Annotated in this window: 73 protein-coding genes, 1 pseudogene and 1 CRISPR repeat array (2 of these 75 cut by a window edge); of the genes and pseudogenes, 11 read left to right on the plus strand and 63 right to left on the minus strand. The window is 34.9% G+C overall.

Translation table 11 applies throughout. The annotated features are described in order from the left end of the window. From ACGK9U_RS09150 to ACGK9U_RS09200, 11 genes are all read right to left on the minus strand, one after another. Nucleotides 1-23, minus strand: the start of a protein-coding gene (locus tag ACGK9U_RS09150) for a hypothetical protein (RefSeq protein ID WP_394466070.1). 847 nt of this gene lie to the left of the window's left edge; the window shows 23 of its 870 coding nt (coding positions 1-23); it begins with the start codon at nucleotides 21-23; its stop codon lies beyond the left edge, outside the window. After that, the gene (locus ACGK9U_RS09155) at nucleotides 17-3,862 is read right to left on the minus strand and encodes an ATP-binding protein (protein ID WP_394466071.1); all 3,846 of its coding nucleotides are present in this window, start codon (nucleotides 3,860-3,862) and stop codon (nucleotides 17-19) included. Before ACGK9U_RS09155 ends, ACGK9U_RS09150 begins: the two co-directional genes overlap by 7 nt. Nucleotides 3,863-3,909: 47 nt before the next feature. After that, complete coding sequence (locus tag ACGK9U_RS09160) at nucleotides 3,910-6,108, minus strand: TPR end-of-group domain-containing protein (protein WP_394466072.1); 2,199 nt, start codon at nucleotides 6,106-6,108, stop codon at nucleotides 3,910-3,912. Next, nucleotides 6,101-6,301: a hypothetical protein gene (locus ACGK9U_RS09165; RefSeq protein WP_394466073.1), complete on the minus strand. Its 201-nt coding sequence runs from the start codon at nucleotides 6,299-6,301 to the stop codon at nucleotides 6,101-6,103. The genes ACGK9U_RS09160 and ACGK9U_RS09165 overlap by 8 nt, the downstream gene beginning before the upstream one ends. 173 nt (nucleotides 6,302-6,474) lie before the next feature. Continuing rightward, the gene (locus ACGK9U_RS09170) at nucleotides 6,475-7,131 is read right to left on the minus strand and encodes a hypothetical protein (RefSeq protein ID WP_394466074.1); all 657 of its coding nucleotides are present in this window, start codon (nucleotides 7,129-7,131) and stop codon (nucleotides 6,475-6,477) included. 981 nt (nucleotides 7,132-8,112) lie between these two features. Next, entirely contained in the window at nucleotides 8,113-9,492 is a 1,380-nt protein-coding gene (locus ACGK9U_RS09175) for an RNA-binding domain-containing protein (protein WP_394466075.1), read from the minus strand. Between the two features lie 97 nt (nucleotides 9,493-9,589). After that, nucleotides 9,590-10,252, minus strand: a complete 663-nt coding sequence (locus ACGK9U_RS09180; RefSeq protein ID WP_394466076.1) for an ATPase — start codon at nucleotides 10,250-10,252, stop codon at nucleotides 9,590-9,592. After that, nucleotides 10,249-10,788 (minus strand): hypothetical protein, encoded by a 540-nt coding sequence (locus ACGK9U_RS09185; protein WP_394466077.1) that lies wholly within the window; start codon nucleotides 10,786-10,788, stop codon nucleotides 10,249-10,251. Before ACGK9U_RS09185 ends, ACGK9U_RS09180 begins: the two co-directional genes overlap by 4 nt. 29 nt (nucleotides 10,789-10,817) lie before the next feature. Then, the gene (locus ACGK9U_RS09190) at nucleotides 10,818-11,096 is read right to left on the minus strand and encodes a helix-turn-helix domain-containing protein (RefSeq protein WP_394466078.1); all 279 of its coding nucleotides are present in this window, start codon (nucleotides 11,094-11,096) and stop codon (nucleotides 10,818-10,820) included. 274 nt (nucleotides 11,097-11,370) lie between these two features. After that, a complete protein-coding gene (locus tag ACGK9U_RS09195) occupies nucleotides 11,371-12,210 on the minus strand; it encodes an RteC domain-containing protein (protein ID WP_394466079.1) in 840 nt (279 codons plus the stop codon). A 25-nt stretch (nucleotides 12,211-12,235) separates the two neighbouring features. Further along, the gene (locus ACGK9U_RS09200; RefSeq protein WP_394466080.1) at nucleotides 12,236-14,641 is read right to left on the minus strand and encodes an aminotransferase class I/II-fold pyridoxal phosphate-dependent enzyme; all 2,406 of its coding nucleotides are present in this window, start codon (nucleotides 14,639-14,641) and stop codon (nucleotides 12,236-12,238) included. A gap of 201 nt (nucleotides 14,642-14,842) precedes the next feature. Between ACGK9U_RS09200 and ACGK9U_RS09205 the strand changes: the two genes are divergently transcribed. The 4 genes from ACGK9U_RS09205 (at nucleotide 14,843) to ACGK9U_RS09220 (ending at nucleotide 17,147) form a co-directional block, all read left to right on the plus strand. Then, a complete protein-coding gene (locus ACGK9U_RS09205) occupies nucleotides 14,843-15,220 on the plus strand; it encodes a hypothetical protein (protein ID WP_394466081.1) in 378 nt (125 codons plus the stop codon). An 83-nt stretch (nucleotides 15,221-15,303) separates the two neighbouring features. Beyond that, nucleotides 15,304-16,287: a helix-turn-helix domain-containing protein gene (locus ACGK9U_RS09210; protein WP_394466082.1), complete on the plus strand. Its 984-nt coding sequence runs from the start codon at nucleotides 15,304-15,306 to the stop codon at nucleotides 16,285-16,287. Nucleotides 16,288-16,389: 102 nt separating this feature from the next. Further along, a complete protein-coding gene (locus tag ACGK9U_RS09215; RefSeq protein WP_394466083.1) occupies nucleotides 16,390-16,827 on the plus strand; it encodes a MauE/DoxX family redox-associated membrane protein in 438 nt (145 codons plus the stop codon). Nucleotides 16,828-16,904: 77 nt separating this feature from the next. Further along, on the plus strand, nucleotides 16,905-17,147 hold the full coding sequence (locus ACGK9U_RS09220) for a DUF6520 family protein (RefSeq protein WP_394466084.1): 243 nt from the start codon (nucleotides 16,905-16,907) through the stop codon (nucleotides 17,145-17,147). Nucleotides 17,148-17,236: 89 nt separating this feature from the next. Here ACGK9U_RS09220 and ACGK9U_RS09225 read toward each other — a convergent pair whose 3' ends face one another. The 4 genes from ACGK9U_RS09225 to ACGK9U_RS09240 all read right to left on the minus strand — a co-directional run bounded on the left by ACGK9U_RS09225 (nucleotide 17,237) and on the right by ACGK9U_RS09240 (nucleotide 23,607). After that, nucleotides 17,237-18,589, minus strand: coding sequence for a TlpA family protein disulfide reductase (locus tag ACGK9U_RS09225; RefSeq protein ID WP_394466085.1), 1,353 nt, complete (start codon nucleotides 18,587-18,589; stop codon nucleotides 17,237-17,239). Nucleotides 18,590-18,594: 5 nt separating this feature from the next. Next, complete coding sequence (locus ACGK9U_RS09230; protein ID WP_394466086.1) at nucleotides 18,595-19,062, minus strand: protein-disulfide reductase DsbD domain-containing protein; 468 nt, start codon at nucleotides 19,060-19,062, stop codon at nucleotides 18,595-18,597. Nucleotides 19,063-19,126: 64 nt separating this feature from the next. Next, nucleotides 19,127-20,560 carry a RagB/SusD family nutrient uptake outer membrane protein gene (locus ACGK9U_RS09235; protein ID WP_394466087.1) on the minus strand — a complete coding sequence of 478 codons (1,434 nt, stop codon included), beginning with the start codon at nucleotides 20,558-20,560 and terminating at the stop codon, nucleotides 19,127-19,129. A gap of 17 nt (nucleotides 20,561-20,577) precedes the next feature. Next, on the minus strand, nucleotides 20,578-23,607 hold the full coding sequence (locus ACGK9U_RS09240; RefSeq protein ID WP_394466088.1) for a SusC/RagA family TonB-linked outer membrane protein: 3,030 nt from the start codon (nucleotides 23,605-23,607) through the stop codon (nucleotides 20,578-20,580). Between the two features lie 829 nt (nucleotides 23,608-24,436). Between ACGK9U_RS09240 and ACGK9U_RS09245 the strand changes: the two genes are divergently transcribed. The 5 genes from ACGK9U_RS09245 (at nucleotide 24,437) to cas2 (ending at nucleotide 27,516) form a co-directional block, all read left to right on the plus strand. Further along, complete coding sequence (locus tag ACGK9U_RS09245; RefSeq protein ID WP_394466089.1) at nucleotides 24,437-24,760, plus strand: hypothetical protein; 324 nt, start codon at nucleotides 24,437-24,439, stop codon at nucleotides 24,758-24,760. Between the two features lie 184 nt (nucleotides 24,761-24,944). Continuing rightward, nucleotides 24,945-25,430: a transcriptional regulator gene (locus ACGK9U_RS09250; protein WP_394466090.1), complete on the plus strand. Its 486-nt coding sequence runs from the start codon at nucleotides 24,945-24,947 to the stop codon at nucleotides 25,428-25,430. A gap of 15 nt (nucleotides 25,431-25,445) precedes the next feature. Continuing rightward, on the plus strand, nucleotides 25,446-26,096 hold the full coding sequence (locus ACGK9U_RS09255; protein WP_394466091.1) for a nucleotidyl transferase AbiEii/AbiGii toxin family protein: 651 nt from the start codon (nucleotides 25,446-25,448) through the stop codon (nucleotides 26,094-26,096). Between the two features lie 215 nt (nucleotides 26,097-26,311). Beyond that, nucleotides 26,312-27,196 carry a type II CRISPR-associated endonuclease Cas1 gene (cas1, locus tag ACGK9U_RS09260; RefSeq protein WP_394466092.1) on the plus strand — a complete coding sequence of 295 codons (885 nt, stop codon included), beginning with the start codon at nucleotides 26,312-26,314 and terminating at the stop codon, nucleotides 27,194-27,196. Beyond that, the gene (gene cas2 / locus ACGK9U_RS09265) at nucleotides 27,187-27,516 is read left to right on the plus strand and encodes a CRISPR-associated endonuclease Cas2 (RefSeq protein ID WP_394466093.1); all 330 of its coding nucleotides are present in this window, start codon (nucleotides 27,187-27,189) and stop codon (nucleotides 27,514-27,516) included. The genes cas1 and cas2 overlap by 10 nt, the downstream gene beginning before the upstream one ends. Nucleotides 27,517-27,763: 247 nt before the next feature. Further along, nucleotides 27,764-29,767: direct repeats of the CRISPR family, unit length 36 nt; unit sequence AATATCGTGTTTTCTAATCTTTAATCAAACCACAAC. Nucleotides 29,768-29,808: 41 nt separating this feature from the next. Here the strand turns inward: cas2 and cas9 are convergent. The 8 genes from cas9 to ACGK9U_RS09305 form a co-directional block, all read right to left on the minus strand. After that, nucleotides 29,809-33,261, minus strand: coding sequence for a type II CRISPR RNA-guided endonuclease Cas9 (gene cas9 / locus ACGK9U_RS09270; RefSeq protein WP_394466094.1), 3,453 nt, complete (start codon nucleotides 33,259-33,261; stop codon nucleotides 29,809-29,811). A 222-nt stretch (nucleotides 33,262-33,483) separates the two neighbouring features. Next, the gene (locus tag ACGK9U_RS09275; protein WP_394466095.1) at nucleotides 33,484-34,923 is read right to left on the minus strand and encodes a type IV secretory system conjugative DNA transfer family protein; all 1,440 of its coding nucleotides are present in this window, start codon (nucleotides 34,921-34,923) and stop codon (nucleotides 33,484-33,486) included. After that, entirely contained in the window at nucleotides 34,920-35,954 is a 1,035-nt protein-coding gene (gene mobB, locus ACGK9U_RS09280) for a MobB family relaxase (RefSeq protein WP_394466096.1), read from the minus strand. The genes ACGK9U_RS09275 and mobB overlap by 4 nt, the downstream gene beginning before the upstream one ends. A gap of 2 nt (nucleotides 35,955-35,956) precedes the next feature. Further along, complete coding sequence (locus ACGK9U_RS09285; RefSeq protein WP_394466097.1) at nucleotides 35,957-36,505, minus strand: BfmA/BtgA family mobilization protein; 549 nt, start codon at nucleotides 36,503-36,505, stop codon at nucleotides 35,957-35,959. Between the two features lie 430 nt (nucleotides 36,506-36,935). Continuing rightward, nucleotides 36,936-37,133: a hypothetical protein gene (locus tag ACGK9U_RS09290; protein ID WP_394466098.1), complete on the minus strand. Its 198-nt coding sequence runs from the start codon at nucleotides 37,131-37,133 to the stop codon at nucleotides 36,936-36,938. Between the two features lie 11 nt (nucleotides 37,134-37,144). Beyond that, on the minus strand, nucleotides 37,145-37,525 hold the full coding sequence (locus ACGK9U_RS09295; protein ID WP_394466099.1) for a DUF6876 family protein: 381 nt from the start codon (nucleotides 37,523-37,525) through the stop codon (nucleotides 37,145-37,147). Nucleotides 37,526-37,599: 74 nt separating this feature from the next. Continuing rightward, nucleotides 37,600-37,956 carry a single-stranded DNA-binding protein gene (locus tag ACGK9U_RS09300; RefSeq protein WP_394466100.1) on the minus strand — a complete coding sequence of 119 codons (357 nt, stop codon included), beginning with the start codon at nucleotides 37,954-37,956 and terminating at the stop codon, nucleotides 37,600-37,602. A gap of 667 nt (nucleotides 37,957-38,623) precedes the next feature. Next, nucleotides 38,624-40,192: a ParB/RepB/Spo0J family partition protein gene (locus ACGK9U_RS09305; protein WP_394466101.1), complete on the minus strand. Its 1,569-nt coding sequence runs from the start codon at nucleotides 40,190-40,192 to the stop codon at nucleotides 38,624-38,626. Between the two features lie 201 nt (nucleotides 40,193-40,393). Between ACGK9U_RS09305 and ACGK9U_RS09310 the strand changes: the two genes are divergently transcribed. Next, nucleotides 40,394-40,522, plus strand: a complete 129-nt coding sequence (locus ACGK9U_RS09310) for a hypothetical protein (protein ID WP_394466102.1) — start codon at nucleotides 40,394-40,396, stop codon at nucleotides 40,520-40,522. 390 nt (nucleotides 40,523-40,912) lie between these two features. Here ACGK9U_RS09310 and ACGK9U_RS09315 read toward each other — a convergent pair whose 3' ends face one another. The 30 genes from ACGK9U_RS09315 to ACGK9U_RS09460 form a co-directional block, all read right to left on the minus strand. Further along, entirely contained in the window at nucleotides 40,913-41,704 is a 792-nt protein-coding gene (locus ACGK9U_RS09315; RefSeq protein ID WP_394466103.1) for a gluconate 5-dehydrogenase, read from the minus strand. A gap of 5 nt (nucleotides 41,705-41,709) precedes the next feature. Continuing rightward, a complete protein-coding gene (gene uxuA, locus ACGK9U_RS09320) occupies nucleotides 41,710-42,888 on the minus strand; it encodes a mannonate dehydratase (RefSeq protein ID WP_394466104.1) in 1,179 nt (392 codons plus the stop codon). An 18-nt stretch (nucleotides 42,889-42,906) separates the two neighbouring features. Further along, on the minus strand, nucleotides 42,907-43,734 hold the full coding sequence (locus tag ACGK9U_RS09325; RefSeq protein ID WP_394466105.1) for an SDR family oxidoreductase: 828 nt from the start codon (nucleotides 43,732-43,734) through the stop codon (nucleotides 42,907-42,909). Nucleotides 43,735-43,745: 11 nt separating this feature from the next. Beyond that, complete coding sequence (locus ACGK9U_RS09330; RefSeq protein ID WP_394466106.1) at nucleotides 43,746-44,888, minus strand: DUF4861 family protein; 1,143 nt, start codon at nucleotides 44,886-44,888, stop codon at nucleotides 43,746-43,748. A 51-nt stretch (nucleotides 44,889-44,939) separates the two neighbouring features. Next, entirely contained in the window at nucleotides 44,940-45,986 is a 1,047-nt protein-coding gene (locus ACGK9U_RS09335; protein ID WP_394466107.1) for a GntR family transcriptional regulator, read from the minus strand. A gap of 362 nt (nucleotides 45,987-46,348) precedes the next feature. Next, nucleotides 46,349-48,781: a hypothetical protein gene (locus tag ACGK9U_RS09340; RefSeq protein WP_394466108.1), complete on the minus strand. Its 2,433-nt coding sequence runs from the start codon at nucleotides 48,779-48,781 to the stop codon at nucleotides 46,349-46,351. A 97-nt stretch (nucleotides 48,782-48,878) separates the two neighbouring features. Then, nucleotides 48,879-50,342, minus strand: a complete 1,464-nt coding sequence (locus ACGK9U_RS09345; RefSeq protein WP_394466109.1) for a sulfatase — start codon at nucleotides 50,340-50,342, stop codon at nucleotides 48,879-48,881. Between the two features lie 10 nt (nucleotides 50,343-50,352). Further along, nucleotides 50,353-53,406, minus strand: coding sequence for a sugar-binding domain-containing protein (locus ACGK9U_RS09350; RefSeq protein ID WP_394466110.1), 3,054 nt, complete (start codon nucleotides 53,404-53,406; stop codon nucleotides 50,353-50,355). Nucleotides 53,407-53,417: 11 nt separating this feature from the next. After that, the gene (locus tag ACGK9U_RS09355; RefSeq protein ID WP_394466111.1) at nucleotides 53,418-54,872 is read right to left on the minus strand and encodes a sulfatase; all 1,455 of its coding nucleotides are present in this window, start codon (nucleotides 54,870-54,872) and stop codon (nucleotides 53,418-53,420) included. Between the two features lie 114 nt (nucleotides 54,873-54,986). Beyond that, on the minus strand, nucleotides 54,987-57,680 hold the full coding sequence (locus ACGK9U_RS09360; protein ID WP_394466112.1) for a glycoside hydrolase family 2 TIM barrel-domain containing protein: 2,694 nt from the start codon (nucleotides 57,678-57,680) through the stop codon (nucleotides 54,987-54,989). 28 nt (nucleotides 57,681-57,708) lie between these two features. Then, nucleotides 57,709-59,301, minus strand: a complete 1,593-nt coding sequence (locus tag ACGK9U_RS09365; protein WP_394466113.1) for a sulfatase — start codon at nucleotides 59,299-59,301, stop codon at nucleotides 57,709-57,711. Nucleotides 59,302-59,315: 14 nt separating this feature from the next. Next, the gene (locus ACGK9U_RS09370; protein WP_394466114.1) at nucleotides 59,316-60,800 is read right to left on the minus strand and encodes a sulfatase; all 1,485 of its coding nucleotides are present in this window, start codon (nucleotides 60,798-60,800) and stop codon (nucleotides 59,316-59,318) included. A 9-nt stretch (nucleotides 60,801-60,809) separates the two neighbouring features. After that, nucleotides 60,810-63,575, minus strand: a complete 2,766-nt coding sequence (locus ACGK9U_RS09375; RefSeq protein WP_394466115.1) for a glycoside hydrolase family 78 protein — start codon at nucleotides 63,573-63,575, stop codon at nucleotides 60,810-60,812. Between the two features lie 98 nt (nucleotides 63,576-63,673). After that, nucleotides 63,674-65,581, minus strand: coding sequence for a hypothetical protein (locus ACGK9U_RS09380; protein WP_394466116.1), 1,908 nt, complete (start codon nucleotides 65,579-65,581; stop codon nucleotides 63,674-63,676). 198 nt (nucleotides 65,582-65,779) lie between these two features. Next, nucleotides 65,780-68,233 (minus strand): Ig-like domain-containing protein, encoded by a 2,454-nt coding sequence (locus ACGK9U_RS09385; protein ID WP_394466117.1) that lies wholly within the window; start codon nucleotides 68,231-68,233, stop codon nucleotides 65,780-65,782. Between the two features lie 107 nt (nucleotides 68,234-68,340). Further along, nucleotides 68,341-68,655, minus strand: coding sequence for an L-rhamnose mutarotase (gene rhaM, locus ACGK9U_RS09390; RefSeq protein ID WP_394466118.1), 315 nt, complete (start codon nucleotides 68,653-68,655; stop codon nucleotides 68,341-68,343). A gap of 16 nt (nucleotides 68,656-68,671) precedes the next feature. Then, entirely contained in the window at nucleotides 68,672-69,526 is an 855-nt protein-coding gene (locus tag ACGK9U_RS09395) for a hypothetical protein (RefSeq protein ID WP_394466119.1), read from the minus strand. A gap of 36 nt (nucleotides 69,527-69,562) precedes the next feature. Continuing rightward, nucleotides 69,563-70,327, minus strand: coding sequence for a hypothetical protein (locus tag ACGK9U_RS09400; protein ID WP_394466120.1), 765 nt, complete (start codon nucleotides 70,325-70,327; stop codon nucleotides 69,563-69,565). 63 nt (nucleotides 70,328-70,390) lie between these two features. Beyond that, a complete protein-coding gene (locus ACGK9U_RS09405; protein WP_394466121.1) occupies nucleotides 70,391-72,157 on the minus strand; it encodes a sulfatase-like hydrolase/transferase in 1,767 nt (588 codons plus the stop codon). Continuing rightward, nucleotides 72,157-75,135 carry a sugar-binding domain-containing protein gene (locus ACGK9U_RS09410; protein ID WP_394466122.1) on the minus strand — a complete coding sequence of 993 codons (2,979 nt, stop codon included), beginning with the start codon at nucleotides 75,133-75,135 and terminating at the stop codon, nucleotides 72,157-72,159. The genes ACGK9U_RS09405 and ACGK9U_RS09410 overlap by 1 nt, the downstream gene beginning before the upstream one ends. 37 nt (nucleotides 75,136-75,172) lie before the next feature. Further along, nucleotides 75,173-77,344, minus strand: coding sequence for a beta-xylosidase (locus tag ACGK9U_RS09415; protein ID WP_394466123.1), 2,172 nt, complete (start codon nucleotides 77,342-77,344; stop codon nucleotides 75,173-75,175). A gap of 30 nt (nucleotides 77,345-77,374) precedes the next feature. Next, on the minus strand, nucleotides 77,375-78,766 hold the full coding sequence (locus ACGK9U_RS09420; protein WP_394466124.1) for a cellulase family glycosylhydrolase: 1,392 nt from the start codon (nucleotides 78,764-78,766) through the stop codon (nucleotides 77,375-77,377). Nucleotides 78,767-78,918: 152 nt separating this feature from the next. Beyond that, nucleotides 78,919-80,520 (minus strand): RagB/SusD family nutrient uptake outer membrane protein, encoded by a 1,602-nt coding sequence (locus ACGK9U_RS09425; RefSeq protein WP_394466125.1) that lies wholly within the window; start codon nucleotides 80,518-80,520, stop codon nucleotides 78,919-78,921. Nucleotides 80,521-80,530: 10 nt separating this feature from the next. Continuing rightward, the gene (locus ACGK9U_RS09430; RefSeq protein WP_394466126.1) at nucleotides 80,531-83,620 is read right to left on the minus strand and encodes a SusC/RagA family TonB-linked outer membrane protein; all 3,090 of its coding nucleotides are present in this window, start codon (nucleotides 83,618-83,620) and stop codon (nucleotides 80,531-80,533) included. 133 nt (nucleotides 83,621-83,753) lie between these two features. Next, nucleotides 83,754-85,391 (minus strand): hypothetical protein, encoded by a 1,638-nt coding sequence (locus ACGK9U_RS09435; protein ID WP_394466127.1) that lies wholly within the window; start codon nucleotides 85,389-85,391, stop codon nucleotides 83,754-83,756. A 69-nt stretch (nucleotides 85,392-85,460) separates the two neighbouring features. Beyond that, nucleotides 85,461-86,855 (minus strand): BNR repeat-containing protein, encoded by a 1,395-nt coding sequence (locus ACGK9U_RS09440; protein WP_394466128.1) that lies wholly within the window; start codon nucleotides 86,853-86,855, stop codon nucleotides 85,461-85,463. Nucleotides 86,856-86,891: 36 nt separating this feature from the next. Continuing rightward, nucleotides 86,892-89,756, minus strand: coding sequence for an alpha-L-rhamnosidase (locus ACGK9U_RS09445; RefSeq protein WP_394466129.1), 2,865 nt, complete (start codon nucleotides 89,754-89,756; stop codon nucleotides 86,892-86,894). 94 nt (nucleotides 89,757-89,850) lie between these two features. Further along, nucleotides 89,851-90,933, minus strand: a complete 1,083-nt coding sequence (locus ACGK9U_RS09450) for a 6-bladed beta-propeller (RefSeq protein ID WP_394466130.1) — start codon at nucleotides 90,931-90,933, stop codon at nucleotides 89,851-89,853. A gap of 9 nt (nucleotides 90,934-90,942) precedes the next feature. Beyond that, nucleotides 90,943-92,397 carry a DUF1501 domain-containing protein gene (locus ACGK9U_RS09455; RefSeq protein ID WP_394466131.1) on the minus strand — a complete coding sequence of 485 codons (1,455 nt, stop codon included), beginning with the start codon at nucleotides 92,395-92,397 and terminating at the stop codon, nucleotides 90,943-90,945. Nucleotides 92,398-92,412: 15 nt separating this feature from the next. Next, a complete protein-coding gene (locus ACGK9U_RS09460; protein WP_394466132.1) occupies nucleotides 92,413-95,247 on the minus strand; it encodes a DUF1549 domain-containing protein in 2,835 nt (944 codons plus the stop codon). A gap of 319 nt (nucleotides 95,248-95,566) precedes the next feature. On the opposite strand from ACGK9U_RS09460, the gene ACGK9U_RS09465 reads away from it, so the two are divergent. Further along, nucleotides 95,567-96,442: a hypothetical protein gene (locus ACGK9U_RS09465; RefSeq protein ID WP_394466133.1), complete on the plus strand. Its 876-nt coding sequence runs from the start codon at nucleotides 95,567-95,569 to the stop codon at nucleotides 96,440-96,442. 5 nt (nucleotides 96,443-96,447) lie between these two features. Here ACGK9U_RS09465 and rhaT read toward each other — a convergent pair. From rhaT to ACGK9U_RS09515, 10 genes and pseudogenes are all read right to left on the minus strand, one after another. After that, a pseudogene (gene rhaT, locus ACGK9U_RS09470) lies at nucleotides 96,448-97,500 on the minus strand (L-rhamnose/proton symporter RhaT). Between the two features lie 170 nt (nucleotides 97,501-97,670). Beyond that, on the minus strand, nucleotides 97,671-99,152 hold the full coding sequence (locus tag ACGK9U_RS09475; protein WP_394466134.1) for a sulfatase: 1,482 nt from the start codon (nucleotides 99,150-99,152) through the stop codon (nucleotides 97,671-97,673). Between the two features lie 16 nt (nucleotides 99,153-99,168). After that, nucleotides 99,169-100,803 (minus strand): sulfatase-like hydrolase/transferase, encoded by a 1,635-nt coding sequence (locus ACGK9U_RS09480; protein ID WP_394466135.1) that lies wholly within the window; start codon nucleotides 100,801-100,803, stop codon nucleotides 99,169-99,171. Nucleotides 100,804-100,829: 26 nt separating this feature from the next. After that, nucleotides 100,830-102,236 carry a sulfatase gene (locus ACGK9U_RS09485; protein ID WP_394466136.1) on the minus strand — a complete coding sequence of 469 codons (1,407 nt, stop codon included), beginning with the start codon at nucleotides 102,234-102,236 and terminating at the stop codon, nucleotides 100,830-100,832. Between the two features lie 149 nt (nucleotides 102,237-102,385). Beyond that, nucleotides 102,386-105,904, minus strand: coding sequence for a glycosyl hydrolase (locus ACGK9U_RS09490; protein ID WP_394466137.1), 3,519 nt, complete (start codon nucleotides 105,902-105,904; stop codon nucleotides 102,386-102,388). A 45-nt stretch (nucleotides 105,905-105,949) separates the two neighbouring features. Then, on the minus strand, nucleotides 105,950-108,328 hold the full coding sequence (locus ACGK9U_RS09495; protein WP_394466138.1) for an alpha-L-rhamnosidase C-terminal domain-containing protein: 2,379 nt from the start codon (nucleotides 108,326-108,328) through the stop codon (nucleotides 105,950-105,952). A 171-nt stretch (nucleotides 108,329-108,499) separates the two neighbouring features. Beyond that, on the minus strand, nucleotides 108,500-108,742 hold the full coding sequence (locus ACGK9U_RS09500; RefSeq protein WP_394466139.1) for a hypothetical protein: 243 nt from the start codon (nucleotides 108,740-108,742) through the stop codon (nucleotides 108,500-108,502). 236 nt (nucleotides 108,743-108,978) lie between these two features. Next, entirely contained in the window at nucleotides 108,979-110,532 is a 1,554-nt protein-coding gene (locus tag ACGK9U_RS09505) for a T9SS type A sorting domain-containing protein (RefSeq protein ID WP_394466140.1), read from the minus strand. A gap of 149 nt (nucleotides 110,533-110,681) precedes the next feature. Then, nucleotides 110,682-114,140 (minus strand): glycosyl hydrolase, encoded by a 3,459-nt coding sequence (locus ACGK9U_RS09510; RefSeq protein WP_394466141.1) that lies wholly within the window; start codon nucleotides 114,138-114,140, stop codon nucleotides 110,682-110,684. A gap of 160 nt (nucleotides 114,141-114,300) precedes the next feature. Continuing rightward, nucleotides 114,301-115,343, minus strand: the 3' portion of a protein-coding gene (locus tag ACGK9U_RS09515; protein WP_394466142.1) for a Gfo/Idh/MocA family protein. 298 nt of this gene lie beyond the right edge of the window; only the last 1,043 of its 1,341 coding nucleotides appear in the window; its start codon lies beyond the right edge, outside the window — the gene reads right to left on this strand; the stop codon is at nucleotides 114,301-114,303.

Raw genomic sequence — 115,343 nt, forward strand, 5'->3', positions numbered from 1 at the left:
TCTGTTAGTACTTCTCTTACCATAACTCCCCTCCTTCTTCATCTCTGTCTCTATCTATATTAGATTGAACAGATTTCAACACTTTAATAAAAAAATCTTTAACCTTTGGGGAACTTAATTTTGCTTTTCCTAAAGTATTCTCCAACAATTCTTTTAATTCTAAATCTACTGAAAATGGTTGTCCAGGGCTTCCTGATTTAACACCTACATTTGTTAAAGCAATATAGCACTGAGAATTAAACTCCCCAATTTGTTTATCATCATAAAAATTCTCATTGCAAAGTTCTAAAAGCTTTACAATCAAATCTACAAAAGCCTCATTTTTTTGTTCAAAAACTGATAGTGAGTGAATGATATTCAGTAACCTATCATAACTTAAACTGTACTCATCTATTAATTTTATATAAGTAGTTTTTGTAGTATCGTTTATGTATTTATTAGTCTTAAATAAATCAATTATATTCTTTACATAAAAGTGTTCATAAGATTCAAAATTCATAGAAACAAACCAATTAAGAACATCTGCGAAAGATTCTGTTTTTTGTTTATCTGATAAATTTTTTGTTATTACGTTACTTCTATGATTAGGTACATATTCATACCCTAACAAACTTTTTTTGTTTTTAATATATTCCCGCTTAAAAAGAAATCTTTTTTCTAGGTAATTAAGTACTTCTTGAAACCCATCCAATAAAATTATCTTATTTAAGAATCTTTCTACTGTATAAGGGATATTTAAATGGATAGTATGCTCAAAAAGCAAATTTTTAATCTCGGAAAAGCACTCTTCTTCAATAGGATCAAAAGCCAAAAACATTCTATCAAGGTGGTTTTCATTACATACTTTTAGAAAGTTCTTTATTTCATTTTGAGCTATTTCCTTATCATAAAAAAATAAAGTTGGAAGAGTTAATGCTAAATTGAAGTAATTTTCAACTTTAGAGTTTTCATGCAATAAAACAATCTCGTCAATATCTTTGGGCTTTAATATTTTTCTAGAACCATATTTATTAATCATATTATGTATCCCTAGAGAATTGTAAACATTTAATATACAGTTATTAGCTTTAAAAGTTTCTTCTTTTTTTAGACTATTAATGTATTTCCAATAAAAATTTTCATCCTTTTTGGAAAATCTTAATTGTCTCAGTATATCAGAACAATGATCAATAATAAAGCTTTTATTTTTGCTCCATAGATATTCAATAAATTCTTTGATTTTAGATGAATTAGAAGAAATTGAATGCAAAAAAGGATAGAAATTATGTGGAATATATTCACTTTGATCTATAACTTTTACAAGAGCATCGCCTAATTCAATTCCTGAATTATTATTGATCAGTTCTATAGATTTGATTTTAAATTTTTCGTTTTCATCATTTAACTTTCCATCAAATTTTGGATTAAACAAATCGAGTAATGTTTCTGCCAAATCATTGTCAGAAAGATTAATTACAATTTCTTCAATTATTAAGTTAAATGTTTCATTTATTCCCCAGCGTTTAAACCAATAAAGTTGATCCTTTACAAATTGTTTTTGTTTTAATTCTAAGACATTACCTGTGGAAATTTTAAACAAAAAATCAAGCACTATTTTAACTTCAATTTTTCCTTTATAAGTTTTATTTCTATTTGCTAATATCTCTCTGGGAATATCTATAATTATTCTAAAAACTTCTTCTCTTAAATTAGTATCTAATGTGTTATGAAAAACTCCAATTAACAGTTCTATTGCTTGCTTCCTAAGAATTGTAACATATTCGTTTTCAGGAATATATAATGTATATATTTGGATAGAATGCTTTTGATATAAATGTGATTCTGTATCTGTATATTCTAGCTTTAAAATAGAATTCAGTGTTTTTAGAGCAAAAAACTTAAAATTGCTATTTTCTTTTTCCAATTCATTTTTACTTGCAACAAAAATTCTATTCTGTTTTATACAGTTAAAACCATCAAAACGGTCACTCTTTCCAAAATTTGCAATATTTGAAACGATTCCATCATCATTTAATATTAGGTATAGTTTTCCGGAATAAGTATAGGAATATTCATAATAATCTTCTAGCTCAAATAATTTTTTTAGAATGTTTTTTAAGTTATTTATAACAGTATCAAAAGAGTAATTCTTGTGTTTTACAGATTTTTGAAACTCATCAAATAATGGATGATTTTCATTCGAATAAATGGAAAGAACTTTTCCAATAGCATTGGACGCAAGCAATGGCATTGAATAAGTAATTGAATCTATAGTTTCGAGAGTTTTTGCAAGAATAACATTTTTAGAGCATGTGTCAATTCGCGCAACATATTCTATTAATAGATTTTCTAAAACAGTATTATTCTCATCATGCTGATAAACATATCCAATATTTTTTATAATATTATTAATGAATCCACCATATTCAGGGAGTTTTAATTTTAACCAATTTTTATTAGTTAAGGCTTCCTCTAAAATTAAATCACTATAAATATCAGGTTTAATCATTTTAAGATATCGTCCTGATAGAATATTTTGATCTTGTAGTGCTTGTAGTATTAATTCAACTTCTTCTTCAATTACATTTTCAGTACTAGCAATTTGTTGAATCAAAACGTTATCTTCTATCTGAACGGGCTCAATAAGTGTAATTAGTTTGACTACTTTATCGATTGAACGTTTATGTATTTCTGCATCCTTACTTACAACTGATGAAAAATTCGCAAAATGCATTTTGACATAAGTTTTTAAGAATGCATCTTTTTTAATATTAGCCAACGGTGTACCATCTTTAATAACCTTTAATAAAGTCATTATCATAATCGGTACACCATGAGTTAGTTCAACAAAATATCCAAGATATTTCTCTATTTGATATCCATTTAATTCCCCTTCCAAAAAATGAACAGTTTCTTCTCTTGATAATTGAGTTAATTCAATATATTTTATTTGCTGAGTTCTATCTGTAATATTAATTTCGTTAAGTAAAGCTTCTAAAAAATAGCTTCGGACTGTGAGTAATAACTTAACATTATTCTCCTTAAAACCTTTTACAGTTGTTATTAAGTCAGCTAGTTCTCTTTGATCAAATTTATCTGCATCATCAATTAATACTACATAGTTTTTTTCTCCTATTAGTGCTTTTTGTAAAACTTCAAGATCAATTTTGTGATTAATTATTACTAATCCAACCCAATCCTTTCGATTATCTATATGTTTTTGAAAAAATTCAATACAAAGCCTAGTTTTTCCTATCCCAGCTTCTCCACTAATTATTGCGACCTTCTTAGAATCATCACTGATAAAGTTTGCCAATTCTTTTATCTTTTCCTCGCGGTAATAATATCTATTGGATAATTCATAAGAAGCTTTATTATCCGAATTCAGTTCATCTTTGAAGAAATCAGAATATTCCTGTATTAAATATTTCGTCTCATTTGTATACCATGATTTAACAATCGGATGATGAGATAAGAGAGTATTTAATTTTGCTCCATCCCATATTTCAAATACAATTCTGTTTGCTGTTATTTTATTGGCTTCATCAATGAGTTCTTTTTGCTGTTTTGGGCCTATGTCTACATTTGTAATGAATATGACATGAGTTTCGTCACGAATATTTTTATCAAGATCTTTTTTAATTTCACTTTTAAGATTATTTATTGAGGCTTGCCTTCCAGATTCAGGGCTTCTGAATTTTGCTTGAAATCTCCATTTACCATGATTTTCATCATACTCACCTTCAAATAAACCATCTATTCCTTGGTCACTACCTGGCGCACTGAACGGAACATAGCTTTTACCAAATTCAAAACTTAACAAATCATTACAAAAGGATTGAAATTTATCTCCGTCAAATTTTGTCCAATTAATGGTTCCCATTTTATTTTACTTATTGTTCGTTATTCTTTTGATTTTATATATCAAATTTAGATGAAAATATTATTTAAAGAATCGTCATCTTTTATGTTTTTAAAGTCTTCATTAGTTAAGATATCCTCTTTAGATAAGTCTTCTCCATTATCTATAGCCTTTTTTAAATATGAGGTTGTTTCTTTTACATCACCAATTAATGCATATGCTCTTGCAAGTTGTATTGCACAACTCTTGTTATTAAGTGAATAACCTTTTTGTAAAATACTGATTGCTAATTTTATAAAACCCTCTTTTTTGGAATCAGCTAAAATTTTGTATTTTTCAATATAAGCAAGTCCAAGATTGAAATATGAATTTGTATGTTTATCATCTAATTTAATCGCTTCCTCCAAAATCAAAATCGCATTTTCCAAAGTGTCTAATGCTTTTTTATCTCCATTTTCTTTCAATAAACGAAATTTATAAATTAAACAATTCCCAATATTATTTAAAATTTTAACTTCTGTCTCATTAAAATGTTTTCCTGCTTCATATTCTATAAGTGCTTTTTCACAATATTCAAGGCTTTCATTATGCATTGATAACATCATATACTTATTACCCAACCTGTATTTTATTTCACTATTTTCTCCATATTTATTTTCTAATTCTTTTAGAATTTCTATTGATTTATCATAATGTGATTGAATGTTTTCTTCATCAAAATCGCCATATTCACCAAGTATAGAACTGTATAATAAACTATGAGATAGTTTATTATTTTTTTGTATTGCAATTTCAATATACTTAATTGAGTTTTCAAAATATTCTTTTTGATTCTTCGTGGAAATGTATGCCAATTCCAAATAACAAGTTGCCAACTTTTCATAAATAGTATCATCATGAGGATAAAGTTCTATTGCTTTTTTGAAGTGATCAATTGCATTGTTAAGAGAAACTTCTTTCATCTCTATTTTATCTTCGTGAAAAGCAATATCCATTTCAAGCATTCCTGAATTTGTAAATACTTCTAACATCGTAGGTTCATATATTAGAGCTTCTTTTAATTCTTCTAATAATTGCCTTCTAACGTCATTATTTATTGTTTTTTTGAACGTTACTAACTCTAATTTTGACACAGTTCTATTAAGATAATTTCGACCAAAAGTTGAATCTATAGAAATCGCAAGATCATAATAAGGTAAAGCTGCGTTCATGATATGTTCACGCTGTTCAATAGGCTTATCCTTTGCAGATCGAAAAGTATTATTAGCATAATTATATATTACAACCGATAAGTTTCTTACTAGATATTGTTCTCCTGTAGCGATAACTCGATTTTTTAAATCATCAAAGTTTATACCGTTTGGTCGTAGTTTTTCATTGTAAGACTCTATTTCTTCAAACAATGAGTTATGTATATCACTTGTGGATGTTAAGCGAATATTCATAGCCTCTATAAATCGATCAGTACCATATGCGTTTTTTATTTTAATAGAACTTCCTGAAAAACTTTCGAAACCAATTAATCCTTCTTCAGGATTTCCAATAATAATTATGGGCTCTTTAATATTAGAAAGTTTACCTTGTATAATCTTATTTTCTTTATAAGCCATTTTATGGCTCTTAAGTAACGAGAAAAACTCACTAATAAAATTTAGAGATTCTTCAATTAGTGGAAGCAAAAAATATTCAATACTTATTGACCATTTCAATTCACCATCGATTACAATTTCTTTACCTTTAATTACAATGAACTTATCATCTACTAATGAATAAGAAGAATGTGCAAAAGCATTTCTTATTCTATTATAATAAATAGATTGTATTTCTTTTATAAAATTCCCGAATCGACATTGGGTTGCGTGATCATATAAATGCTTTAATTTATCTGTAGGTGTTATGTCATCTTGATCTATTCTATTGTATAAATTTGGTTTATAATTTAGACCAACTGCTGTGGCAACTCTCAATAAATTACCCAAAACATTATATAGTTCGTCCATTTCAAAAACATGCCCATATAGTAAAAGACCTAATCGAGTTTTAGTATGCTTATCAGATGCTTTATCCATAAGCTTTTTAATATCCTGGATTGCACGTTCACTTTCATAAAGATGCGAAAGGAATCGCTGGTCTCCCATACCATTATAGCCTATTAGAATATTAATAAACTCAAATTCATCTACTCGTTTGGCTACATCAAAAAGTCGTTTTAATTCACTGATTAAGTTCTGATTGGTCATACTCTCTTTTACATTAGATTTATTCAATTAGATTTAATTGCCTTTGAACAACAATACCTTCATGGAATTCTGTATAATTGCTATTATCTTGGTAAGTTTCAAAAATATTATCTGCCATAATATTTGCAATATCTTCATTGTTTGCATATAAAAAAGCTTGTAATAAGACCACTAGAGCACCATCAATGATGGATACAACTCTTAATTCATATTTATTCATATCTATTATTTTAAAAATTTCAAATGGTTGTTAGACTATAGTATCAACTATAATCTTGAGCTAATAAATAATTATAGGGAGAGTTTAAATCTACAAAATATTGTAGGAATTATTGTGAGGGAAAACCGTAAAGTAAAACAAAGTTTTTAACACAAATGACTTTATTAAATAAATCAATTACTAAAATAATCGAAATTCCAGGTTATATGTGATTTACCATTAAATTCTAGTTCCATTATCTTGTGTTGTACACCAACTCTATGAGCTGCACCTACCATTAAAACAGCACTATTAAATTTATTTTCATGAAAATATTCTTGAATTAATTTTATCCAGTGATTTTCACGATAATTATTCCATTTAACCCATTTGACATAGTCCAGAGAAATTTCTCTATTATTTTCTTTAGTAACTATTTCTCGTTCCATTAATGCTTTGTCAAAGTTAATTTTATCGTTTTCTTTACTATTTAAAAAGCAATAACCCTTTTCGTAAGTTTCATCGATTTGAATAAGCACTGCATTTTTGTAATTCTCCATTTTTTGTCCAAATAAATCAAACATATCATCAATGCGGTTATCATCTACAGCCATTCCATAAATATCAACAGGAATTATTTTAGTATTGCTTTCTTTTAATAATTCTCTAATAACTTTAATTTCTGGAGTATTGAAATTCTTTTCTGCCGATAACATATCAGGAAAAATTTCGGGAGGAGCTTCACAAAAAACAACTTCTGGAGATATTTGTTTAACAATGCGCAATAACTCTTGAGATGTACAAGCTTCAACTTCTGTATGAAAGGTTCCTAAAACTATTACGGTGCTCATAAATTTGTTTTGTATTCTTTTGGTCAAATGTTAGACCAACTCATGTTTTATTAAATTTTTAATAAAATCACTGACAGAAATTCAAACAATACAAGAAAAAGATGTCGCTATGTCATTAAAACATCCTTTTCTTATCCATTTCACACATATTACGCTTCCCTCCTACGTCGTCGCATAAAAAGTGTTCCATTAACTTTAGTAAAAGAAACTTTTGAGAATAAATTTTTTAAAGAAACTATAGTAACAACTTTCGCTTTTAACCAAAGCTCAAGTTACATAACGCAGAACATTATAGTACAAATGTATTGTTTAGTCAGTAATAGTGGTTTATCCATTTGATAGCTATAATTTAGTATTATGTAAAAAACCGCATACCAATGTCCTAGAATACTTTTTAAAAACTTATCCTGTTATACATTAAAAGCTTTAGCCATTATATTTTGTTCCTTTTTGGTAATACCTATTTTATCAGCTTCATGTTTCCAAGTTGAAACAACAGCTTTAACTTCGGTTATTATGCTATCCATTTGCTCTTCTGTTAAGCGAAAAAAAGCACAGACACTTTTTTGCCAAATCATAATTCAGCACATTGTTATCTGTATTGGAAATAGCATTTACTTTTCTTATCTATCATTTAAATGATTGTTATTTCATACAAATACACTGATTATGATTGAAATAACAATCTTTTTATAGTTTAAGCCTTCTAATAGAAACTTTATTAATAAGTTGAATAATGTAAAAGCCATTAAAATCCTGACGGATTAAAAACAAAAATTCTAGCTAGCATAACCAGAAAAAAAATTGACAATGAAACAAGCACTCTTTCAAAATTATTAGAAATGTACACTAAAGCCAAAGTGCTTGATACTGAATATAATTTGAAAGATAAGATAGGTTATTTAATTTTAGATACTATGCTTTATGGAAATGCAAAATAAATTTTCATTATATCAATTTACCACCCACCTTTCTACCCACTTAAGGAAGTATATAATTAATTTTCCAATAGCCACCTTTAGCACTACCAACTCTTTCAATAAGACCTAAGTCTTTTAGGGTGTCTAGATTATTATCAATGGCAGTGGCACTTAAGTCAACTTTCTCTTCAAGTTCTCTTTTAGAAATTTTACTGTTTTCATGAATAGCTTTAATAATATTAACTCTATTATCAGTAAGATTACCTACCCACTTATCTACCCACTTATTAAAATCAAAAGGTCTTCTAACAGTTACTGTAAATATTCCTTCAGTATTAAATTCAGGTTCAGTTAAATCAGCTTCAATCATTAAATCTCTCATTCTGCTAATACCAGAACCTATTTGCTCAACCATTCTTATTCTTTCAAATAGACCAAATATTAAAGGATTTCTACTTAAGCTTCTTTTACCAAATTCATTTTTGGGAATACCACTAATTAAACCACCAGGGTTAGAAATCTCAACGCGATCATTAAACACTTCAATGGTAATACGAGCTCCTTTATCATAATAATCTCTATGAGCAAGAGCATTAATTATTGCTTCTTTGAAAACTGTTTCTGGAATTTCCCAAATTTCTTTTCTTGGTTGAGAGCCTTCTCCTTCAATATCATATCGAATATTTAGTTTAGATTTTATCCAAACCATAGCCTGAAGAAACTGTCGATATAATGTGCCTGACATTGTTTGGTCATCCACAATATATCGTTTGTCAATACCATCAAAAGCGACACTACGAATGACTGCTTTTTCGAAAAACTGCTCTGGATTTTGAGCAAAAAACAAAGTAGCTCCATTTTTCAGAAACCCTTCATTAGTAATCAACTTTAAATTGTTAAAAACCTGCTCATTTGAAACCGTTGAACTCAAACCTGCCAACTCTTTAAATTGATCAATATTTTTATCAGGAATGTCTTTAACTAAATCAATTTCTTTGCATGGTGCCTCGTCAAAATAAATGCGATCTGCTTGTTGGAAGAAATCCCTCATTTCTTCAACTGTTGTTAGCTTTTGAGAGTTTGGACCTTGACGCACATAAATTGCTCCAGAAAGCACATAAGGTTTATTTGCACCTGAAGGCACTTCTATTACCACGACATCTTTAGCATCAATCTGTATGGTATAAATTTCACAATGCAATGCTGGTGTTAATTCATTGATAGAATTTTGAAGTGCAGAATGTTTTGCATTATTAAAAGAAACACCTTGAATTACATTATTATCATCAACTCCAATAAAAAGCACACCACCTGAAGCATTAGCAAACGCACAAATTTCTTCGGTAATCTCCTTAACCTTACTTGGAATGCTTTTTTTGAATTCGACATTGTATCCTTCACCAGAAGCAATAAGTGACTTTATTTCAGTGCTATTTAACATAAATTAGTTGATTATTAAGATTAACAAAGCTATTGAAATTGTTTTGTTTTTAAATCTTTATATTCCAATTTTGTCGGTGTTATGTCGGTGTTATGATTTATTTTCTCTTATCATAACTTTCACTATCAAACGCAATCAAATTAAATAACTCCCGCATCCGGGAACGTACACGATTCCCATATCTCTCCTCCAATTCCTGAGCGTTTAGGTTGGATGTAGCATGCGTTTTAACCTTATGTTCTAAAAATAATTCATAACGTGACAACAGGATTTCACCCATAACATTACAATCCTTTCCATAGTGTCTTCCGATAGGTTCAACCCCCAAATCATCAAAACAAAAGTAGTTGGTGCTGCCATAATCTTCGATGGTCTTATACCCCACATGATTAAAGCCAAACACAATATTTCTAGTTGGAATCAATTTGTAAGCTTTTTGATGTGGCACAATATGCCTGAGCAATTTCATCAAACTTGTTTTACCACAGCCAACAGGACCTGTTAACAGAATGCCCTTATGAATGTCAATATCCAACTTTTTACAGTTAGCTTCGTCCTTTATGAAATAATTACATAACTTAAACAGGACATCCCTATCTTCAATTACTATTTTAAAACCAGTTCCAAAAAGTAACTTTCCTTTTGCATTCAAATAAGTAAGAATTTCATTAAAATCATAAACGATTTCATTGCCCTTAAGTTCCCCTAACTTATACTCCTTAGGGCCCTCCAAGATAATATGTGGACTTTTGGTATTCATAAAGGCTCGTTGTAATTTTTATCAGTACTTGTCCTCAGGTTGTCCTCATATGGGACAGCTGTATTTTGTTTATCCTCTTTTTCAGAATTTTTGGAAATTAAATTTTTTATATTTTCCGGTTTGTTTAAGTTTTTATTATTTTCTTTAGTTTGTATATGTTTGTTTATACGTACCAGTGCTTGTCCACTGCTTGTCTCGATATTGGTACGACTTTGGTACAGAGCTTGTCCAGTACTTGTCCCAAAATCGAACATCTTGATCCTGCTTCCCTTAAACGGATTGTGCGAAGGTGTATATAGAATGTAGCTCCAATGGCTCAATTCCTTGATGCAACGATGGTAGGTGCTCTTCGATCCAATCTTGGAGAACGACATGACTTCTTCACGATTGATATAAAATTCAGTTTTAAAAAAGTGCATATTCCAAAACTGGAACAAAGCGATGTATAGGCTAATATGCGTTGGGTTTAGCCTACTGTCCAAAGAAAATTGCAAAAACACGGTATTAAGATGCTTGATGTAATTGATGTCTTCCATATGTGGATTAGATTTCTATCCGCAAGGAATTAAAATTTGTTATGGATTCTATTTTTTTCCAATACCTGCATGATTTCCTTGTAATCATAATAAAGCACACCGCCTACTTTGGTATAGGGCAATGTTCCATTGATGCGTAGATTCTGCAGGGTTCCTGGAGAGATTCCCAACAGATCCCTGACCTCTGGTGATTTCAACCATTTCTTGGATAGCTGTCCAGACTGGTTATTAAGTAGTTGTTTGATGTCATCGATCAGTTCCATTTTGAACTCTCGAAGGTCTTCGGTTGTAATAATTGTTGCTCCCATTTGTAACAGTTTTGTTTAAAAAACAAAGCCGTCGATTATCGAGATAATCTTTAGACGACTTTGCCCTGATTTGACTTTCGTGTTACAAATCTGAGGCTCTATTTTTAATTTTTATCAATAGTCAGCCCCAAGGTGGGAAACTTTTATTATCATTAATTTTGAATGGATTTGCGAAAAATAATCGGTTATATACAGGTATTTAAAATTCAATTCAAAGTAAATAAAATGGGTATAGAAATCAGGCGTGTTTTCCCAACTTGGGGTCAACTTGGGATTATTCATCGGACTCTTCAAAACGCCTTAAAAGCAACTCTATTAACTTGTCCAAAAATTTAGTTTTACTACACTTCCTTGCCCTTATTTCAATAAAAGTATGGTAATAATTTCCTAGATCTATATTAAAGAGCTGCTCAAACAATAAGGCTATTTCTTTTATATCTGCTGTACCACTGTTGATAGCACCGCTGCTTTGCAATGCATAAATGAGTTCAATTAATTCTGTTTTACTTCCCGTCCAGAAAAGTTTTGAAGTTTGTTTCATGGTATTTGTTTTTGGGTTATCTACATCCGATACCAGTTTTTCTATCTCTTGCTGTAAATACACAATTAACATGTCAAAAGCCATTATGGTAGCCACAGTGCTATCTTGACAGGTAGAAAACTGTTCATCTACAAAAAAATGAAACGATTCTGTTGGTGAGCGTAGGTCTGACTGCCCCCTTACAAAATATTGTTCATCTAAGGTCGTTGCACCTCGACGGTAATAATGATAGAATTCCAAATTATCATTAAAATACACCTGCAGTTTATTGATTTGATTGTTCAAGTATTTTACCTGGTATTTTGAACTGCTCCTAGGGCGCTTACATTCTATATTATATAATTTTACATAATAAATGAGTTTACTAAAAATCTGTGGCTTGATGTGCTTGAAAAATAATATTTCGTCCTGAGTAGATGGAAAGCCTTTTTCAACCACCTTCCTACGGAGGGTTTTGATACACTTTTCAGTGTGTGTAATACCTGTTTCCGCTTTATATAAAATATCTTCATGCCGTGATTCCAAAGTTTCTAACTTGGTCTCAAACTCCGATATTAATTCTTGGTATTCCATACATATACATCCCTCAATCTTTATGTTATCTATGCCCTTCCAATATACCCATGAGTTCTAAGGTATAATTATCCGATGTTTGTATATATGCAAACTTTTCCTCTACTATCGCACCAAGTTTACGTTTCTCAAAGCCAGCGGTCATTCCCAAATCAATTCGTTTGAATCTCAGTGCTATGGCTCGTTTGATGGTTTGATATAACAATTGTCTATATGTGTAAAATGTTGAGAGGTATGCGTAATCCATCCCCACAAATGAGGGCACATAGGTATGGTTTTCATTATTGTAACAAAGCATCACACCAATCATTTTACTTGGATCTTCTAGTAAACTAATGGTTATAAACTCCCAATTTGAATGGTCAGACATAACTTTGAACAGTTTATCCGGAAAGGAAAAGGTATTCAAACCCAAATTGTTCTGATGTACATTGGCATATAAGGTTTGTATTTGCTTCAATTGGTTCTTGCTACAACTTTTTAAAACTTCAATATGCAATAAAGGCTCATAAGCAAGTATTTCCTTTCTTAAATGTTGTCTGTTTCTTGAGGATAGCCTTGACCCATAATCTTCTATAGTTTCATTTTCCACTAAATCAATTTTACAGGAATCGGGCATCTGTACTCGCACAAAACCCTGCCCTTGAAAATAGGGGTGTAATGTTTCCTTATCTGAAAAGTCCCGAAGCACTACCATTTTTGCATCATATTGTCTTTCAAGAGACTCTATGGATTGCATCATGGCATTTAAAGCTTCTTGTTTTAATGGGTGGTCTTCATTGATATAGAGATGGTTACCTTCAGTAAAAAGCGAACCCATACTCAGTACCTCAGAGGTCAGGAAATAGGGGTTGGATATACGCTGATTTTCAATAGTTTGCGATGCACTGATATCAGCCAACATGTCGTCTTTCCAAAGACCTATAGTAAAAAAGGTTGCCAGTATTGGCTTTTGGTCTTGGTCGTAAACAACCAAATATTTAAATTTCCAATTGTGCTCCCTCAAAGAGTTCTCACTAAAAGCGTGTTCTAAAAACTGAAGTCCCTCCCAATCACAAACCCCCTGTTTTCCAACCAAATTATTCCAAATATTTTTATCAATATTTCTTATGGAATCCTCAAATTTCACGATTAGTCCATTATGTATTTTATCTTCCTTTGTAGCTTTAACATCTAATTTAAATGCGTGAAAAACACGATTTGAATTGGTATAAGTATCTTCAAGTGATTTTGGAAAATGATATACCATAGCCTCCACCAAACCCTTGATTTCCTCCTTTTGGTTGTGTCTGGATATGGTAATACGAACGCCTGTATTTTTTACGGGAACTGCTGGAAATATGCCAAGATTAACATAAAACCCTTCTTTCATTAAGCGGTTAACGAAATTATAACCTGTTTTGGGCATGCCTGTGCCAATGAAAAATACAGGGGAGATATTCCTATCAATGAGAGGAAGATTGGTTTTCTCCAGGAGTGCATTAAAATACTGTACGCGGTCTCTTAAATCATTTTGAAGGTCATAGATTTCAGGTGATAAGTGGATATCCGCCGAGGCAGTGGCAGCTGCCACTGAAGCAGGTTCCAATTGTGCTGAAAAGGTCAACGGTCCTCCGAATGTTTTTATCTCTTGGTACATCTTTTTATTGGAACACACCAAAACAGCACCGCTTGCTCCAAAGGTTTTGCTTAGGGTTCCAAATAACAATATATTTTCTGATAGCTCTTTGAGTTCGCTCAGCGCATAACCCGTACCGTTTTTCCCTATCCAGCTCATGCCATGTACATCATCTATATACAGATTTAATTGTGGATATTTTAAGCTCAATGTTTTTAATTCCTGAATAGGGGAAAAATCACCATACATCGAATAGATACCATCTGCCATATACCAAATCTTTTTCCGTTTATCGGAAAGCGATTTTATCTTATCCTCTAACATATTTAAATCATTATGGCGGATCATATCAATAGGAACACTTCTATTCTTTAAAACTTTCGCTGCACTTTGCACACTCCAATGTACCTGATGATCCAATATGATGGCATCCCGGTCATTAACGGCATTAGGAATCACACCCATATGTCCCAATGTACTGTTCTTGGTAATGATTATGGGATTTTGGTACATAGCTGTTATTTTTTCTTCCAATTGCCTGTAGAGCGGATTGGAAATATAGGATTTAGAAAGCGGGAATTGTGTTCCATATTTTGATATAGCTTCAATAGCTGCCTCCTTCAATCTGGAGTCTTGTTCAAGCCCTAAATATCCTGTAGTGCCAAAATGAAATAATTGTCTGTTATTTACACCAATGGTACGTCCTGTAAATGCTTCCCCTTCAGCATATAGATGCATAATCCCCTCTTGTTTCGCATCTGTAAATACCTCATGTACTGTGTCTAAAAAATTATTGTGTTTGATTTTTGCCATTTGATTATATTTTTAAATTCCTATAATTTAACATCATTTGAAGGAAATTGAGACATTGACTCGTTCCATAATCCCTTAGAGTCAACTTTTAATCCTTTTCAGACAAACAAAACCCCGTATTAAGAAGACCTAAACGTTATAAGGTCAATCATTGTGTTGATTATTTCGTAAGTTTATAATGAAAAACCAGTTTTCTAGACCATGCGAAATTATTTTGAGAATGACTATACATCGTATAGGTTCCATAACGATGTGCTACATATTATATACCATCAAGGTGTAAGTATTGATTTGAATGCTGCCGTACAAATAGTCAAGGATAGACTGTTTCTACATGAAGGCAGAACTTTACCCATTCTATGTGATATTAGGGGCATTAAGGAAATCAACAAATCTGCAAGAGCCTATTTAGCCATGGAAGGCTCAACCCTTATAAAAGCCGTTGCTGTTATTGTGGAGCCCCCAGTTTCTGAAATGATGTCTGAATTTTATATCCGAACAAGTAACCCTACCATTCCAACGCAATCTTTTGAAAACCTAGAAGATGCCATGGTGTTCTTAGGTAAATTCATGGAATGAAATTATTTCTAAAATCAGTAAACTATAGCTATTTTTCATAACCAAAGTCTCTCACATTAATAAATATTTTGAATGCTTTAAATGTGAGTACCAATAAAAAACATAGAATACAGCGGATCAACCAAATGCTATTGGAAATGGCTTCTGGAAATTTCTTCTATCGCTTGGAACGTTCATCCAAAAATGATAATCTAGAAGCCATAAGTATTTCCCTTAATATGTTGGCAGAGGAAATTCAGGAAACCTTGTTACACCAAGGGTATGTGAATTCGAACCGACCCATAATGGAAATTATCCAAATGAGTTTTGTCCTTGATGTTGAGGGCTGTATTGAAATCGTAAATCAACAGGCTTGCAATATCCTAACTGTGCTTCATGCCGATATTATTGGAAAACCAATCGATGCTTTTTTGGAAGATCATTCTAAAAAAGCATGGATAAAGACTTGGAATCTACTCAAACAAAAAGATTTTCAGGATCTTTCATTGGAACTGAAATTTATATCCAAGAGTGGGTTGGTCATTCCTAAAATCTGTTATATTACCACTTTTAAAGGCGAAGATGCAAATTCAAGAAAAACATTGATATCCGTTATACACCATACTACAAGTCAAGATGATTTAGAACATGATTTAAAACAGCGTGTCATCCAATTCTCAAGTACTGAAAAGCAACCATCAGATGACACTCAAAGTAATAACCAAAAACAAAAAATCAGATTGACCTTTGAGGATATCCACAAAATACGTGAAGGTCAAAAAATCATTATCAATAATCTTGAAAAAGACTTTCCTTCCCTAAAAGATTTTGCACTTCAATTGGGCACCAATGAATTCAAATTAAAATATGGGTTTAAGGAATTGTACGGAACGACCGTACATCGGTTCTTAATGGAAGAGCGTTTGAGAAAATCAAAAATGATGATCCAGTTTACGCAACAATCCTTAAAATCCATTGCGCAAATGACAGGTTTCAAGAGCATCGCCCATTTTTCCAGAACTTTCAAAAAACGTTTTGGTTATACGCCTAGCGACCTCAGAAAAAAATCCTTTGAAGAGGATAAATAAGAGCATTAAATTACTGAAAACCAATTAAATCCCTTACAGTCAATTTTTTATCCTTTAAGATAAAATACAATTAAGGAACTTTACCATATCAAATCAAAAGATATGGATCGTTCGAAAACATGTTACCTAATTGTACCAAAAATTATTGGTCTTTTATTCATTATGCTGTTTGTTTATGCGGCAACCAGCAAACTTGTGGGTTTTGAACGCTTTCATTCACAATTGGCCAAATCACCTTTTATTTCTACTTATGCCAATTGGATTGCTTGGATGGTCCCCATAGTGGAACTATTCATTACAGGGTTGTTCCTTTTTCCAAAAACTATGCTATTGGCATTTTATAGTAGCCTTGCATTAATGACCCTATTTACCAGTTATATATTCTTGGTTCTGAATTTTAGCGATTCGATACCGTGTGCCTGTGGTGGTGTGATATCAAATTTGGGGTGGAAAGCCCATTTTGTTTTTAATATCGTCTTTATAATACTTGCCTTTATTGGAATCATCATAACTCGAAAACGGAATAAATTCAATAATTAAAATATAACTACGTAGTTTCAGGGGAAGACCGAAAACCTGTAAAAAAGAGTAGGTCATTAATTTAAAATCAAAACAATATGAAAACTAAAGTTTTTAAATTCGTTCTTCCGGTTTTTGCCATTTTAATGGCAATAAGCTTATCGTTTGCTGTGGAAGCAAACAAAACTAATCAAACTGGTTATTATGACCACCCTACTTTTGGGGCGACCCCTGTAACTGTTGATTGTGATGCGCCTTCTGGACCACAATGTCTATTCGGACAATACCCAGTATATGAAGATGAGGGATTACTTATACCATTGTATAAAAATATTCCTTAAACCTCATAGTATGTATTTATTGAAAAGGTGTCTAAAATTTAGACACCTTTTCTTGACTAACTCAAATACAAGTATTTCACAATACTATTCTAATTCAAACCTAAATACCTCTGTATTAAAGGTTCAAGACGAACTCCACGCGCATTCTTATCAACAACTTTCCCTTCTCTATCCAATAACCAAACAGTGGGCAGTGATGTGATTTTATACAAAGAATGATAACTTACCGTAGCTTCAGACCCTTTGTCTAACCGCTGGGGCCAATCAACTTTTTGCCTTTTGAGAATTTCCAAAACATGTTCTTTTTCAGAATCCCCATTTGCAGCTATACCAATGACTTCGAACCCTTTATCTCTATACTTATCATATAATGCTTTTACATCTGGCATTTCATTAATGCACGGACCACATCTTATGGACCAAAAATCAATTAAAACGACCTTACCGCGCATAGTCTTTAAGTCAATTTTGTTTCCGTCCATTGAAGTGAATGTCATCTCTAAAGGCTTGGTGACTTCAAAACCCCTTAAAGCTTCCAATGCCTTTAGATTTTCTTTTGCCATGGTATGTACTGCTTTAATTCCTTTTTGATTGGCATTAGAATTGTTAGAATCTGTTATTTCAAGAAAGTACTGCAAATAGGTTTCTTTCAGTACAGGCGAAAGGTATTGACGTGAGACTATGGTAATCAATTGCTCAATAAATAAAGCCATTTCCTCTAAATCAGGATACTTAAACAAAAGTGTTTTCAGACGTAACCGAAAGGATTCCCAATAATACGTATCAAAGCGTTCCCAATAAGTGGATTCCATGGTATTTTTCTGTAAATTCAAATATTCATATAACAATAGGGCTATCCTTAAATCACGCCCCATTAAACTTATCTCTATTTTTGCCTTTTGTTCAAGTGTTGCATCAGATTCCAAAAACTTCACTACTAATTCATTGCCTTTTTTTAACCACCGGTCTCTGGCAGCCATATCTATTGGTAAGGCACGCAATTGACTTAGAAAAAAATCCCTATTTGTTTTCGTTAATTTTGAATCTTGATTCAAAACCAATGCCGTACTATCGGGAATTTTATTTGATATAAACTTCGGCTCGAATAAATAATGAAAAAAGTATTTGAGTACATCATAATAATGTTTATCATTCGGGTGCTTATCCAAAAAAGCTTCAGCCAATTGCAATCGCTTTTTTTCTATCTCATCTTCAAACCTTCTTTGTTCTAAAAAGGTTGAATTATAATACCTATCAAGTTCTTTAGGAGATTGGCAGAAATAGGTTTTTATTGTATCTACTTCTATCCAATCCTTTTCTGCTTGAGAGTTTATTTCAGTTCTTTTGTTCAGATTCGAGATGTCTTTATTATTTTGCGGGCAAACACAATATGGTAAACATATTTGTAGTGCATAAAAGAGGATGATCGATTTTAATGTCATTGCATTTATTTTATGGTTTGTATGTGAAACTTGAAATCATCTGCCTGCATAATGCATTTGCCGTCCATAATATTGCACATTTGATATTCATAAAACCCCTTAATCAAAGGATTTTTAGAAAGTATTTTAACCTTTTGCCGAAATTCTGCTGTATTCTCAAAATAGTTTACATACACTTCAAAAACAGGGTCAAATTCCTTTTGCGAACCTATTGGCACAACACTTTCCAATAGCTTAAAACTGGTATGGGGGTCAAAATTGAATGTTGTGGGTAGTGGTCCCAATGTGTAATCTTGGATATTGCTGTACAAATGCCAGTTTTTTTCCAATCTTATGCTAAAGATGAGTTCCACTGTCTCTCCTTGATGAACAACTTTTTTAGAAAGCCCAATGTTCCATTGTGCTGGAGTCAGAATTTGTGCAGACATGGTTGCTGCTCCTAACAAAAAATGTAGTATGGTTATTATTTTCATGATTTTGTTTTTAGATTTTTTAGGTAACTGTTATTGGGAAATTTTTAGAGATAGTTCTATCCAGTCAATAACCTGAATTCTGTGGTTTTAAATTAGGATTGATTTCTATTTCTGTTTCCGGGATTGGCATGAGAACATCAGTGGCTTGCCAATTTACTTTAAGGGGACTTAGGAGATTGCCTGCTAATCCCGTCCGCTTGATATCAAACCAACGATGCCCTTGTTCTGTAAACAATTCTACATTGCGTTCTTGTAATATGGCTAAAAGCAACTCATTTATTGTAGATGCTGTTGTGTTTTCCAAACCGGCACGGTTTCTAATAACATTTAAATCTTCTTGTGCACCAGAGATATTTCCTAGATGGGCTTTGGCTTCAGATCGGATTAGGTACTGCTCTGCCAATCGAAAAATAATAGAATATTCCAGGGAAGCTGTTTCACTGAAAATAGCTTTGTATTTATTCGCATAGTACAAGGTCGTCAACCCATTACTACTGGTTTTACTGCCTGTCCAATTCGATCTTCGCAAATCTCCAGATTCAAAGGCATTCAACAAACTATTGCCCAACGCATAGGTTTGACCGGGAATAAACCTAATGACAAATTGATTTGCTTCATAAGTATTCCTATCGGCAACTCCATTAGGTTTCAATTGCCATATAGTTTCAGTCGAGCTTTTTAAAAAAACCTTGTTTACATTTAATTCCAAACTAAATGAACTTATAAGTTCATTAGCTGTAGTTGCCGCCATTTCCCAATTTTCTGTATAGAGATAAATGCGCGCCAAAAGCGCCTTCGCTACCGCTTGATTTGGTACAACACGTTCCCCTGTTAAGTCGTTGGACTTTAAAAGGCTGATGGCTTCGGTAAGGTCTGCAATGATATTTTCATATATATTGGTTACTGGCACACGTGACACTGTATTATTTTTTAAATAATCAGTGTCGGTGATATAAGGAATATCCCCATGAAGATTTACAAGCAAACTATGAGCAAATGCCCGAATGAACAAAGCCTGCCCCTTAAGGTGTGCTTGATCTTCTAAACTTATGGTTCTTGAATTTTTCAAACCCTTGATTATATCATTGCTAGCATAGATAAGGTTATAGGCATGGCTCCACCAACCCGATAATATGGTATTGGACGCTGTGACATTATGATTGTACAGTTCTAGGTAATTGGTGTTAGAACCATAATAATCCAGTTCGTCTGAATAAATTCCCATTAAGGCACTCAATCCAAATTTCCCTGAAATCATACCCTGTTCACGTATTTTAAAATAAATACTTGCCAGTGCAGATTCTACTGTAGAAATATCTTCAAAAACGGTTTCAGAAGTCAAGGTGTTTTTTGGTGGGTCTATTTCTACAAATTCCGTACAGTCTGTTACCACTAATATTAAAAAACATACCAATGGATATTTTATAAACCTAATAGCATTATCACGCAGATTAAACCGAGAATGTATTCTGTTATAATTATTTTTTTTAAGTTTCATAATTCTATTTTTTTAAGTTAAAGGCCTAATTGGACACCTAATGTCATTTGACGTAATGGTGGTAAAATTATTTGCGATGATTGCTCAGGATCTGGCCCATCATATCCTGTAATAGTCAATAGGTTCTGTCCTTGTAGATAAACACTTAAATCCAACCCTTTGCTTATTTTTTTAGGGATTCTATAAGTAATGGAAATATTTCTCAAACGAATAAAAGATGCATCGGAAACCGCTGCACTACTTTCACGTTGATAGTCTATAATATTGAACACACTGGGGTCTAAACCAGATACTGCTCTCATAACAGGTTTATTATCTCCTTCTTTTTGCCAACGATCCAATAGTGCAACTGGACCATTTACGTTAAAACCTGGAGCATTTATGGTAGCAATTGAGTTGAACGCCATTTGCTTCTTAAATTGGAAAAAGATATCCAAGCTAAGATTTTTATAACTTAAAGTATTGCCTATACCTCCATAGAATTGGGGTGCTAAATCCTCTATCCAGTTCTTATCATTTAAACTGCTTATCTTATCATCTTGATTATAGTCTTCAAATTGATAAATACCTGTATCTGAATCGACTCCCAAAGCGTGATATAAATGAATAATGCTCAATGGTTGTCCAATAATGTACCTGTTGGCAAAGGTGGATGTTTCAAGTCCGAGGAATTCAACCAACCTGTTTTTTGGAAGGGTGATATTAAAAGTCGCTGTCCATTGTAAATTTTCCCCTTGAATGTTTTTTGTCTGTAAATCAAACTCAAAACCAGTATTTTCAACGGTAGCATCAAAGTTAGCTGTTAAACTTTTAAAACCTGTTGTTGCCGCTAAAGGGGTTCCAATGAGTTGATTGGAGGATCGGTTTTGGTACCAAGCTGCGTTCAATAGCACTCTATCTTTAAAGAAACCAAGTTCCAAAGCTATTTCCAGTTTTTTGTTTACCTCCCAGCCAAATAGTGGATTAAATATTCCTGTAGGTTCTATTATTGTTTTGCCGTTATAGTTAAAACCTGTAACGCTATAAGTGTCCAGAAATTTATAGTCGCCTATGTTATCGCTTCCAGTGGTTCCATAGCTCCCACGAAATTTTCCAAAACTGATGAATGGGCTCTGTTTTAAAAATACTTCTTCGGAAAACAACCAAGCAATTCCAATAGCGCCAAAATTACCAAACTGTTTACCTGGGCCAAAACGGGACGACCCATCACGACGTCCAGTAAGGTTAAAAATGTATTTCTCATTCCAACTAAAATTGATACGTCCAAAAATGGCCTGATAGTTATACTGGCTTTCGGAATCCTCTCTTACTTCTAGTTTTTTTGCAGCGGAAAGGTTCATTAATAAATTGTTGGTTGGAAAACCTGTCCCTTTTTGCACCAATTGGTCTGTGGACTGTTGTTGGAACGTTGTACCTACCAATATATTCAGATTGATATTGCCCCATTGTTGTTTCCAGTGCAACTGTGGTTCAATAATCCAAGAACTTCGGGTTGCACTGTTGGTGGTTATCGATGAATAATTCTCGGCCGTGTATCCAAGCTTGGGATTTCTGGAAGTACTTGGCAATATCCTATAGGAGTCCAATTCATATTTGTTGAATCCCAAATTGGTCTTAAACTCCAAATTGGGAATCAACTGATAAGTAACCAATGCATTGGACATAAGCGTATTGATTTTGACTTGATAGTCTTCTAGCAATGAAGCTAAAGGATTGTTCCATGTATTGTTTTCCCAATTTAAGTTGCCTATTTCATCATAGATTGCTGGGGCATTGGGGATCAGTGTGTAGGCCAGACCTGTAAAATCTGTTCGTGGCATCTTGTTATGTTCTTGGGTATAGAGGGTGGTCATATTGATTTTAAAGTGTCCATCAATTGATTGATGGTTGATGTTATTTTGAACCGATGCTTTTTTGTAGTTAGAATTTCCTGGAAATACCGTAGTTTCTTTTTGGTAAGCACCACTGATTAAAAACTGGGTTTGGGAACTGCCCCCAGAAACCGAAAGCTGCAATTTATTGCGGTAGGCCGTACCTCCTATCAACTCTTTTTGCCAGTCGGTATAGCGGTTTTGATCCCATGTTTTAAGATCAGGCCAAACAAAATCAAAAGCAGGATTTTCCAGAAACGCCTCAAAGCCCTCATTCATGATACCTTCTTTTCGAACTTCCAGATATTGTTCGGTATTCATTAAATCCAAAAAATGAGATACTTGTCCTAAAGTATTACTCAGGCTTGCCTGAAACCTTGTTTTACCAACTTTTCCTTTTTTAGTGGTAATCAATACTACACCATTAGCAGCTCTTGCTCCATAAATAGCGGTAGCATCCGCATCCTTTAATACTTCTATACTTGCAATATCTGAAGGGTTGATAGCATTTAATGGACTTATATTTGCAGCATTTATACCCACTGCTATATCTATCGATGCCAAGGACTGCCCGCCGAAAGGCACCCCATCTACAATATACAAAGGCTCTGTACTGCCATTTATAAAGTTCTTGCCCCTAATCTCGATGCTATACCCGGCTCCTGGCACGCCCGTATTCTGTACAATATTAACTCCAGTGAGGTGGCCTTGCATGGCAGCTAATGGATTATTGACAGGCTGTTTCTCAATGGTCTTTGCTTCTAATTTGGAAATATTTCCTGTACCCTCTCTCTCTTTTACGGTGTAATAGCCAGCATTGACCTCTACCGTGTTTAAAGTGGTTATGTCAGTTTCCAATCGGACGTTTAATAGGGTGTTACCTTGTGTCGAAATTTCCTGAGATTTAAAACCCAAAAAGGAATATAGCAGTACGTCATCTTCATTTACTAAAATATTATAAGAACCGTTAAAATCGGAGACCGTTCCTTTTTGTGTCCCTTTAATAAGAATAGAGACACCTACCAATGGCACCCCATGAATATCGGTAATAGTACCGTGGATTTCTGATTGTTGAAAGGAGACCGTTTCCAATGCATTTGAAGAAAAAGAAATGATAAAAAGACATATCATACAGTATAGAAGTTGCCTACCTGTACATATTAGATTATTTTTCATAATTTTGAATTAAGTTTAACATTAGGTTGTTGAATTACTGCCTCCTTCATGACCGTGCAAAGTTTACTGGGAGGCTTTTTTGTGTTTTGTTTAAATCATAGGCAATCCATTTTTAAGATTAAATTGGGAATGCATCCGCCTTAACCTATAATTATAAGGCAAGACGGACTGTTCCCTCTGACTAACTCAATTATAAACTACAAAAGACTAGTTATAATGGTTTAAGGTGCTATTATGTTCGGATACAAAAAGGAGAATAAAAGTAGTAATGGGATAAAAAAAAGATAATTATCAATCCGAAATCAAGGTTGCGTGCATCCCACACCAAAGTATTTATATCGGGTTCTTAGGCTTTTTCTTAAAGAGAATATCGAACACAGTAAGTTCTAACACGTAAAAGTGTTGTAAAAAACCTAGTGGCTTTTGTTTACAGTTCTTGTGTAGCATACGCTTTTTGGATTAAACCTATTAAGCAATGCTTCTTAAAAAACGATGATGGAAACGCTAAGAATAAACTGAGAAGTGTCTTTTTTATTAAAATAAAAAGACGTGGAGCTCAGCTTACTGCATCAGAGGTACTGGTATACCGAGGAACAATAAGTGAGCCCACGTCCCGAGCCGTGAGCATCTTACTTATCATCTCGTTCCTATAAAATTACCAGTTTTCTGATACGAGATTCAAAGCGAAGGCTTCAATATTTTATTTGAAGTATCGCAAATATATAACTATTAGGACAAACATTATCCTATATAAAAACCAAATATAGGAATTTAATTCGGTACGCCAAAGCGTACCGATAATTTTATTTGGAAATGGTTAATTGCATTAATGAAAAAAGCAAAAGAAGAGGTCTTAAAAATTAAAATAGCGATTAGCTTATGTAAACTTCTCGAAAAGAGAAAAGTTACATTTGTTTTTCAAGAAGAAGATATAGCTAAAAGTTATAATAAAATTGCTTTAGAAGCTGATATTAGAAAAGCTACTGTTTCTGACACATTTAATGGACTAACTATGCCAAACTTTTCAACATTAATTTTAATAATTGAGTCTATGGGATTTAAATTAGATGATTTTTCTGAAATATACTATTCCATAAATGAAAAGGAAATAAGTGAATTTATGTCAAAAACAAACAAAACTCCTAATTTCTAAAAATCACCAACTATTTTTGGCATCATTACCTACAATTATTCAAAATACTCGCCTAGGACAAAGCATTTAAATAGTTTAAAACTACATATATCGCAAATCGCAATATGAAATATGGTAATACAATGTATTACTTTATAAGGTAATTTAACATTAAAATGTAAACAAAAATGTTTATATTTGTATCATGAACAAATTTATAGAAAAATACAAGGGTATTCACCCAGGTTTTATCTTGGAACGTGAGTTTAGGAAACGAATGATCCGTCAACGTCCTTTTGCCTTGTCTATAAATGAACATCCTCAAACCCTTAACGCCATTACCAAGGGCAAAAGAAACCTTAATACTTCAATAGCTTTAAAGATTGAACATGAACTAGACATGGAAGAGGGCACATTAGCTCTTTTACAAACGTATTACGATATCGATAAAGAAAAAAAAGCACGAAATTTGAGAATTCCAAACCTTTCTATTTTAAGAAAATCGTTGTTTTGGGATACCGATATATCTAAAATTGATTGGGATAAGCAATATAAAGCTGTTATCCAGCGAACTTTTGAGCGAGGTAATGAAGAAGAAAAAAATGAAATACGTCGCTTTTATGGCTCTAAAAAAGTTGACATTGTCTTACATTCAACAACTCGTAAACCATATACCGTTTCGCATATATAATCATAAAATAAGCACATGTTATATTACAATACGGTAAACGAATTGCTTAAAGAAGTTTTGCTTAAACTTATAAATGCCAAAGAATTTAAAACATTCAGGTTAGTCGGTGGTACTGCTCTAAGCCTAAGACTAGGACATAGAGAATCTATCGATATAGATTTATTTAGTGATGCTCCTTATGGCTCTCTCAATTTTAAAGAAATTGATAATTACCTAAATATAAATTTCTCATATGTTGACCACTTAAAAAATATAGATCCTGGTTTAGGTAAATCATATTTTATAGGTCATTCTAATAAAAACACCATAAAATTGGATGTTTTTTATACTGATGATTTTATACAACCTGAATATATAGAAGACACCATTAGAATGGCTACAATTGAAGAAATCATTGCTATGAAGATAGACGTCATTCAACGTGGAGGCAGAAAAAAAGATTTTTGGGATTTACATGAACTCTTTAACACATATGACATTGAAAAAATGTTACAATTACACAAACAACGTTATCCCTATGCACATGATCCCGAAATAATACTTAAAAACTTTATAAATTTCACTCAAGCCGATGATGACTTTAACCCTATTTGCCTAATGGGTAAACATTGGGAGTTTATAAAGGAGGATATTATAGAAATTATAAGTGCTTATACTTCAAAATAGGGAGTAAAAAAATCTATAGTTCATTGATTTTGTAAAATATATAAGTAATTTTTCCGGTCTTAACAGGACATATCTCTCCACACCTCTAAAACGTTGTATATCACATATAAACTTAAAATTATACAATATATAAATCTAAATTATTATATTTATTAATCCCTTTTAATGAATTATTAATTAGCAAAATTAGTACTTACTGTTAATTTCAATAATTCATGATTAAAAAAACCCTTCTATTCACAAACAAATGTTCTGTATCTACAACTAATAAACAACTTGTAATATCTTCCGAAAACAGAAATAAAACAATACCAATTGAAGATATAGGGTATGTAGTAATTGACCATAATGAAACTTATATTAGCATTCCTGCACTTAACGAATTAATAAATAATAATTGTGCAGTCATTATTTGCGATAGTAAACATTTCCCAAATGGCATGCTATTAAACCTAAACAGCCATAATATTCAACAGGAAATATTTAAACACCAAATAGATGCCAGTGCACCATTAAAAAAACAATTATGGCAGCAGACTGTTATTGAAAAAATTAAAAACCAAGGTATCTTACTAGAACAGATAACACAAACAAATAACAAATTTGAATATCTAGCAAGTAAAGTTTTGAGCGGAGACACATCTAACATGGAAGCTGTTGCTGCTAACTTTTATTGGAAAGCTTTTTTTGAAATAGATTTTAAAAGAGAACGATTTGGTGATTACCCTAATAATTTTTTAAATTATGGATATGCCATTTTAAGAGCTGCAACTGCCAGAGCTTTATCAGGTAGCGGACTTCTCAATACATTAGGTATTCACCATAAAAGTAAATATAATGCTTTTGCCTTAGCAGATGATATCATGGAGCCTTTTAGACCGGTTGTAGATGAAATTGTCCATCATATTATGGAGCATTTTGATGAACAAGAACTTACTACTGAGATAAAATCTGAAATTCTTTCGCTTCTTACTAGAACAGTTTATTTTAAAAATGAAAAAAGTCCATTAATGGTAGCTTTACAAAAAACCGCTAGTTCTTTACAACAATGCTATAGTGGCAAACGCAAAAAAATTAAATATCCAAAACTATGGAACTAAATGGATATAGAATTATGTGGCTATTTGTATTTTTTGATTTACCAACCGAGACTGCTAAAGACCGTAAGAATGCTGCTGGCTTTAGGAAAAACATTATGAAAGATGGTTTTACAATGATGCAATATAGTGTTTATATGCGCCATTGTGCCAGTAGTGAAAGTGCAGATGCTCACGAAAAACGTATTAAAAAATTGCTCCCTCCCTTTGGAAAAGTAAGTCTATTAAGAATAACTGATAAGCAATTTGGTAATATCATGAATTTTTGGGGTCGTGCAGAAGCACCTAAAGAACCGCAACCCACTCAGTTAGAACTATTTTGATACATATTTATTAAATTATTTTGAATCAGTAAAATTTAGCAAATCTAGAGAGGTGAAGATAGCTAAAACGTCTTTAAATAGCGTTATTTTAATAATTAACCTTGTAACCGTCGCCTTATGAATAGTCCAAAGTTTTTTTGTAAATAAAAAAATGCCCCAATCTTGCCTTATCACTGCAAAAAAGAAGCATTTTTTTAAACGATATTTTAATTTAATTATTTGAATATTAGAAGATAACAAGCCAACTAATATCGTGTTTTCTAATCTTTAATCAAACCACAACCAACCATTAAAAAAAGGTAGATGCGTAGGAATATCGTGTTTTCTAATCTTTAATCAAACCACAACGTACTTATCGGATAATGATTTTAGAAAAGAATATCGTGTTTTCTAATCTTTAATCAAACCACAACGGTCTGTGTACCAATTTGTAATATCCTCCGAATATCGTGTTTTCTAATCTTTAATCAAACCACAACAAGCCCAATCATAAATATTTTTACGTTTAGAATATCGTGTTTTCTAATCTTTAATCAAACCACAACGTAAAAGAGCGTAAAGAGATTTTGCGCGAAATATCGTGTTTTCTAATCTTTAATCAAACCACAACGTTAATGCTGCATCAACTTGTTTTTGTGTAATATCGTGTTTTCTAATCTTTAATCAAACCACAACTACGGTATTGTTTTTATATAAATAATTAAAATATCGTGTTTTCTAATCTTTAATCAAACCACAACTAACTTGGTCTTCAAATGATTTTTCACTTTAATATCGTGTTTTCTAATCTTTAATCAAACCACAACCAATCACCAACACTTTTTTAATGTTATGAAAATATCGTGTTTTCTAATCTTTAATCAAACCACAACTGTTCGTGTGCGTCGTCTTATGCTCGCGGAATATCGTGTTTTCTAATCTTTAATCAAACCACAACAGTTCCCAGCGACGCCAAAAAACCGCGCGAAATATCGTGTTTTCTAATCTTTAATCAAACCACAACGTATAAAAATCCATAACGTAGCCGTTGCCGAATATCGTGTTTTCTAATCTTTAATCAAACCACAACCTACCATCTACATACCAACGGTGTACATCGAATATCGTGTTTTCTAATCTTTAATCAAACCACAACACCAATAAGCGCAATCAAACAATGGATTGAAATATCGTGTTTTCTAATCTTTAATCAAACCACAACTATTGTGCTTGCCAGCTTGCAGGGTTACTAATATCGTGTTTTCTAATCTTTAATCAAACCACAACTCTACTTGCTGCTATACTACACAGGTTATCAATATCGTGTTTTCTAATCTTTAATCAAACCACAACAAGTCAGGTGCTATGGATTTTATGTTCTCAATATCGTGTTTTCTAATCTTTAATCAAACCACAACATAATATGCGTGTTACTATGTATTGTAAGCAATATCGTGTTTTCTAATCTTTAATCAAACCACAACAGCTACAATAATGGAAAAACGCATTTCTTAATATCGTGTTTTCTAATCTTTAATCAAACCACAACTATCGTAACCTTCTGAAATGTGCATGGTAAAATATCGTGTTTTCTAATCTTTAATCAAACCACAACAGTGTTTTTGTGTACGTTGTAACAATTAAGAATATCGTGTTTTCTAATCTTTAATCAAACCACAACGGTCGTCGTGGGCAATCTGCAAAATCAACTAATATCGTGTTTTCTAATCTTTAATCAAACCACAACAGTAATATTGCTAATTTTAAAGAATGTAAAAATATCGTGTTTTCTAATCTTTAATCAAACCACAACGGCATGATGTTTTGTCCATCTTGCACACCAAATATCGTGTTTTCTAATCTTTAATCAAACCACAACAACGGTCGTGTTCTTGTTGACGCAATTGTAATATCGTGTTTTCTAATCTTTAATCAAACCACAACAGGTCCACGTATTCTATTTGCGTTATCCAAATATCGTGTTTTCTAATCTTTAATCAAACCACAACATCCCTCTAATAAAACTTTATAGCAATTTAAATATCGTGTTTTCTAATCTTTAATCAAACCACAACCCGCTGTTTACACGCGCAAATAGTTTATCAATATCGTGTTTTCTAATCTTTAATCAAACCACAACCCGTATTGAAAGCGGGCTAGAACCCATTAAAATATCGTGTTTTCTAATCTTTAATCAAACCACAACACGCCTTTACATCGTTGTAAAGTTGTTGATAATATCGTGTTTTCTAATCTAGAATGTCAAAGAACTTTATTAATTTATATGTAATTCCGATTTTAAAATAATTACAATTAAACTTTCATTATTTTTCCTGAAACCGAAATTTTTATTTTTATTGGATTAAATGTAAACCAACCTGTTTTACCTTCCCCAAACCCTCTTATTTGTTTATAATCATTATCTGTAATAGTAGATGATGTGTGTTTTCTAAAGAAATAGTCTGATGATGTCAATTTCTGCACTCTATAAAGATGTTCCTTCAACACTTCATAATTTGGATTAATCCAATCTATTTCATCTTCATTAAAGCCTAACAAAAACATATCGTTTATATGTAGCGTAGTAATTATTTCTTTACCATTAATGGGCAATTTATAAATTGGTTCACCTATTCTTTTTCTTTCAACAACTGTCCAGAAGGTAACAACCTCTTCTTTTAAGTTTTCTTTATCGTCTTTATAAATTAATACATGATGATTTTTATTTGGGTCAACATATTGTTTAATAGAATCATTTAATCGTTCTGCTTTTCCTAAAACTTTCTTTACTCTTACTTTCTTAATAGGAACAGGATTTCTTTTAATACCGGTAGGTTCAACTTTATTTAATCGTTGATATCTTTTACCTTCATTTGGCATAAAAAAAGTTGTCTCTTTAAGAATTTTATCAACTTTAACCTTAATTAACTTTTGTTTTAATCTATCAAGATTTTTTTGTTTTGAAATCATATTATTAAAAAAGCATTTCTCATCTTCATTAAAATCTTCCAAAACTTTGTTTATTATTACTTTCTTTAAATTATCATCTATAATACTCGTTAATTGAGAAAAACTTAAATTATTTATATCAACTCTATAAACATATTCATCTGGATTACAGCTCTTGTTTTGACCATAAATAGTTTCTAAATGCAATTGTCCACGAGCTGCAACCCCAGTATTTTTATGCTTTTTACCATTTTTTTCAGTGACATGTGTTCTAACTGTAATATCACTAGAAACTCTCTTATGAGAAACCAATATACTTTCTACAGCTTTTTCAGCATCATATCTAAATGTTTCCCAAGGCATAGGAAACTCTTTTAAATCATAATTTCTGCTATATCTATTCCATTTAGCCAATTCTTGAACATAAGATACTTTTGTACAAGCCATAACCAATGCATCAATAGCATGATGTCTATGGTCTTCACGAGTTTTTGCATTATCAACATTTAAAATAGAATTCAAGCCCCATTTCAATCTTAAATTAGAGGTTGCTTGTCCAGGAGAAACATTTACTTTATCACAAATTCTTGATAGATAATTTTTAGCCTCTTTGCTTATATAACGTGTATCATTTAACTGCCTAGATGTAAAATCATCATCAAATTTTTGCTGTACAAAACGTTTGAATTTTTGATAGGAATTTGGATATTCTTTTGTGTCTGAAAACAATTTTAAAGCACGCTCTTTTATAGTAGCCCAGTTTCCTTCATCACTTCCATAATACTCATAAGGTGTTTTATTTCCTTTTAAAATATTTTCTTTAGCATAACACAATGTTTTATTTCCGAAACTATCATTTAATGAACGACTCCATGGATGAATATGCTCTATCTGTACTTCACCAGAAAACAATTGTGTAACAGAAATTAGATTACCTGTATAAGGACAGGTTTTTTTACATTCTTCCCATAGTTTATAAAGTAATATATTATCATGTGTAATTCGTATACTATTCTCCAGCAATCTATCTTTTACCCTATCATTTTCACGCTCTAATCGTTTTTGGTCTCTACGGATTTTATTACGCTGTGATTTTGATGTTTTTAAATCACGTGCCATTTCCACTTTTATTTCATCAATTTTTCCGTATTCATCAATTAATTCATTTACTAATTTTCGCAACTCAAATAAAGCTGTAATCACAATAGGATTCTTAATAGATTGAATTTCTTTATCAGCTTCCTTTCCTACTGGTAATTTTTCTAACAATTCTGAGATATCAATAGTTGCAGAATGATGATATAATTTTTTCAGATGATTTTCAGTAACATTATATTCTTTAAGAAGAATGTTTTTTATAATATCTATAAAACCGCCTTTAGTTTTAGAACGTACAATACCTTCCACATTATCAATTAAAAAACTTCTTTTATCATCTGATAATTTTTCCCAATCTGCTCCAAAAACATTTTTAATACCACCTAAAACTACAGCCACATCATAAGTATAACCCATTTTTAAAAAGGGTAAAATATTAGAAATCGCTTTTCTACTTAAATTGGCATAACCATCTTTAACATTAAATTTGGAGATTGCTTCAGCTTGCTCTTCATTAAAGTTCCAATTTTTGACGGCATAGTCTTTTAAGTTTGATTTACTATCAAAAAAATAAAGTACATGCCAAATATCTTCTTGTTCTTTATCTGTAAACTCAAACCATTTTTTACCAAAGTATTTTTTATTTGATAGGTTAGATATGGAATGCGTTCCAACTATTTTGTCGTCATCTTTATAATTAAATTTGAATTCCGCACTTTCCTTACCAATTACTTTTCTAATTTTTTTGAAATCTGGTTTTTCATTAGCAAATAGAAATTCGACTATCTTTTCTTTTTCCTCTTGAGAAATCTTCCAGCCATTATACTCAACCGTATTAACCCATTGCCAAACTCTAAATTGCTCAAATGGAATGGCACTAATTGGACATTTTGTTTTGGATGGTTCAAATGAGCAATTACCCACTAAATGCTTTTGGGAACGCAAAGGTCGCTGATGAAATAAAATGCCATCTTCTTTATAACCATCAATTTTTCTTCCTCCAAATAATGTTTTTAAACCTTCATTAAAATTAGTATGAAATTGACTTTGTTTATTCCAAATTAATTCAAACTCATCCACATACATTTTACGGGTGGTGTATCTGTTTCTGATTCTTTCCAGACCATCCTGAAAGGGCTCATTCTCACTCGGATAAATTTCAAAAAGGTAAGAGCCAAGAGTTTTTCCTTGAATTTTATCCTGTGTTTCTGTAATGCCAATTTTTCCTTCCTTTGAATTTCCTTTAAAAATAGCACCATCATCACTCCCCCCTTTTCTACTATTACTTAAAAAGCCACGCCTTTGAATTAGGTGATAAAAAATTCTTCCTATTTCTTCTAAAGTTAATTTTTGATTTAAAGCTTTATGCCGTAATTCATAAGGGTTCAATGCAAACCATAACGCCAACTTTTCAGTTGGAAATTGCTTTGTCTTTTTCCATATCTTAAAATCCTCTTCATCCAAGGGACACATTTTACACTCTGAAAGTGATTTCAATAATACCTTCTTTCTTAAACGCTTTCTAAAAAATTGCCTTCTTACTCCCCTTGCTCCAGTTCTACTTGCATTTTTGGACATCTCATTATCTCCATCACCTAAATTTTCCACACCCATAGGGAAAATTCTACTACCAATTCCCAGTATTTTATTTTGCTCATCTTCAATTAAAGCCCAACCTATACTATTTGTCCCTAAATCTAATCCTAAAATTTTTGCCATCTATTTAGTTTAAAGCTTAAATATAACACTATTACTAAAATAAAAAAATACGTACAAATACGTATTTTTTTATCAAATATTTTTATTACTTTTGGTATAGATTAATATTTCTAATCTTTAATCTTATCACAATAAGGCTATATGCCGTAGATGAAAATCTTAAGTCCTGCTTCGGTGGGACTTTTTTTATTATCTGAAGTAGTCATTTAAGGTTCAAACCTACTAATTGTTAAATAATATAGCTACCTCATAAAACAATCGTTCAAATTGAATCTTAAATTCTAATTCTGTATAGATTATTTTATTCTCTGGTTTAACCTTTTCAATACTCTGCAACTTAAACTTTACCTTTCTATCTTTACCATCCGCAAACGCCACAAACTCACCCTGTTTCAATGCAAAAAAGATACTGGCACGTCGCTTCGAAACCTCCTTTTCCCCTTTAGTAATACGGCTATCCAACGTCAATCCACTACTTCTACTAATACTTCTGGTTGGTATTTTAATGAGTTCAAAAAACTGCTCATAGTATTTTGCTGTGTCAGGGTCATTCACTTTTCCAAAGAACTGATAGGACAAATTACTCAATATAGCTTTACTGGCTTTATCGCCGTAGAGCATATCATTCTGTATTTTATCCTGCATCACATAAACGGTGGCAATATCATAACTTCTTAACGTTGCTGGGATGCGGTGCATGTTTAGAAGCTTTATAGTTGGTGCTTCTTCCATAAGTACAAAGGCGCTTTGTTGGTTTCTAACGCTCATCTGTTTGATGACCGTGTGCATGATGGTTGCGATAATAGGCGCATATGCCGATTCGTATTTGGGATTATTGACAATGGAAATAACTCCTGGATTGTCTGCGTTATTGATATTAAGCGGCACTTCATCTTCAGACAAGACCATAAACAACTTTTGTGAGCTTATTTTTTTAAAGGCATTGGCCAAGGTGCTTTTCACGCCTGCCGTTTGTTTTTCAGATTCGATGCCATTAATAAAGGCACTCGCCATACTTTTGGAAGTTAAGTTGGAACTTAAAAAAGCCACGAGTTTCTTGGTATCCATACTCTGAAATACCGCTATAAGATGGGGCAAGGTGCAAAGTTTGGGATAGTCCGTTTTTAGTTTCCAAATAAGTCCTGCTAATAAGCCTTCAACTGCATCATTAAAAAAACGTGTGGTGGCGTTCATGGATTCACCCTGTTCCAATAGATTTTCAATGAGAACCCGTGACAGTTCATTGACACTCTCTTCATTGGGCAGATATCGTGGTGCTATGGGGTTGACCTTAAAATAAATGGTATCAAATGAAATAGTATAGAATTTTATTTCTGGGTTTTTACTGAACAAGGGATAGGCGATTTCGGTGAGTTCAAAATCCTTATAGTCGTGGATGATTCCACAGAATTGATGTTTGCTGAAATGTTGCAACAAATTAAAAACCACGGATTCGGTTTTACCACTACCAGCAGATCCAATAATGGATACCCCACGTTTGACATTTTCTATTTTTAACTTTCCAGACTTCAATTTAAAATGTACCCGATATTTTTTATGTATTGCCTTATGGTCATTTTGTAACAATACGTATAAAAGCATCCCTACCAGGAGCATTCCTAAAAAGACATACAGGTCGATATGTTGAACCCCTAGCATCATATCCCAATAGAGCCTGATTCCATGGCTTTACCCATACCATGTTTTAATTGTTTTATAGCCTTCATTACAAGTTGAACCTTATTGGTTGGGATGTTCATAAGCGGTGTGCTGAGTCCTGCTTTACCGAGTATTTTAAAAGCAACCGCTTTTTCATTGGTTGGCAAGCCCATGATACTCGCATAAAATTGTTGTGGCTGCTTTGTAAAAGTCTTTCTTGCCTGATAGGTTTCTACGTAGTTACGTTTATAGGCAAACTGTTTATCAAAAGTAGTTTCCGCATTTTTATAGAAGGCATCCCTATCAAACCCACGCTTAACGGTTTTGCCGTTTAGTTCTACTTCCGAAGCTTTGTACTTGCTACCTGGTGATATGCTGTAGCGATTCGATTGGTCCTTTCTACTGACGATGATATGGATGTGGGATTGCGAGCCTTCTTTTGCCATACCCTGGGTGATCATCTGGCCATTACTTTTATGGGGTGCTTCCCTTTCCAATTGTTTGATTTGCCGTTGCTTTTCTGAAATACCCCCTGTTGGTCTGCCATTTTTAATCTGTTGTATCTCGTTTTTTAGGGCTACTATTTTTTTATGGTAAGGCGCATTTTCCTGAATAGCTTTATCCGTTCCTTTATAGCTTCTCTCATGCTCAATCTTAGCAAAGTATTTGATATCATCAACATGTATAGGCCTACCGTTGATCTCACGATTAAACGATGCAGCATAACTTTTCATGACCTCTCGGGTATATTGTTTTAGTGCTTCGGAATGGTTTTGAAGTTGTTTCAATTCATACTGGCTTGGGTTTAGGGTAATCGAATAAAATTTAGGTTCGTTCTTTTTGAGTTTTGCTGTATTACCATCTATCTCATGGATGACTTGCTTACTGGAAATAGCATCCCCATGTTGGTTAAAAAAAGGTTCGATATCCTCGACGGATTTATCCTCATTTTCCTTTTCCAAATAGGCTACGAAATCGGCAACGGATGCTGTGTAATTATCACCCAATTTTTGCGGTGTTATGGTTACATACATAATCAGTCCAGTTTTTGTTTAAGAGCCTCTAGGGCTTCCTTGGTGATGTTCCACCTATAATGTCCAATGCCAAAATTGTTCTTTACATATTTTACTTTTTTAAGCAATTCCTTAGTGTCCCGTTTCATTTGGTTATGGGTTTCTTGGGTTTTGTAATAGGCATTTTTGTAATAGGTCAGTTCTTCATTTTCGGTTACGAGTGTTGGTGTACCAAAATCAAAAATGGTTTCTGATTCCTTTTCAATGGATGCGGTCTCTTCAAAAAGGGATTGCAAGATGGCTGTGGTTGGTTTATGGTGTATCTTTTCAATGTTTTTGATGATGGCGATTACTGCATTGGAACGTTTGATGATCTGTCCTTTAAGGGTTGAAATAGTATCGCCTAAATGGTCTTCCGGGGATACGCCATTGCTTTCAAAAAAGTTTACCATGTGGTACAAGGTCATGGACTGTGATTTGGAAATTGCTCTACAGTAATTCCTAAAGCGTTTAGCCACCGAAGTTTTTATACTTAAGCTTTCAAACTTCTCCTTTTCATATCCTTTGTCCATTTTTCCGTGATAAATTTGTTGGTTTTACTGGGCTGCGGCGATTTTTCCGTGAAAAGCCGCAAAACACCCCATTTTAAAAACTGCTTGAATCCCGCTGATGGCTAGGGATTCCACTAAAAATCAAATACTGTAACGGCGCTTTGCGTGTTACCCTCTTGCTCTTCCTATTTTGTCCCGTAGGGACCAAAATTTCCAAACAACCTGATTTAAAAAATCAGTTGCTTTTTTTTGTATCCCTACACTTTTAAAGTTATGCCTTTAGCTTGTAAAATGAAAATGCGATCTATTCCTAAATGATTGGTTTTGGATGTATATTTTATGATTCTCTATAAAATGTTAATTTTGAACGTCAGATGCTGGTTAAGATTTTGTTAGGCATCCAATAAAAAAGACCTTTAAAAAATAAAGGTCTTGGGTTTAAAATTTCAATTTAAATATTAAAAACATAATCGTAGGAATAGAGGTTTTTTATGGCTTCTTCTTCCAAAAGCGTTTCATATTCCAAATGATGTGCTTTGGCGTATCGTTTCAAATCATTTCCAAATTTTCGTTCCACATCTTTTTTGGAAACCGAAACCAATCGCTGTTGGGTCTCGCTATCTAAATTATTATAATTGAGATATACCATGATACCGTTTCTTAATATTCGCTTGGAAGCATGAGTGTATTGTTTACATAGTACAACCGCAATTCATCCAACGGAAAATCGGTTACATTATAGCGGTGCGCTTCCAAAATGGTATCATTTCCATCACCATAAAATATGATGGCTTCACAACCTTTCTTTTGCTGTTCTGCTTCTGAAAGGCGTTTAAAGTCTATGGTAATAAAATGGCTTTTATCCATCAAACTTTTGGCTATCACCGATGCATCTGTTATCAACCAAAAGCAGGACGCTTTTTCTGCTAAATAATGTATACCTTCCGTAAAGCGTGTCTGTATTAATGGTACTTCAAAAAATTGTGTGCTGCCGCAAAACTGTTGCAGGGTTTCTTGTAATGTTATAATTTTGTTGCTCATTATTTCTTTTTTTTTAAGGATTTAAGAAAAACAGAGGGTGTAAGGTAAAAGGGTACACCCTCTTTATTTTTCATTTAGTCATTTGAGGTGTCCTCATCTTTAGTTCCCAGTAGCAGAATTTCATTAGCTACCACTTCGGTTACATAGCGTTTTGCTCCGTCTTTATCTTCGTAGCTTCTTGAGGTTAATTTACCTTCAAGTGCCACTTCTTTTCCTTTGCCCACATATTTTTCTATAATGTCAGCAATCTTGCCCCAAGCTACGATGTTGTGCCATTGGGTATCTTGTTCTTTTTCACCTTTTGAGTTTTTGTAAAATGCATTGGTGGCGATTGAAAATTTAGCGATTCTTTTACCGCTTTCTAGGGTCGTGATTTCTGGCGTGTTCCCTACGTTGCCAATTAACTGTACTTTGTTTTTAAGCGTACTCATAATTTAAAAATTTAAAGATTAATATGGACCTATCTGAACCTTTCAGAAAGGCTTTGTTATTGATTTACTTATTATATCCAGAGCGTTTTCCTTCTTTGTTTTTTTTAATTTGTGTTTCGCTTCCTTTTTGGTGATTTTGTAAGATTTCATAAGATTTATTTTAGATTTACTTCCCATAGAGCCGACGCTGTTACCTTCTTTTGTTGCTTAGTACTTTTCAATATTCAGTTTTGTGAAGCCATATAAAAAGTGCGAGGGTAGCCTGCGCTGAGCGCGGTCGAAGCGAGCCTGGTTATGCTGGCGTTCAAAACTGAATGTTGTTATTTTGCTGTCAAAAAAAGGTATGGCGGTGTTGGCTTACGGATGTGGGTCTAAATCCGTTGTGAAATACCAAAGCATGGGAAGTGGAACACTATAATTATTACACTCTTGTTTTTTTAGCGGACTTAATTCACGCTTTTTACTTGGAGTGAAGTGGTCCTTTCCAGCGGAGCGGAAAGGGTTAACGGAATGAAGAGTCAAAAGTGGGGATTGTGTCCAAGATATTTTAATGAAGCGCTTTTCCTGAAATGGAGCCTTTCGCGACATGCAGGGGAATGTGCTGCAATGGGTTTTATACGAAATTTAAAAAGCCACTAATCATCAAATGGACAATTAGTGGCTTCAATTAAGACTTCACCGAGTTTTTGAGTTTTGCAATCCGTTCTTTCTGTCGGCTTAATCGCTTATCGGCAATGGCCTTTTGTTCTGTCTCAAAATCTGCGATTGGAATACTTCCGAAACTTTCGGCCAGACTTCTTAGTGCCAGTGCTTCACTATGTATGGGCAACGATGATTTAAAGGCATCAAAACCTACATTGTTAATGATAATGGCCATATCATCTTTGGTCAACTCCATAAGGCGTTTCAGCAGTCCGGAAGCACCCTCTGTTTCATATTTGTCTATCTCTAACAGCTTGCCATAGTGTTCCTTTTTTGGCCAACTTAGTGCATTCCATAGTATTAATCTGCCTACTTTTTCTGTGGCATCACTATAGGTGTGTTTTCCAAGTACTGTTAATTCCTCGGTCTCACACATGGTTTCAATGATGCGCTTATGCACTTTTTCTGCATCCAGTTCCAGCATACGTTTTGCTCTGGCATTGATTTTTTCAATTTGAACATTGACACATGCTTTGCTTTTAGGATCCAACAGGGCTTCTTCCTGTTTTTTGGTCAATTTGATTGCTGCATAGTGTCCTCGATCATAACCGTTAAGCCAAAAACCCTGAATTTTATGTTTCCGTTTATCCTCACCATGAATGGTTTCAAAATCATCATAATTTACCAATACTTTGATATCAAGTTTTTTTAGTTTTTCTGACAGTTCCCCATCCATATCTTGATTTTTGGACCTTATTAAATAAATGGACTCGGCCGTATTGATGATACGGTCTATCTCGCTTTGTATGTGCTTTTCTGTTTTACTGGCAAAACATAGATGATCGAAACATCTATCATCTTCCTTGACATCGGGAAACAAGGAACCGTTTGCTCCGGAACGCTTCGGGCAATCGATACAGGCGCCTGCTTTCCTTATCAGGTTTTCGTCAAGTGGATTAAAAACCGCTTTTGATAACAGTGCCGTAATGTTTGAATCGATATAGCTTTGCAGCTGTTTGGCCGATTTGATCCCACCACTCCAATCACTGGCATTTTCAGCTACTTCTTTTTGATATCTCTTATCCAGTCGCGCAATGATCAATGCCTTTGATAGATTAATATCATCTCTATAGAACAGCTTTTTCCATTCAGCATTTAAATTATTCAAACTCAGCCTTTGCAGAATGAACTTCTCAGACTTGGCTATTTTGATGGCAATATCTTCAATACGGAAATGCCCTTTGTCAATCATCAGTCTAAAGGTTTCTGCTTCACGCAAGGGATGCACATCCTCTCTTTCTAAATTCTCAATAATTTGAGCCTCTAAGGCTTCTTGATCATTCAAATTTTTGATTTGTACGGGTACGGATTCCATATCGATGCGTTTGCAGGCTCTGAACCGTCTTTCACCACAGACCAGTTCATACCCTTTCGCTATTGGTCTTACCAATAATGGTTGAAGCAGTCCATTATCCTTGATGCTTTCTGAAAGTTCTTGGATAGATTGTTCGTTGAAATCGCTTCTCGGATTGGTTTTACTTGTTGAAATCTCAACCAGATTGACTTCTTTTAAATGTTCGGTGATTGTTTCCATAATTTTATAGTTTTGATTAAACAATATTTGAGTGTTAACCAAACGGAAGACAAAATTTTGGAGTGGAAAGGAAACGTATAAATAGTGAGGAACGAACGGCTTTATGCCGTCCCTTTTTCGAGAAATATTTTGCGAGTTTATATTTCGGGGATATTGTTATTTATATCCTCTATTTAAGAGGGTACAATTTCAAAATTTTTCATGGTGTATATTGTTAAAGGAGCTTCACATGCTATTGGTTTAAATAGAACGGTTGACAATAATGTGAACCCTACTGAAATTTTGCGTTGTGGGTTAACACATGAATACAAAAACTACGATTATCAATAGGTTAGTGGTTTAAAACATGGAATATAGCTAGACATACTGCCAATGGCGAGAATAAAAATTAAATAGTATAATTTGAACTAGGTTGTAAATTTGTTTTTTTTAGAAAACAACATCAAGGGTATTTACTGTCAAAATGATTTATATCTCTCTAAATTTATATCCTGTTATTCAAATTTTACTGCTTAAATCAATTGATTGAGTAATAATTTAATAGAATATCTTATACATATTAAATCAAATAAATCCTAAACTCATTAATGAGAACAAATAAAAAACAACGAGGTGTATTAAAAATTATCATCTATTTTTAAGCCCTTTGAAAACTCAAAAAATGTGTTTTTGGATAGTTTCTCTCTCCTAATTGTTTATTTGGTGTATAAGGGAGCGATTTTAATTTTCGTTTGATGGTTTTCCTATAGTGGCTAAAATTCCTCCATCCACATAAACTATATGACCATTTACAAAGTCACTGGCTTTTGAACTTAAAAATATAGCTGCCCCTTGTAAATCATCAGGGTCTCCCCAACGTGCAGCTGGTGTTCTATGAATAATGAATTCGTTAAAAGGATGTCCATCAATACGAATTGGTGCAGTTTGGCTTGTTGCAAAATACCCTGGACCAATACCGTTAGTTTGAATATTGTACTTAGCCCATTCTGTTGCCATGCTTCTAGTAAGCATTTTCAAACCTCCTTTGGCAGCAGCATAAGCACTTACAGAGTTTCTTCCTAATTCGCTCATCATGGAACAAATATTGATGATTTTTCCACCACCTCTTTGAATCATACCCTTAGCTACTTGCTTAGATACAATAAAAGGCCCAACTAAATCAATTTTAATGACTAATTCAAAATCAGGTACTTCCATATCGATGATAGGAGTCCTTTTGATAATTCCAGCATTGTTGATTAATATATCAATTGGTCCCACCTCTGTTTCAATTTTAGCAATAGCTTCAGCAACCGCTTTTTCATCAGTTACGTCAAAAACGTATCCGTAGGTCCTTAAACCTGCCGCTTTATATTCTTCGATAGCTGATTCCAATTCGGGGGCAGTATTATTATTAATTACAAGAGTTGCTCCTGCATTCCCCAACCCTTTTGCCATTGCCATACCTAAACCGTGAACCGCCCCAGTTACCAAAGCTGTTTTCCCAGTTAAATCAAACAAATTTATAGACATCTTTTTTATTTTAAAGTTTTTATTATTCCCAATTCTAATCCTCTAAGCTCAGCTAATCCACGTAAACGCCCAATGGCAGAATAGCCCGGATTTGTTTTTTTATTCAAATCATCCAGCATTTGATGACCGTGATCAGGTCGCATAGGGATTGCTGTATCTCTCATACCTAAAGCTTTTCTCCTTTTTTCCTCTTCGGTAACTGCTTTAACTACACCAAACATATCAACATCACCTTCAAGATGATTTGCTTCATAAAAATTCCCTTTTTCATCACGCTTAGTGCTTCTTAAATGTAAAAAGTGAACTCTATCAGCAAATCTTTTGAAAATTTGAACTAAGTGATTATCCTCTCTTGCCCCTAACGATCCCGTACAATACGTAATTCCGTTTGATCTATCTGGAACCTGAGAGAATAAATGCGCATAATCCTCTTCAGTACTGACTACTCTTGGCAATCCTAAAATAGGATATGGCGGATCATCAGGATGGATACACATCAATACATTATTTTGTGAAGCCACAGGAATTATCTCTTTCAAGAAAGAAACTAAATTCTCTCTTAATTTGTCGGCATCTATTTCAGCATAAGTATCCAATACATTTTGAAATTGTTCTAAAGTGTACCCTTCTTCAGCTCCTGGCAAACCAGCAATAATGTTTTTAATAAGTTTTACTTTTTGGTCTTCTGAAAGTTTCTCTAAATATTCTTTAGCTTCCTTTTTTTGAGAATCTGAGTAAGATTCCTCAGCATTTGGACGCATTAACAAATACATTTCAAAAGCGGCAAAAGCTGTTGTATCAAAACGCAACGCTTTAGAACCGTCTTCAACAACAAAATCCAAATCGGTTCTTGTCCAATCCAGAACCGGCATAAAGTTGTAACATACAATCCCTATACCGCATTGTGCTAAATTGGCAATACTTTTTTTATAGTTCTCAATATACGTTTGATAATTCCCTGAACGTGTTTTAATATTTTCGTGAACCGGGATACTCTCCACTACACTCCAGGTAAGACCATTTTTTTCAATAATACATTTTCGCTTTTTGATTTCATCGATTTCCCATACAGTTCCATTAGGAATATGATGTAAAGCCGAAACAATTCCTGTTGCTCCTGCTTGCTTTATATCTGATAATGATACAGGATCATTTGGTCCGTACCAACGCCATGTTTGTTCCATTTCTAAAGCATCCTTTTATTAAACACCACTATAAGCTGAAAACCCTCCATCTATAGGAATCACAACACCTGTTACGAACGAAGACTCATCACTACATAAAAACATTGTTGTACTTATCAAATCTTCAGGCATACCAAAACGTCCCATAGGAGTTTGATCAATAATTTGCTGACCTCTTTGCGTTAAACTTCCATCGCTATTAGTTAACAAATTTCTATTTTGTTCGGTTAAGAAAAACCCAGGAGCTAGGGCATTTACCCTTACATTAACTTTAGATAAATGAACTGCTAACCATTGTGTAAAATTAGAAACTGCTGCTTTTGCCCCACTGTATGCTGGAATTTTTGTTAAAGGGGTAAAGGCATTCATTGATGAGATATTCAAAATGTTACATCCTTTTTTACCTATCATATCTTTAGCGAAAACTTGAGTCGGTAAAAATGTTCCCACAAAATTTAAATCGAATACAAATTTAATGCCTTCAGTATCTAAGTCGAAATATGTTTTAAAACCTTCAACTTTTGACATTAAATCCTCCTCATACAAAAATGAGTTCGATGTAGTCCCCAATGGATGGTTACCACCTGCTCCATTTACAAGGATATCAATTGATCCTAATTTTTCATTTATTACTGTTTTTGCTTGCTCTAAAGATGGTTTTTCCAATACATTGGCAGCTAAGGCTATAGCTTTACCTCCTGTGCTTGTAATATCATCTGCAACTTTTTGAGCTAGCTCAATTTTTAAATCTAATACAGCAACTTTATGTCCTTGTTTTGCAAATGCTTTAGCAAGCGTACTACATAATACCCCTCCTGCACCTGTTAACACTACTACTTTACTCATTTTGTAATATTTTAGTTATTTTTTAATGTTTTAATATTATTTGAATATGTTACTTCTAATGATTTAATCTCTGACATAGATCTAAAATCTTTCAAATAATTAAACCATTGTGTGTTACTAGTAAACTCCCCCGCTCTATCCCATGCAGCACCAGAATAATAAGTAAAAACCTTGTTTAAAGGCACTTTAAATACTGCCAAGTACTGATCTTTCCTTGCTTTCATTTCATCCATTTTCAAAGGAATAACTACCCCAACTCCTGTTGTGCCATACTTTTCATAAGTTGGTTCCCAATAACCCAAAACACCTTTTTGTTTATCAAACAGTACATGACCTTCTTCTTCTCTTTTTATAATTCCTACAGCAATGGGAATCCTTCCTTTTGAGGATGAATAATAATGTACTTCAATTTTATTACATTGTGAACCCGCATCTAAAGTTATCGTTTTTGTTGCCCTAACTTTATACTTAGCAACATCCCATTCATCAAAATACAGCTTAAATGTAGTGCGTAATGGGCCATTATCCAACACTTCATACTTTGTATAGTTTTTAGAATACCATATGCTATCGTTTAGAAATGGAGCACAATTTCCTGCACCTAGAGTGTAGCCTACATGATAATAATCTAAACCATCTCCATGATCTTCGTGATATTTACCTCTTTTGTAGCGCTCATTAATTATCATTTTATCAGTACGCTTAACCCACACATCAATTCCATATGCATTTTGCTTAGGTGTAAGCTCTAGTGCTTTGCCATAAGTACGAAAGGCAATTTTATCGTTCTCCCATGCAAAATCATCGGCACGCTCAGGAACAAATCGAGCGAAGGTTTTAACTTTAAAATCTGAAGGATTCTCTTCTAGTAAGGTTAATTCTAATTTTTCCTTTTGCTTTAAAGTTAATTGAATCAAAACATTTATAGGTCTTTTTATTCCTTTGTATTCTAACTGGTACGGTAGCTCTTTCTTAGTGTTTTTATTAATAATTTTAAAATTCCCTTCACTTAACCAGCTAAAATGGTTTTTTATTTCTTTAAATTTTAGCTCTATTACTTTATCATTATAATCAATTCGGGTGTTATTTTTAATAGTGATTGTTTGGGACGTAGAAACATTAAAAGACATACAGCTTAGTAAAATTACAACCATTAATCTTATCTTATTTATATGATACATTATACACATTTTAAAATTTTCGATTTAAATCGAGTTTCTAAATACCAAACTAAAAGGGTTCTTAACTTTTCCCTTTTTATTGTTTATTATCATTTCCGCAGCCGTTTTACCCATCTTTGAGAAATCGGTTGAAATGACAGATATGTTTAACAACCGCTTAAATGGTGTTTCATTATAAGATATCACACCAACATTTTTTGACATCTCAAAACCTTTAACATCAATTAAATCAATTAGTTTAACTAAATCATCATCAGCAATAACAACAAATAAATCTCCTTCATTAATGATATTCTCCTCTTCTATTTTATTAAGGATTCTAAAATCAAATAAATGTGCATTGCAAAATTTCATAAAGCCAAAACATATTTTATCTAGATAAGGGTAAGATTCTCCCTTGGCTATTATTAAATTTAATCTAGTATATTTTGCTATTTTTTTTAAACCTGATTTTAATGCATTGTATATATCATTTTCAAAATCTTGATATATTTCTATAATGTCACCTTCAATATGTAAATCATTATTATCCATAATAATTAGCTTTTCAGCAGGAATTTTTTTTAAGGCTTTTATTGATTCTTTTCTGAGATGAGTTTGCTTAGAATTTAAAGATTTAAAATGTGGCAGTATCACATAATAATCGTATCTATTGTTGTTTTTTTCAAGTAAACTCAAAAAAAGTGTTTCATCACAATGGTAAATTTCAAAATCAGTATGATATTTTTCTCCTATTGACTTAATAAAGGAATAATATATTTTTAACTTATAAGGGCTTAACTTATTTATTAGGAACAGAACATTAATTTTTGATATTAGTTCGGTTGAATTAACATAAACACCCTTTCCCTTTTTACCTATAATTACCTTCTTCTTTTTTAAAACATTATAAGCTTTTTCTACTGTATCTCTAGAAATATTATATTCTTTACTAAATGAATTTATAGATGGTAACCTTTCGTCTATTTTAATATTTCCCTTTGATATATTTAATGTAAGACTGTTTACTATTTGTAGATACATAGGAACTACGTCATCTTTAGTAAATATTATATCTTTAAGTAAATTCATCTAAAAGCTAATTTAAATCACAAGACATAATGCTATTTGTATGATGCCTGATAGATTCATTAAAAAATTGAAACTATTATTTAAACTATTACATAAGTATACTTACACACTAAAAATAATATGCTTAGACGATGTGAAGAATTTTTACATGTAATTAACGTTATTAAAAATTCATTTCCACATAAATAGTCTATAACAAGTTTAAATAAATTCAAAGTTAAGGATGATAAATTCTCTGACTGTCCTGTTTTATATGGGTAGGAATAAAAAATAAATCTTTAGAAATAATGTGGTTTATCCTAATCTCGTTCTTCATGGCAATTTACAAAAGAAAAAAGGGAACAAAGCAAAAAATTTGCTTACTAATTCTTATAAATATGAAAGGCATTATTTTCATTATTTGCTTCAATATAAAATTTTTCAAATTGAATTTTTTTACCTTCACCAATATACAGACTTACAATCCTTTTAGCTTTTACTTCTTCCACTCTCACAATGCAAAAATGACCTTCAAATCTTAAATTTAATTCAGCATTAGTATAAATTGCATCAGGTTTATTTTGAGAAATAACATAATCAGTAATTAAGGATTTATCTACTTTAGATATTACTTTTACTCCCACTATTTTATCACCATCTTTTAAGGGTGTAACACTTTGTATGCTTGTATCACTTGTAATTGAAGGTTCTAGCACTGCTATAAATGGTCTATCCCAAGCCTCACCGGTTTGTCTTATTGCAATTAATTGAGTTTTCTTATTTACATAGCCCTTTTCTGCTTCTCTGGTTGGTGGTGTTAATCCTTTTGTATATTCTCTTGTAACGCCTTTTGGCACAAACATATGCATGTACCTATTATCAAAATTTATTTTAAATGTTACCTTAACTCCATCGTTTATGGGTTCTGTAACCTGCGTGTTTTCAAAATAACGCCAGCCAGGAGATTGCACAGGGTCGCCAATATCATTTTTATAGCGATCTGTTTGCTTCAGATTCAAAACATTTCCTTTCTCATTTTTTATGATGGTTTCATCACCAATATTGTGATAAATATAATCGTGAAATTTATTTTCCTCTAATGATTTAGAACGAAAAACATCTAAATAATATGCTGATTTATCACTAGTTCTAATAATGCTTAGTGTGCGTTGTTGGTCGCAGCTATTAACCTCATCTTTTAATAGTTGAGTAGCAAAACTGAAATTTTCACTTATGGGTTCTTCTAAATGTTTAGGTTCTGCTGCTATGTTTTTAGTGGTGTTTTGCCAAACAAACGAGTTTCCTTTCCAAGATCCTTCGTCCAAACCATGCGAAGTTCCGTTAACAATAACCGTATTATTGCCAGCATACAATCTAAAATACTTTTCGTGAAGTGGAATTTGTCTCTCTTTTACCGTTGGGGGCAAACCTGCATTTGGCGCCATAATATAGCCTGCACCATACAACTCCATGGAAATTCCCGTAAGGTGTGAATGTACATAATGCGCACCACCAATAATACCTGTAAGGCCATAAAGTTCGTTAGCCGTTTCTGTTAAGTTACGTTGTAATGCAATGCCGGCATGTTTGACTATAATGGTTGGTCTATTAAAATCTATGCCTTTTTCAATTTTATCTGGAATGGGTTGCCCCCAAAATAAATCCAATGGCTGAAAATTATTAAAAATACCATCATCAAGTTTTGGTTTATACCCTCCTTTAGCATCATAGGCTTGTTTTAATGCCATTTGTGCTTTTTGTTTTAAATCTGAATAACCCCGTCGTTCTGCAATACTTAAAGTGTATCTGTAAAGATCTTCGGTACCATCGTTATTTCGTTTTGAATCGCCAAATCGAACAAATTTTCTATTAGGATGCCTTAAATAATCAAACAGAAAATTGCCATATAGTATGTGCTGATAGTCTTTAGTGACATCCATTTCCGGATACACACGATCTACAATATTTAATGTCATTGTAATAATAGGCATGAAGCTATAACTTGTAGATTCTGGCCAAACACCTTGTTCTCCAAACATAGGAAGAATGGTGTTTTTAAATGAGTTTTGGTGTGCCGTTCCTTTTTCCCAAAACACATGAAATAAACGATTACGCTCTGCATCATTTTCAATACAAAGAAGACTAAACAAAGCGCCAGAAGCTGTAAGTATAGGATGGTTTGAAATTGTTTTACCATGCTGATCTGGTTTTCTATACTCCTGCAACACATTACCAACCACGTTTGCCATTGCTTTTTGAGCTTTTGCATTATCAAAAGGTACTCTAATTCCCTTTTGTTTATTAAAGACTGTTGCGTTAGGCTGCTTTAAATAGTTGTAAATAAAATCATAGGTTAAGGCAAATGGACCGTAAGTGGTTCTCGGGTCGAAAAATTCGTAACCACATATGGTTGTTGTTTGTGGCGTTTTTGGTGCAATAACATCTATATAATATTCTAAAATATCGGCCGCAAACTGGGCATATTTTTCTTCCTGAGTTAAATAATATAACATTCCTGCTTCTGAGGCAAGTGCTAAAACCTTATTATGCCCTGCCGCCAAAGGCCCTGCTTTTTGCTCAGAATTCTCGTGATCGTGTTTTGCAAAATTGGGAATTGTATTTAAAATGATATTCGGATCTTTTAAATGTAATTTCAACTTGGTATCTACCCGCTCATGCAACTGGTCTACAATGCTTTTAGCCCAATCATATTTTTCGATATTTTCAAGAATTCCTGCCCGCTCTTCCGCTGTTACCCAAATGACTGGATGTTTTAACGATTGTGCGTAAGTTGAAGACATCAATATTAAATTCATTAATACGAATGCTTTAAAAATTTTAAGTAAGGTATGAATCATTATTTCTATTATTTATCTGCGCCAATTACATGAATGTCTTTCCCATCGGAACCATTTATTCGCTTTTTTGGTTTACAAAATACGGTTGAAAGGTATAAGAAGAATTTGCATCCCATTTTTCATTGGTTTTTGGAAGGAAATGTTTCAATTTTTCAATTATCTTTTTGTATTCAGGAAACTTAGCAAGATTTGTAAATTCGTTCGGGTCTATTTTATGATCGTATAATTCTTGTGTTCCATCTTCATACTGGGTAAACCTGAATCTGCCATGATTTACCGAATGGTTATTCATGCCATAAGTTGTTAAGGCGTATGTTTTAGTTTCAGGTTTATTGCCGTGCATTATTTTAACCAAACTTGTCCCTTCATTTTTATCGTACGCTGGCAAACCGCATAACTCTAAAAGTGTTGGATATATTGATAGCATTTCAACCGGAGCATCAATTACCTTTCCTTTGGGTAAGTTTGGACCAGCAAATAGTAGTGGTGCTTTGGTTGCCGAATCCCACAAGCCGTGTTTGGCAAACGTGCCTTTTTCACCCAAACGGTATCCATGATCGGACCATAAAACAATCACCGTATTTTTGGCATATTTGCTATTTTCAAGTGCTTCCATAACGCGTCCTATTTCATAATCTATATAACTAACACAAGCTAAATAGGCTTGAATGATTTTTTTCCATTCTCCAGATTCGATAGCCCATTCGGTTGAAGGCATCATAGGTAAATCGTTGATATCTAAACCAATTTGCGGAATATCCTTTAAATCATCAGACAAATAAGGAGCCACTTGAATGCTTTCCAATGGGTGCATGTCGAACCATTTTTGAGGCACATAAAGCGGTACATGTGGACGAAGAAACCCTAATCCCATAAAAAATGGTTTTTCATAATCTTTATTCAAACGCTCAATTGTCCAATTTACCGATTGGTGGTCTGGCATTTGCTCGTCTCGCTCAGGAAACGCGCCCCAATCGGTACTGGTACGTCCATAATTTTCTCTGTCTGAAGTTCCAAATCCATCCCACACAAATCGCTTTTCTGGCAGTGGGCCAAAACCTTTTTCTCTACCACCTTCTTCATCAAAAACACCTTTAGGTGCAAAATTGTGAAATAGTTTTCCGATTCCCATAGTATGATAACCGTTATTTCTAAAGTATTCGGGCAAAAAGGTAATGTCATTGGTAGCAGGGTTTTCTGAACGTATTTTTTCATCTGAAATCATACCGTAAATACCCGTGGTTGAAGGCCGTAATCCTGTCATAATTGATGCACGTGATGGTCCGCACAATGGCGCTTGACAATGCGCATTTGAAAACAGCACACCCGCGGCTGACAATTTATCAATGTTCGGTGTTTTGGTATTGGAGTAATTATTTAAACACCCTAACCACGTATTTAAGTCATCAACTGCTATGAATAATACGTTAGGCCTATCTGATACGACTTTAGTTTGGGCGTGAATTATAACGGTACCTATAAAAAGGAAAAACACGACTACTTTATTTATTTTTTTCATTTTTTTATATTTAATCTACAAACATTTCATCAATAAAAGGGCCGCTTTCCCCAGTTGTTTCTAGCCTAATGCTATTGGCCCCCGACTTAAACACCACTATTGTATTTACAAATGCCCAATTTTGAATCCATCCGCCAGTAGCTTTAAATTCAAAGGTCTTAACGTAGGTATCGTTTACAAATAATTTCATTGGATATTGCTTGTCCTTGTCATTATGCATATATCTAAATCGGATACTAAAATCGCCCGCTTCACCATCGTTTTCTTGATAAAAAGTGATGCTCCCTTCTTGATTGTTGAATTTAACAAAACCCGTTCCTTTAAAATGTTGCGCATCGTTACTGGCTTGTGCGCCACCCGTTAAAATTGCTTCTTCTGCGGAAATGTTGACACCACGGCCTTTCCACATATCCACTAAATGTTCATCGCCCCAAAAAATGCCTTCGTTAGAACCAAAAGTTTCTTCCATGGCAAACACCAGTTCTCCATTCTGTTTTACTATGGATTTGATTGTGGTATTGTCTTTTACTTCAAAAGGTTTCGTATAAATCATACCTTCTTTTAATGGGTCAGCTCCATTAGTAGTGTATAAAATTTCGAAATTCGATTTTGAAGTTTTCCCAATCACGGCTATTTCTTTTACATCAATTGTAATTTTATTAGAAAGAAATAAGGCTTTGTCTCCCAAAATAGAAGCTGTGATAACCGATGCCTTTTTGGCATTGTCCTTTTCTCTTAAAAACAGGCGTCCTTTCCCAAAAAACAAGGTTCTAAAATCAGATTTTGTGCGACTAATGGAATCGATAGGATTTCCGTTTTCCATGGAAACTTTCTCCACATCACCAGTAATAGCATAATAGACTCTGTTCTCTCCATAAGGATACGGCGTGTTGTTGGCGTCCAATGCTTCAGAAGTTAAAATATAACTGGCACTAAAACCATCTTCAGTATCCAACTTTGTAAGACTATTTTTTAATTGTGAAGGCACTTTGCTAGTTACCATGGAAGTTCGTTTTACTTCCTTTCTGTTTTTATAGGCTACAGCCTCTAAGTTACCTTCTTCGTAAGGCACCATCCATTCGCATTGCATCTCGTTCCAAACGGTACCGGGTTTGTCTTTCCCTAAGGATTTTCCGTTTAAAAATAATTCAACTTCATCGGCATTTGAATAAACCCAAACTGGAATAACGGTTCCTTTTTTCATTCGAGGATGCGTCCAATGCGGTAAGATATGCACCATGGGCTCTTTGGTCCATTGACTTTGATAGAAGTAGTACAAATCTTTTTCAAAACCCGCTACATCAAGCGCACCACCCATAAACAAGTTAAAAGGAAGTCCCCCATGAACCAATCCGGCTTCGCCATAATAATCGAAACCTGTCCAACGGAAATGCCCACTATGCCAAGGCGTATCGCGCATCACTTCCCAATTTTTTCTTGCTGAAATTCGAACCGTAGCATTATCATAAGATGAATTATAGCGTTGTTTTCTATTCTTCCATTTTTTGGGGTCTAAACCTTCATAAAAGAAGATTTCTTCCTCGGTTAAATTAGGTAATTCATAAGTACCTGGTAATTCGTTATCGCGCCACCAAGTATGTGTTCTGTAATAACCTCTGGTTTGCCAAGTATGTGGTGCTTCGGTTGAAACAAAAGGCTTATCAAAACGAGCCGATTCTAAAAACAATTTGGTTTCTGAACCACCATTAATGCCTGTGATTTCCATATCCTCAGGATTACCTGCTCCGGAAGAAAATAATCGCGTTGGGTCTAAACTTTTACCAAATTTCACCAATTCTGGTGCGACAGCACTGTGCGTTTCATTACCTAAACTCCAAACAAAAACACTAGGATGGTTGCGGTCTCTGGTAATCCATTCTTGCATATCGCGTTGCCACCATGCATCAAAAGCTTGTTTTCCGTAATCTTCGGGCGCTTTTTTGTGCCAACCATCAAAAATTTCATCCATCACCAACAACCCAATTTCATCACAGATATCATAAAACATAGGTGGTGTTGGATTGTGCGACGGACGAATGGCATTGATGCCCATATCCTTTAACAATTGCAATTTCCAACGTAACATTGGTTTTGTCCATGCGCCTCCAACAGGGCCGCCTTCCCAATGTTCACAAACGCCCTTTAATTTTACATTTTCGCCATTTAACCAAAAGCCTGTTTCGGCTTTCCATGCTACGGTTCTAAAACCAAATGTGGTTTTTACTTCGTCTAATACTTGCTTATTTTTTATAATTTGAGTGCGTAATTGGTACAATAAAGGTGTTTCTGGACTCCATAATTTAGGGTTTTCCACTTGAAGAGTTAGAGTACCTTTAGCATCCTTAATTTTTTGAGAGGTTGTTTTTAAAACCTTTCCTTCAGGAGATAGAATTGTAACTTTACATTCCTGCTTTTCAGAAATATTGACAAAATCAACTTTAACTTCCACAGTAGCTTGAGACGTTTCAATTTCTGGTGTTGTAATAAACACCCCATTGGGCGCAATATGTGATTTGTTCACTTCAATCAAGCTAACGGGCGCATAAATACCACATGGATGATACCAACGGGCAGAAGGCTCTAAACTGTTATCAACCCGAACTGCTATCGTATTTGTACCTTCTTTTAAAAATTTTGAAATATCGTAACGAAAGCTAATATAACCATAAGGTCGCTTCCCTAAATACTGGCCATTAATCCAAACTTCGCTATTCATATAAACACCGTCAAAATTGATATAGGTAGTTTTAGAAAGGCTATTTTTGTTAACGTTAAACGATTTTCGATACCAGCCAATACCACCATCATGATATCCACCTCCTTGACCTTGGTCGCCACCTTTCCGAACGCCTTTTTCAAAAGACCAATCGTGTGGTACGTTTAATTTATTCCACGAATTATCATCAAAAATCTCATTGGAATATACTGCTTTATCATCTAATATAAAGCGCCAATTATTGTTGAAATTGGTTATGCTTCGTTGAGAAAAGCAGGATATAGAAATCAACAAAAAGGCAATACTTTTTACTATTTTAAAATAAAAGTGATATGTTTTATTCAGCATAATTAATCAGTTCAATTTTTTCTTGGTTCGTCATTTTGCAAAAAAGGCTTGGCATTTCTAGGAAACTGCGATTCTAATAGTTTTTTCAAATGCCCTTCTTCCTTTTTGTATTCTGGATTTCCTGAAACGTTTTCAAATGACAACAGGCTGTTTTTATGTTCGTATAATTCTGCCGCTAACACCTCATGGGTTTTAGCATCTCGCCATTCGGTATAACGCCATTGGCCATCTGTGGCGGTACAACCCATTATGTTTGTACCTCTAGGATATACACTTGTAGCAACAGCATCCCAGGCCATATTGGGATTATCAATTACTGGCACTAAACTTTTTCCATCAGAAGCAGGACCTTCCAAACCGCAAACTTCTACCAATGTTGAAAATATATCCACGTTTTCTACCAAAGCATCAGAGGTAACACCCGCCTTTCTTCCTTTATGACTGGTTTCCCTACTTATTATTAAAGGTACGCGAACATCAATCTCTACATTAGAATGTTTGCACCACGCCCCATACTCACCGATTTTATAACCATGGTCGCTCATAAAAACAATCATGGTATTTTTGCGTAAATCTAAATCTTCCAAAGTCTTCATTACTTTTCCAACTTGCGCATCTATATAACTTACCGAAGCGTGATAACCATGGATTAAAGTGCGAGTTAAATCATCATCTAAATCGCCTTCTTGAGGTATGCCATAATACCCCTTTAATTCTCCCCAATTGGTTAATGCCAATCGATAGGCGTCTTGTGGTTTTTCCCTTGAAGGGATTGCAAACTTGTTTTTATCATATAAATCCCAGTACTTTTTTGGGGCGTTAAAAGGAAGGTGTGGTTTGCTTAAACCTACAAACATTAAAAATTTTTCATCTTTAACTTTATGCAAGGTTTCGATAGCATTATTTGCAACACGACCATCTTTGTATGCTTCGTCTTCCACATCGGCATCTTCAAAAGCAGGACCATTAAGATTTTTATTGCCTTCTTTTTTAAGTTTTTCTAATAATGCAATGTTCTCTGGTTTTAAATAACTATTGCCATCTTTTTCAAATTGGGTAGTCCAACTTTCTTTATCGTCAAATGAATGATGATAAACCTTTCCTAAACTTATCGTTTTGTATCCGTTTTCTTTAAAAAGTTGAGGCATGGTAACCACATCTTTATGCACTTTACGCAGCGGTGTAAATATGCTATAAATACCAAGTGTTTCTGGACGCAAACCCGTTAATGTACTCATTCTAGATGGCGTACAAATGGCCTGTTGGGTGTAAGCTTTGTTAAACTGAACACCTTCGCTGGCAAGTTTATTTATGTTTGGGGTTATAGCTGTTGGACTGCCATAACAACCTAATTCTGCTCGTAAATCATCTACATAAAATACAAGGACGTTGGGCTGTTGTTTTTGGGCAAAACTACTTAGTGTGAAACTGAATAGAATTAAAAAATTTAAAATGAATCGTTGCATTTGAAAATTTATTTTGTTTTAAAATTGTTATTTTTTTTTATCTGTGTGTTAAGTATCGTCCTAATAATGAGTCCCAAACGAACGTGTTTTAAAAACGAGAACTAACGGCCGCTTTTATAATTTCTTATAGATTTCAATGGCATTTAAAACAGGTTCACCTACAATCTTTTTAAAATTGACGATTAATGGTTCTCCTGATTTTACAGGTACTTCCGTTTTAATTTTTACGGCACGGTATTCACCATATTGCCCTAATAAATCCATTTTATCTATAATTTTTTTATCGTTAACAGTTACGGAATAAGTACGATTTGTAATTTTTGTTTCTTGCTTGGTTTCTTCGGTCAAATCGTACGGTAAGTGTTTTGCTTTAGTGCCTTCTAATTCTGCAAAATGTAATGTAATTTCATACACACCCGCTGGCACATCAAAACGATACTTGTCGATTCCCACTAATTGGGTTTGATATATTGGGTCGTTAAAGGTTCCTTTTATAGTTTGTTTTGCGCCATAAGGTTGTTGCATATTTTTTTCTGGTCGCACATAGGGTTTACCACCAATATGTCCCCAACTTCCCGGGGTATATGCTCTGTCGAACATCCATGCTTGGTCTATTTTATCGTCGTAAAAGAAGCGTTGATCGCCTACATTGATTGAGATGCCTCCAGCAGGGAAATTTTTTAATGATATTGGTAGCACATTTATAAGGATTTCGGAAAAATCCTCTAAATAGGTACCATTTGTAGTTTTAGTAACCAGTTTATTGATACCATTTACAAAAGGTACTTCAAAAATTGCAATTTTATCTACAACAGACTTAATACCCAGACTTTTGCCATTTAAAAGTAATTCAATTTCTTGTTGGTTAGAAAAAACTTGAACTGGCATTGTTGAAATTCCCAATCCTTCTTGGTCTTCAATATAAGTACGCTGTCCCCAGGTTTTAGTAGCAATAGCAACAAAAGGCTCTTTTAATAATGATGCCTGATAATAGAAAAATACATCTTTAGGTTTTCTATCTAATCCTACCAAACCTTTATTATTAATACTTTGAACAGCATCGATACGTCCTTCAGAATTAAAATCGGCATAATTCCATACATTGACACCCGCTATAAAATCATTTTTTGCAAAATATTCTAAATAATATTTATGATATTCTATGCCATATTCCTGTGTAAAATCAAAACGTGTTGGAAACAAGGTATGTAATCTTGGATCTACTCCAGCTCCATACTCTGTAATAATCATTGGCTTTTTAACGAATGTATGAATTTCTTCAATTTTTTCAGGAAGTAATTCGTACGAACCACCATACCATCCGTTGTAAATATTCCATCCTACAATCATAGGAATATCTGTTAATCCTGCTTTACTATAACGTTCTAAACTATTATGGTTAGGAATCATGGTGTATCGATACGGATCTTCAGCGCGGGTTAAATCTTCAATTTTTTGTGCTAAATCTTTAATATACATTGTATAAATTTCATAGCGCGCCTTATCGTTTGTGAATTTAGGATGCAAAATAACTTCGTTCATATAAGCCCAAATAATTAAACTTGGGTGATTATAATTTTGACGAATCATTTCCAATTGGGCGCTTAAACAGTTTTGGGCAAATGCTTCGCTTTCGGTTACTGTATCTATAATTGGTGTTTCTACAGTTGTTAAAATACCAAAGCGGTCGCACATTTCGAGAATTCTAGGGTCTTGTGGGTAATGAGCTATTCTTAAAAAATTACTGCCCATTGCCTTCATTCTTAAAATGTCTTCTACATGAATATGGTCTGGAACCGCATTGCTGATATCTTTATAGTCTTGATGGCGGTTAGTACCGATTAACTTTAAGTATTCCCCATTTAAAAAGAAGCCTTTTTCTGCATCAAATTTAAACCAGCGAAAGCCCAAAGGATTTGCTGATTCATCTAGCTTCTGATTCGTTTTTGCATCGTATATTTCGCAAACTACTTTATACAAATTAGGTGTGTCTGGCGACCACAATTGCGGATTTAAAACGGGTTTTAATTCTAAATTAAATTCATTAGAAATTCCAGCTACTAATTTTAATGTTGTTGTTTTTACCTGAACAAGTTCCTGTTTTGGACCGTAAACACTTGTTAACAGTTTTACTTTTTTCGTGGAAGCTTCATCATTTTTAATCTTCACCTTTAAATTTACATTTCCACTTTCGGCAGATACTTTTGGCGTCGTAATAAAAACACCATTTGCCGCATCATCTACAATATCGAAGTGAACTTTTTCTGATACTATTAAATTAACATCACGATAGATACCTCCAAAAAAGGTAAAATCGGCACGTAATGCAGGCCAGTCTTCGTTTTCTGAATTATCAGCTTTTACAGTTACTTTAAAAGTGGTAAACTCATTTGCTTCATTAAATTTTATAAAATCTGAAACAGGCACTACAAAACGTGTAAAACCACCAATATGTGTTCTAGCCAATGTATTGTTTATGTATACTTCAGCTGCGGTTGCTATGCCTTCAAAGAAAAGAAAAACTTCCTTTTCACTAAATGAAGTTGGAATTCTTACTTCTTTTGTATACCATCCTGCTCCACGATAAAAACCTGCTTCTTCATCTAACACATCTTCAACATTCCAAGTATGAGGTATATCGACCAATTCTGCTTTATCTTTTTGTAAATTAAACTGATTAATTTCTTGTATAGAATTGTCTTTAATAAAATGCCAAGATTCATTAATGGTATATTTTATTTGGGCGTTTATCTGTGTTATAAAGGTTGTTAATACCAATGCCGAAATAATTAATACGCCTTTTTGCATGCCTTTTGTTTTTAAAATTATTTAATTTCTAATCTTTAGTTTGAATACTTCCCCACCAAGTAGCATTAGGTTGCCAGTTATGCATTAACATATTTTTTCTAAGTTCATCTTGACTTTTAAAAACCTGTGCCTTTTTATTTGCTATGGCCTCCTGCTCTTTTGAGCTATCGTAAAGCGGGTCTGGTTTAGGATATTTCGCGCCAACTGATTCAAGCCAATTTAAAAGTTGACTTGCCATATCTTCTGTAAGCTTTGGCTCAAGTTTTGCTAAATTAGAGTCTTCTTGAATATCTTGCGATAAATTATATAATTCGTTGTGGTTGTCTTCCCAGAAATGTATTAGTTTCCAATCGCCTTTTCGTATTATGGAAACAGGTCTGCCACCTTGATTTCCATAATGAGGGTAGTGCCAATATAAAGGTCTTTCTTTTAACGATTTCCCTTCTAATACTGGAACAATACTTTCACCATCTATTTGTGCGTTTAAAGGCAAGGTTAAATTCGCTAAATCAAGAATTGTTGGAAAAAAATCGCTCGCAGCAACGGGAATAGCACTCTTTTTTCCGTGATTAGGCATCCAGGGTACACTAACAATAAATGGAACTCGAATACCACCTTCCCACTGATAACCTTTACCTCCTTTTAATGGAAGACAATTGGTCGAATAATTGTCTCCTGATGTAACGCCTCCATTATCTGAGGTAAAAATAACGATGGTATTTTTGTCTAAACCATTTTCTTTAAGTGCATTAAGTACCATTCCTATCGCATCGTCCATGGTTTCAACCAATCCTCCATACACGGGGTTGTCTTGATATTTTCGTATTGGCAATAAATCGCCGTCTTCAAAGCCTTGCTCTGCAATTCCAATTTTTTCGGCCTTGTTACGATATTTCGACCACTTTTCTTTTGTTGTTTGAATAGGGCCATGTACCGCATAAAACGATAAATACGCAAAAAATGGTTTGTCTTTTGATGCTTTTATGAAGTTTACAGTTTCCTTAGCCAAACGCATTGATAAATTTTCGCCTGCATCATGATTTTCTAATTGCGGATTGTTAAAAGGCGCAAAGTATCCACCTGCGGGACTACCGCTATGGTTTCCTGCTACGTTAATATCAAATCCGTATTGTTCTGGATAATGACCTTCTTCTCCCAAATGCCATTTTCCAGCAAAAAACGTGGAATAGCCCGCATTTTTTAATGTCATGGGTAATGTAATGGTATTTACATCTAAATGATCCTTATATGCTGCGGGAAGTACTTTTGTATATCGTCCTTTGTTACGCCAGTCTTTGCCAAATGGAGCGCCAATCCAGTCGGTTATGCCATGTCTAGCCGTAAATTGCCCTGTTAATAAGGTGGCTCTACTTGGACTACACACTTGTGCTCCTGCATAACCATCTGTGAATAAAACACCGTGATTTGCAATAGCATCAACATGAGGTGTTTCATAAAATTTGCTGCCCATACAACTTAAGTCAGAATAGCCTAAATCGTCAACCAAAATAAAAAGTATGCTTGGTTTTTCGATTTTTGCTAGTTGCGGATTAGATTTACAATTGAAAACAAGGATACCAACCAGCAAACAATAAACAGACTTAATTTTTAGGGTTTTCATTGCTAGAAATATTGCTATTTGCTTTGCGTAGGTGTATGAACTTTCCCTTTCCCTTTTGCCCAATTTTTAAAATCAATGGCTCTGTTTTTTTCACTCAAAGCATAGTTCCATTTTTCCATATAGTATTCTTGGGGCTTGAAAGGGTCGTTAATCTTCTTTAACTCATCATTTAATTGAGCATCTAATTGATTTTGAAGTTCATTATATTCAGGTTTATTCAATAAATTATTTATTTGATAAGGGTCTTTCACATTATCAAACAGCATACTTGCACCCTTTTGAGTTCGGGCATAGGTATATTGTTTTGTTCTAATAGCTCTATAGGCGTCATCATTAAAATTGTTTGCAAAAGGATGCACATTCATAACCAATGCAGCACGGTCTGCATTCGGGTCTGGATTTTTAATTAATTCTGAAAGGTCTTCACCCTCAATTGTGTTTGGTATAGAAATTTTTGATAATCCTAGTAATGATGGAAGTATATCGGGTGTATTAATGGGTGCATTAACCGTGGCACCTTTATTTTTTCCAATACCAGGGTATCTAATCAAAAAAGGCACTCTAATGGATTCATCCCAAGCTAATTGTTTTGTAAAAGGCTTAACACCCTGACCTCCCATCATTTCACCATGGTCTGCTGAAAATACAACTATGGTGTTTTTATCCAAATTAAGTTCTTTCAATTTATCTAATACCATTCCAATAGCTTCGTCGGTAGCGGTACAATGCGCATAATAACCTTGTAGCTCATTTAACGCTTTTTCTTTCCATTTTTCAGATACATTCGGCGCTAATTTTATACTTTCAAGCGGATACATATCTTTATATTTTTGTGGTGCACTATCGTGAGGATAATGTGGTGTAGCCAAAGAAACAACCATCAAAAAGGGATTCGTATCTTCTGCATGGTTGCTTATATATTCATTAGCATCTTTTACGATTGAAAACGGCGAATAACCTTCCCAATATTTTTTTTCAGGATCGTTATTTGCATAATAATGTTCTTTGTTATAATTATGGTCGCACTCGGCACCTTTCCAGTAATCAAAACCTTGTCGTCTTTCTGGTGCCGCATTATTTTCTCTACCATGACCATCTAAATGCCATTTTCCCCAATAGGCCGTATTATAGCCTTCTGCTTTAAAAATTTCGGCCATACACAATTCTTCTGATGGCAAATACAAATCGTTTAAAAACATGCCTGTAGTAGTTGGAAACCTTCCAGTTAGCAATGATGCTCGGTGAGGGGTACAAACCGGAGTTACAGAAACAGCATTTGTAAAGTTTACAGCTTCCTTAGCAAAATTATCGAGATGTGGCGTTTTTACATTCGGGTCGCCTGCATAACCCAAAGCAGAACCTCTCCACTGGTCGGTTAAAATATAAACAATATTCGGTTTTTTAGGCTGATTCGTTTTTACGGTCTTTTGAACTTTACCGCAACTTAGTTGCATCAAAAACAAAACCGATAATGAAATGGAAACTATATGCATTCTCATGATATAAATTTATTTAATTGTTGATTGAAAACTATAAGTGCCTGATGGTGCCAAAACTTCAAAGAAATCATTTTCCTTTTTAATCAATTTAACATTTGATTCCTGTTTAAAAACTTCACCATTTAAACGCAATTCCTCTTTTGCGTTAGCAGGTATCAAAATTGTAGCCGTTGTATTTGGAGGAATGGTTGTTTCCAATTGAAACGTGTTATTTTCTATCTTCCAAGAAGAAGACACTTTTCCGTAAGGTGTATCCAATGTTGCCGAAGCTGATGTTAATTTTTGGTTTGGTATAGGAGCAATTCTTATTTTTTTATAACCTGCTTCCAGAGGTGCGATACCTGCAACACGCTCATACATCCACTCGCCAATAGCACCATACGCATAGTGGTTTAAACTGTTCATGTTTTGAGGATTAAATCCCTCTGTTTTACTATAACTATTCCAACGTTCCCAAATAGTGGTAGCACCTTGGTTTATAGAGTAAAACCATGAAGGGTAGGTTTCGTTGAAAAGCAATTTATACATTAGGTCCATTTCTCCCATTTCGTCTAAAACCTGAGACAAAAGTGGTGTCCCTAAAAACCCGGTTCTTAAATGATTATCAGCTTCTTTTAGTTTTTCCAATAAATTGGATTTTGCATTTTTCTGTTTGCTTTCTGACAATAAATCAAACGCTAATGCTAACAAGTATGATGTTTGTGTTTCGGTAACGCCTTTAACTTTCCCATTTTCATCAAAAAACTCATTTTCAAAAGCTTTTGCTACCTTTTTATATAAGGCATCATACTTCTCAAACTCTTCTATTTTACCTAAAACCTTAGCTGTTTTTGCTGTTAAATTTGCTGAATGTGCAAAAAATGCCGTACCAATTAAACTGTGTGACGTATCTCCCTTTGTATTACCATTTTCAGGATTTGGTTGTAACCAATCTGCAAACGAATTCATATCGGAAATATATTCTTTGGAAGATGATTCGTGGTGAGCTACCCACTTTTTCATGGTTTCAAAATTTTCTTCCAACACATTAATATCGCCTGTTCTATAATAAATTTTCCAAGGAATGATTACACAAACATCCCCCCAACCAGAACTTACTTTATTGTTCTTTAATACATCTGGAACCACAAAAGGAATTCCGCCATTATCATATTGGGATTCTCTAACGCTTTTCAACCAACTCGCCCAAAAAGGATACACATCGGCATTAAACATGGAAGTAGGCCCAAAAACTTGGGCGTCTCCAGTCCATCCCAAACGTTCGTCGCGCTGCGGACAATCGGTTGGGATATCGAAAAAGTTGCCACGTAAGCCCCAAACAATATTACTTTGTAATTGATTTAATTTTTCATGAGACGATGTAAAAGCACCATTCTGCTCAAAATTTGAATATTGCACAATACCTGTAACCCAATCTTTTGAGGGCTCTTTTGAGGCATCAAATCCACTTAGCTCTACAAACCTAAAACCATGAAACGTAAATTTAGGCGACCATTCCATCGTGCCATCATTGGCTGCTATATAATAGTCGGTAGATTGGGCGCTCCTGTAGTTTTGAGTATAAAAACTACCATCTGGCGATAACATTTCGGCAAATCTAATTCTAAGCGTGTCACCCTTCTTCATTGGTACTTTTACCAACGGAACTCCTACCATATTTTGTTGTAAATCAAAAATTAAATTACCATTAACCGTTGTAACTTCTTTAGAAGCTACTTTTATTTTAGGCTTAACAGTTGCGTGCCTTTTAGGTTCTAAACTAATTGAACTATCTATATCAAATGCATTCACCGTTTTCCAATTTTTATCATCAAAACTATTCGTTGTCCAATTTGGCATTTCCAAATTAGCATCATAGGTTTCGCCATCATAAATTTCAGAAACTCGAATAGGGCCATTTGTAGTGCCTTTCCAACTTTCATCAGACAGAATAATTTCTCTAGAACCGTCTTTCATGGTTATTTCCAACTGACATAAAATTTTGGGCGATTCGGTGTCGTTCCAAAAGGATTTCATCCAACCTAAACGACCAGAATGCCAACCAGCAGCAACTTCAACCCCAATGGTATTTTGCCCTGACTCAATTAAATCTGTTACATCATACGTAAGGGTTTCTATGCGTTTATTATAGGGTGTCCAGCCCGGAGGCATCACATCATCACTTACATTTTCTCCATTCATTGCAACATCAAAAACGCCTTTAGCAGTAATATATAATCTTGCGGAAGCTATGCTGCCAGACAACTCAAAACCTTTTCTAAGATATTGAGGTCTGTGGATGATATTATCTTGACTTCCCTTTAACTGTTCTTCAGAAGTAGGCAATCCTATCCATTTTGCTTGCCAGTCGCTATTGTTTAACAACCCCATTTCGAAAGTATTTACATCACTCCAATTTGATTCTTTTCCATCTTGATTCCAATATTTAATTTGCCAAAACACTTTTTGTCGCGATTTTAATGGAGTTCCGTTATATTTAATCCATGCTGATTGTTCTGATTTTTGATTTTTAGAATCCCACAAATTGGCATTATCTGGCAACAAGTTAGAGCTAGAAGCAACAACTATTTGATAAGCTGATTGTTTTTTAACACCTTCTGAAACTGGTAATTTCCAAGACAAAGTAGGTGAAGCATCATAAAACCCAATAGGATTTTCAAAACCTTCTGAAACAAAAAGGGTTACTGGTTTTTCTAAAAGCTGTGCTTCTTTACAAGATGCCAATAACAATAGCACAACACAACTTGCTGATAATATTCTTTTACTGAAATTCATTGTTGCTTATTTTAATTTAGTTTTAAATTTATAATTTCCTAATTTTACTAATAATTCAAAAAAACATGCTTACCTAAACATTTAAAATTATACTATTTTTAAACAACTTGTAGCGTGCAAATAACCTCCTTAATTCCTTTAGGAAAAACAATTAGTAGTGGTAGTACTTCCATCCCTGGAACCTGATTAAATATGCGCTCTTTTTCCGATTTTTTTATTGCTAAAGGAACATTGGATTCAATAACAACTACGCCTTCTTTTTTATGAATTTCAATTTTAGTGTCTGAAACTTTTACAACTTTTTCACCTGTTGGAGAAATAACAGGCAATACCAAAGTATCGCCGTTTACTTCTGAAGCTATTCTTAATGCTTTTATGGTTGTTTTTTCTTTATCAAACAAATAATTGAGTGTAAATGCACCATCTGATTTTAAGGTTGCTTTATCTCTATCTGTTAGTATTGTATTGACAGAAAAATTGATTTTTTTATCTATGTCTGTCACCGAAACTTTTGCATGCAAATCTTGAATATTCGTATACCAAACATTATTAACAACACGCTCTACACGAGGTGTTAAACAAAATTCTTCACCTGGTTGTGGTTGTTGGTTGGATGGTTCCACTTCCATATATTCCACCATACTTGCCGTGAACAAAGGCCCCACTTTTTCGTGCCATAATACGGCTAACGAACCACCCGTTGCTGCTACCGAATATTTTTTCTTCCAAATTTGGTCATAACTAGATACGGTATTTCGCCATGGACCTCTAGCGCCTAACCATACATCGAGTTCTGGAAAGTGTTTTACCCCATCATTAACTTTTCTTGGAATAGGGGTTTTCTTGTTTACGTTCTTTATTTTTTCAGAATTATCTAAAACAAACGCCACATTTTTAGCATGCGCAAACGTGTGGTGCATACAAGGCTTTTCTCCATAAGATTCGTAATGTAAACCACCAGCTAACAAACCATTTACCGTACATCGTTGCAATAATTCGGTGCTTAAAATAGCCGCGGTACCAAACGCTGGATTTCTATCGGCCAACAAGGTAAAGGCTGGTTGGCAACCATCGGTTGTTCTACTTCCCCAATAGGTCCATTTGTTTTGGCGTGTACCAAAACTGTTATCCCATGCACCATCGGGCAACATAAATTCTAAATGGCCATTTAAGGACTCGGTAAGTAATTGTATTAACTTTTCATCTTTTTTATGCACCGCATATTGCACAACACCGTTTAAAGACTCTTCTACATTATAACCTATATCAATTGGAAGCAGACCTTTTTCACTTTTTTCATCATCTGGATGATCCTCACCATAGAGTAGTTTATTAGGTTCGGTTAAATATTGAGGAATTAAAAGTGCCAATTCATCACTTCTTTTTATATATTTTTCTTCATTAAAATAGTCGCCTAAAAATGACAGCGCATAAATAGCAGTAAACCGGTAATTGATATGACTGAAATGGTCATCAAATTTTAAATAGACATACTCGATGGCCCGTTTTAAACGCGCTTCCCATTTTTGCTTCATTTCTTTTGAAAGAAGATGCCCGTGATGGTGCAAAGCTTCCCCTAAGGCGATAGAACCAAAAACCGTTGTTCCGTTCCACGATTTTGGGTCTAACATGTTGGTCCAACTACCATCGGGCAAATCGACATTTGCAGACCAGTCCATTAATTTTATAGCGGCATCTAAGTATTTTTGTTCACCTGTTTTATCTGCCATATACATTAATGGATACACGGCGTCAGGACAACGCCCGTGGATATCCTCACAAGCATAACAATATAAAGCCCCATGTGTCACCGAATTATTTGGATCGTTAATTTGATCGCGTATCATAGCATCACACCAAGTGGTTAACAGGTTTAATGATAACGCTTCAAAATCAGTCGCCCCTTTTAACTCTTCGTGTTTATGTCCACTTCTACACGCATGTATAGGCAATAGCAAACTCATACTTCCTAATGCAGATAAATGCATAAAAGAACGTCTTTTCATTTTTTGAAAATTTAAATTTTTAATCGTTTTGTACAATTAGCTATAAAGATATCTTTGTAACCTTAAAAATCTATCCTGCTCTAGACGGGTTTGAATAGCTACTAGCCTTAGCATCAATTAATTAATATATGGTAATTTAATAAAAAAACCTGTGAAACAAACTTCACAGGTTTGATGAAAACTATCAGTTTCAGCGCTTTATTTAATAATAAATTTCGTGTAATATGCTTGATTTCCACTTGTTACTCTTACAAGGTACATACCTGATTTAAACTGTCCATCATTCTCAATCGATATTTTTCCATTATCTACGGTGTTTTTATAAATCATTTTACCTAACATATCGCTAATTGCAATGTTAGCATTATTGGCATCTTTTAATGTGATGGTAAAACTTTTGCTTGCGGGATTTGGAAATACTTTTAGAGATAGTTTTTCAAGTGTTTTATCATCTACACTTAAGGTAGTAGATTCTACAATCCATTTAGACCTATCATCTGAAGTTGAAACATGTTCTATGATGCCGTTAACATTATGATAGATATAATTGGAACCATTTCGTGTTTGGAATTGATAGGTACCATCTGTACTATTATAAATAACCACAAATTGTTTGTCACTATCTTCTCTAGGTGCTGCAAAACCAGTATTAATAATATCGTTAGGGGGATTCCCTGCCGCTCTTAATATTCCCTTGTCCGATCTTTTACTTTCTATGTTGTAATAATCTCCAGCCTTAACAAATTCCCATTCTTTATCTCCCGGAGCCACATTAGTACCAGTATCGCTCTCAACAACGTCAGAGCCTACAGAATGTAGATATTTACCCGTTACAAAATTCTTGATGCGATAAATAGCGCCTGTTAAATCGGTTGGATCAAACACTCTGAAATTTACTGTTATTTCTGGAGAGGAAACCGTTGCGTTACTAGCGTTGTAAGCCACAGCCTGCACGGTATAATCACCAGCTGTACTTGGTGTCCAATCTATGGAATATGGAGCTGTTGTATCCTCGCCATAAAGGGAACCATTAACCCTAAATTCCACTTTAGAAATACTTCCGTTTTCATCTACAGCATCGGCTGAAATCTGTACCGTTTCACCAACATTGTAAATACTTCCATTACTGGGCGAGGTTAAAGAAACTCTAAACGGGTCTTGAATAATATCTAAATCTATAATTTGCAAATAAAGTGGCAGTGCATTACCTGAACCCTTTTCCATCAAGTAATAATATAGTTTACCATTTTTTATATAGATCTGTCCATGATCAAAAGTTCTTCCAGAAGTAGCTTCATAAACCCTCGTAAAATTATTAGTGCCTCCTTCGGCCTTTTCAACATATACACGACCTCCAGAGGTTAAACCTATGATAAAGATATTATCCCCAGATGTGTAAATTTCATCGGCACCTGAAAAGGCTTCCGACGTTATAAAATCGGTTGCTCCAGCAGGTTTATATGTGTGCAAATTTTTTGTTACACCAAATTGATTATCTCTAACCCTACTAATTATATGAACGTCTCCCTGTTCAGTAACCGTCCAATCAAAACCACTAACAATACTTATGGAGTTTGCATTGGTACCTTGAACATAATCCCCTGGCTCCATAACTTTTATAAAATCAGCGTCATATAACGGTAAAGCAAAACTTTGCCCTTGGTGGTTTTTCCAACCTGTAAAACCGTTTTGGTCATCGGAATAGGCATAATACACCCCGTTTTGATATTCGTACTTATCGGTATTATTTGAAGATCTTTTCTGAAATCCGATACGCATTTTACCATTTACGTACTTAATATCTCCATAAAGTCCCCAATTAAAGGTTATTCCTGGTTGATTCTTGGCATTTAAAACATTGAAGTGAGTGAAACTAGACCAAGTCAACGTACTGGCATTGTACTTAGAAAACTTATAAGCTCCATTATTATTGCCACCTTCACGCATGTACATGAATAAATCTCCCGTATCGTTTAAGAAAAATTTAGGATACGTTAGTGCCGAAAAATTATTGTAATCTTCACCACCGTTAAGACTTAAATGCTTATAGCCTCCGTTTGAATTTTGCACAAACTTATCTAAGGTAAAGTCTACATCAGGAAGCGCTGCTGCATTTGCGATAGAATAGGAATACCTAAAATAATCATTACTTAAACTTCCATCTGAAGGCCTTGTATTGCTGTAAGAATGCATATCGTACAATAAATGAATGGTTCCATTTATTGGGCTTACACCTACTGCTATGGTGTTATGCGATTCACCTATCCAATATTTGTTTTGATATCCAGTGTGACGATGCGGAAACTCGATAGTTGCCATGGTACCAGTAATGGTATTGTAACGGGTTAGCATCACATTACGCTCAGCTTTACCACCTTTATACCAAGTCATAAAAACAAATTCGTTATAGGTTTTTATGCAATCGCCATGGGCTGAAATATTTCTGCCGAAATAAAAGTCATAAGGAGCTGAATCTCCCGTATTAGTTGCACCAGCAGAAACCTGACTTCCATCGAAATGTAAACCAAAATCACTGATTTTAATTTCGTTTTCTAAAGTGACTTGAGCTTGTATTATTTGTATAAAAAGCAACGCAAAACATGTAAATATAAATGCCAGATATTTGCTAAAAGTTGGGTAATTTCTTTTCATAGTATATTTTAAACTTGGTAAACCTTGTAAAAATAACTATAAAGAAAAGTTAACTTGTCCTGCTCTGTACTGCTATAGTATAGGTTAAACCTTCAATAGCAAGGTAATTATTCCATATAAAACACTTCTTCTAAAGGTATAGAAACTGGTGAATTATCTGCATTTACCTCCATAATATCTGCCATAAAATCCCACCATTTTTTTACAATGGGGTTATTAGCCAAATCTTGAGACCCTCCAGTACCTGATACTTTTTGAAATGCGAAAAGCGTACTAGTTTCTTCATCTAAAAAAATGGAATATTCACTTACACCGTTTTCTTTTAGCAATTGTCTAAGTTCTGTCCATAATTGGTCATGACGCTTCTTATAAGCTTCTTTTTGACCTTCATTTAGTTTCATTTTAAAAGCAAGTCGTTGCATAGTGTAAAATTTGTGTTTATTTTTTATTAGAAGAACTATCTAGGTAGCGCAGCAATATTGTTTTAACATCACTAACGGTACCTTCATTTAGTCCGCCATTGGTAGCACCCGTAATCCAGTAAAGAACCATGCCAGCATCCGAACAATCCCACATCCCTCTTTGAAATGTAACAACATCGTCAATTTCGGCCATTTTTCCCATGAGCCAGACAAATTGCATGCGGTGGTCGGTATGGTTTTTAGCCCAATCCCATTCCGATTCTTTTACCTTTAAATATGTATTTTGGTCTGGTATACGCACTTCTTCAATACCAAAATCCAGAATATCTTGCCACTTGTAAAAATCGCCGGCATTATCGTTAGCCGGATGGTGCGTAATGACCTTCACAAATTTATGTTTTTCCTTTTCCGAAGCCTTTAATGCAAAGCCTATAATGTCAGGTTCGCCTGCCTCTACAATCCAAAGTGGGTTTTGTTGTGTAGACGCATTAATGGCTTTTACTAAATCTTTAATAGTTTGGTCTGTTTGCCATTTAGCATCTAAAAAAGTAATATGCTCAAAACCACCCCAACGTCTGGCAGTACCGTCGCACGCAGTTTGCATCATAGCATGACGCTCTTTTTCGGCCGCCTCAGAAATTCTGTGGAGCACTACTAAATCACAACTATGAGAATAATGCACTAATCGATTTTCTAGACCGGCTGCACGTAATAAGGCTAAAGACACGGCAGTACCACCCAAATCGTCCGGATCTGGAGAATTACCATCTGCGACAATAGCGATACGACCCGAAGGCGGATTTATGGTTTGCGACGTCGCAAACAAGACACTAAAAAGAATACTTATGAATGTTAAAATTGATTTGTTCATCTTTAAAATTTAAAAATTAGGTCATTATTGCGCTATTTATGGTGCTTCAACTTTTGGAAATGGCGTTGGTAAAATACCTTGTGCAACTATTGGTTCTAGTCCCTCTTCTTTAGGTTTATAATCAACATTGGTTGTTAAAATAAATTTATCGAATTCAAAACCGTCTTCGCGCATACTAAATTGAATTTCATGCAGTCCGGGTTTTTCAATATCCAAATAAATTTGATTGGGCACACCGCAATGAACCTCTTTAGTTCGTTGTTTACTATCCCATGTCCAGCTTCCTTTCCCATCGCACCATTGCATACGTTGTCCGTGCTCGGGCCAAGTTCCGTTTATTCCAACGTGTAAACCATTATCTTCGCTACCTGTTGAAAATGCTCTTACCCAAACGTAATAGCGTCCTGGGGTATTTATCTTTACCTTATAATGCACAACAGCCATGAGTCCTGGTTCGTTTGTAAAATTTTCACCGGGAACTATTTTATCGGCATGGGTAACCCGCTCATCTGCTAAAATTTCAATATATGCATTGTTACTGGCACCGAAACAATGTTGCTCGTCCTCATCGCGTCCAACACGAGGAGTTTCTTCTTTTGATGTTCGATACCATGCCCTAATTTCAGATTTAATTTGCTTATAAAAATGTTCAGCTTCAACAGCCAAAAGTCCTTCTTTTTCTTCAAACACAAGCTCTTCGGAAACTATGGGAGCATTAAACTTGGTAGATTGCCCTTGTACTAATTGTCCAAATAGGACTATTAGTATGGTTATCTTTAAAATTTGACTAACTCTATGCATTATTCTTTATTAATAACATTACAAATATGTTTACAACATCTATAAACTACTTCGTCTATTCTATTAATTCTTCAAATTCTTTAATAAAATTTCTTCGGTCTTACTCGGTTTATAGCCAATGCGATGTGCATTAACAAGTATTTGAGAGGTTTCAGAAAGCGATAAAGGCTGGTTGTAAATACTCCAGTTTTTTGGATATGTGCCATCGCTATTCTTTATTTTATATCCAATGGATGCTCCTTGGGTTTCACAGGTTATAGCAATCTTGCCTTGTGAATATTGAATTTTAGGACTTGTTGTTAGGGGTTGGTTTTCATTCCCATTCCATAATTTTTTTACAAGTTCTCTTTCAGGCAAGTTTGGCGTATCATTAATATCTTCTAACCACCTATCCATCTCTGCTCTTAATTCTTGTAACTTTTGGGAATATGCAGGATTATTGGCTAGATTGTTAAGCTCGTGCGGGTCTGCTAAACAATCAAACAATTCTTCTTCGGGTTTGCTATTTCGAAACCATTGCATTTGAATATCATTTAATTTTCCTTCATCGCGCAAACGCAACAATTCCTTCATGGTAGGAATCTGTTCTCGGTAGTTAAGTGGCAGGTAATAGCCTTGTTCTGGTCTGTAATTTCTAATATATTTAAACTGCTTATCGCGCACAGCCCTTATAACATCGGTAACTTCATCAAAACGATCTGCTGCTGCATGAATATACTGTCGCTGGTTTTTAGCTTTATATTGTCCCAAAAAAGCCTGTCCTTGCATATAAGGAAGCGGTTCATTGCCCGTTAATGATAGTAAGGTAGGAGCAAAATCCACAAAACTAATCAACTGGTCGTCTCTAGTTCCTGCATTCATTTTTTTAGGAAAACGAATTATCATAGGGGTATTTAATCCGGAGTCATAAATTAAACGTTTCCCCCTTGGAAGTGGTCCACCATGGTCGCCATAAAAGAAAATGATGGTATTTTCTAACAAACCATCGTCTTCTAGTTGCTTTAAAATAGCACCTACATGTTTATCCATTTCTGCTATATTGTTGTATAGCTTCCACATATCTCTTCTTACAACTTCATTATCTGGCAAATAAGGTGGAATTTTTAATTGAGTATCTTTTGGCAAGTGTACTGGAGTTTCTTCCTCCGTCATATTACCAGGTTTCCATTTGTAATTAGTATCGCCTGCTTTATAATGTCTGTTTTCAATGTGCCTAAAACCATAGGGCTCGAATAAACCAGATTCGTGCGTATCTGTGAAATTAAAAACAGCATAAAATGGTTGATTATCATTTCTGTTACGCCAATGGGCATACGGACTACTTTCATCCCAAGCGGTTTCGGGCGCCTTAAATTGGTAATCTTCTTTGTAATTATTAGAGCAATAATAACCATTCATTCGAAGTAACTCACTTATCATTTTTACATCTGAAGGAGGCACTGCTTCATAGGCTGGCAAACCTGTTACTTCGGTATAAGAATTAACGCGCATATGATTAGCTCCAATACTTGTTGGATACATACCCGTTGCGATGGCAGCTCTACTTGGCGCACAAACACCCGAGGTTGAATATACATTTGGATAAATAACCCCTTCATTCGCCAAACGTGTTAGATTGGGTGTTGGAACCGTTAAGTCTCCAAATGGCGGTATGTAGGCGCCCATATCTTCAGTTACCAACCACAATATATTTGGTTTTTCTGTTGGATTTTTCGTGTCATCTGTTTCAGCTTTTTTAGTTTCGCCTACCTTCGTTTGACAAGAATTAAACAACAAACAAATTAATACAACAGTGAGAATATTGAATTTATTAATTATATTTTTTATCATTATCTCGTTATTTTTTTTGCCATTACCACATACATTCTAGCTTCTTTTGGAGTTTCTCCATCGCTATTCCCAGACATTACAACGCTTTCTCCAGCCTTAACTTCACGTTTGAAGATAGACATCGTAACATCACCTAATTTAAAATCGTCCCCTGTATCTTCAAACTCATCTTTTAAAAATTGTGGTCTGGGTACACGATCATCATGACCTACATACAAGGTCATATCATCGGCTGCAATAAATTGAAGTAAATCGCGCGCCCAATAACGACTATCTGAATTAGGCATTCGTACATATTCGCATCCAACTAAATACTTTGGAATTACGGTGTAGTTATACGGAAGGTCTGTATACGCCTTTTTGCCCCAAAACACATTGGTTCTTAATACCGCGGGCAAATCTCCGGTATAACTAAACTTTTTAAAGAGTAAACTTTTATTACTCACACCTGGCTCACCAACCGGAATTTTAGGTGTATGTGCTGGTAATGGTTCTTCTTTTGCTACGACGTTATAAACTTGTGGCATTTCTGAACTGAGACCATTTTTAAATTTCACTTTTTTAGATGCTATTTCTAAAGTTGCAGAAGGTAAACCATCACGTTTTGCTGTAATTTTAACTTTACCTGATTTTAACAAAGAACGAATTGCCACGCGGTTTATACCACATTCTGTATCTAAATAAAGGTTATTAATAGAGTTTTCTTTACCACTGTTATAACCACCTCGCCAAATACCTGCACCCGAAAACGTAAAATCAATACGTCCTTTATCTAACGGACATCTATTACCATCTTTATCTACTACCTCTACGTCGATAAGCGCTACATCCGATCCATCAGCTAACCAACCTTTAGGTCCTGTAATGGGTGTTAACTTAATAGCAACAGGTTCGCCAATTGTTTTTTTAGTTTGCGAGGTTCTTAAAACATCGTCAATAAAAGCTTCTGCCCTTATTTCGCCAGATTTCCAAGCCACCTTATCAAATTTATATACATATCCATTATCTGGTATAGAGTCGATTCCTATTAATTCATTGTTTACAAAAAGTTTTACTGCTGCACAATTAGAAATTACGTAAATAGGTTTAGTGGTGTCTTTATCATAATTCCAGTGCCCAACAATATGCACTTGTGGCTCTGGTCGCCACATAGATTTTAAAGCATAAAAGGCTTCTTTAGGCAAACGAACGCCATCAACTTCCCCACTGGCTCTTGTTACTTCGGTAGGACATCTTCCACCATGCGGTCCATCGGAAAAAATCCAATTGGCTCCACCACTATGATAAGGCTTCTTACCCATTTTATTCCACCAATGATCGGCTTGTTTTATGGCAAATTCTTCGGAAGCTAATTTATAAGTATTTCGATCTAAATTAGGGTGGTTAAAGAAATTATCATCTCTTGAAAATTCATCCCACACACGACGCGGTGATTCATCACGACAATATTCACTTTCTATTATTGGTAAATCTGGATATTCTCCTTCCCAACCTTCGGTACCTATTTCGATGCTGATATATTTTTCGGAAGCCTCCGCATTGTCGGCACGTCTGTTGCCCATTAAGCGTTTTCCGTTCGGGTCGAAGGTATTTATGATATCTAATATTTGTTCATAATGTTCTGCGGATTCTGCCCAATTGCCACCTTCCCAAATAAAAATGGATGGATTGTTACGATAGTAAACAATCATATCGCGAAACGCTACAATGCGGATGTCCCAGGTTTCGCCTTCGTCTTCAGATTCACCTGATACCCCAGGCATTAAAGTTACGAAACCGTATTTATCGCCCATGGCAATTTCAGCTGGTGATCCGGCACAATGCCCCCAACGTATAAAATTACCGCCGGCTTCATCCATTAATTGATATGTAAAATCGCGTAACCAATCTGGCAATGCGGCTCCTAATCCTGCCCAACTGTTGGTTGGTTTTTGTCCCCAACCATGTAGTTTCGCATACTCACCATTGATATGAAATCCGGTATCTTTATTAAACTCAAAACTTCTTATCCCTAATGGTGTTTCGTAAGTATCTAAAACCTTATTGTTTTCCTTTACCGAAGTAATTACTCTGTACATATAAGGATTTCTAGTAAACCAAAGTTTTGGGTTTTCAATAGTTAATTGTGCATCAAAAATCAATTTTTTATTTCCGCCTATAACATGACTATTTGAAACTTTTATAACGACATTGCCTGCTGCATCAACAATATGGTTTTCAATAACTATATTTTTTTGATCCTTATATTCGTTAAATATTTCGGTCTTTACAGTTACATCTGCGTGATTTTTGCTAATATTTTCAGCATACACATAGGTGCCTACTGTCTTTAAATTATCGTATAAAGGTAAGGTTATGTGTAAAGGATCTAAGGCATGTAAAAATACATTTCGATAAATGCCGCCATGAATTGGATGCCAATGTTCATGATTCCAGACCAATGGAAAATTATTTCTAAAATCATCACCTCTATCGTTATTCACTTTTACTGCAATAACGTTTTCCTCATTATATTTTAAATACGGTGTTAAATCGTATCCGAAAGGAATAAATCCGGTTTGATTTTTACCTAGATACGTACCATTTATATAAACATCGGCTATTTGACGAACCGATTCAAACTCTACAAAAATCTTTTTTCCTTTATCTGATTTTGGAAGTTTAAAATGTTTTCTGTACCAAACGGTTCCGCGCCACTGACTTGACTCGCCATAATGACCGCCCTTACTGTAATCATCAAAAGTATCTACATCGTTAAATGTATGCGGACAACTTACACTTGCCCATGATGCATCGTTAAAATTAACAGCCTCCGCATTGGCGGGATTTTCTTTTATAAATTTCCAATCTAGGTTGAAGTTATACCTTTCCCTATTACTTTTCTTTAAGTCATCTAATTTTTGAGCACTAGATAAATTCCAAAACACCAAACTTAAACTTAAACAAAAAATTAATTTTTCTTTAAAAATTCCAATCATTTTATAGTCTTTTGAATAAATATCAATTATCATATAATTACTTGACAGTTAATTTAACATGATGCAAATCTTCACTTCTTGAAGATGCGCCAACAGATATGGTAAATGTACCTGGCTCTACCACTTTTTTCATATCTTGATTTAAAATGTTCAACTCATCGAACCCTAATTTAAAAGTAACTGTTTTTGTTTCTCCTGGTTTTAATATGATGCGCTTAAATCCTTTTAACATTTTAAGGTATCGACCTACTGAAGCATAATCGTCTCGCACATACATTTGTACGACCTCATCGCCCACTCTATTACCAGTATTGGTAACATCAATTGAAACTGAAGTAGAACCATCTGGACTGATGACCGATTTTTCGAGTTTAGGAGTGCCATATTTAAATGTTGTATAGCTTAATCCGTAGCCAAATGGAAATAAGGGTGACTTATCACTAAATCGATACTGTCCTTTTCCAGATCCAATAAAATCAGGACGCTCAAGATAAGTAACAGGAACCTGCCCTACCGAGCGTGGAAAAGACATCGTTAGTTTACCTCCTGGGTTTACATCCCCAAAAATTACATTGGCAACAGCATCACCTGCTCTCATACCGCCATACCACGTTTCAAGTATAGACGGTATATTTTCGGCGATGTAGTTTATACTCAATGGACGACCATTAATTAGCACCACAATTACTGGTTTTCCTGTTTTGTGAATGGCCTCTACTAGTTCATTTTGAACGCCATACAAATCGAGATCAGAACGGTCTCCGCCTTCACCACAGGTTTTATGAGAGCTACCCACAACTAGAACAACAGCATCCGATTTTTTTGCAGCAGAAACCGCCTCAGGAAATCCTTCTTTTGAAAAACTATCAATATCGCAACCTTTAGCGTAGTTTATTTTTACTTTATCACCTACTTTTTTCTTTAAACCATCTAAAACCGAAACATAATAAGGTGGCAATCCTGAATAGCCGCCCAATAGTTCATAGGTTCCCTTTTTAGGTCTTTCTTCGTGGGCGTTAGGTCCAATTACCGCTAAGGATTTTATTTTTGATAAATCAATAGGTAAGAGATTATTATCATTTTTAAGCATGATAATAGATTTTTCGGCTAGCTCCAATGCAAACTCACGATGTTCCTCACGACCAGCATTTACTGTTTCTTCGTCAATTTCTTTTGGCTCTGCATCAAATAAGCCTAATTTATATTTTGCGGTCAAAATACGTGATGCAGCTTTATCTATGTATGGCATCAATGCAGGATCCTGAATTACTGTATCCTTCAAAATATTGCTGTGATACGTTGATAGTTCAATACTCTTCCCAATTACCAAGTCCATATCAACACCTGCTTTTAATCCTAAGATAGCCGCTTTAGTTCTGGTTTCAGGAATAAAATGCATGGTTTGCAATCTCCCTACATCGTTATTATCGGAAACAATAAAACCGTCAAAACCTAGCTCATCTCGTAAAATATCCTTTAACAACCAGGTATTCATATGACATGGCACTCCGTTAAAATCTTGATGACCTGGCATAACAGAACCTACCTGTGCTTCCTTTACTGCCGCCTCGAACGATGGCAGGTAAACCTCACGTAAACGACGTTCGGACATGTCGCTAAATCCCCCGTTTATACCACGGCGATTTTCAGGGTATCCAACAAAATGTTTAGCGGTTGCAATCACATGATTTTCATCAAATTGTTCTTCACCCGTACCTTGTAAACCTTTGATAAATGCAACGCCCATTCGCGACACTAAATAAGGGTCTTCACCATACGATTCTTCTACACGACCGTAGCGCGCATCTCCTGCGTAAACATCTAAATTAGGTGAGTAACAATGTGTAACTCCTAAAGCCCGTGCTTCTATGGCCGTTTGGGAAGCCATTTTCTCAATGAGTTCAGGTTCCCAAGTTGAGGCACAGGCCACAGCTTGCGGATAAACAGTTGTATTACCGTAATAGTCAAGAACAAGCCATAATCCATGTAATGCTTCTCCATATTTCATAAAAGGAATACCTAAACGCTCGTTTGCAGGAGCATCTTGTGTTAACTCAGCTATTTTTTCTTCTAAAGTCATTTGACTTATAAGATCTTTAACTTTTGACGCTATTTCAGAATCATCATTTGATGAATTAGATTGCTCTGACTGAGCATTACAGCTGAAAATCACTATGGATAAAAAAGTGGCAAATAATACGTTTCTCATAAGTTTATTATTAAAATTTGCAAGTAGTTTTTAAAAATTTCGGATTCCGGGCACAATTTTAATGTCCAACTCTTTGTCATTAACCGGCCATTGCAAAATGATTAGTTTCTGACTTTTAGTATCCCAAATAAAGTCAGTTGGATCTATGTCATTAGACAATTTATAAATTTCAAGCCCTACATTTTTCAAAGGATTATAATACAATACTGAATCATCTCCAATTAATACCGAAAAACCATCAGGATAATGCCTATTGGCCCCAATAAAAATTTTAGAAGCCCCTTTACTATTATCTGTTTTTAAATTAACATCTAAAGTTCTGGTCGCATGATTGAATAAAAATGATTGGATATCTCCTGCTATGGTTTGAGGAAAAGGTCGCGCTATAACATCAGTAATATATTTTCGTTCTACAGTTCCTGCATCGGTTTTATCGCTAAAAATAGACCATGTTGAAGGGCCTCCAGGAAGAAAATTTTGCATACTTCTATTTCCTAAAAACCATGCTTTTATAGAGCCCACACCCATGCTATCAAAAACTTCAGCTGTTCTTATATACAGTTCTCTGTACTTGAGTTGTCCTAAATTCCCTTCAATAATGGTATCAGTGGTTGCAAAGGTTGGAAAACCCCATTCCCCAATTAAAATGGGTGCCTCCAGCATTTCAGATTCTCTATCGAAACGATCCATAACCGGTTTAATAAAATCAATTTTATTTTGATAAATATGAGGTGCAAAAATGATATTCTTTCGGTTTATTGGTGCGGTTATTTCAGCGTATTGATTGTTATCAATACCTTCTCCCTTGTTCATAAAAATGGACTGAAGAAGTATCATTTTATCAGCATTTATTTTATGGCTTTCATCTATAATTTTTTGATAAAGAGGAATAAGATATTTATCCGTAAGGTCTTTATACGATATTTTCATAGTTAATTTTCTGGGTTCGTTAACCACATCATACCCCAAAACAGATGTTTCATCAGCATATCGGTTCCAAATAACTTTCCACGCATCCATATATGTTTCGTACTCGTTCTTTTTATTTTGCCAAAATTCTTCCCAAACAAATTTATCTACCCCATAAACCGTCATTTTAAAAACGGTCTTTATTCCTGCATGTTTGCCCATAGCAACCAAAGAGTCTAATTTCAAAAGATAATTAGGTTCTAGTTTTCCTCCTGAAAAAGCACTTAATTTCCCTAATTCCAAACGAATAACTTGTGTATTCGCACCCATTCTAACCATGCGAACATAATCATCACTATTGAAAAAGACTTCACCACCATGATCATTTGTGTTAATAACAAATCCACGAGGTATGACATGGCGACCTACTTCATCTCTCAAACCATGTTTAATTTGAGCTGAAAGCACAAAAGATGTTATAAAAAACATCCAAAAAACAATTTTAAATTTCATAAATAGAAGTGCTTTAAAAAAAATTTTACTGCAATATATATATCAAAAAACCAACCTCTATCCTGTATTGTAGGTGATAGAGAATATTGTACTAAAAAAAAGACCGAAAAATACATTTCGGTCTTTTAGTTAAACTATTGAATAAAATTTAATTACTGTCTATATCCATTGTTTGTTGGGTCTGACTCCAACAGTTTAGGATTTAGCTGTAGTTCAGATAATGGTATTGGTAATAATACATGATGAGGTCTAATATTTTCATTGGGTTTCCAAAAACGGTATTCAAGATTTTGAACCACATCTAATAAAATACCCCATCTGATCAAATCGTATCTTCTGTGAGCTTCACCAGCCAACTCCCATTTGCGTTCATTATATATGGCTTGTCTGAATTGTTCCTGAGTTAATCCTTTGATAGCTTCAGCTTCTGCAACTGTTGCATAAGCACGTTCTCTTATTTCTTTAATATATCCATAAGCTGTAGTTGGATTACCTCCTGGACGCTCATTTTCACACTCAGCAGCCATAAGAGCAACATCAGCTAAACGGAATACCATTCTGTTATCCGAATGGTTAAAACGCGGCGAAGAATCCAATTTTAAATTCATAAACTTTGGCATATACGGAAATGCTAGCTCAAAACCTAGATAGCTATCTAAAACATTTAGTGGTCTTCTCAAATCGTTTAATGGAAACTTAGCAGCAAAATCTTTAGAGGCTATTTGTAAACCTGTTCCATTAAACGCTTCTCCTCTAGCTGTTAATGCTGCAGATAGTGCAGCCCTTTGGGATGTGTTTTTAGGTTCATCACGCAAACGAGGATTAAACATACTCGGTCTCCAGTTTCCATTTCCCCATGCAGGGTTTAAGGACCCTCCTGCCACATCTACCAACCCTTCTTCGTATTGGCTACGAATATCCTTCGCAAAATCTAAAGACCAAATAATTTCTGCATTATACTCATTATCTGGATTAAAAACATCTGCATACGAAGACAGAATTTCGTGATTAGAATTATTTATAATTTCTAAACACTTATCCAAACCAAGTTGCCATTGCTTTTCTTTCATGTAAATTTTTGCAATAACAACAGAAGCTACCCATTTTGAAGCTCTCCCTCTTTGAGCTTCTGGATAAAATGGCTTCAAATTACTTTCGGCAAACTCTAAATCGTCCAAAACACCCTCCAAAATAGTTTCCTTTGGTGTTCTGCCAAGTGTTCTGATTTGATTAATATTGATGTTTTCAGTGTAATACGGAGCATCTCCCCATAAATTGGTGATATGCCAATAGGCTAAGCCCCTTAGAAGTCTAGCTTCTGCGATGATATCTGTTTGTGCACTTTGAGAAATTGCAGCATTACCCTCTACTCTATCTACAATAATATTACAGTTTAAAATTATTTTGTAAAAATCTTTCCAAGTATCACCTACACTCATTCTTTGAACAGATTCATCTGCAACAGCCTCGTTCATTGTATAGTTCCCTATGGCTTCAACGAAATTTGCTACACGATTAGGCTCAATAATATCAGCACCGTTATCGTAAAAATGATCTAAACCTACTTGTCCATAGATTGAATTATTTTTATAAATAGCGTAAACACCTGTAATGGCTTGTCTTGCATCTGATTCCGTAGCAAAGAAATTTTCAGGCGCGATAATATCTCTGGGGTCTTCTTCTAAAAACGATTCACAATTGTAAAATGAGCAAAATGCGAATAATATATATATATATTTATTTATTGTTTTCATATTAATTTGATTAAAAAGTTACATTTAGTCCTAAGCTAATAACCTTTGCATTTGGATACTCTCCATTTGAAAATCCTTGGGCTATATTTCCTAATCCAGTATTTCCATAACGACTTGTTTCAGGATCGATCAACCTAAAATCTGACAATAACAATAAGTTAGTTCCTGTGGCATAAATGGACATTCCTTTAACACCGTCCCATCCCATTTTATCTACTGGAAGATTATACGTTAATTTCACATTCTTTAAACGCAAGTGCGTACCATCTTCTACATCTTCAGAAGTAGGAGGAATACCTGTTACACCATCAGAACCTGCTCTAGGTATATTAGATGTTGGATTATCTGGCGTCCAACGGTTAGCTATTTCAGCATACTTTGGATTTTCACCCCGGGTCCAAAAATTACCTCTAGTTCTTAAATTATAAACTTCGTTACCAACGGTACCTTGAATATATATGTTTAAATCAAAATTTTTGTATCGAAAGTTATTTTCAAAACCATAAATTAAATCTGGAAATGGGTTACCTAATACCACATAATCTTCGTTAGATATGATGTTGTCTGCTTGATCTGGGATACCATCATTGTTAGTATCAACGGTTAATCGGTTTTCAAATCTTGGTCCACCAACTACTTGAGAACCTGGCAACAAACCAGAAGCATCAATTTCTGCTTGACTCTTCCAAGTACCTAAATAATTGGCTCCAGTAAATACAGGGACTGTTTCGCCTACTATAAGACGGAGATTACCCGCACCTACAATTTGATCTACTACCAAATCTATGAAATCTTTACCTCCAAGATCTAGTATTTTGTTCTTGTTTGAAGAAAGGGTTAATGTAGACCCCCAAGTAAAGTTATCATTTCTGATGTTGGTAGAATTGATTAAAAACTCCCAACCTTTGTTTTCCAACGACCCTACGTTCTGTAACTGTGTTTGAAAACCTGTTTGTCTAGGAATGGATACATCTAACAATAAATCATTTGTTTTCTTACGGTAGTAATTAAACTCTGTAAATATTCTACCATTAAAAAGCGAAGCTTCTAGAGCTATATCATATGATGAAGTGGTTTCCCATTGCAAATCCGGATTTGCAGGTCTACCCAAGGTTACCCCCGGTATCTCAACCCCATTTAAAGAGGTATTAGCTTCCTCATAAATAGGCAACGTGCTGTAAGGTAAAATAGCCTGGTTTCCTGATTTACCCCAACTACCTCTTAATTTTAAATCGCTGAAGACGTTTTGGTTTTGCATAAATGGTTCTTCAGAAATTTTCCAAGCACCTGCTACAGATGGGAAAAATGCATATTTATTACCAGGTGCAAATTTCGAGCTACCATCGCTTCTTCCTACTAAAGTTAACAAATATTTGTCTTTAAAGCTATAATTAAGCCTTCCAAAAAAGGATACAATTTGTTCGCTTACAAAGCCACTTCTTACAACATTTCTAGTTGGATCAGTTCCTAAATTTAGGTTATTAAACTGTGTTGCATCGGTAGTAAAACCAAATGATTGTGCTAGAATAGACTCACTAGTACTCTTTTGAAAAGATGCACCACCAAGCACTGTTAAATTATGGTTTTCACCAAATTTTGCATTGTATTGAATCGTGTTTTCGTTGTTCCAGTTAAAACTTGCTACCGAAGAAATTCTTGCATTTCCAGTCTCGCCCACAACCGTTAAATCTGGTCTTTGGCTAGAAGTAAACTCGTTTCTCTTGCTATTATCAATCTCTGGATTAAACGTAGAACGAATAATTAAATTTTCTATAGGACTGTATTCTAAATACATAGTCCCCAAGAAATTAGTGCCAATTGTTTCATCGGTATCCAATTGAGCTGTTGCTAATGGGTTATTGAAAGGTGCCCCAATAACATCATTGAATCCATTGTAAGACCCATCATCGTTATAAATTGGTTGCGTTGGCAAAATATTTAACAAGCCGCCATAACCTACAACACCATTGTCTTGCTTTATTCTAGAGTAATTAACTCTAAATCCTGCTTTCAACTTTTCACTTAATTTAAAATCGACATTTGATCTGAAAATATATTTTTCAATTCCAGAATTCTTTATTAATCCATCTTGATGGAAGAAATTCAAAGAGTTATAGTAATTTACATTACCATTTTCAGAAGAACCAGCAATAGATACATCGGCATTATAAATTGGTGATGGATCTAGCAATAAATCAAAATAATCATTATCTGGGTAATCAGACGGATTCCCTGGAAATGGCTCTGCAACGCCTCTAAAACGAGCATCCTCGTTAGTATAGGCAATTTGTTCTGCTTGAGAAAGAAAAGCAGGCCTTTCTGGAACCAATTGAGTACTTGTATAAATACCCACATTTACTTGGGGTTTACCCCCACCAATATTCGCTCCATTTTTTGTAGTTACCAAAATAACACCATTAGCCCCCCTAGAACCATAAATAGCTATAGAAGATGCATCTTTTAAAATCTCAACCGATTTAATATCATTGGCGTTAAGATTATTCAAATCAAAATTAGTACCTACAATAATTCCATCAACAACCCAAAGTGGTTGGTTATTTCCTGTAATAGAGTTTCCTCCTCTTACCCTTATCGACGTTCCCGCTCCAGGGGCTCCACTTGTTTGAGTAACTTGAACTCCTGCTGCTCTACCTTGCAACGCTTGATCTACCCTTGCCACAGGAAGACTGGCAATATCTTCTGAACTTATTGAAGATACGGCCCCTGTTAAATCGGATTTACGTTGCGTTCCGTACCCAATCACAACCACTTCATCAAGCTTATTATCAGCTAATAATACAACGTTGATTTTTGTTTGATTTCTTACCAAAACCTCTTGGGTAGCATAGCCTACATACGAAAAAACAAGTGTGCTTTGGGCATTAGCTTCAATGGAATAATTACCATCAAAGTCTGTACTAGTACCTTTTGATGTACCTTTTAATAAAACAGTAGCACCAGGTAGTGGCTGCCCATCGGCAGTAACCGTACCCGAAACTGTTTGCGCATTCGACATGGCACAACAGGACAGTGCCATGATAATGAATACCCACGCCTTCTTAACACATGGGTTCCATTTTTTTGTAAAATTAATAATCATAGTTATTTAGTTATTTAGTTATTGGTCTAAATGTATAGATATCTATGACGGCAACTGTCCTGTTTTGTGAGGGTGATTTATATTATAACTCTTTTTTAAACAATAAAATCAATATTCAATTGACGACAATATATTATTGCGGTTTTAACTCAATTAACTTAACACTATGCGGCTCCAAATCAACCTTTAATATAACACTGCCATCCTTTTTTTCAACAATCACATCGGTTGCTGTTTTAGATAACTTAGATAAATTTTCGTATTTGGCCATGTTAGTATTTAAAACATTTTCCCAACCCGTTTCAAAACGATCGGATATTCTATTACCGTAAATACGACCGTTAGTAATCTCGCTAATACCTGCAGTACGAAGATCTTTGTAGAGTTCGTGCATCATGATGCTATTATTTTTATCAACCGTCCACTCGTTCATTGTCCACTTGGTTCCACCTGAAATTAAACCGCCTTCAAGTTTTGGGTAAACGGTTTTACTTGAAGTACTATTTCTACTTGTATTATGATTATAAACCAATAAATAAATAGTGTTATTTTTTATAACGGGAATGACACCAGCATATCCTGTAAGATTATGAACAGCCTGAAGCCTGTTACCACCTTCCATCATTTGGAACATTTTAGATACGTTTCTTTTTCCTTGAGGCAAGTTACCACCTTCAACTTCCTGTCCCCATTCATAAATTTCATTAATTCTATATTTAAATGCCATTTCAGCAATGGTTGCATACCAACTTGCCCCAAACTCTGTAGCATCATTTAAACTAACACCTCTTTTCCCATTTTCATCTCGTAAAATTCCAAATTCTTGAATATCTAATGGAATATCTTTAAACTGAGAATAGCTATCCAAACTATTTCTATATGGCCCAATATCGTCTGGAAGTTTTACGGTGTTTTGATCTATTTTTTCATAATAAGAAATACAAAAGAAGCTCATTTTTGTTCCTATTTGACCTGTAGCATAATTTGTACCGGTAACACAATGGTCTATAAGTTCTGTGGAATATGTAGCACTACCTTCTGTAAGCATATTTCCTGGGCCAATAATAGCATCTGGAATTACTTTTAAAACCTCATCAACCGTGATGTCGTAATGCTTAAAATAATCTTCCTTAGTTCCGCGCCAGTGATCTGGTGTATAATTTGGTTCGGTTGCCACTCTAAAACGCCAGGTTTTAACTTCTGCCATTCCAAATTCATTAACTAAGGTATTTAAAAAGGCGTTGATATATTGTCTCCATAAATTGTAATCTGTTGGTGGCTTAGAATTTCCGTAAGTATCCACTACCTTTGGCAAACTCATCTCCCAAGGCACATTATCTAACACAATACGCGGTTTTAAACCTGTAAGCCTAAAATTACGCATGCTTGTTAGGAGTCCGCTAAAATCAGTAATAATATTACCGGATGCGTCAACGCCTTGGTAATACTCGTTTAAATCATCGGTTCTTCCTCCAAGCATTCGTACCAAATTATAGCTCTGCACATAATCTTTAACGCTTTCTACCTCTCCGGTTCTAAAACCTGAACTATTAAAACGCGTTTGGTTTATCATGGGCCTTGTTGACCAAAAATTATAAAACGTACCCACTACGGCACCCGTATTAATGGTTACAAGTTTAGCAGGATCTATGGGCTCTGGAACCTCTATTTCTGGTTCTTCAATTATTTCTTCTTCTACGTCTTCTGATTTTGAACAACCCGAGATGATTAATACTAAACTGAACAAAATCGCAAAAAAGATTTGATTCATTGTAAATTTTCCTGTTTTCATCATATTAAAATTATAGTCATTTTATATTCAAAAGCATTTATAGCTTCATTATTTTATATCAATTTCTAAATCAATAACCTTTAATTCACTTGGATTTCTAATCTCATTAGGTTCGTCTTGCAACATTACAGATAATCTCCTTTCCTTTTTCCAACGGTAAATATCTGCCAACATATCATTCATAAAAGGGCCTTTAACCGCATGTGCAATATGCCAATCTTGCCATTTGTTTTTAGCTGTTGCTACAGCCACTATCAAATCTTCACCATCAGCTTTACTACTTTTGCCTCTAATTGATTTGTTAGTTGTACCACCATAAATCATAATTAAATTATCATTTTTATCAGCAAATATTTTTGGCCTGTTACCAACTGCCATAGGTAATTGAAAACGGTTCCATACACCTTGTTCATTGCGCCAATAATGAAAATAGCGTTGTGCTGAAATAGGTCCCCAACGCGTTGCTCCCAATGTACTTCCTGCCGCTTCAATGGTTTCTTTTGTACCATGGTACATAACCACATGGACCCGTTCTTTGGAGTCTATAACTTGCCCATGATCGTTCATTAAACCCCATACACGTGGAATGGATTGCACTACTAAACCTGGTGAATTAACATTTATAATTTCATTCAACACATTTCCGTCATTATTTTTCCAGGTAAATCCACGGTCATCACTATAAGCATACATTAAATCGTGATTTGCACCTTGACTATTTTCGCGCCAAACAAAGGTTACATGCAATCTTCCATTAGCATCATAATCGTACCCATTAGGATAGGAACAACGTGTCTCGCTTTTCCCCAGTTGATCTTCAAACATTCCCAATGCCGAATCAATTTGTCGGGTATGCTCCCATTTTCCGGTTTCGGCATTGTAGTCAACCAACATGCGATCGCCATCACCGGAACCTCTTACACGATAATTTATTTGAAGATTACCTTCGGGCGTAGGCCAAAATTTTGGGTAGGTTATTTTAATGGGTTTATTTTCTTCTAATTCATTTAAAATTGGGCCGAATGAAGCTGCAGACCACTCCATAGTTTCTGGATTCGTTGCTAAACCCTTTTTTGAAACCCGATAATGCAGCGGATGTACATGATGATCGAAGGCTAAGTGAATGGTACCATCATTAGGGCAAATGCCTAATGAAACAATATTATGAGAATCGTCACTTTTAAAATCGTAATCTAAAAATTGAATGGTTTTCCAATCCCCTTCAGGAAGTTTTCTTCTTGAAATACAAACACATCTATTTTCATTGTAATACGCAATATATTGATACCCATTATGTGACGCCAATGCATCTTTTTGGTAAGTTCGTCCATTTATAGCGGTTCCAAATCTCCCATCAATAGTAAGCGCTTTAGAATCTACTGTTGAAATACTTTCTTGTTTGATTTTAACTTGTGCTTTTACAGACGCAACTAATAGCATCATAAGGCAAATTGTAAACAGTCTATTTTTCATATTTATTTATTTTACGTATTCTAATAAATACGTTCCTGAACCTATTACTAAAGTCGAATTATTCAGTATTTCAAGTTTTATTTCTTTTTGAAAAGCTTCAAGAGAAACACCATTAATTTTTAATGATTTTAATTCCTTGGGTGATAGAACAACTTGTGCTTTCGTATTGAAAGGCACTTCTAAATTCATTGAAAAATTTTCACCATTCAACTTCCAACTATTATGAATCGAACCATACGGCGAAGGTACCTTAACCGCAGTTTCAGTCATGGTTTTTGGAAATATAGGATTAACAATAAATTCCTTATACCCAACCTGTTCTTTTGAAGATTTTATGCCACCTAAAGATTCATAAAAATAAGCTGCAAAACCACTGTGCATTGGGTGATTTAATGAGTTTGTTGGACCTTCCATTTTCTCCCATTCAAACTGGCGCTCTGGCCATGTCGTGAAGCCTGAATTCATAACATAGGTTTGACTAGGAAAATCTGGAGTGGTTAAAATTTGATGTGCTAAATCCGCCTTCCCATGGTTAGCTAAAACGGTATAGATATATCTGTTTCCATGAATTCCTGTGGAATGATGACCGCCTTTTACTTTTACAATATCGTATTCAAGACCATTAACCACATTGTTTATTTCGGTATCTGGAACCATGCCAAATTGAAGTGCTTGTACCGTAGCCGTTTGGCTTTGGTACCATTTATGATTTGTATTTGGTATAGTAACCAAATATGATTTATTAAAGGCAGTTTTTAAAGCTTCTTTTTCTGCCTTCATTTTTGCCTCATACGCAACGTCGTTATTCATTTTAGCAAATCGTTCCATAATGCCCAAAACATCATAAAAATACGCATTGGCTGAAATGATGGGGTCGCATTCCATCGCCTCAGGATTTAATCTTCTATCCCAACTTGGTGGACACCAATCGCCCATTCCGTCTTGCATAATGCCATTTTCACCTTTAAAATCGAGGTAAAAATTGGTTAAATCTTTCATTTCTGGATAGTACTCTTTTACTATAGCGTCATCACCATAATACCAGTAATTATACCAAGGCAAATACATGGTTGCCACACCCCAATCTATTTTAGCATAGGTTGAAGTGCGCTTACCAGGAGCAATCATGGTTGGGACTTGATACTTTATTTCTGGATTGTTATGCCCTTTGGTGGGACGCATTTGTGTACGGATATCTTCCATATACTTTTTATAGAAATCGTACATATCGTAATTATACAAGGCATACTCACAAAAGGCATGGGCATCGCCTAACCAACCACATTTTTCGCGATGCGGGCAATCTTCTGGAATACCGTGGATATTATCAACAATAGTCCATTTACTGATGCTGTGCATTTTATTTAGCAATTCATCTGAGGAACTAAAACTACCTGTTTCCTTGATATCTGTAGCCACTAAAACCGCCTTAATCATATTCGCATCGGGCTTTGTAGAAATGCCTTTTATTTTAGCATACCTGAAACCATGATAACTGAATTTAGGCTCCCAAGATTCAAGACCGTCACTTTTGCAGATGTACTGATAAATTTGAGGCATACCGTTGGCTCCACCGCCAGTAGACCCTTGAAAAATATCTTTTCCGTTGGTTAATAGTGCCTCGGTGGTGATGATTTCAATTAATTGACCTTCTTTTTCCTTCACATTTAGTTTAACCCAACCTGCAATATTTTGTCCGAAATCTACAATCCACTCGCCATCGGCACCTTTAAATACATGTTGCGGTTCAAATTCTTTTAACTTTTTAATTGTGGGGATTTGTTGTGCACTTATTTTATTTACTTCGGGAGTAGCTTCTTTGGCATTGCCCCAAGCACTATCATCATAATCAACAGTTGTCCAATTACCTAATTCGTAACGTGCATCGTAAGTATCACCACCGTAAATGTTATTAAAAACAATAGGACCCGTAGATTCTTTCCATGTTTCATCAGTATAAAAATCTGATGATGTACCATCTGTAAAGTTTAATTTCACCAAACATCGTACAGTTGGTGGACCATAGGACACCCCTTTTTTGTTAGATTCTGGATCGCCGTTCCAAGAAATATTTTGTCCATAAAACCCATTTCCCAGTATAATTCCGAAGGTATTTTTACCAGATTTCAATTGTTCTGTAATGTCATAATTTATATAATAAGCTTGCTTATCATAATTAGATGGTGCAGGATCCAGCACATGATTGCCCACTTTTTCACCATTTAAATACAATTCATAATAGCCTAATCCGCAAATATAAACTTGGGCATTTTCCACTTCTTTACTAAGGTTTATGCCTTTTCTAAAATAACCAGCAGCAAAACCCTCAACTGGCTTCCCTTTTTTCATATTTCCGGTTATGTAATCTCTAAAACGATACGGGGAAGTTCGTGTATCTTTGTTAAGCGTTATCCATTTTGATGCTCCCCAATTGGCTTCATTCATCAGACCCATTTCAAACTTTTGAACTTCAGACCATCTTGATGCATTACTAATTTCATCCCAAACTTTTACTTGCCAATAATAGGTTTTTAAAGCTTCCAAAGGTTCGCCTTCAAACTTTATAAAAGTGGATTTGTTACTTTCTACTTTTTTTGAATTCCATACATCAGCTTCTGATTCACTCAGTTTTTCTGGAGAAGTTGCTACTAAAATATGATAAGCCGATTGCGATTTATTAAACCCTTCGGCAATAACAATCCATGAAAAAAGTGGTGCTTCACTTTCTATAGCTGTAGGGTTGGTTTTCGAGTTGCATGTTAAAACTTCAAAAGTTAAGGATGCGTCTTTTGTTTTATATGCCTTTTGACCACAAGAAATGTTGAATAAAACAGCACACAAAAGCGTAATTAGTAATTTGATTTTTGACATTTTATATTTAGAAATCATTAGTGTAATATCCAAAGTTAGGAGCTAAACAGCTATTAACTGTCCTGTATTGTAATGGTATATTTTATTTTCGATTTTAAACCCGCTCTAGTTTAATGGGATACGCTTTATTCGCGTTCCATTGGCACACATATAGGTTTTCATCATTATCAACACATACATCATGACAATGATTAAATATAGGTTGATCTTGAACCATTCGCTGTAATTTTCCTTTTTGGTATGTTGGCTCCGTACCTCCAGGATTTGACAGTGCTTTACCATGTTTATCTAAAATGGTGACAAAACCAGAATTAGGATTTATATTGTAAGGATGTGTATTCTTATCACCCTCAACATAATCTATCTTTGAAGACCAACAAACCCCTGAATACAAATTATCATTATGAATCACAGGGCGACAAACAAATGCTCCGGGAAGCACAATGGATTCTATATATTGACCATCTAAAGTGAAGCGTTTAAAACAATTGGCTGCTCTTGAAGTAATTAATAATGTTGGATCGCCTTTACCCCTGTAATCAATGCAAACCCCATGTGCGGTTTGAAATTGATTTTCTCCAGTTCCTCTGCCTTGGCCTATTTTCCTTATAAACTCGCCATCTTTTGTGAATTGTAATATATAATTGGATCCATAACCGTCTGCTATATAAATATCGCCATTAGGTCCAATAGCGGATTCTGTGGGTTTAAAAACAGCATCTTTTTCATAAGCGCCATATTCTGATGGATGACCAATCAGCATCAACTCCCTGCCATCCGTAGTGGTTTTTAACACACTTCCATTGGTATCACATATAAACAGAAAATCTTCAGAGCCATCATTCCATAACGAAAGACCGTGTCCTCCGCTGTAACGAATTCCCCAAGAGTCCAACAACTTTCCAGATTTATCATAAATCAATACATTATTATGAACGTCATCTCCAACCATAATAAGCCTTCCTTTAGAATCCATTACCATTTCATGACAGTTTTTTACGGGTGTTACTGTTCTATCCAGCTCTCCCCATGATTTATGTACTCTGTATTTGAAATTGCCATGACCAATGACATCATCATACATTTTAGGTTTAGATTTTAAAATATTAAAATGCGGTACAGCTACCATACCTAACGAGGCTTTTGATATGTTGTTAATGAACGTTCTTCGCTTCATGATCTTAAATTATGCCTTTTTTGATGTCATAGGCTTTCCAAACAAATCTAAAATGGGTTTCCCTTTTCCATCAGGAGTTGTGTAAAATGGCCTACTTTCTATTTCGTAATGGGTTTCTGGATGCATACCTAAAGCGTGATAAATAGACTGATGTACTTGGTCTATCACTACGGGATTTTCTACAGAAGAACACGGGCGTTCATCGGCAGTTTTGCCATAAACCAATCCTTTCTTTATACCACCACCCCACATTAATATAGAACTTCCATCGGTAAAATGGCGATGCATACCGTAATGTTTTTCGTGTTCAATAATATCGGGCTGGTTTACTTGATCTTTTACTTTTTTACCCGGTCTACCTTCCATAATAGCATCGCGACTAAACTCGCTTGCCAAAATTATCAAGGTTCTATCGAGGTGCCCACTTTCATCTAAATCTTTAATTAATTGCGCCACAGGTCTATCGATAAGCGCTTTCATTTTTTTAAGTCTTGTATGCCCATTTTCATGTGTATCCCAGCCTAAAAAAGGCTCATATTCGGTAGAAACACTAATAAAACGCCCGCCATTCATAGCTAATCGTTTTGCCAATAAACAACCTAAACCAAAACGTCCTGTATTGTAGGTATCGTAAACTTCTTTAGGTTCTTCGGACAAATCGAAAACTTTAGCTTCTGGCGAATTCAATAAACGGTACGATTGTTCCATGGAACGCATTAACGACTCGCGCTGATAATCACTTGCTTGCTGCATCACCTCACTTTTATTAGCGAGTTCTTTGTACAATTTATAACGTGCCTCAAAACGTTTTAAAGACATGCCTTTTGGAGGGCGAACGCTTTCCAATCCACTGGATGGGTCTGGAATTAAAAACGGACCAAATTCAGTACCTAAAAAACCTGCAGAATGAAACGCTTTTAATTCTTCCGACTCTCCCATAGTGAAGCGTTGCCCCATAGCAATAAACGGAGGGATTACCGGGTTGGCAGGTCCTAATTCTTTCGCTATCCACGCCCCAATATGAGGTGCCTGTACAGACTGTGGCGGTTCGTAACAGGTATGCCAATGGTATTGATGACGGGTGTGTAAAATATGCCCCAAATCGGCCGATTTGTATGAACGAATTATGGTCCCTTTATCCATGACACTGCCTATGGATTCTAAACCTTCTGAAAAATATAAATCGTCCACAATAGTTGGCTTTTTTGGAAACGTACTTAACACACGCTTGCTTTCCACACCTTTTTCAAAAGGCACATAGGCTTTAGGATCGAAGGTTTCGGTATGCGCCATACCACCAGCCATCCATAGTAGAATAACAGTATCTGCAGTAGATGCCATTTTTTGAACTTCGGGCGCACAAGAACTTAAAAAACTAAAACCAGGAATGGTAGTTGCGGCTGCTGATAAGCTAGCGGCACTCATCTTTTTTAAAAAATCTCTACGTGAACTATATTTATCCATGTTTTATAAGCTTTTTTAATTAATGAACTGAAATTCTGGCGACATCAAAACCGCCCAAAACACATCTTGCAATTGTTCTTTTTTTGGTTTTGATCCTAAAACATTTAGCATTGCTGTTTTTTCTAGTTTAGAAGGTTGCCTACCAATTGCTTTACTATACAAGCTATTGACAATTATATTTGAATTTTCGCTATATTTTTTCAACCATACCTCTGCACCTTCTTCCAGAATATCATTAAAAAAAGCACCATTTGTAAGCTCTAAGGCTTGGAGTAATGTGGCTTGGTCTTCCCTTGATGTGGTTACAATTTCTCTACTCGGGCGTCCTAAAACCTTCATAAAAGGATGCTGTGTTACCAAACTAGCACGCGCATATTTTTCGTTGTGCGTTTTAAAAGTAAAATCAAGCAACTGTCCCCAATTTTTGAAATTTCCTGTACTATAATTTCTAACTTCTTGCCATGAACGATCATCATAATTAACGGCAACCCAATTGCCCTGTGGTAGTTCTCTTGAACTTAACCATGAAGTATCCGATTTTAGCAATAGTGATTTACCCGATTTATAATCTAATTTTAAAGCAAATAAAATACCTGCAGGATTAGCAATTTCCCCAGTATTTCCGCCTACAATAGCAATAGTGTTTTTTCCAGGTTTTAAATAATTAGATATATCAATTTTATCTACCACTTTCCAATTTTCATTCTCCTTTAATTTTTTACCGTTGAAGTAAAGCGCATATGAATTATCAACCGAAATTAAAATCTCACCTTTTTTTATGACTTCATTAGACACATGAAACGATTTTCTAAAATAGCGCTTACCAGGTTCGGGCAGTACTACGCGTCCTAACTCTTCTTCTAAATGCCAAATACGTATGGCTTCAATATCATCACCATTAGGATTGAAAGCTACTTGCGGATAAAGTGGTGCTAAAATTTGACATACCGCATCCGAAAATTGTTCTGCACTTAATCGGCGGGTTACTGGGCCCTTAAAAACATACTTTGTTTTTAGGTCTTCTGCTTTTTTATAATTGACCATAGGCAGCTGGTAAACTTTAGAAGTCATGATGCGCCTAATTAAATGTTTTAAGTCGGAACCCGAATCCACAAAATCTGACGCTAACCAATCCAGTACATGGGCATCCCAAGGTGCATTATCCATTTCATCTAAGGGCTCAACAATACCACGCCCCATCAATCGGTCCCAAAACCTATTGGTTAAGGTACGATACAACCTTCCGTTATCACGTTGTACCATGACCTCTGCAAGCTTTAATAATCTATCTTTAACCGTTTCACCCTCTACACTCCCAAGTTCAGGATATAAAAAATTAGGTTTAGCCAATTTTCCTATGGGTTTATCACATCGATTCAATTCTAGAATAGTATCTGAAAAAACAGTGGCAAAACCATAAGCCTGTTCTAAGGTTAAGTTACTTACAAAACTATTATGGCACGAGGCACATTTTACATTAACCCCCATAAGAGACTGACCAATATTTTGAGCTGCTTGCATCTCCGTTCTTTGGCTCGCATTGACCACACCTCGCCATTTAACACCTTTAATAAAACCTTCTGAACCTTTTACGGGGTTTACCAACTCCGTTACTATTTGATTATATGATTTATTATCCATTAAAGAAGTATACAACCAATTTGTTATGGGTTCTTTACCACCAACACTATAGTAATCGTTACGTAACAAATCATTCCAAAAACTTAGCCAATGCTGCGTATAATTAGTATGATCATTTAATAAAGAATCTATTAATGCTTCCCTTTTATTAGGGTTTGTATCCTCTTTAAATTTCTGAATAGATTTAGGCTCAGGAAGCAGACCAATAACATCCATATAAGCACGTTTTATAAAAGTTCTATCATCTACTACCTCTGGCCAATCTATTTTATGAGCTTTGAAATAGTTGTCAATTAATTTGTCTACGGGGTGCTTTAGGTTTTCCGTATTGGGTAATTTCGGTTTGTTAAGCGCCAATTCTGCTTCGGGAAATACTTTAACTGCTTTATCAGACCAATGTGCACCATTTTGTATCCAAAGTTTAACGAGAGCAATTTCGCTCTCGGTTAATAACTTTCCTTTGGAAGGCATGACTTCTTTATGTCCTGCAGGAAGTGTAATTCTTCTATATAATTCGCTCTCCTGTGGTTTTCCATATACTATGGAAGGCCCTGATTCACCTCCCTTAAAAACGCCAGCTTTTGTTTCAAGAATTAATGCTCCTTTTTGTTTATTCTCGCTATGGCACTGGTAACATTTATGGGCAAATATGGCTCTAACTTCTAAGTTTAATCTATCTTGTTGTGGTTCTGTAATGCTTTTTGAATTTTTTAGTTCAGAAAGTAATAGGTCTGATTTTCCATCCTCATAAGCACTGTTGTTCCAAGGCAAAACAGCTATTAAATAATCTTCACCATGGGTTAAGTTCGCTCCTAGATGCCCTGCTATACTTAAAACGATTACCGTTGCCGTTAGCATCCCTCTATAAAGCCGTAAGTCTTGCTTTTGTTTATTTAAAGTATTTCGCAAAATAAAAGCAGTAATCACAGCCAAAACCGCAGTAGCAATTCCTGTATACTGGTGGTTATCCACCAAATCACCACTGTAATCTTCTTGTGTACGTAACAACCACCCGAATATTGCTGAAAAACTAGCAAATATAGCTCCGAGATACACCATCCATTTGATGCCTTCTCGCAAGCCTTGTTTTTTTCTTGTCATTGTTAAAACTTCAAGGAACAGCGCAACAACTAAAAGTCCTATAGGAAAATGCACTAATAAAGGGTGCAAACGCCCCAATAGTTGAAGTATCCAGTTTGTATTCTCCATACTATAAATTAAAATTGAATAGTTTAAGTTTAAGGTGGTGTGTAGCGATAAACATTAAAAACACCTCTTCGAATTTATATGTAATTGAACACTTTCCTGTCCTGTTCTGCCCTGCAATTCATTACATAGAATAACCAATACCCACAAAAATCACAGAGAATAAAATGATGGCCGTACTTGCAGAAATTATAAAATCTGTTATTTCACCACCTTACATTAATCGTTACTTGTACTCCCCCTTAAAACACAGCACAGGATAAAACAGGACAGAAAAGACTCGAATTGCTAATAAATTAACAAAAAATAACATGTGTTTATAATGAAAAACAAACTTCAACTAATAAGTAAATGTGGATTCCTTTTATATTTAACCCTTTTATCATCATGCTCTACTCATTCAGAAAATGAACCAGACAAGGAAGAAACTTTAATAGAAGAACCAGAGAATGACAATTCGAATCCTCCTACTAACCAGGATTGTGATGACGTTTCAGACTTTCCCAACTTAGGTCCTTCAGCATCACAATCACAATCTTGCGAGGATGTTGCAAACCCTAACAATCAAGGCACACTAGATTGTAGAACAGATAATACTGTTGGAGGTTATGAAAATTTAGCTAATGGCTGGGGTAGCTACAAGATTACTGGTGGCGAAATACGATATGATGGCACTAGAACGAGAGTAGAACGATTTTTTAAAACCATTTCGCAAGGAACAAGTAAAGAAACGATTCTAACTGGAACATTTAAAATTACAGATTTAAGTGATGGAAACACCTGCATCATTCAGTCCCATGCAGGAGGTGACATTATTAAAGGAGAAGAAGCAGGAAGCACAAACAGAAGTGCTCAATTTTTACTTTACGCCAAGAAATCCAGTGATGACAAAATACAATTAGAAACCCATGTAACCATTAATCCGTATACCACAGATACAGGTGGTGGAAGAGACGTTAAAAACTTTAAAACCCTAAATTACGACCAAGAATATAATTTTGTTTATGAAACAGGATACGATGCTGATGGTACGGCATTTTCAAAAATAAAAGTAAGTGATACTGAAGCCTATATTAAACATACCCATACTACAGAAGGAGTTTATACAAGATATGGGGCCTATGGCACAAGTGATACAGGGGATGTGACTGCTCATATTGAATTTAAAGATGTTAATTTATGTAGAGCACAAGAATAGCTTATTTATATAGAATTACCGATACCCACCAAAACCACCAACAATAAAATGAAGGCTATTCCTGCCGTAATTGTAAATTTTGTTTTTTTAGCAACACCATGCCATTCCTTTCTATAAATACCCCAAAGGTTGGCCGTTAAAATAATGGTAGACATGTGCAAAATCCAAGAACTGTCACCATTGCCTAATTTGCTCTCACCCATACTGTAAAAGAAAAACTGAAGAAACCAAATGGTTCCTGCCAATGTCGAAAATATAAAGTTGTTTAGGATAGGGGTTTTCTTGTTTGTAAAATCTTTTTACGATTTGTTGTTAAAGCTCAATAGGGTTGTCCAAACCAAATTGGTAGCTAACCCTCCCCAAAGAATGACAACAAATGTGACATTATTTGAGTACAAATGATCGTAACCAGCTTTAACCGCAGCATCTGCTAAAGGTTTACCTGCTTCTATCCCAAAACTGAAAAAGGAACTTAAAACCCCTGAAAGCACAGCAACAATTAAGCCTTTTACTAGATTAAATTCTAAAACACTTTTCTTTTTTTCTTCTTCAGAAAGTTCATTTTCTTTCATAATACCAGCCTTACCGCAAACGGCAATACCAATAATACAAATCAAGACTCCCAACAATACAATTTGTCCTCCTGAGCTCGCTAACATGTCCGAAAAAGAAGTTTTACCAACCTCAGGATTAAAATTGTAATAAATAGAAGGTACAATGGCCCCAAAAGCGGCACAAAATCCGAGAACTACTGAGTTTCCAAGGGACATACCCAAATAGCGTACACCTAACCCATAGGATAAACCTCCAACTCCCCAAAGCAACCCCATTAAAAAAGTAAATCCTAAAATTATGTTTGAACATGATGTAATAATTTCTATAAAACCAGGAACGGTTAAAAATGCTGCAATTGGCGGTACAATTAACCACGACATAACGCCACCAACCATCCAATAGGTTTCCCAAGACCAGCCTTTTACTTTATTGTAAGGCATGTAAAAACTACCGGCAGCGACACCGCCTAATGAATGAAATAGAACACCTAATATTGCTTGCATATATATTATTTTTTGTTAAAAAACAAATCTAGCTTCTGTGATTATTTATGTTACCTAGTGTTATCATGATTCATAAGAATATTAGAAATCTAAAACTTTACAATTTTTAGTCAATCATTATAAAATAATCAAAACAAGTTTTATTAAAATTGCTTTTAATTAACTTAAAACTACCAATGCTTGATGATTAAATAATCCCCTTCATTTAATGTGTTTTTTATTGAATCTGGAATTTTTCTTCGAGGCGTATCTTCGTCTAGCCTGAAACCAGCTTTTCCTTTTCCTTTTATCAGTGGCATATTACCCGGTTGATTGTTTAAAAAGTCGCCTTGAAATGTCATCCAACTAAATAGGTCTTTGATTAATCGCTCTTTAATCTTTTTTAATTCGGGTTTGTTTATTAGATTATTTTGTTCGAAAGGGTCGTTTTTCAAATCATACAATTCTTCAAAGGGTTCGTTTTTAAAAGCGGTAGCGCCTCTACGAATGAAAAAATCAACATTTGGTTTATTTGTTAGATTCTTTTCTACCACTTCAATGGAATTAAAATTTCGGATGTATTTGTAACGGCTATCACGAATCATTCGAGACGGAAAAACTTCAGAATTCAAAATATTTTGATTAGTCCGTACGCCATAAACGTATTCATTAATTTCAATATCCTGCCCTTTTAGAATTGGCAAGAAGCTTTTGCCATCCATATCAGCTGTGGCTTTACCACCTGCAATATCCATAAATGTGGGCAATACATCGGTATAATGTATGAGTTGATTTGATTTGGAACCTGGTTTAATTACCTTGGGCCAACGTGCCACAAAAGGAACTTTCAAACCAATATCTTTTACAGTAAATTTCCCAGAAACACCATGGTCTGCGCTATATATAATTAGGGTATTGTCTCCTAAATAGTTATCAGCAGCCGTAAGCACTTGGTCTAATTGTTTGTTATCTTCTTCAATGCTTCTGTAATAGCCGGCTTTGTCTTTTATAAAAGCAGCATTGTTCTTTTTGCTTTCATTAAAAGGGTAAAACTTGATATCATTTGCAGAAGCACCATTCACATTAAAATACTCCGAATGCGGATAATATGATGTTATGAACATACAAAATGGCTTTTTGGCCGTTTTAAAATAACTTTGAATACTATCAATTGGAATATATTCTCTTGGGCCTTCGGGTCTTTCTACCGCATGCCATTCTTTGTCCCAATCAAAAACTTCATCTGGACTCACATGGCTTTTTCCTGCTAGTACCACTTCATAACCTAGTTTTCGCAAATGCGTCGTAATACTTACAATATCTGGTTTTACTTTGGAATGGTTGGCAAAACAACCATTTTTCAAAGGATATTTCCCAGTAAATAATTGCGATCTACTAGGGGCACATATCGCCTGACCTGTAAAGGCATTTTCGAACAAAATTCCCTCTCTGGCAATTCGGTCCACAGCGGGGGTTTTAACTTTTTCGTTCCCATAACAACCATAATCATACACATCTTGGTCATCAGACAAATAAAATATAATATTGGATTTTGTGTTTTGACTCTGTGAATTTTTAACATTCGCTACTTCTTGCTTCTTTTGAGCCGAGCATGAAATCATTGTTAAAGAGATACATCCAAAGAGAAGCAGTTTCAGATTATATTTTTTCATTTTCAATAGTATATAATTATTGTTTGTATTTGCTAACTGCATCTGCTTTTGGATAAGGTACTGTATTTCCGTTTTTTATAAAAGTACCCGTAGGAGCCATATTTGCTTTTAACCAAGCTAGCATATCAGCATTCATTTTTAAAGCAATCTTCATATTTTTTGAAGTTGGCTTTTCTAAAAGATTGTCTTTCTCTCCCAAATCTTTTTTCAAATTGTACAAAGCAAATTCTTCTGTTTCATAAAAATAAAAAAGCTTATAATAGGCATTACCAATGCGTTTTTGAATGAGTGTAGTAGGCGAAAACCTTTCGTCCATATATCCCGGGAGATGCCAAAACAAATTGTCGCGTTCTATACGTTTTTGCTTCCCCTTTAAAATACGTGCAAAAGATGCGCCGTCGTAAATAGCTTTTTCCCCATTAGTTTTTTGTAATGAAGCAATATCTACTCCTGCAAAATCAGCTAATGTTGGTAAAAAATCAATACAATGCACTGCTTGATTTGAAACTGAATTCTTTTTGATTACATTAGGAAATCTAAAAATTAATGGGACTCGAATACCCCCTTCGTATAAACTTCCTTTTTTGCCTTTAAGAGGAACATTATCAACCAATCCTCCGTTATCTGAATAAAAAATAAACAGAGTGTTATTGGTTATATCATCTGAAAAATCACCATCACCATTTGGGTCTTTCAAGGCATTACTAATTTTACCCACATTTTGGTCTAAAAGTTCTATTAAAGAAGCGTATTCTGCTTGTTTTTCACTTAAACCTCTTTTTAAATATTTCTCGGTTAAATCTTTACGACCTACAACATCTGAATGAACCGCATGAAAGGGCACGTAAAGAAAAAAAGGCTTTTCAGTATTTGATTTTTCTTTAATATAATCTACCGAAAAATCACCAATGGCATCTGTAAGGTGCTTAGGTGTTCCTACTAAAACCGATTGATTACTATTCTTTTTGTATGGTGATAAGTTTTCATCAATATATTTTTGATTATACGGATGCGCATATTTATCAAAGTAATCCGATCCAAAAGTCCATCCATTGCCATCTGAATGCAATGCTAAATAATACGACTTCGTTTTTTCTCCATTTACAGTAGCCGATATCTCATTATGAATGTCGGCAGGTAAGTCGATACCATAGTCGCCTCTTAAAGGATGCGGTGTACCATGACTTTTGCCAATTAAAGCAGTTTGGTATCCTTGTGTTTTGAGCATATCGAAAATATTAATTCCATCTTCTGAAATTACTTTTTGCTGCTCATGAGGCTCAATTAGCACATTTGGAAAGCCTTTTGTTCGTTTGTCTTGTCTTTTTAATGACCCTACATTGTACACGCCGTTATCAACACCTGTGGCGTATTGCCCGCTTATCAAGGCAGCACGCGTTGGCGCACAGTTTTGATTGGTATACGCATTAGTAAAAGACATGCCTTGGGATGCTAATTTGTCAATTTCGGGGGTTTGATAGATTTTAGAACCATTATTGAAATTAGTATTGCCCGTGCTTACATCTGTCCAGCCTAAATCGTCTGCTAAAATGAATACTATGTTGGGTTTTGATGCGTGTTGACTTTGACTATTTCCAGAGAAATAAAATATAGAAATTAGTATTAAAACTAAGCAGTTAGCTTTTGTCATTGGTAACTATTTATTGCTATTAAACTTTAATTTTTTCTTAAAAAATCCTTCCCCCATTTTACCCTTAAATCAGCAGCTAATTCATTTACCATATTTTGATATTCTGGTTTTTCAGCTAAATTGTCCAATTCTAAAGGGTCGGTTTTATGGTCGAAAAGCATTCGAGCGTAGGCTTTCCCATGATTGTCTGTCCATTCGGTATAAAACAAATCGTCCTTTATCAAAGTTACAGCATCTTTAAACTTACTCACGGCCCAGTTTTTATCACTTTTATTTCCGTTGATAATGGGCACAAAACTTTTGCCTTCAACTGTATTCGGACTTTTTAAACCTGCCAGTTCTACCAACGATGGATAGACATCTACATACTCAACAATATCGTTGCTGATAGCACCATTAGTTTTTCCTGGTACTTTAATGATTAATGGGGTTTTAAGCGCTGTTTCGAAAGTAGAATGTTTACACCACAACTTGTGGTCGCCTAAATTCCATCCATGGTCGCCCCATAAAATCACAATAGTATCTTCCTCTAAGTTCAAGCGTTTCAATTCATCAAGAATCAAACCAATTTGTGCATCAACATAACTTACGCAGGCGTAATAGCCGTGAATCAATTCTTTAGCCAAATCCTCCGATAATTCACCTTTCTTTGGAATTCCACCATACAAGCGCAATTCGCCATAGTTATGAAATGCTTCTTTGGGAGTCGTTTCGGGTTGAACGTAACTCTCCGGAAGTGTGATGGTATTTCTATCATACAAATCCCAGTATTTTTTAGGAGCGTTGAACGGTAGATGGGGCTTCATAAAACCTAAAGCCAGAAAAAACGGCTTGTTTTTGTTTTTCAGTTTACGCAAATCGGCAATCCCTTTTTGAGCAATTTTACCATCAAAATAAGCGGTATCATCCACATTTGCATTTTCAAAAGCAGCTCCTCCTATTTCCGAAAGGTTTGCACTGGCATTCTTATTAATATTCTCTGCCAATTGATAATCACGAATATTTCCTTTTGGAAACCAACGGCTGTCCCACGCCTCTTTATCATCTTTTTGATGATGGTATATTTTTCCGTTGGAAATAGTTGTATAACCATTATTCTTAAGCAATAACGGCAGTGATACGGCATCGGGATTGTCTTTGTCCTTTTCAGTATAGGCATCAATAAAACGATAACGCGTAGGACGCGTACCCGTTAAAAGACTTGCTCTTGAAGCACCACAAACAGGAATATTGCAATAGGCTCTGTTAAAAACCAAGCCTTCAGCAGCCAACTTATCCAAATTAGGTGATTTGATTTGGCTTGCCCCATAACAGTTCAGTTCCGGACGTAAATCATCCACCGCTATAAAAAGGATGTTGGGCATTGTCTTTTTGGGCTGTGCAACAGTGCTCAAACCAATAAATAAAATAGCTATTGATAAGATATGCTTCATGTAAAAGTTTTCTTTAAATCGTTAATTCTGCTTGGAACATCATTTACAGGTAACGGCTAAGTCACTACCAGAAACAAATAATGCCAAGATTCAAATTTATTTTAAATCTTCTTAGATGTTGTCCTGTACTGTGCTGAATTCATTCTAATCTATTTCAATTTTTCAACTTTTGAAACTATAATTTTAATAGGTCCCAATAAGCCAGATGGAAGTAATTTAGAATCTTTGTGCCAATGCTTAAAGGCTGCAAAAGTGACCCGATTTGTTGGGCGCTCTGTATTGTTTAAAAGCCACTCGGGCCACTCATTAACTACCGAACCTTTGTATTTATAATCTGAAGATAATTGTTCATCACCAATTAGTCGATTAGGCCAAAGATTGGTAATTTTTACCTCTAGCGTATTTGTGCCTTTTACAACAGCTTCATCAATATTAATTCTAAAAGGCGCTTTCCATAAAATTCCAAGATTTTTGCCATTTAAATACACTTCGGCTATCTCTTTTACATTTCCTAAATCTAACTGTAAGCATATATTAGATTTGAAAAATTTGGATGGAACTTCAAATTGTTTTTTATAGCTGGCCGTACCCGAGAAATACCTGATAGCATCGTTAGAAGAAGTAGTCCACGACGTTAAGCTGTTGAACGTTTCTTTTAAAACCGTTTCATTCTTCTGCGGAAAACTAACATCCCATGCACCAGTTAATACCATAGGTTCAGGGACTGATTTCACCGTTACTATTTTTGTTTTTCCTACGGAAGTACGATAGGTGATTTTACCAGCTAAAGGCGTTACCCAATTTAACGTTTCATCTTCATATTTCAATTTTGATTCAGGTGCTTCTTTTGATAATCGCAATATGCCTCCATCCGATACTACAACTGTTTTTTCTTCATCATTTGTAACATATACAATACGTAAGGATTTTTTAATTGAGCTATCTTTCTTTTCCGAAAAACTGTCATTTACTGGTATTTCGAATATTCCTGAATTCACCGTGGCATTAACTTTGGCAGTTACATCGTAAACTGGCTTATTCGGTGGAATACCATCGACTCCCCTTTTAAATTTTCCAAAAACCGCTTTCAAGATTTCCAATTTCCCACTATCAGCCGCAGCGACTTCCAGCCATTCGCGTTCCATGGCATTTTTCTCCAGAATTTCTTCCCCTATTTTATATTGAATACGCAATTCCTTTTTGTAGCCCGGAGCAGGGTCGCCTCCACAGAGGTCTCTAGTTGCTTGTATTTTCAGTTGACCATTTAGAACACTATTTGAAACGACTTCTGTAACGTCAACCACGCCATCAGGTAAAAATGTACCGTATTCTGCTTTTATAATTTTTAAGTTTGGTAGTGGTTCAACTTTTGGCTTTTGTAACGCCGTTGTAGCACTTACAATATGATGTTCTGAATCATCCGACTTTCTAAAAACCACAAAAACAGCTGCTTCTGAAGCAAACGGTATGGAAACCGTAGTCGTTCCATCGCCGTTATTTTTCCATACTGAAGCTTTTGTAATTTCGCCTGTTTCGGCATTCCAAAATTCAGGTTGTTTGCCTGTAACCCTAAAACGGCATTCAAGATATCTACTTTCCTTTAGTGTGTTCACCACAAAATAGATGTCTGTGTCTGCTGTTTTTCGGTGGATAAAATCTAGAGCTTCTGTACTTTCTTGCTGAACAGAAAAATCAGGAGGTAACTTACTCTTTTTAAGAAAATCCAAAATTGACAAATCATTTATGAGTCCGGAATCCCATAATTTAATAGCCGTATCTCTCACCTGTTCATCACATTCTGGATAATTTTGAAGGCTAGGAGATTTTCGAGGTTTCGCACCCAGAATAATAGCGCCACCTTTTGCCAGTGCTTCTATTTTAGCCAATGTTTTAGGTGTCATCCAAGGCGTTGAGGGAAGTACCAAAGCATGGTATGTATCGCCAACTTTGGTGCAAATTAAACCATCCTTTACCGACAATTCGTTTATTTTATTGGAACCAATCACGTCATAATCATATCCTAAGGCTTTTATTTCTGGCATCAATAAAGCATCATTTGGCGAAGCTTCTCCTGTAAAAAGCAAAACATCGGCAACAGATTGACCTTGTTGTAATAAAAACTGACCTCGATTGATATAGTTTACAAAAGGTTTACTTTGGTTCCACCAAGTATTCAAACGGTTAAAATCAGTTCCAAAAACCTGTAAAGTCAATCCAGGACCCACATCCCAAGGTTGATGTACATAACTGTGAAAAACAAAGCGATTTATACCCTGCGCCCAAGCCAAATCGCCCATCGCCTTGAGTTTACTAGGGTGCTGGTCCCATCCACCCATACCGGTAAAAGACTCCGCCTCGGCAATGTTGTTGCCATTTAATTTGGCAATAGAAGCAACAAATTTTGGGGAATCGAAAAACGCGAGACTTCCGCTCCAAAACTCAGACATAACTAAATCGGCCGACTCGCCCACCTGCATATTATCGAAAGGTCCCCAATAAGGTTCGGTGGAAAACAGCATACCATGTTGATGGCTAAGTGCTGCTAGCCTTCCGTAATAATTTTTTGCCATTAAATCGCCAATAGTTCGACGGAAGTCCCAAAGAAATCGTTCGGATGCTTCGCCACTTTCCACATAATAACCCGCCAGGGTAGGTAAATATGAATGACAATCATAAGCACGAAGCCTTTTGAATTCCGTAGCAAAATCCTTAGTCCAGTTGGTTGTTCCTACTTCATAACTATCTAAATGGCATCTTTTAACTACCGAACCTACTAAGGTATCCAGTTTGTTAATAATAGGCATTATGCTTTCTTTCCAAAATAAATCAACAGCTTGGGTACTCATTTTGTCGCATTCTAATCCACGGCCAGCATCACTAGGAAAACGGTTCAGTTCAGCAGTGGGGGTGTGTCCAATCCGTAAAATTACCCAGTCTCCTGCTGGTGCCTTCCAAGTTAACGAACCATCAGAATCAAGTTTCGATGTTAAATCAATAATGTCTGATTTCTTTATAACTGCCAAATCGGTAACAGGTTTATCATCAGGGTTTAAATGATTTCGGACTTTATGGGAAAGACTTTTAATATCCAAATCATGAATGCGCACATCGCTTTTGGGTTTTGGGAATGCGAGTATTGCAATGTCTTTATAATAATCTAATTTGGTTTTTGGTTGAGGCAATTTTCCTTTGAATATGGTATTGCCTTGATGAATGGTTTCTGAGTATACCAGTTCTTGCATCGCATATTCAGGCGTAATTGCAGGACCACCAGATGAGGACCAGCCAGCACCATTATGAAAGCCCAATTCCAGACCCAAACGTTTGGCTTCCAAAGCAGCAAATTTAAAGAGTTCTAACCATTTTCGACTTAAATAAGGTGCAACGCCCTCTGGGTTTCCTAAGCTCACATTAAACAGTATAGCGCCTTGAATACCAACCGTTTTCATCGCTTCCAAATCGGCTGTTATACCTGCTTTTGACACATTTCCGTTTATCCAAAACCAAATGGTTTGAGCTTTTGCAGATGCTGGAGGATTTTGAAAATTTTGTTCGAGTGCTGTGTTTTGCGCTTTAACTTCCGATAGGAACAAACACAATAACAAACTTGCTGAGACGGATTTGTTTAGTAGTGTTTTTAATTTTTTTAGAAAACCTATTTGATTCATTATACTATCTACTTTAATTAGAAGTACTATTTGTTGATACCCCCATTATTTATATTTAGAAACTACTGACCATTTCCCTGAAGCAGATTTAAACATGATATGATTTGAATCTTCACTTTCATATTCAAAACCTTCCAATTGATTCAGTTTTTTATCGTTTTTCCAAACTTTTTTACCATTCACTCGTATATTTTTAATTTTTTCACCTGATTTAGGAACATAAATGGTCGCCGTTGTTTCTTTGGGAGAAATTAAATGAATAGAATAAGTATCTTTTGATTTATTAACTTCAACGGATATATCTCCTTTTACAGAAGGTACAATTTGTTTTACATAGGTTAGATGCGCTAAATTTGGTTTTACTTCAAAGGATTTCCAAGCAACATCAGTTGCCTTTATTCCTGCAATATATCTAGAGAGTACATAATTAGGAGCATTCCACGCATGGTTAGGGGTACCAGGTTTTTTATCGTCAAATTTTTCATAAAGCGTTGTTAGTTCTTTATTATTTACTTGAGATTCATAACGCTGTTTCATTCGCAACAAGCCCTTATCATATTGACCTGTCAACATAATAGCTTCTTGTGCAAGCCATTCCATGTGAGGACTTGCTTTTTGAACAGGGAGTAGAATAGAATCTACTAATTTGTCATAATGGGCTTTATCAGCCAAACCACTTACAATAGCCAAAGACGTGGTACGCTCTTCTATTGGTTTTCCTTTTGTTCCATAATGTGTTCCTTGCCAATACTCATTTGCGAAGTTTTTTTCAATACTTGTTATTCGATTACTATAGCATTCAATATCTTTATCTTGCTTCAATGCTATTGCCATATTTTTAGCAGCTTTTAGCGCCATATAATACCAACAAACGTTCGTTGGAGTTGGGTCTGTATCTTCCCCCCAATCTACCCAATTGGCATAGCCCTTGCGATGCTCAGGTAAGCCATTGAGTTTCATTTTCCAAAGATTTAGATAGTTAAAAATAGCAGGATAAGCATTTGACAAAGTTTCTTCATCTCCGGTATTGTAATAATACTGCCAAACTACTTGATCGATAAATTGTAAACTTTGACAGGTCAGTTCGCTACTTTTACCTCGGTAAGCACCAAAACCAGGTGCCAACCCTTGAATCGTATCACCAGCGCGATAGGCAATCGTATTGTCAATTCCTTTTTTCAGCAGCTGACGTCCTGCATCATCCAAAGTGTAGAAAATGGCACCTGTTTGATCGGCTACATCACCTATCCATAACCCACGTTCTCTATCTGGACAATCCATATAGCCATCACGGGCACATATATACAAGGTATTACGTGCCATCCACCAAAGACGTGTAAAATAGTCATCATTACATTCAAAATTACCTGTCATTTCTCCAACACCTGTCCATCGGTATTTTAAGTCTAATACCTCAACACCTGGCGGAATACTGTAGGTTACTACATGACCATTTATCCAAGAATAACTTTCAAAGGCTTGCTCCCCATCTTTCGTAATATAAGTTCCACTTAACATATTAAATGGATTGTCGGTATTTGCAATAATGGTTTTACCCGCAATACTATTCACTTTCAAATAAGGTGTAATTTGTTTGTTGAAAGGAAGTTTAGCATGGATGATTACTGTAGCATCTGTATTGTTTTTATAAGGTAATTCAATATTAACCTTATCCGTTTTAGAGCTAATTTTAAGTGATTCATAATTAGTTAAACCTCTGTCGTTCCATTGCGGAATAGCTCTTTTCACTAAATTACCCCACGGTAAACTGTTTGCCAATCCTTTTAGGGTTGGACTGCTCCAATTACTATCATCATAATTTTGAGAGTACCACGCCTTATCAGACCAATCCCCCATAGCCAAACGTGCATCAAATTTTACATTGTAAGCATTTACACGATTGGCAGAATCTCCACCGCCACCGCTATTAGGGTCGTAAGCTGGATGCACTTTTAGCTTCCAATCCGCATTTGATTCTATAATCTGATTTCCTAAATTAGCATGAAATAAGAGACCGCCTTTGCCACTATCATCATGAACTTTTCGTGTTCTTCCCCAGTACCAAACCAAAATAGCAATGGTGTTTTGCCCTTCTTTTAAATAGGGTTTTAAGTCAACCTCATCATAATAATTGGTGTTGGGTGCCGCTCCACGAGCCAAACCACCTTCAAACAAAACCGCTTTACCGTTCACCCAAAGCCAATATTTGGTATCTACGGCCAAATGTGCCAAAGCTTCAGAAGGAACATTTTTAAGGTCAAAAGTTTTACGAAAACTGACCCAGGTATTGGCTGGCCCTGCCTCTTCTTGCCAGATCCATTGTGCGTTACCCCAATTGGGGTTTTTGACATAGCTAAAGGATGTAAATAGCACTAAACTAATAATCAAACTAAACTGTATTATTACACTATTTTTGAAATTCATATCGTTTAATTATTTTATCAGTAAACTTAAATCTTAGATATATGATTTTTGTCCTGTATTGTCTTGATTATTAACTAAAACTCCATCCACTCCCTTAACCAGCTGCAATATTTTAGTTGCTAATAGCTAGATTAAATTTTTTAAAGGAAGATTTGCATTACTGAACAAAAACTAACAAATTCGAACCTCTTTGAATTTCAATAGATTGCCTAGTTTTTCAATTTTATTGGTTATGTGTCCCACACCAATAGCACAATTATGCGAAGGCCCTTGTTTAGACAATTCGTTCATAAAAGGGCGTGTGTCTATTGAAAAACAGTATCGACTGTTGGTATTACCTATATGAAGCACTGGATCTCCAACCGATTCGCCTTCTACTACTAATAAAAAAACTTCACCTTTGCCCTCAACCACTGAAAGTAAGGTGACTGGACCGTACTTAGCTGTTATTTGAATAAATAAACCTTTTCTTATTTTTCCGTGATATACTGGAAGAGGTGCTTGGATTTGAAATTGATAATTATTTTAAGAGGGGTCTGCCCCTGGTGAATTTAGAAATCTCTCTAAAAACAAGTTTTAAGAATCTTAATTTATTTAGCACCACAAAGCAGAAAAATCTGTTTTTCTACTTTATGATTAGAAAATCAAAATTAATGTAATACTAATTTGGTATGATAAACCTTTTGGTTTTCATCCGATACTTTAATGAGGTAGATCCCCGATTGAAATTTACTATTCGTCTCAATCTCAATTTTATCATTGGTCGTTATAGTTGTATAAACTGGTTTTCCTAGAATATCGTAAATACTAACTGAAGCTTTCCCTAAACCTTTAAAATTTATAATGAACTTATCATTTGCAGGATTTGGGTATACTTTAATAGATGATGTATTGATTTCATTTTTTGAAGTGCTAAGAGGCCCACTAACTATAATAGCCTCCCACTTACTTCTATTATCAGTTTCTGGAACTATAATATGGGTTACACTCCCATTTGCTTCATGGTACAAAAATCTGCCGCTACTGCCAGATTCAAATCTATACGTCTCATTAGTTTCGTCAAAATGTATGGTCCAAACTTTATCACCATCACTTGAAGATTGAAAACTAGTGCTTAAAACTACATAAGGACCACCTGGACCACCGGAACCTGGTGCGCGCAGTATTCCATAAGTTTGATTTTTAATATTGTAATAAATGCCGCTATCCACAAAAGTCCAATGTGTGTTTTGAGCTTCACCCGAATCGCTCATGGTCACTGGTGTACCACTATCACCCACAGCTGTTAAGAATTTCCCGGTAGCTACATTTCTCAACCTGTAAACATCTCCAGTTGAAGGAGGCGGATTAGAATCCACAACCTCTGCCTTTTCGTATGTTGTATTTGCCCATCTAATTTGAGCTCTACCTCCTTTAACTCTATATGCACCATATCTGATACCCGATTCTGTTCCTCTTTCGGGTGATGGAATATTCCAATTAAAAACGTCCCCTCCAATTACAGCGTCGCAATAATGGATTTTTTTAGAGGCATCGTTTGGGTCTTCTCTAAAACCTACCTCTAGCTCAAAGGTAGTTTCGGCATCTTTAGCTACGTTCTTTAGGAAAACGATTTCTCTACCGCTGCTTCCTTCTCCGCCACGAATCAAGATACGCTCAGCATAAATATCGAACGACACTTGCTTACCTGCATCAGCACCTGTGCCATAAACGGGTTTAGCCAAATACAAACAAATAGCTGGATCTGCAGAACCACCGCCTCCTGTGTGTTTTCCTTTAGCTTGAGCTATATACGTACCATCACTACTGGTTCCTGAAGTATCCCCCACTTCAAGAATCCTAAAAGTCCCTATAAATCTTGCATAACTTCCAACACCTGTTTGACTAGATCTGCTTAATGAACGTTCCATTCTAGGCTGCAAAGTTGTCTCAAATTGATTTGAATCAAATGTTATGTTGTATACACCCCAAGTTTTTCCATACACATTACTTTCTTTGTAATTGGCGTAACAAGTACGGTCATCAATAGTTCCTACATTAACAGGGTTTGGCAAATCATCTGACGTCCTAGTAGCATTTGCGCCATCTGGATTACAAGTTGTATATGGCACTCCATCTTCATCGGGAGCTGTTTGTGCTGTTAAAAAAAGTGAAAACAGCGCAAGACCATAACATAATATGGATTTAAAAGTATTTCTTTTCATGGTTTTAATTTTAATTTTTATTAAAGTTCTAAATATTTAAGAAAAGCTCTATCCTGAATTATCCTGTATAAAATTTTTAATCACTGTTTTTTCGATAAACCTCAACTAATATCAGTTAAAATGTAACTAATTGACAGCGTTTACTTAAATTAAGGTATCATTTTTAAAACAATTGGACCTATTAAACCTGAGTCATCTAATTCGGTTTCATTTGTTTTAGGTGGATTTGTAGTCCAAGTTTTCTTGTTCTCTTTAGAGCGGTAATTATCAAAAATAAGTTGATTTCTCCAGGTATTGGTTACTTTAATTTCAATCTTATTATCACCTTTCTGCACGTAGTTCGAAATATCAAAAATAAACGGTGCTGCCCATTTAACACCTACCTTTTTATTATTGATCCAAAGTTCGGCGATATTATAAACCTCGCCTAAATCTAACATCGTTTGTTTTCCTAAATGCTTTAATTTAATCGTTTTGGCATATGTTATGGTACCGGAATAATGTTTTACAGCCTCATCTTCTAATTGGGTTAATGATTTTAAAATTGGTAATTCAATAGATTCTGGAGTATCCCAACCTGCGCCGAATTTTAATGTCCATTGTGATTGCAGCGAACTTTCTTTAACCGAAATATTTTTGGTTATTTTATTATCATTAAAATAAAAGTCATAGCTACCTGTTTTGTAAGCCATCAGTGTTTCTCCAAGCCATGATAATTTAGGCAAATCTGCTGTATCATGACTTCTAAACCATCCTGTTTCCGCATTCAAAATTACGTCATTACTAAAATTTACTTTTGAAGCATAGGGCTGTTTATCACCTTTTGAAAAAACTATAATAACACTTCCGCTTGCGGGTAAAGACAATACGACATTGGTACGTTGACTTGATTTGCTCCAAATTTTTGCTTCAGCTTGTTCTCCTGTAAAAGCATCCCAAATTTGAGGATATACATCTTGTAACCTAAAACTTAAAGCAACATCAATGGGTTTATCAATTTTTGAAGCAACAAAATAAATATCGGTATCATTTGTTTTACGATGAATCCAATTAATATCTAAATCTTTAGGAACAACTACATCTGGTGAAATGCTTTCTTCATTTAAAACCTCATCAATGCTTTTTCCCCAATATACTTTTCCTTTGCCTATTTGTTTAACCCCGCTTTTACTTGTCCCCCATAACTCATCGGCAATAGATTTTAAGGCTTTTAAATCCATTTCGGCATCCATTAAACTTGGCGAATCTATAGGCTTATTGCCTACAATTATAGCGCCTGCTAATACCAACTCTTTTAATTTTTGTGCTGTAGAAAGTAACATGTCTTTAGAATCTCGTAATACAATAACACGATAGTCGCCCGCATGTTCTACATGAATTTTACCATCTACAATACTCAATTTTTCCTGTAAAATTTCAGCGTTTAAATAATCGAATCGATAGCCTTTCGGAAAATAATCTAAATCAAATGGCGGACGTTCAAAATTATCACCATAATACCAAAGTACATCGGCTACATATTCTCCTTGTTGCAGCATGTATTGGTTTCTAGTTAAATAATCGGTCCAATCTGACATATACTTCCACCAAGTTTGATTTCTTACTAAAGGAAAACCAATGTTGCCCCCAAAACTAGAACCTGGATAGACTTCTTTTTGCGGTGTATGTGAAAACGTATGAAACACTAAATGATTAACGCCTTTTGTAAAATTATAATCTATTAAATATTTAACGGTGAACGGATGCTCGTTCCATTTTACACCAACTTGGGTACAAGCTTCGGCAGCTAATACGGGCTTGTTGTATAAATGTGTTGCAGAAGCCGCATTATATATTGGTTTTGCATATTCATTTTGAGCGGATGGTGCAGAAGGGTACCAGAACTCCGTCATAGGAATATCGCTTACACCATAATACCGCATAGGGTCGATTGGCAATACTTCACCACCAGCGCCTTCGGTATAAACTTTAGCGCCCATATCATGTGCAACAGTTGCGAAATGAGAAAAGAAATTATCAACATAAACATCATCCATGGTTTGACGAAGATCTCTTAAAAATTTTGTAGTTATCTCAGGACTTTCAATAATATACCCCATGGTGGCGGGTAAATAAGGCTTCATACTATAGCCTCTACGCGTTTCAAATTCTGTAAACATGTCCTCAGAATTCATGGTCCACGTTGGTATATGGCTTTCCCAACTATCTATTAAAAGCCCATGTAATTTACCGTCGCCAATGGGTCCGCCATCCTTTATCAAATTACCTATCATGCCATTTCTTAAATGATTTTCAATGGCTTTTTTATCTAATTTACTGGACTCCCAACCTGTAGCCTCGGGAACTGCAGGCTTATTTGTTAATCGCATATTAATATGTCCAAAACGCACCACCGTCCAATTGCCTTCTGGCACTTTCCACTTTAATTTTCCTTCGGGTGTTAATTTATCAGAAAGGTTAATAATTTGATTGGAAGTGATTATGGTATTATTTGGAAATTCGAACGTAACGTCCTTTTCAAGACGTCTGAAGGCTTTTCCAGCTTTAGCTTCATGATTATGTAATCTTGGTTTTGAAGATAAGCGTATAAATTCTGGTTGAATAACATGTTCACCTTCAAAAGTGAAAACAAATTCTTTCGATGTGGTTTCGGGAATTGCTAAGGTGAGATGTTTCTGCCTATCGTTCCAATTGGCATCAGGTAAATTAATGGTTGAAATATGAGTTAATTTGTTATTTATAACCGCTTGAACCTTTACATTAACATCCACTTGTGGATACTGTGAATCCATAATGATATGTCGCAACGGCGGAAAAACAATAGATCGCAAGGTTATTGGGTTTTGAAATGTTGTTTTTACCCAAGTGTCATTTGTGTTAATTTTAGCAATTCCTGTTTTACGATATGCATCGAGTGGTTTGTCTAATTTTGTTGTTTTATCGTCAACAATAATTTTAGACGCAGGATTGAACATAGCTTCCCAAGGAATCAATGCATTATTGGTTTCAATTTTTAATGGATTATGTGAAGCTAAATCATCTCCGTGAAGCGTTGGAAAAGCAAGCATCAAAACGTCTTTATAATCATAATCTTTTGTTGTGAATAATGAATCTATTTCGAGCACCTCATTAAAATTCTGTCTACCTTTTAATCTGTATGTTGTTTCAACCAGTTCACGCTGCGCCTCTTCCGCTGGTACCCAAGGACCTCCCGTCATAGACCATCCCGGGCAGTTTTGCATGGTGAATTTCAAACCTAATCGCTTACACTCATCTGCTGCATGACGTATCATGTCTTCCCACTCAGGTGATAATATTTTAATAGGTTCAACATTTGGATAAGGTTGACCTGCTTTATTAAATAAATGAATGCCTTGTAAACCAGCATTTTTTATAGCTTCTAAATCTAAGGTTAAACCCGCTTTGCTAATGTTATTTCCGTTAAGGTGAAACCATGTTTCTGGACGGTAAGCAAGCGAAGGATTTTTAAAGTTTTCGCTTAATACTTGGAATGTAAACCCATCTGAATTTATTGACACATTCTGACACATGGCTTGGTATCCAAAAAAAACTACCCCAATTGCCAAAAGAATAATTTTACGCTTCATATATTAATTCATTCGTTATGTTAAACTATTTTATTTCTTAATTAGCTTTATATACTCGGGTTATCTAAATTAAGCTTAAGCACATAAATACCTTTGGAAACATCACTTATGCCCAAATGAATCTTGCCACTAGAAACAAATGCAATTTATTTAATGACATTTAAAATATTGGCTCCCAACCAGGTTCATAGGTTCGTGACCATAATTTCATAGCTTCCCTATCGTACATCAAGCCTGTTTTATCATCAATATCGAAACCTTTATTTATACGGTAAGCTATGTTGGCATAATGAACCATAGCCATACTTTTACTAGCATCGTCTATAGATGCCGTTAATTGTGATTTTCCTCGAATGGTATCAAAAAGATTTTGAACGTGTTTGGTAGATGTATCACCTCCACCGCCCAACGCGGTCCCTGCCTCATCTGAATTTGAATCGAACTCTTTGGTTAATTGGCCATTTCGATCGTACATCATATATTTACGTCTATCTACAAAAACAGAACCTTCCGTTCCATAAATTATGGTGCCACGACCACCACCATACGTATTATAGCTATTACGAGATTTTCCATCCCATTTAATAACTTTATTGTCCGCAAATTTGAAAGTGGCCTCCATATCGTCGTACATTTCCCAACCATCGTCCTGGAAATGACACTTTTCTGCTTCAACATAAACATGCTGAGGAAAATCTACTTCCAATGCCCAACGTGCTACATCTATTTCATGTGTGCCATTATTTCCTGCTTCACCAGTTCCATAATCCCAACCATACCAATGCCAGTTATAATCCCATGTTTCTGAAGTATATGCTCTTCTAGGGGCCGGCCCTTGCCATAAATCCCAATCTAAACCCGCTGGGATTGGAACGCTTTTTTGAAGCGGCACTTTGCCCCGACCATTATTAAAAAAAGCTACAGCTTTATAGGGTTTACCAATGATTCCGTTATGGATTTTATTAATAATTTCAATGGAATGATCTGAAGAACGTTGCTGATTCCCCATTTGAACTATTTTGTTGAAATGTTTTGAAGCTTTTACCAATTGTTCATTCTCATACATATTGTGGCTACAAGGTTTTTCAACATATACATGCTTACCTGCTTTCATGGCCATTATAGAACCCGGAGTATGCCAATGGTCTGGTGTAGCATTAATAAGCACATCTACATGCTTATCATCTAAAACCTTTCTAATAT

Origin of the sequence: Mariniflexile sp. HNIBRBA6329 (assembly GCF_043558645.1) — a bacterium.
Taxonomy (GTDB): Bacteria; Bacteroidota; Bacteroidia; order Flavobacteriales; family Flavobacteriaceae; genus Mariniflexile.

What these genes read in the sequence shown, in the direction of transcription:
- ACGK9U_RS09485 (WP_394466136.1), bottom strand. Translation starts at nt 102,236, where the DNA reads ATGAAGCATATCTTATCAATAGCTATTTTATTTATTGGTTTGAGCACT.
- ACGK9U_RS09415 (WP_394466123.1), bottom strand. Translation starts at nt 77,344, where the DNA reads ATGAGAAACGTATTATTTGCCACTTTTTTATCCATAGTGATTTTCAGC.
- ACGK9U_RS09510 (WP_394466141.1), bottom strand. Translation starts at nt 114,140, where the DNA reads ATGAAGCGTAAAATTATTCTTTTGGCAATTGGGGTAGTTTTTTTTGGA.
- ACGK9U_RS09240 (WP_394466088.1), bottom strand. Translation starts at nt 23,607, where the DNA reads ATGAAAAATAATCTAATATGTACAGGTAGGCAACTTCTATACTGTATG.
- ACGK9U_RS09365 (WP_394466113.1), bottom strand. Translation starts at nt 59,301, where the DNA reads ATGAAAACCCTAAAAATTAAGTCTGTTTATTGTTTGCTGGTTGGTATC.
- ACGK9U_RS09190 (WP_394466078.1), bottom strand. Translation starts at nt 11,096, where the DNA reads ATGGGAGCAACAATTATTACAACCGAAGACCTTCGAGAGTTCAAAATG.
- ACGK9U_RS09370 (WP_394466114.1), bottom strand. Translation starts at nt 60,800, where the DNA reads ATGAGAATGCATATAGTTTCCATTTCATTATCGGTTTTGTTTTTGATG.
- ACGK9U_RS09400 (WP_394466120.1), bottom strand. Translation starts at nt 70,327, where the DNA reads ATGCATAGAGTTAGTCAAATTTTAAAGATAACCATACTAATAGTCCTA.
- ACGK9U_RS09230 (WP_394466086.1), bottom strand. Translation starts at nt 19,062, where the DNA reads ATGAAAATAATAACCATACTACATTTTTTGTTAGGAGCAGCAACCATG.
- ACGK9U_RS09505 (WP_394466140.1), bottom strand. Translation starts at nt 110,532, where the DNA reads ATGAAAAGAAATACTTTTAAATCCATATTATGTTATGGTCTTGCGCTG.
- ACGK9U_RS09480 (WP_394466135.1), bottom strand. Translation starts at nt 100,803, where the DNA reads ATGACAAAAGCTAACTGCTTAGTTTTAATACTAATTTCTATATTTTAT.
- ACGK9U_RS09215 (WP_394466083.1), top strand. Translation starts at nt 16,390, where the DNA reads ATGGATCGTTCGAAAACATGTTACCTAATTGTACCAAAAATTATTGGT.
- ACGK9U_RS09495 (WP_394466138.1), bottom strand. Translation starts at nt 108,328, where the DNA reads ATGAATTTCAAAAATAGTGTAATAATACAGTTTAGTTTGATTATTAGT.
- ACGK9U_RS09455 (WP_394466131.1), bottom strand. Translation starts at nt 92,397, where the DNA reads ATGGATAAATATAGTTCACGTAGAGATTTTTTAAAAAAGATGAGTGCC.
- ACGK9U_RS09285 (WP_394466097.1), bottom strand. Translation starts at nt 36,505, where the DNA reads ATGGACAAAGGATATGAAAAGGAGAAGTTTGAAAGCTTAAGTATAAAA.
- ACGK9U_RS09410 (WP_394466122.1), bottom strand. Translation starts at nt 75,135, where the DNA reads ATGATTGGAATTTTTAAAGAAAAATTAATTTTTTGTTTAAGTTTAAGT.
- ACGK9U_RS09380 (WP_394466116.1), bottom strand. Translation starts at nt 65,581, where the DNA reads ATGAAAAGACGTTCTTTTATGCATTTATCTGCATTAGGAAGTATGAGT.
- ACGK9U_RS09465 (WP_394466133.1), top strand. Translation starts at nt 95,567, where the DNA reads ATGAAAAACAAACTTCAACTAATAAGTAAATGTGGATTCCTTTTATAT.
- ACGK9U_RS09195 (WP_394466079.1), bottom strand. Translation starts at nt 12,210, where the DNA reads ATGGAATACCAAGAATTAATATCGGAGTTTGAGACCAAGTTAGAAACT.
- ACGK9U_RS09300 (WP_394466100.1), bottom strand. Translation starts at nt 37,956, where the DNA reads ATGAGTACGCTTAAAAACAAAGTACAGTTAATTGGCAACGTAGGGAAC.
- ACGK9U_RS09430 (WP_394466126.1), bottom strand. Translation starts at nt 83,620, where the DNA reads ATGATTATTAATTTTACAAAAAAATGGAACCCATGTGTTAAGAAGGCG.
- ACGK9U_RS09305 (WP_394466101.1), bottom strand. Translation starts at nt 40,192, where the DNA reads ATGGAAACAATCACCGAACATTTAAAAGAAGTCAATCTGGTTGAGATT.
- ACGK9U_RS09225 (WP_394466085.1), bottom strand. Translation starts at nt 18,589, where the DNA reads ATGACATTAAAATCGATCATCCTCTTTTATGCACTACAAATATGTTTA.
- ACGK9U_RS09360 (WP_394466112.1), bottom strand. Translation starts at nt 57,680, where the DNA reads ATGCAAAAAGGCGTATTAATTATTTCGGCATTGGTATTAACAACCTTT.
- ACGK9U_RS09310 (WP_394466102.1), top strand. Translation starts at nt 40,394, where the DNA reads ATGGTGTATATTGTTAAAGGAGCTTCACATGCTATTGGTTTAAATAGA.
- ACGK9U_RS09315 (WP_394466103.1), bottom strand. Translation starts at nt 41,704, where the DNA reads ATGTCTATAAATTTGTTTGATTTAACTGGGAAAACAGCTTTGGTAACT.
- ACGK9U_RS09350 (WP_394466110.1), bottom strand. Translation starts at nt 53,406, where the DNA reads ATGCTGAATAAAACATATCACTTTTATTTTAAAATAGTAAAAAGTATT.
- ACGK9U_RS09355 (WP_394466111.1), bottom strand. Translation starts at nt 54,872, where the DNA reads ATGCAACGATTCATTTTAAATTTTTTAATTCTATTCAGTTTCACACTA.
- ACGK9U_RS09330 (WP_394466106.1), bottom strand. Translation starts at nt 44,888, where the DNA reads ATGGTTGTAATTTTACTAAGCTGTATGTCTTTTAATGTTTCTACGTCC.
- ACGK9U_RS09340 (WP_394466108.1), bottom strand. Translation starts at nt 48,781, where the DNA reads ATGAATTTAATATTGATGTCTTCAACTTACGCACAATCGTTAAAACAT.
- ACGK9U_RS09460 (WP_394466132.1), bottom strand. Translation starts at nt 95,247, where the DNA reads ATGGAGAATACAAACTGGATACTTCAACTATTGGGGCGTTTGCACCCT.
- ACGK9U_RS09450 (WP_394466130.1), bottom strand. Translation starts at nt 90,933, where the DNA reads ATGAAGCGAAGAACGTTCATTAACAACATATCAAAAGCCTCGTTAGGT.
- ACGK9U_RS09420 (WP_394466124.1), bottom strand. Translation starts at nt 78,766, where the DNA reads ATGAAATTTAAAATTGTTTTTTGGATGTTTTTTATAACATCTTTTGTG.
- ACGK9U_RS09405 (WP_394466121.1), bottom strand. Translation starts at nt 72,157, where the DNA reads ATGATAAAAAATATAATTAATAAATTCAATATTCTCACTGTTGTATTA.
- ACGK9U_RS09395 (WP_394466119.1), bottom strand. Translation starts at nt 69,526, where the DNA reads ATGAACAAATCAATTTTAACATTCATAAGTATTCTTTTTAGTGTCTTG.
- mobB (WP_394466096.1), bottom strand. Translation starts at nt 35,954, where the DNA reads ATGTATGTAACCATAACACCGCAAAAATTGGGTGATAATTACACAGCA.
- ACGK9U_RS09245 (WP_394466089.1), top strand. Translation starts at nt 24,437, where the DNA reads ATGAAAAAAGCAAAAGAAGAGGTCTTAAAAATTAAAATAGCGATTAGC.
- ACGK9U_RS09220 (WP_394466084.1), top strand. Translation starts at nt 16,905, where the DNA reads ATGAAAACTAAAGTTTTTAAATTCGTTCTTCCGGTTTTTGCCATTTTA.
- ACGK9U_RS09275 (WP_394466095.1), bottom strand. Translation starts at nt 34,923, where the DNA reads ATGATGCTAGGGGTTCAACATATCGACCTGTATGTCTTTTTAGGAATG.
- ACGK9U_RS09250 (WP_394466090.1), top strand. Translation starts at nt 24,945, where the DNA reads ATGAACAAATTTATAGAAAAATACAAGGGTATTCACCCAGGTTTTATC.
- ACGK9U_RS09345 (WP_394466109.1), bottom strand. Translation starts at nt 50,342, where the DNA reads ATGAAAAAAATAAATAAAGTAGTCGTGTTTTTCCTTTTTATAGGTACC.
- rhaM (WP_394466118.1), bottom strand. Translation starts at nt 68,655, where the DNA reads ATGCAACGACTTGCTTTTAAAATGAAACTAAATGAAGGTCAAAAAGAA.
- ACGK9U_RS09175 (WP_394466075.1), bottom strand. Translation starts at nt 9,492, where the DNA reads ATGTTAAATAGCACTGAAATAAAGTCACTTATTGCTTCTGGTGAAGGA.
- ACGK9U_RS09425 (WP_394466125.1), bottom strand. Translation starts at nt 80,520, where the DNA reads ATGAAAACAATAAATAAATATATATATATATTATTCGCATTTTGCTCA.
- ACGK9U_RS09375 (WP_394466115.1), bottom strand. Translation starts at nt 63,575, where the DNA reads ATGAATTTCAGTAAAAGAATATTATCAGCAAGTTGTGTTGTGCTATTG.
- ACGK9U_RS09295 (WP_394466099.1), bottom strand. Translation starts at nt 37,525, where the DNA reads ATGAGCAACAAAATTATAACATTACAAGAAACCCTGCAACAGTTTTGC.
- ACGK9U_RS09185 (WP_394466077.1), bottom strand. Translation starts at nt 10,788, where the DNA reads ATGGAAGACATCAATTACATCAAGCATCTTAATACCGTGTTTTTGCAA.
- ACGK9U_RS09490 (WP_394466137.1), bottom strand. Translation starts at nt 105,904, where the DNA reads ATGAATCAAATAGGTTTTCTAAAAAAATTAAAAACACTACTAAACAAA.
- ACGK9U_RS09200 (WP_394466080.1), bottom strand. Translation starts at nt 14,641, where the DNA reads ATGGCAAAAATCAAACACAATAATTTTTTAGACACAGTACATGAGGTA.
- ACGK9U_RS09205 (WP_394466081.1), top strand. Translation starts at nt 14,843, where the DNA reads ATGCGAAATTATTTTGAGAATGACTATACATCGTATAGGTTCCATAAC.
- cas2 (WP_394466093.1), top strand. Translation starts at nt 27,187, where the DNA reads ATGGAACTAAATGGATATAGAATTATGTGGCTATTTGTATTTTTTGAT.
- ACGK9U_RS09290 (WP_394466098.1), bottom strand. Translation starts at nt 37,133, where the DNA reads ATGGTATATCTCAATTATAATAATTTAGATAGCGAGACCCAACAGCGA.
- cas9 (WP_394466094.1), bottom strand. Translation starts at nt 33,261, where the DNA reads ATGGCAAAAATTTTAGGATTAGATTTAGGGACAAATAGTATAGGTTGG.
- ACGK9U_RS09335 (WP_394466107.1), bottom strand. Translation starts at nt 45,986, where the DNA reads ATGAATTTACTTAAAGATATAATATTTACTAAAGATGACGTAGTTCCT.
- cas1 (WP_394466092.1), top strand. Translation starts at nt 26,312, where the DNA reads ATGATTAAAAAAACCCTTCTATTCACAAACAAATGTTCTGTATCTACA.
- ACGK9U_RS09440 (WP_394466128.1), bottom strand. Translation starts at nt 86,855, where the DNA reads ATGATGCTATTAGTTGCGTCTGTAAAAGCACAAGTTAAAATCAAACAA.
- ACGK9U_RS09170 (WP_394466074.1), bottom strand. Translation starts at nt 7,131, where the DNA reads ATGAGCACCGTAATAGTTTTAGGAACCTTTCATACAGAAGTTGAAGCT.
- ACGK9U_RS09475 (WP_394466134.1), bottom strand. Translation starts at nt 99,152, where the DNA reads ATGAAAAAATATAATCTGAAACTGCTTCTCTTTGGATGTATCTCTTTA.
- uxuA (WP_394466104.1), bottom strand. Translation starts at nt 42,888, where the DNA reads ATGGAACAAACATGGCGTTGGTACGGACCAAATGATCCTGTATCATTA.
- ACGK9U_RS09385 (WP_394466117.1), bottom strand. Translation starts at nt 68,233, where the DNA reads ATGAAAAGAAATTACCCAACTTTTAGCAAATATCTGGCATTTATATTT.
- ACGK9U_RS09445 (WP_394466129.1), bottom strand. Translation starts at nt 89,756, where the DNA reads ATGTCAAAAATCAAATTACTAATTACGCTTTTGTGTGCTGTTTTATTC.
- ACGK9U_RS09325 (WP_394466105.1), bottom strand. Translation starts at nt 43,734, where the DNA reads ATGAGTAAAGTAGTAGTGTTAACAGGTGCAGGAGGGGTATTATGTAGT.
- ACGK9U_RS09255 (WP_394466091.1), top strand. Translation starts at nt 25,446, where the DNA reads ATGTTATATTACAATACGGTAAACGAATTGCTTAAAGAAGTTTTGCTT.
- ACGK9U_RS09155 (WP_394466071.1), bottom strand. Translation starts at nt 3,862, where the DNA reads ATGGGAACCATTAATTGGACAAAATTTGACGGAGATAAATTTCAATCC.
- ACGK9U_RS09435 (WP_394466127.1), bottom strand. Translation starts at nt 85,391, where the DNA reads ATGAATCAAATCTTTTTTGCGATTTTGTTCAGTTTAGTATTAATCATC.
- ACGK9U_RS09180 (WP_394466076.1), bottom strand. Translation starts at nt 10,252, where the DNA reads ATGAATACCAAAAGTCCACATATTATCTTGGAGGGCCCTAAGGAGTAT.
- ACGK9U_RS09165 (WP_394466073.1), bottom strand. Translation starts at nt 6,301, where the DNA reads ATGAATAAATATGAATTAAGAGTTGTATCCATCATTGATGGTGCTCTA.
- ACGK9U_RS09235 (WP_394466087.1), bottom strand. Translation starts at nt 20,560, where the DNA reads ATGAAACTTAAAAAAAATAATTATAACAGAATACATTCTCGGTTTAAT.